Here is a 112,799-nt window from a genome sequence, read left to right on the forward strand (position 1 = left end):
TCGCCTGGGAGATGAACACCCGCCCCCGCAAAACCCTCGGGTGGAAGACTCCCGCCGAAGTCTTCTTCAACAAATGCTTCGAACAACGCGATCAAAACAACCGTGTTGCACTTGATGCTTGAATCCGCCAAGCAAAAGAAAGCAGGCCCCTGCGTAGCGCCCCCTTTGGGGGCAAGCCTGCGATGCTCGGTCTCCGGGGGACGCCGGCGAACTCGGCGCCCTATAGGCGCCTCAGACAGGCGCCGGCTTCCATCCCCCCGGAGACCTCCGCTTCTCGGCGCTACGAAGGGGACCGGAACATCTACAGCACGGCGGTCTTCGCCCGCCGCCACATCTACAGCAGGCGCGCGCTTCGCTCGCGCGAGGTCGGCGGAGCCGACGAGCCTGTCCGCTTTTGATGTGGCTTTTGATGTGGCTGTGGCTGCTGATGTGGCTTTTGACTTGCCCTCCCCTTCGTAGCGCCGAGAAGCGCAGGACCAAAGGGGGATAACAGCGAGCGCATGTCTGAGTGGAGGGAGACACTAGAAATGAGATACCGAGAAAAAGCGCGAAAAAGCGGGAAATAAAAAGCGTGTCAAAGACTTAGCCTCGTTTCAGCCGAAAAGATCGTGACGGATGGTTTGATGCGGATTTCCAGGCTGGCGACGGATGATTTGCGCCAATTACCGGTAAACGAGAACCCTTAACTGGAAAAACACAGCGGTCGAATTTCCGCCACTAAGGGCGTACGCTAGTCAGGCGGGCGTGACACGGTGACCAATCTACCGGCCGTAGCACAGGTGAAAGCCTGGAGCGCCATGCGGGGTTTCCGTCCTTGGACGGGTGGTAGGCCCCGCCGCCCGCACACTATTCCTTGAGCAGTTGCCGCAGAGTGCGAACGCGCTTGGCGGCGTCACGCGAGAGCCGGCGATAGCTGGTGAGAAACAGTCCGGCGCCGGTCATGGTCGACTTGACCACCGCAACGTAGCCGGGCTCTTCATCGAGAACAAACAGCATTGACCGGTCGGTGTCCCGAACCGAGCGACCGAGGTCCACCACGCGCGGAATCGACAGGTAATCCGCCGTGGTCAGCTCTGGGTGGCGGCCGACTTGCTTCGCCATAGTCTCTGCGGAAATCTGCACAACGTGAGTCGTCGCGCCTATCGCTTCCGCCTGAGCGTCTTTCAGCACCGCGATAGGCATGGTGCCCTCGGGCTTGTCCAGCCAGGCGCGCAGCGTGTCGCCCTGTGCCCATCGGCTGATAATCGACTTCGCCAGCGGCTCGGCGACTGAGTCCAGCTTGTCAGTCAGCACCCGGGCCAGACTTGCTTTGCGCGCAGCCGCGCCTGGGGCCACCGCGAAGCCAGGAGTGATGCCCTTCGGAATCAGCTCGGTCTTGCCAGTGCGCCGATTCTTCCACTCGATCAGAACATCTTTCGGAGGAGTCGTCTGGGCCGGGATAGGCCTGCGGATCAGACGGCCGGTCGGCAACCCCGTCTTGGCATCCAGCTCCTGAACGCCGGGCGATGGAACCCCGTTCTTGACCAGCTTCTCATACTCGCGCTGCCCGACTTGGCGGTTATTGCACCGGCAGCCGTAGCCGCCTGGGCACGGATGGCTCACCCACCAAGGATCATCCGCCGGCAGTAAAGTGCCGTGCCACGCGAGGTGCTCCTCGCGGTGGTGAATGCTCGGCCCTACGGTCCTCAGCAGATATGGCAAGACGCGCTTGGTGCGCCGGATGCGCTCCCACTGACCGGCGCTGTAGGCGGTGCGTAGGTTGGTCTGATAGATCGTGCGTAGCCGGCCTGGGGAGGACAAGTCGGTCTGCGCGATCTCTCCTGTCTCCGGGTCCACTACCTCGCGACTGCCCCACCAGCCTTTCTTCTCGAGTTCCGGCCGCAGGCGGGCACGCCACTGGTCGAACGTAAAGCCTTCTTGAAGGGTGCTTAAAAGGCTCGTTTGAACGTCAGCAAGAACATCCAGTTCGGTCACCTTGGCGACCGTGAAACTGGTCTGATGCTCTTCGTTCCAGACGTCACGGTGGTCGAAGCCGATCTTCAGCTTTTTGGCGGCGAAGTAGGCGACCGCCTCCTTGGGAATGGGAACCGGCGGGGTCACTGGATAAGCTCGGCGAAGAAGTCGAGCGTCGCCTCGGTGAGATCAACCCGATTCTGTTCAGAGACTCCCAAGTAAGGGCGCGGCGGAATTTCAGAGCCGGGATGATTGACTCGTTTCACCGGATGGTCGAAACCAGGGATCGCCAAGCCTTTCCCATTCTTCGCCTCGATCACATGCGGCGCAGTAGTGCCACCTTCTTGGTGGATGCGCGCGTAGACACGGTTACTTCCGATCAGCATGGAATCGCCATCGACGCTGCTGGTGATGCTGCCCAACAGCAAGCCGCTGTCCATCAGCAGACTTTGACCGCCAGCGCGCGTGGCTGCGTACCTATCGCTCCAGGCCGGCCAGGGCGTGCCATCCGGGCCAGGGCCACCCGCTTCAATGCGCTCGCGGGTCTGGGATTCGATCATCGCCGCCAAGCCCTGGAGCAGCTCCAAGCGGTCGAAGTCAGCCAGGCGGTTCAGCCTGGCTTGAGCCATATCCAGTTGGCTGATGTCCAGCTCTAGCAGCGCGCCGCTCATCCGAGGAGGTCGGTGCCATCACCAAGGCCGCGTGCTTCGAACGTCTTGGTCGCCAGCGCGGCTTGCAGCGCCGTGGTGTCGATCACTTCGCCCAGCGAAGGCAGGCGCGCCAGGAACTCGTCGGCGGAGCTGCAATCGGCGGCCAGCCGCTCAATGGGCGAGAGGATGGGCTCCATCTGCGCCTGCCAGTCCGACAAGCCGGCGTCCACCAGCTTGTCGAGCTCGTCACCACGACCATCGGCCGCATTCAAGGCACGGCGCAGGGCTTGGTTCTGCGCCAGCGCCTGATTAAGAGCGACTTCGGCTGGCACCTGTCCTGCAGGTGCCCGCAACAGCTTCACCGACTTGCTATTGCCAGGGTCCGGCAATCCCAGCTTGTCGCGGACCACACTTTGTTCCACCTCCAACCCCATCGGAACCAACACTCTCAACGATTCCACCAAGAGCTTGGTGTCTTCGAACTTGGGCACCTTGATGACGATGCGCGGGTAGCCATTGCGCGGCTGAACCCCGAAGTTGAGGTCAATCAACGGCCGAACCAGATCACGATTCAGCGTTTGTCCCATGCCCTTCGCATCCGACGCGAGAATGTCGAGCCGGACGTCGTTGTGGACTTTGGCTTGAGCCAGGCTGCCGCCATTATCCGTGGTCATGGTCTGACCCAGAATGACCTTCGACGTCTGCTTGTCGAGGTAATCGCACAAGCGCTCGAACACGTCGGCTCCGCCCCCGGCACCCTTCATGGCGTCGACGAACTCGATGCGCATGGAGTCCGGCAGCACCGCCGCCGCATCAGACCCGATATTTGCGACGGCTCTCTTCAGCACAGCGACATCGTCGCGAGAGGCATTAGGGCCATAGCGACCAAGCCGGAGGGGCATGCCGAAAACCTCGGCAAAGGCCATCCAGTCGGTCAGTGCAAGCAGCTTGCAGAGCAAGCCGAAGCCACCCACACGGGCATAGGCATTGCGGATTGGAAGACCCGACTTGATCCTTGGCCGGTGCAGCAGAAACTTGAAGGGCTGCAGAGCGAGGCCTTCCACCGGCGCAGCGATGTCTTTCAGGCGCAGCTCTCGGTGGGTCTCGCGGTCCCAGAAGAACCAGCGTTGATCCCTGGCGATGAACCCCTTCGGCCACCACTGTCGCTCGCTAGTGTCCCAGTCGATCTCGCTGACTGCGTAGGACTTGCCGAGCGCATCCTGCAGGTCTTCCACCAAATCTTCGGCGGATGGCGACGACATCACATCGCGGACCAGGTCCGCGTGCTTCTGGTGCTCTGGGGCGTCTGACTTGGCCTCGACCAGAATCTCCAAGCCAGAGAGCGCGCGCTTGCGGCTACCCAGCACACCCAGGTAGTGCTGATCGCGTTCTTCGACATCTTCCGCCAGGGTCAGAAAGCGATCCGCGTCGCCGATGACCGCCGAGTCGAGAATTTCGGCCAGCTCGAAGGGCGTCATGCCGGTGGCGACGCTCTCGAACCAGGCCCGGCGGACTCCCTCCATCGACGGCGTGGCGATCTCGCGAGTCAGATCGTTCTTGCGAATGGGCTGGCCATCCGGCCCAACAATGCGCGACTCGCCCATCAGAACACTCCTCGGCGGGCTTTGAAGCCAGCGGTAACTCGAACATCGCGGCCACCGACGTCATCGTCTTCCGGCCGCATGCGCATGGCGCCGGTTCGCGAGCGAGCGTCAACGGAGACGGACTCGTAAGCCGCTGGCTGGTAAGGGTCTTGCTCGCTGGCAAACCACATCAGGCAGTAGGCGATGGCCGCATCGCCGTGTCGCTTCTTCTGCCCAGTCTCCTTCGGCACCATCGGCACACCGTTGGTGATGCGGACCTGCCGCAAGTCCTCGACGATCAGATCGTCGGCCGGCACCGCCAACGAGCCGTCCTCTAATGCCTTGCGCAACTTGGGCATGTTGAGTTCGTAGAAGCCCTGGCTGAGCTTGATCTGGTGGATGCGCTCGTGACCGAACTCGTCGGCAATACCTTCCGCCAGGTCGGCGCCATTGCCACCGGCATCCAGGGCGCCAGCGGAGAAGCGCGGCAGGCCCTTGATGATGAACCTGACGATCTGCCGTTGCTGGGCAAACGGCACGTTGTGCAGCTCAACGATGAAGGGTGGGCGGCGACGCAGGTCGGCGCCGATTTCTGATGGGATCAGCGTAGTGCTGTCGCCGCTACGCGCGAAATCCTCGCCGAGAACATGGGAACGCTCTGGGTCGAGCTTCTTCAACAGGGGTGCGATCTCTCGCGCCAGCCAGTCGTCGATCTCCATTTCGCGAAGGATCACGGGCTTCAAGCTGAAGGCCCCGTCTTTTTCCAGACGCACCACAGGAATGGACTTGTCGACGCAGCTTTCGATCAGCACCCGAGAGAGATACTGCGCGGCACTCTTGCGAGGAATCGCGTCGAGCTCCTCCTGCATGGCCTCTGTGTCGGAGCCGTAGCTGCGGCGGATACGGCGGTACCATTCGGCCTTGTCGGCCTCGGTTGGCACGCGGCCACGGCTTCTGGCCAGGCGCTCATAAAGCCCATTGGCGACCGCATCATCGAAAGTGACTTTGTGGATGGCGTAGTCGTAGACACCCGCCCGAATCTCAGTGATGAGCTGGTTGAACGGATTGTCGGCGCCGTTGTGGCTACTGATGATGCGAATAACGCCAAAGCCGATCAGCAGCGCGTTGACGGCCTTCATCACCTCCAGAACTTGCTTGTGGAAGGCAGCTTCATCGATCACCACGCGCCCCTGAAGGCCGCGGATGTTCGCCGGGTTCGACGACAATGCCTCGATACGATTGCCGGTGACAGGGTCAACCAAGCGGTAGCCCGATTGCGTCTGCTTCTGGCCCCTTTCATCAACCTCGTCGTACTCGAAGCGCTGCACCAGAGCACCAGCGCCGATCAGCTTGTCGCGGAACATCGCGCAGGTCGCGATGAACTCCCGACCTTTCGACTTGGTGTCGCCGATGTAGAACGTGTTGTCGCCGCCTTGGCTACGGGCGGTATGCGCCACGATGACCGAGTCAAATGCCTCGGCAAAGGTGATGCCGGTGCGGCGGCCTTTCTCGGCCAGCTTCAGCGGCGACTGGTCATTAATCCAATCTAGTTGGTGCTGCATGAGAAAGCCGTCGGTAGACGGATCGACATCCTCCAGCACCGAGCGCAGCTCGGGAGGAATGTCTTGCAGCAACTCGCGGGTGGACAGCTCCGCAACAACCCGGGTATCGAGCATTAGCCACCGCCCCCGAGTTCCTTGCGCAGGCGGTTGGCCTGCTCGGCGGTCAGGCCGACAGCCCTGCCTGCCTTGTCGATCCGCTCACGGGCACGTCTCTCTCCCTCGGCGATCAGCTCCCGCTCCCGCTCTGCCGAAATGCGGGCTCCGTTCTCAATGGCCAAGAAGCTGCGCGAGATCGCCGCGAACGCCTTCACGTCGATGGGGTTGCCTGCATCGCTCGCCTCGCGCATGTCGTCGGCGGCCTGGTAGGCAAGCAGCCGCAGAGTCTCCTGCAACAGCTTGCCGACCTGGCTTTCCGGGTTGCTTCCGAGCTCTTGAATCCAGGCCTCTTGAATGGCCTTGGCTTCGCGGGCTCGGTCCGCCCAGCGGCGGAGCTTCTGCTGCGCGCGATGTAGAGATGAGATGGTGGGTGGTTCGACATCCGCCGCCGCGATCTGCTCCCGGATTTCGTCCAGGGTGGGTCCGCCATCGGCAAGTTGCTCTTTCACCCGCTCACGAAGATCGGGCGGCAAGCGGTCCACCTTGCTCTTGCGGCCCATCGGACTGTCAGCCCAGCGCCGAGGCGCGCTTGACCCCCGGCACCTCGGCGGTGCCTTCGGCGACGTCCAGGCCGCGCGAGGTCAGTGAAGCGACCACTGCCGAGCCCACCACCTCCAGAATCAGCAGGCCTTGCTCCTGCAACCAGGCCAGCTCGGTATGCATCTGATCCCGGCTTAGAGCGTGCTGATGTTCAGCACGTAGGCCATCACGAAGAATCGCGCTGTTCGCGCGATAGTCCGGCTTGGTGGCGGCGAGCAGGCGCAAGGTCTGCAATCGACGCTCCTCGGTTACAACCTGAGCGTAGGTCTTGCTCACGAACCTTTCTCCATCAAGTAATTGTTGATGCGCAGAGTCGTCTCGCTGGTGTGCTTGAGCGCGGTGTCGACCTTGCCCAACAGAGTGCTGAGCTCTGCGATGCTCTCCTGCACCCCTTGCATGTCCCTGTGACTCGGAAGATTGCGCACCCGCTCATCCAAGGTAGCCAGCCGCGTGTCGATGCCTGCCAACTTGCGCTGGTTCTCTTGCTCGGTGCTATTGGTGTTTTTGACCAGGTCGTCGATTCGCCGATGCACAGCGGTCTCGACGCCGCGAAGCGCCTGCGCCTGCGCAGCGCGCTCCCGCTCCTGACTCCCCTGGAGCTTCTCCAACTTCTCAGCCGACTTGTCGCGGCGATGAAAAATGAAGGTGAGAACGCTCACCAGCAGAGAGAGTGCAGCAATCGACGAGGCAATCAGCGGAGTCATGGCCGCCCCCTGGCCGCAAGTAGCTTCGAGCGTTTGTCCTCGACGCGGGCACATTCGATGCAACGGCGCGCGGTCGGTATCGCGACCAGGCGCTCGGGATCAATGGCGTCACCACAGCCCTTGCAAATTCCATCGGAAGGCTGTGCGTCGAGGCTACAGGACAGCTTGGCCATCGCCTCGTCGCGCTGGATCTGCTCGCGCTCCTGCGCGATGTCTACCGGGTCGCTCAAGGCACGCCCCCATCGTGTTCCAGGTGCCAGTCGATCAGGGCTTCGAGCTGGCCTCGGGCTTCGGTGGCGAGTTCGGCGTTGTCGATGTGGTTGTCGAGTAGCGCTTTTCCATCGACTCGCCCAGCAGATACGGCCTCGGCGGCCGCACCAACAGCGAAGCCGGCGGACGACGACAGATCGGCTCGCTCGGGATCACTGGCGGCGTCCCACACGCGCACAAAGCCAGGGCCAAAAGAAGCGTCGCAAACACCAGGCGCAGTGCTAGAAGCCCCCGGCTTTTGTAGGGGGATGATCTCGGAGACTGCATGCGGCACCTCCTGCCGGATGGTTCGGTAAACAACGCGGGATTGCTTTCGGGCCTCGCCCAGCGCCAACTCCAGGCGCTGGTTCTCGTCGGCTGCCGCCTTGGCCTCGGCCTGATGGCGGCGCAGGCGCTCGCCTAGCAGTTGCGCAGACGCCTCCTCCGACTTGAGTTGGCGGCTCGTGGCACTGGCCAGCGCCTTGTCGGCCCCCGCGCTGTAGCCGAGTCCATAGATCGTGCCGGCCAAAACAACGATGGCGGTGTAAAAGGCGATGCGCAGCGTCATGGAGACTGCCCTTGGCTAGGCGCGCCGAGGTAGCGCGAGGAGATGTACTTTTTGGCGACCTCGACACCGCCGACGGTTCCGCCGTACACCAGCCACAGCAAAGGGTCGTCGGGCATCGTGGCCAGCATCTTTCGGGTGAAGACGTAGACGTAGAGCAGATAGCAGCCCTTGCTCAGAGACAGCGTGCCGTCCGGCGAGAGCACCAGGTCGGGGATGCGGCGCAGCCCCATCACCAGGGCCAGCAAGGCATCGAGCAGGGCATGGACGAACAGCGCCACACGAATCGAGAGCGGGCACTTCATTGCCGGAAGCCCAAGGCCCGCACACCGTCCACATATTCCTGGTTGATGTAGCGCACACCGTCCTTGCGCGGCGAGCCGGCGTTGTAAGCGGCAATAACGCCGTCCCAGCCCAGCGATGCGAAGTGCTTGCGCGAGAGCGCGCGCAGATAGGCGCACCCGGAGTTGACGCCAGCCAAGGGGTCGCAAAGGGCGCTGAGATAGCCCTTGAAGCCCTGTTCACGGGCCAGTGACCCCATCACCTGCATGAGCCCGTAGCTGGTCTGCTGAGCCACCCATTCGGTGTTGGGAGTGATGCCAGGCAGGCCAGAGAAATCCGAGGGCGCCTTATCCAGCGACATGTCTGCTGGGCGGCAGTTATAGGCGCGAAGCAGGCGGTTATCCCAGAGCCAACGAAAGTCCGGCTCGTAGCGCGTCGCCCAAGTGTTAAGTCCGGATTCCTTGCGGCAGATCGCCAGCACCAGGTCGTAGGGCAGCGCGAAGTCTGCCGCGCCTCGCTGGATCACACGGGCCAGTGCGTCGGTTGGTTGCGGCAGGTTTGAGCTGGGCGAAGTCATGCACGGCAGGATGGCCGTGCGTCCGGTCATTCTCGATGCCGGAAATGTTTCGCCCCGCATGGTGCGGGGCGACGGGAGTCAGGCTACGCGGCTAGCCGCGAGGTGGTCAAACAGCGTTAACGGCGTGTGGCTCGCTTCCGCACCGAGCCATACCCATCGGACGTCGCTTGCAGCCGCATTGCATCGGTCTCGAATGCAGGGCTGTCGAGCTGTTTTTGGGTCGGTTGGGCAACCAGCACGTCGAAGACCAAGTCGGGCTCCGCGACGAAGTGCGCGAGAATCTTCACGGCGATGGCCCGGCAGCTTGATCCCTTCGACCGCAAGCTCGCGTAACTGCCATCGTGCCTGTACTCGACACAGCGCCATGAAAGCGAGTCAGCGTCGGCTCGATCATTGCCGATCAACTCCAACTGGGCACCCTCTACGCCGGGAATCCCCCACCGTTCTCGGCGCAAGCCCCTATCGCTGCGATCCACCGTCGACACAGAGACGTTGAGTCCTTTGAGGACGCTCTCGGCGGAGATCCGCTGTTCGATCTCGGCTTGAGCCACTATCGGCATCAGGCAGGCGAGCGACAGCGCTGCTGCAATTGCTCTCATGGTCGGGCTCACCGGTCCCGTCCTTGGCGCACGACACGCCCGATGATCTCCGAGTGGCCCGACTCCAGGTCGGCCGGGATGATCTCGAACGGCGGGAACTCCTCCGACAACTTGCTGGTGGCCTGTATGCGCCCGTTAGGCAGCATCTGCAGGTACTTCACCATCAGCAGGCTGTCGGTGCGCAGCGCGTACATATCGCCTTCGCCGACGGTCTTCTTTGAGCGGTCCACCATCACCGTGTCTTTGGCCTGCAACTCCGGGTACATCGAGATGCCTGCTACGGGAAACTCCGCCAGGTCGATGATGCTGAGCTCGGGTCGGCCGTCGAAGTATTCGCGCCGATAGAAGTTCCACTTTTTCGGCGTTGTCAAAAACTCCCGGCCCGCTCCGCCGGCCAATGGGATGTCGTAGTACGGCACCCACACGTAGGCCCCAGACCGAACCAGATCCAGCGCCGCCTCCACGCTCAACGACTCCGAGGCGTACTTGCGGGCACGGCTAGCGATCTCGGCGAAGTCGCCGCGCGTCAGCGTCCAGGCGACATCCTCGTCGCGCAGATCCACCTCCTGCGGCGGCCATGTCCCACGGCCCAGGATCAGGTAATCGAGACTCACGCCCCGCTCCAAGGCGACCTGCATGCACTCGTCGAACGGAATGCTGTTCCGGTTTCGCCAGCTCGCTGGCGTAGAGACCCCGACGCCGAGCGGGCGCGCAAGGGCACTGTCGGAACTCACGCCGAGCACAACTTGCAATCTGTCTAGGACTTCACCGGCATTCGACATAGCGCAATAAACCTCTTGCATTGCGTCTATACGTTTCGTATTGTTATCGCACTTGTTCAATACAAAACGTAAAGACAATGCACCCAGCGGACATCAAGGCGGCGCTTGAGAAGGCAGGGAAACCCCCGTCCAGGGTTGCCCGCGCGCTCAAGCTCCGGCCGTCGACGGTGAGCCAGGTGATTCATGACAAGGGCAAAAGCCGCCGAGTCGCCGGGTACATCTCGGACGCCATTGGCATCCCGGTTTCCCAACTCTGGCCAGGCAGCTACCCGGCCTTGGAGTTGGCGGAAATCCGGGGAACTCGGAGGGCCGCTTGACATGCCTAGTGTACGCGCGCCCCGGCCTGGGTCACTTGCAAACGGACGCTCCCGTTTTTCCAGCCAGGGCGACCTTTTTTCCTGTTTGGATGCCCTAGACGAGCGCCCGCGCTTTGTCGACCTGGACGTCGACCAGGAACTACGTGGCGCCATCGTCCACGCGATCCGCGAAGCACTGAACCGCCAGTCCGACCCCCTAAGCCGGGAACGCATCGCCGACCGCATGAACCAGTTGCTGCCTGGTCTGCGTCATCGAATCACCGAGCGCCGCCTGAATAGCTGGACGGCCAAGAGCAAGGAATACAGCGAGTTCCCGGCCCGATTTATCCCCGCCTTCTGCGCCGCCGTGGAATGCGACGAACCCCTGCGCGTGCTCGCCCGCGCCCTCCGCCAGGACGTGGTGGATGCCCACGCCCTGGCCGCCAAAAGCCTAGGCGAAAACCTCATTCAAGACGCGGCGCTGAAGACCCAGCGCCGCCTGCTGCTGACCCGACTCGGAGCCTGAAGTGCGCAAGAACGAACTAGCCAAAAGCCGCGACGTTGCGGCATTTGAACTAAACCCCGCTCAGATGGGGCAACTCGCGGAGATAGCTCGCGCCGATCTGCAGGGCAGCGACGAAACCCTGGCGGCCCTGGGTGCCGAGGAGCTTGGCCGGGCCGAGATGAGCGTTCTGCGCGCTGGGGCTTACTTCCTCAAGCTCAAAGAGCAGGCTGGGCACGGCGGCTTTATTCAGGCGCTCAATAGCGTCGGGGTCTCCCCGGATCGCGCCCAGCGATCCATGCAGATGGCTCGCTATGTCGCCTCACTGCCGGCCGATCAGGCGCGCCGCATTGCCGCTCTGCCGCGCAGCAAGGTGCTACCCCTAGTGAACGCCGACCAGGAAGTGGTCGGCGAACTGCTGGAGCAAGGGGCGCTGGACGGTGAGCAGCCACTCTCGGTGCGGGAGTTGCAAGACCGCCTTCGCAAGTCGGAGGCAGAGAAGGCCACCCTCAAGACCCGCCTGGAAACTGCCCAAGCCGAGAAAATCCGTCTGGCGCGCGAGCGCAGTCGAGTCCTCGCCGAAGAAGACCTTCCGGCATTTGCCCTTGAAGCCCGGCAGGAAGCCCTGGCCCTCACCGAGCAAATGGGCTTTGGGCTCGACAGCCTGCAAGACATCGTCGAGCAAAACCTCCTCCAGCGGGTCAAGCACCCTGAGGCAGACCGCTTTCAGCCCTTGGCAGCCGGCACCACCTTCCACGCGTTGGCGGCCGTGCATGCCCGCGCCGGCCTGCTGCTCAGCCGACTGCAAGCACATTTCGGCGAGGCCATCGCAGACCCCGACGTGAAGTATTCGCTGTCGCCGGCTGAAGCGCAGCTATTCATCGCCGGACGCGAGCGCCTGCTAAGTCAGCAGCAGGCCGACGCCAAGACGCGCGCCAACAAACGCGCCAATGACACCCCTGGCAAGCCCGGCCGCAAGCGCGGGCCAGCCTCGCGCTGAGCTGAAGCATGGCCGCCGTCCTCCCTTTCAAGCCCCGCGAGCTGATGCTCGCGCCGCTGGACCCGCTGGATGCTCTCTCCGCCGAGGCCCGTGCCGAGGCGCAGCGTTGCCTGGGGCTGATTCGGCCTGCCTTGCAGCGCATGGCGCAGGGCGTCAGCAAGCGGGCGGCGGCAGCCTGGCTCGCGCAACAGGGGGGCGACATGCCCAGCCTGCCCACATTGCAGCGCTGGCTCGCCGCCTATGAGCGCGACGGGTTGGTCGGCCTCGCGCCCAAATACAAGGGGCGCGTTCGAAAGGAGTACGGCTGGGAGGCAACGGCACTGGAACTGTTCGGCAATCGGCCGACACAGCCGCACTACTCGACGGTGGCCATGTGGCTGCGCGAGAAGCACGGCTTCGAAAACGCAGCGGACCACCTGGTGCGCCGCTACCTGCAGAGCCTGCCCAGCAACCTCACCGAAACCGCGCCTGGCCGCCTGGGGCGCCACTACTACCAGCAGAACGTGAAGCCCTACGTACTGCGAGACAACACCGTGCTGCCGGTCGGCTTCATCTACGAGGGCGACGGACATTGCTGCGACGTCTACGTGGCCTCTCCCCGCACCGGCAACGCCTACCGCCCGGAGCTCACCGTGTGGGTGGACGTGCGCAGTCACTTCGTCGTCGGCTGGTACTTGAGCGAGAGCGAATCGGCCAATACCACGCTGTTCTCCCTCAGCCACGCGCTGCTGAGGCATGACCATGTGCCGGCCATGCTGCACGCCGACGTCGGCTCCGGTTACGTCGCCAAGACCATCAGCGACCAGCGCACCGGCTTTCTGGCGCGCTTCTCCATCGAGCCAATCTACGCGCTGCCGGGCAATGCCAAGGGGAAGGGCCTTATCGAAGGGTTCTGGCGCTGGTTTGAAGAACGGTGCGGCAAGCAGTTCCCCACCTTCTGCGGGCACGACCGCACCGACGACTATCTGCGGCACCTCAGCCGCAAGGTGGAACGCGGGCTGATCCGGCTGCCGACGCTGGCGCAATACGCCGACGCCTGCCGGGAGTACTTCGACTTCTACAACCGCAACCACCAGAAGAATCTGGGCTGCGCGCCGAAGGACTTGTGGGCAGAGCTCAACCGGGTGCCGGTAGAAACACCGGCGGCGGCGATCATGCGGCCCTGCGAAAAGCGGATGGTGCGGCGCTGGGGTATCGCACTGCATAACCGCATCTACCGGAGCGGCGATCTGGCGCGCTACGAGGGACGCGAGGTCAACGTCCGGTACGACCTGCACAACGACATGGTCGTCTGGATCGAAGACGCCAAGGGGCGCCTGATCGGCGAGGCCAAGCTGGTGGAGAAGCACCCCTGGCTGCCCGACTCCCGTATCGAGGAGGCGCAGCAGAAGCGCCTGGAAGGCCAGGCTCAGCGCCTGGAAAACAAGCTGGTGGAGTTCCAGGGGCGCGCCAAGGCGCCGCTCACTGGCGCCGCCATGCTGGACGCCCTCGACGACGTCCATTTCCTCAGCGCCACGCCGAGCACCCCGGCGCCGGTCAGCTACCTGCGGCCCATCGACCCCGAGATCAGCGAGCGCGTCACCGAGGCCATCGCCGAAGCCGGGCAGCACGAAGAAACCCCCACCGAGCGCTACCAGCGTTGGGTGAACGCCGAGGCCGAGCTGGCTGCCGGCCAAGCACTCCCCCCCGAGCTACAGACCTGGTTCGACACCTACCAGACCAGCAGCGAATGGCGCTCGTTCGACCGACTCAGATCCACCTTCGGCGCCGTCTCCGGCGTCGTCTTTCCGTCGCCCTGACCCTGCCGCACCTACCGAGGATTCCCCATGAAAGCACGCGTCGCCCCCACTCGTAACGTCCGCCGCCTCGCCGAGGTGGCCGACATGCTCACCCGTCGTGCCCCCGGCCTTCCCGGTGTCGCCATCGTCGATGGCGAAACCGGCTTCGGGAAAACCACCGCCATCAATTGGCTGGTCAACCAGGTGGAAGGCATCGGCATCTACGTCCGCGCCCGCAAGACCTGGCGGGTGGCCAGCATGCTCAAGGCGATTCTGGCCGAGCTGCACATCAAGCCGCGCGGCAGCGCCGACGACATGCTCGACGACGTGGTGATGGCCCTACGCGAAGCCAAGCGCCCGCTGTTCATCGACGAGATGAACAACATCGTGCGCCGCCCCGACATGGTCGAGGTCGTGCGCGACATCATCGACCTGAGCAACCAGGCGGTGATCCTGATTGGCTATACCGGCCTACTGACCGAACTCAGCTCTCATCGCCAGCTCACCCGCCGCGTACTGCAACAGGTGACCTTCGAAGCTGCCGACCTGGCGGACGCCCGCGCGGTCGCGAGCAACTGCGAGGTGGAGGTGCGTGACGACTTGCTGGAGCGGGTGCTCAAGTCGGCGCGCGGCAGCATCGGCGAGCTGACCATCGGCCTGGCACGCATCGAGGCCTTCGCGGTCAGCCGCGGGCTCAAGTCGGTGGGCTCCAGCGATTGGGGCAAGCGCGACGAGTTCTTCACCGGCAGCCAGACCAGCACCACCTACGGCGCCACCGTCACGCCGATTGGGGCTGCGCGGTGAGGGCAACCAAAGACACCGCCATGCGAGCACGCCAGCTCCTGGCTGTCTTCCAGGCGGGCGAGCGCCTGCCGCAGAACCACCAGGACATGGCCCAACTGTTGGCGGAGGTTTTCGGGCGCAAGCCCAAGCCGCAGCCCCTCAACAACCAGCCGCTGCCGCTGGCCAGCGCGCGCGGAAAGATGTGGACGTCCATGCGAATCCAGCGGGACTTCACCGCCCAATCGGTCGCCGCCGCCAGCGAGACCGAGGTGCAGGCGGTACGCAAGTACATCAAGGCTCTGATAGCGGCCGGCTACGTGCGCCTGGAGCGTCAAACCAGCTTCGAGGTGGGTGACCACAGCGCCTACTCACTGCTGCGCAACACCGGCCCCTACGCGCCGCGTGTCCGGAGCCGGGGCTGTGCCATCTACGACGTCAACCTCAATCAGGAGGTGACCCGTGACGACTGAGGCACCCTGGATTGCAGTCCTGCGCGAGTACGTAAAGGCGCACGGGCTGAAGCCCGCCGGCAAGAAGATCGGCTACAGCGGCAGCGCTGTCAGCGCTGCGCTCAACGACAAGTACGGCGTGAACGGCTTCCCCGGAAACCTGGAACGCATGCAGACCGCCGTTGAAGGGGCCTTGATGGGCTCTCGCGTGGACTGCCCGGTCGTCGGTGACATCCCCCGCAATGCCTGCATCGCCAACCAGCGCCGTGCCAGCGACCCCCGGGCCACCAACCCCATGCGCATGGCGCTGAGCGAGGCCTGCCAGAAATGCCCCCATGCCACCACCACCGGCGTCGCCGGAAAGGAGCGTTGCTGATGAAAGCCCTGATGAACCTACTGCGGCATGCCTGGCTGCACTTCCGCTACCGGCGGGCCGCCGTGATTCCCATCCCGACAGACCTCTGTGTGGTGCGTCCGCGCCGCCGCTACGAGGTGCTGTGCAACCCCAACCTTTAACCCGAGCAACACAATGAACCAAATCGCAGAGAAACACGGCTGCTGGCCCGATGCCGCCGGTCGGCTTGTCCCCAAGGAACTCGTCAAACCCATCGACCGGCTGCGCGACGAGTTGGTGCGCGCCCTGATTGGCCAGGGCGAGCAGATCGCCGCTCAGATCGCCGCCTACAAGGCCGGCGCGTTCGCCGACATTGCCAGCTTCGTCGAGCTGAGCCTCGAGCAGTACGGTGTGAAGGTCGGCGGCCGAAAGGGCAACCTGACCCTGACCAGCTTCGACGGCAAGTACAAGATCACCCGCTCGGTGCAGGAGTCCATCAGCTTCGACGAACGCCTGCAGGCGGCGAAGGAACTGATCGACGAGTGCATCCAGACCTGGACGGAAGGCAGCCGGCCGGAGATCCGCGCGCTCATCAACGATGCCTTCCAGGTGGACAAGGAAGGGAAGATCAGCACCGGCCGTGTGCTGGGGCTCAAGCGACTGGAGATCAGCGACGAAAAGTGGACGCGTGCGATGAAGGCCATTGCCGACAGCGTGCGCACCGACACCAGCACCACCTACATCCGCCTCTACCAGCGAGTGGGCGACACCGAACGCTACGAGCCCATCTCGCTCGACATGGCGGTGCTGTGATGACGCCCACTGCTGACCTAGTGGTACTGGCGATGTTCACGCTATCCGTTGGCGTGCTGCTCGGCCTGTATCTCGGCATGCGTTGGGCGATGGTGGGCCAGGACGGCACCCCGTTCGCCAACCTCGCCGAGGTGGGCCAAGGCATGCACCTGCTGCTGGCGCGGACACAATTTCTGGACGCCGCCCAGCCCGACGAGCTCGAAGCCATCCGCAAGCTGCAGTCCAGCGCTAGCAGGCGAGCACCCATGTTCAGACCTCGCCAGCGCGTTCGCTGCCGAAACACGGGCCTGATCTACCGAATCGTCGACTGGCCGCGCCGCTGCTTGTTCGAGGCAACTGCCTTGCCGGCCTATACCTTTACGGCCGAGAGCGGCGGCGACATCACGCTCTGGGTAATTCCGCAGGCGGACATGGAGGACGGGCGGTTCACCCCGGTTGGTGACGCCGTGCCCACAGCGGTGGGCGAGTTCTGATCTTCGTGTCCACCCTCGACCGCCAGTCCCTGCTCGCCGCCCTGTCGCGCCACGTTGGCCGCGACCGGGGCGTGACAGCGCGGGCGCTGGTGGTCGAAATTTGCGGCACCTGGTCGGCGGCGGGGGAGCGCCACCTTCGCGAGCTGGTGGAGGCGCTGCGCCAGGACGGCATCGCCGTCTGCGCGGACCCCAGCAACGGCTACCACATCGCCGCGACAGCCGAGGAGCTGCAAGCCTCGATACAGTTTCTACGGCAGCGGGCGCTCACCAGCCTGCGCCAGATCCGCCAGCTCAAGCGCCTGGCCCAGCCCGACCTGGGCGGCCAGCGGCGCCTGCTGCTGTAGCGCAAGGGAGCCCCCATGCACTGCATCTGTCCGGCCTGCGGTTTCAATGCGCCGCTGCTGTCCTTCACCAGCGAGGCTGCCGCCCACCGGTTTGCCGAGCTGACCCTCCGCGTGCCACCGGCGCTGGGCAACGTCCTGCAGCTCTATCTGCACCTCTTCGCGCCCGCCAAGCACAGGATGACCTTCGAGAAGGCATGCCGCGTGCTGGAGCCGCTCCTGGTGGTGATCGAGACCGGCAACGTCCGCTATGCCAAGCGCGACTGGTCAGTGAGCCACGCCCAGTTGGCCGAGGCCTTGGGCTACATGGTCGGCCGCCGTGCGGAGCTCGAACTGCCGCTGCGCAACCACAACTATCTGGCCAAGGTGCTGAGCAGCGCCGCCAACAAGCTGGAGGCGGCCACCGAGGCGCAGCAGATCCAGCAGAAGCGCGAGCCACCAGCCCCGACGCCGGTGGCTCCAACCGCCGATGAGCAGAAGGTCATCGCCCGGCGAAAGGCTGTCGAGGAGCTCGGTGCCGAGCTCGCTGCCGCCAAGCGGCTCCGGTTGGAGGTGACCCGCGACCAGCTTGCCGACCACCTATTTGCTGCAGGCCACACCAAGGCCGACATCGAGTTCGCGCTCGACAAGGTGCTGCCATGACTCGCGATGAGATCGAGCACTGGGTGCGGAGCTGCCTACGCAAGGCGCGCTACAGCAATTCCCACAAAGCCGAGGTGGGGCGGAGCCGTTGCCAGCGCCAGCGCCCCGATACCGCGTTGCGCATTTACCCCTGCGACTACTGCTACGGCTGGCACCTGACCAAGGTCGCCGCCAATCCCGAGAGGATCGAATCATGAGAGTGTGGGTTTTCGACGAGGCGAAGCTCGACCAGGCCCTGCTGACCTGGTCGGACGAGTTGGGCGCACTGCTGCCCGAGGAATCGCGGCAGATCACCGAAGCGATCCGCCGCTTCCTCACCTCCGAGGCCGCCCTCAAATTGCGCGTGCGAGAGTGCGAGCCGCCGCCGAGCAGCGACGACGAAAGCCACTGAGACCGCCCCGCCGTGGCCACCAAAGACCCGCGCCAGACCGAGCTTGCCCGCATTCATATCCTGAAGGCGGCGCTCATTGGCACCCGAGAGTTCGACGCCGAGGACTACGCCAATGTGGTCTGGGTTCACGGGCGCCAGCACTCCAGCAAAGACCTGGACGGCCACGGCCGTCGCCAGGTGATCGAGCATCTGCAGGCGCGCCTCAAGGCCATTGACCCCAAGCACCCGAAGCTGGCGCGCTTCCAGGGGCAGCCCAAGAACATCGGCGCCCGTGGGCGCGGCGAGCTGGAAAAGATCGAGGCGCTGCTCACCGACGCGGGTCTGGGCTGGAACTACGCCCACTCGCTGGCCAAGCGCATGTACCGCCGCGACCGGGTGCAACTCTGCGCCGACGGCCAACTGGTGGGCATCGTCGCCGCCTTGCACAAGGCCGCGCTCAAGCGCCTGGCCACCGACCTGGAGCAACTGCTCGGCTACTCCTGGGCCGACTACGGCGCGCACCTGGCGGCCTGGCTGTTTGACTTCGACACCCTTCACCGGCGGTTCGATGCCTACCCCGAGGTCATGAGCAAGGTGCTGCGCTGGTGCCGTGGCGACTTGGCCGTCGTCTGCCAGTGGCCCGTCGACCAGGACAAGCCGAGCTGCTGCAGCGGTTGCTTCCAAGTCTCGCTGTCGCAGGTCCGTGCGTGACTGACGATCTGGCCAAGGTCGATATCAACCGCCTGATCGCGCCCCAGTTGCGCAAGATCGCGGCCACCATCGGCCTGCCAGACACCCTCAAGCTGCTGCGCAAGCGCGGCGGCACCAAGACCCATGTGCCTCAAGGCCCAGAGGCACGGCTCTTCCCCGATGTGCTCGAAGACGACAAGGCGCGCAACCTGGCGCGGCTGTTCACCGGGCACCAGTACCTGACGCTCCCAAAGGCCGACAAGATTCTCCAGGAACTCCGCGACCAGCAGATCCGCGCCGAGGTTGAGCAAGGGCGCAAACTGCAGGCCCAGGCGCTTCACTACCAGCTCACCGAGCGCCAGATTCTCAACATCCGCCGTGGCGACCGGGGCGACAAGTTCAGGAGCGTCCGCGACGTGGAGACGCGCCGGGAGTTGCAGACCGATTTGTTCGACTCCGCCACTCCGAACCGGGCACGGCAATGAAAGCGCCCGTTAAAGCCCCCTTAAAGCTGACCTGCAAGGCCCCTGTGGCGCTTTCCCCCCATCAGTCCCCCTCCCAATGGATTGCGCGACTCCTGCGCGCTGCCAGGGGCTAGTTGTATTCAGGAGGTTGCCAATGCCCGCAAAGACCAGCCGCAGACAGCCAGACCTGTTTGGAGTTCCTCCGCGCCGTCCGGCCCGTGTGCTGATGCACGTCCACGACGCGGGGCATCTGCCGGGAGGTCGGAAGGGCGCCGAGATGCAGATAACCGTTCGAGGGAATATCCGCGGCTTCGACGTGATCGAGTCAGCGGTCGAGAACGCCTACGCAAAGCTGCGCGGTGACTCCGACTACGCCACCCTCAATATGGAGGATGCCGACGGCAACATCCTAATCAGTGAGGACGACGAAGACAGAGGGGAGTACTGGCTTAAAGACAAGCTGATTAGTGCGGCAATTGTTTCGGCCTCTCCGAGATCGGCATCAAGCATTTCCACCCAGGCCACGCCACCAAGGCAGTGCAAACTCTGTGGAGACGAAATCAAACCCGGCTGGATTCATGGGTGCGGATCATGAGGCCCAACGCCCAAGCTCACCGGAAAACCGGCCAGGGGCCGAACCATGAATAAGAGCGCGCAGGACGAGAGGCCGGGTTTTCCGGTGGAGCACCTAGTTGGGCCTGAGCCACGCTGGACGTTTGCCTGCACTCGCTGCGCGTGGATAGGCAGCGACCCGCGCAGCACATTTATGCACGGATTCTGCGATTGCCCGGAGTGTGGAAATTCATGCACGACCGACGAGCCCAGCTACGAGCCTCGCGCTGGATGCCTTGACGGCAGCGCGCCCGGCTTCGATCCGATTTGGCCGCCCAACGCTAATTAGCCCGCGTTTGACCCACCGCCGCCCCCACCCGTAACCTCGTTGCACTGATCGCCCCGCCACCGAGCGGGGCGAAACATTTCCGGCATACCCGGGAAGCAGGCCGGCCAAGACACTGGCGGCCTATGAAGCGCAACCGCCTAGCCCTCTGCAGCGAGATTCCGGACCACGGCCCCGGCAAGGTGCCGTCCGAGCTCAAGTGCATTCCCGCGCCCGACGCCGAGGGCAAGGTTCGGGGCCGCGATGGCCGTAGCTGGTTCTTCGACCAGCCGGAGCTGGTGCTGCGCAACAGTCCAGACCGCATCGCCATCGACATCAACCACTCCACCGACCTGGCTGCGCCACGCGGCGAGGAAGCGCCGGCTGCCGGCTGGATCAACGGCCGCGAGTTAGAGCTGCGGGACGGCGCTATCTGGGGCAAGCCCCGCTGGAACGCCCGTGGCACCGCCGCCGTTGAGGGCGAGGAGTACGCCTTTATCTCCCCGGTCTTCGACTACGACGGCGCCGGCCGGATCGTGCGGCTCGTCCGCGTATCGCTCACCAACAACCCGAACCTCGACCTGGCGCTGAACGCGGCTGTCCTCGACCAGGACGTGGACGACTACCCCCCGGAGACACTGACCATGAAGAACCTGCTCAAGGAGCTGGGCCTGCCGGAAACCGCTGGCGAAGCCGAGGCCCTCGTCGCCCTCAACTCGCTGAAAACCCAGCACCAGACGGCGCTCAACGCCGCGCAGACGCCGGACCTCAACAAGTACGTCCCGCGCGCCGACTACGACGCGATGCAGACCCGGGCGCTCAACGCCGAGCAGTCGATTGCCGACAAGGCGCGTACCGACCGCGAGAAGGCGGCCGACCAGGAGCTCGATGCGGCGCAGAAGGCCGGCAAGATCACGCCGGCCTCGCGCGAGTTCTATCGCGCCACCTGCATGGCTGAGGGCGGCCTGGAGAAGTTCCGCGACTTCCTGAAGTCCGCGCCCGCCATCGTCGAGCCGGGAACCACCGTCTCCGACGAACTGCCCACCGGCCAGAAGACCGCGCTCAACGCGCAGCAGAAGGCCGTGGCGCTGTCGCTGGGCCTCAGCGAAGAGCAGTTCCTCAAGGGCGCGAAGCAGCAGTAACGCCGCCAATCCGCCCGCACCCAACCCCTAGGAGTCCCGCGCATGACCGCACTCGCCCAATCCCGCCAGACGCCGGAGCGTCTCGGCAACATCCTCTCCATCACGATGGCTGCCGGCGCGCATGGCTTCCTGGGCGGCATGGCTCAGGTGAACGCGACCGGCGGCGGCGATGCCGCCACGGCGACCGCAGCCAACAAGACCGTTGGCGTCTTCATGGCCGATGCCGGCCCCGGCGAAGCGGCCAACGTCAAGAAGGGCATCTTCGCGTTCGCCAACAGCGCCGGTGCCGACGAGATCACCAAGGCCAACATCGGTGCCACCTGCTACGTGGTCGATGACCAGACGGTGGCCAAAACCAGCGACACCAACGCACGGCCGGCAGCCGGCAAGGTCTTCGACGTCGACGAGTACGGCGTCTGGGTGGACTTCCGCTAGCCCGCCCCTCACCCAGCGTCCCACCTCTCCCTCTTTCGCCGTAGCTTCTATAGGAGCGCCCTATGTCCCGAGTCGCCGTTTCGCCGCAGTTGATGACTGCGATTTTTCAGGGTTTCAAGGCCCTTTATCTGAAGGGTTTCGAGGCACAGGAGGCCTTGTACCAGTCGCTGGTGATGGTCGTGCCCTCCAACACTAGCAAGGAGGTTTACGGCTGGCTGGGTCAATCCACGGGCTTCCGTGAGTGGATCGGCGACCGGGTTATCCAGGCTTTGACCACCCATGACTTCTCGATTGCCAACAAGCACTTCGAGAACACCGTGGGCGTGAATCGCAATCAAGTCGAGGACGATGAATATGGCGTCCTCAATCCGGTGTTCGAGCAGCTCGGCATGGACGCCAAAGCCCACCCTAACCAGGTGATCTTCGAGCTGCTCAAGGCTGGCCGCACCACACTTTGCTACGACGGCGTGCCGTTCTTCTCGGCAAATCATCCGACCACCAATGCGAAGGGCGGCAAGATCACCCAGAGCAACCTCACGACCGAAGTCGGTGGCAAGCCCACTTGGTATGTGTTCGACACCACCAAGGCGATCAAGCCGATCATCTGGCAGGTGCGCAAGCCCTACGACTTCGTGCGCAAAGACCAGAAGGAAGACGACATCGTCTTCTTCAACAACCAGGCGGTGTACGGCGCCGATGCCCGCGTCAATGCTGGCTTCGCGCTCTGGCAACTCGCCCATGCCTGCGACAAGGACTTGACCAGCGCCAACTTCAAGGCGGTGCGCACGGCCATGCGCCAGCTCAAGGGCGACAACGGTCGGCCCCTGGCAGTGCGCCCGGTGGAGATTCACGTTCCCACCGCCCTCGAGTCGGCAGCCGAACTGCTGTTCGACAAGGCCACCATCAATGGTGGCGAGACCAACGAGCTGTACAAGGCCGCCAAGGTTGTGGTGAACCCCTACCTCGACTAACCAATACCCCGAGAGAGAGCCCTGTGATAGCCGCCAGGTCCGTGAGCCTGGCGGGCGGTGAGGGCCAGTAAAGGCCGCCGATCACGGTAGCGGCAGCCACCCGATGGCCCCGGCCGGAATGAGCCGGCCGGGGCCAGCGTCATCAACGAGACCCCGAACCCATGCAGCTCACCGGCACCTTCTGGACCCAAAAGGAAACCGTCGCCGCCGCCGAAAGCGCGGTGGTCGAGCTGGTTCACGGCGGCCCGTCGAGCATCGCAGTGGCGAGTGAGCCTACGGGCACCGCCATCGTCAGCTACACGCTGGACGATCCAAGCGATAACGACGCCAAATGGTTCCAGCTCGGCACCAATCTGGCGGGTGCCAGCAACTGCTTTTCTCCTGGGCGGCCGGCGCGCGGCTTCAAGGTCGCTGCCGCTGTCGCAGGCTGCGACGTCACTGTCCTGCAGCCCGAGCGCGTATGAGCTACGCAACCTACAGCGACCTGGTCGAGCGTGAGTCGGAAGACACCATCTACGCCGCTGCCGACAACGACCGCGATGGCGAGCTGAGCGCGGCGGAGCTGTTGGCCATCGACAAGGCGCTGGCCGACGCCACCGGCGAGATGAACAGCTACATCGGCCAGCGCCACGACCTGCCGTTGCCGACCGCGCCGGTTTGGGCCGCGCAGATCTGTATCGACATCGCCCTGTACCGCCTATCGCGCATGGCCGATGCGCTGACCAACGAACTGCGGCAGCGGTATGCCGATGCCGTCGCCTTCCTCAAGCGCGTCTCCAAGGGCGAGGCCGGCCTGGGCCTGGCAGCCGAGGCGACGCCGCCCATCACCGCCGCCGGTGAGATTCGCGGCGGCGAGATTCTGGTCGAGTCGCAGCCGCGACTGTTCGGGCGCAACCGGCGCGGGGTGCGCTGATGGACTTGCCCAGCTACCGCGCAGGACTGGTGACGGCCATCAAGGCCATCGTTCCGGACAAGGTTGCTGTGCAGGCCCACCCGGGCCGTTTCGATCTGGCTCAGCTCAAGACCTACGCGCTCAAGGCGCCGTGCGTCCTGGTTGCCCTGCTAAACCTGCCGCTGGCCGGTGGCGCAATGGTGTCCGGTCCCATCGAGGCCGCCGCCTACCTGCTGACCAAGAACGTGCGCGGGGCCAGCCATGACGAGGCCAACCTTCGCCTCTCCGATGGCCTGCTGCAGGTCATGGCTCTGCAAGGCCTAAACGGCGTGGCCTGCGGCGGCATCCGCTGGGGAAATCTCTACAACGGTGCCTTGGGTGACGAGGGCGTCTCGCTCTCTGCCATCGCATTCCGCCAGTCACTGAGTCTGGACATGCCCGAGCAGGGCGATCTGGGCGACTTCACCACGCTGTTCGCGCTCTTCGATGTTGCCAATGACGGCAAGCCCGAAGCCGAAAGCACCATCTCCATCGAGGGGCCATCCGCATGAGCGAGATCCAGTTCAACAGCATCCCCGTCAACCTCAATGTGCCGGGGCAGTACGCCGAGTTCGACCCCAGCCGCGCGAATACCGGCGCGGTCACCGTCCCGCAGCGCACGCTGCTGATCGGCCAGCAGTTGGCCGGTGCCACGGCGGTCGCTGGCCAGCCGCGCCGCGTGTTCAGCCCTGACGAGGTTGGCGCGCTCTGCGGCCGTGGCTCGCAGATTCACCACATGGCCAAGCGCCTGCTGGCCGCCGATGCCTTGACGCCGGCCTACATCCTGCCGCTGGCCGACAAAGCGGCCGGCACTAAGAGCAGCCGAACGCTGACGGTCACCGGGCCGAGCACGGCGGCCGGCACCGTGGTGCTCTACGTCGGCGAACGCCGCTACGCCGTGGGAGTGAGCTCCGGCATGAGCGCCATCGCCGTGGCCGCTGCGATCATCGCCGCCGTCAACGCCGACGCGGATCGCTACCTGGACGCCGCCGTCGACGGCGCCGATGCGTTCAAGGTCGTGCTGAGCGCGCGGCACAAGGGCATCGACGCCGGCAATGTGCGGGTCACCCTGAACCGCTACGACGGCGAGACGCTGCCGCTGGGCGTCGGCGTGGCCATCGGCGCGCTCACGGCCGGCACGGGCGACCCGGACCTCACCGACGCTATCGCCGCGCTCGGGGACCAGTGGTACACCACCTGGGTTCTGGGTGGCACCGACGGCGCCAACCTGGCGCTGGTTAAGGCGGAGCTGGCCGACCGTTTCGGCCCGCTGCGCCAGCTCGACGCCTATGCCTATGCCGGCATCAACCTCGACGCCGCTGCCGCCATCACCCTCGCCACGGGCCAGAACAGTCCCTGGCTGAGCCTGGTGGACTGCGCCGACGTGCTCACGCCGACCTGGGCAACGGCGGCCCACGTCGCGGGCTGCGATACCGCCGAGCCGGACCCGGGTCGGCCGCGCCAGACGTTGCCGCTCACCGGTGTGGTGGCCACCGCCGAGGCGCTGGGGCGCCGCACGTTCGCGCAGCGCAACCAGTTGATCGAGGGCGGCGTCAGCACGCTCAAGGTGGATGCCGATGGCACGGTGCGCATTGAGCGGCTCACCACCACCTACCGCACCAACACTTACGGCGTCACCGACAAGGCGTACTTCGACACCGAGACCCTGCATCTGCTGGCCAACCTGCGCTACACGTTGCGGAGCCGCTTCGCGCTCAAGTATCCGCGCCACAAGTTGGGCGCGGATGGCAGCACTGGCCCCAACGTCATGACGCCGGCCATCGCGCGGGCGGAGATCGTCAGCCTCTACATCGACACCTGGATGGAGCAGGGCTGGGTGGAAGGCGGCGAGGCGCTGACCCAGTTCATCGCCGAGCTGGTGGTGGAGCGCGACGGCACCGACCCCAACCGCCTCAACTCCCGGCTGCCGCCGGACCTCATCAACCAACTGCGCGTGTCCGCGTCGCAGATCCAGTTCATCCGCTAAGGAGCCCCGACATGGCACAACTTTTGGGCCGCGCCCGCATCCGTGTAAACGGCAAAGAGCTGCTGACGCTGCCTGGCGCCGTACTCACTCCGGGCGGCGAGAAGCGCACGCCCGTGGTCGGCAGCAATGGGGTGCATGGCTACACCACGGAAATCGTGCCGCCCAAGCTCACCTGCAAGCTCAGCCAGACCGCTGGCATGGACGTCACGGCCGTCGATGCCATCAAGGACGCGAGCGGGCTCTGGGAGGGCGATGACGGCTTGAAGTTCGCACTCACCGAGATGTTCTGTCAGGGCGAGAGCACGCTGTCGGAAAAGGGCGGTGAGATCGACGCCAGCTTTAGCGCCAAAGACTGCAAGCGCATCTAGGAGATCGCATGAAAGAAGCTACCCAGAAGCGCTTGGCGGTGCACGGCTTCAGCCTGACGGCCGAAGGTCACATCGCTGGCAGGCTCAAGACTGGCATCAAGATCGGCGAGACGTTGCACAAGAACTTCGTGCTGCGCGAGGCCCTGGGCGAAGACCTGTTCGCCGCCGAGTTGGAGGCCGATGCTTCCCGGCCACTGACCTACAACGCCGCGCTGCTCTGTCGGCAGTTGGTCCTCACCGGTGACTACACCGGGCCGTACAGCCTGGACATGATCGGCAAGCTCAAGTCCGGCGACCTCCTGATCCTGCGACAGGCCCAGGTGGAGGCCGAGAAGCTGGGGGAAGGCTGACCCGCCGAAAGGCGGGTCTCCTGGATGCCGTGCTCGTCATCGCACATCACACCGGCTGGTCCGAGAGCGACATCCTGGCGCTGCCCAATAGCCGGCGGCGGCACTACCTGCAGAGACTGCTGCGCAAGGGTGGCCAATGACCGAGATGACGGTCGCCTTGCGGCTGTTGCTGGAAGGGCGGCAATTCGATTCGGGGTTCGGCCAGGCCGGTCGCACGCGTGACCGCTTCGTCCGCGACACGCGTCGAGACTTCTCGTCCATTAACAGGTTGCTGCGCGAAACCCGCAACCAGCTCGCAACCATCGGTGTCGGCTTCGGTGGGTACCAGATTGCCCGCCAGTCGGCGCAGCTCGACAAGGGCCTGATCCAGCTCCGCCAGACCGCCGGAGCGACGCGGGAAGCTTCGCGGAGCTTGCGGGCCGATCTGTTCGCGATGTCGCGAGAGACCGGCCAGAGTCTGGATGCCTTGAAGGGTGGCATGGATGCCCTCGTACAGTCCGGCCTCACCTGGGCGCAGGCGGTGGCCACAATCCGGGCCGTCAATCCCGCCTCGGCGATCACCGGCGCGGCGCCGGACGTGCTCTCGCGCTCGCTGGTGGTGGCCTCAAACAGCTACAACCTCGACCTGGCGCAACCCGGCCTGGCCACCAAGCTGCTGGAGCAGATGACCGTCGCCGGTCGACTCGGCAACGCCGAGCTCGAGAACCTGGCCAGCATCTTCCCGCGCGTCGGGGTAAACGCGCGCAAGGCCAACCTGGAGTTCGCCCAGACTCTGGCCTATGTGGAAGCTCTCTCCCAGGTGGAGATGAACCCCGAGCGTCTGGCTACCCTGGCGGAAAGCACCCTGCGGCTGTTCACCAACGAGAGCTACAAGAAGGCGGCTCAGAAGGCTACCGGCGTTCCGTTCTACACGCCGGCCGGCGCCGCGCGTAATCCGCTGGACACGCTGAACGACATCTCCAAGGCCTATCAGCAACTCACCACCGATCAAGCCCGCAACCGCTACATCGACCGTGCGTTCGGAAAGACCGACCTCGATACGCAGCGGGGCATCGCCATGCTGCTATCGAGCGACTCGCTGACCAAGGTGCGGACCATGACCGAGCAGGTCCGCGAGTCTGCCGGCATCTTCGAGCACGATCTGCCGGAGGCGCTCGATAACGCGGTCGATCAAGCCGGCCGCATGAAGTCGGTGATGCGCGAGGTGGGCGATGCGCTGGCCCAGCCCATCAACAAGGCGTTCGCCGACCTGGTGTCCTGGCAGCTCAATCCGAACTCCAAGGGGGGGCTCGACCTGAAGCCGACCACCGTGGCGGCGGTGACCGTCGCCGAGGTGCTCGCGCTCGGCGCGCTGGCCACCGGTGCACAAAGCGTGCTTGGCAAGTTGCCGGGCGTTGTAGGAAAGATGCTGGGTGGCAGTGTTTCAACGGCGGCGGGTGTGGCGCAGGGCCAGTTGATCGAGAAGGCCGGCCTCGGCACGGCCGTCTTCGTTACCAACTGGCCAGCCAGCCTCGGCGGCGGTCAGGGTGGTGCCGGCGAGACCGCCGCCGCTGCCGCTGGTGGCGCGGCGGCAGCCCGTGCGGGTGGAGGGCTGACCGCCGCCATGATCGGTAACGCCGCTCTGTGGACGGCCGGTCTACTGGCCGCCGGTGCCGGCGGCTGGGAGATCGGCTCCGCGATCTATCGCGCCACCGACGAGACCGAGTTCATGAACAACCTCGGCGGCGCCATTGCCTTGGCGCTGTCCCGGTTCGGCAATGTGGAGGCCTACAACGCCGTCGAGCGCGAGCTGAACGGCCGCATCGAGATCCAGATCGACGAAACCGGCCGCGCCCGGGTCGGCGCCATCACCGCTAGCGGTGGCCTCGATCTCAACGTGGCCACCGGCATGACCGTCTTCGGGTCTCCGCCATGAGCTGGCGCGACCAACTGCGCCCCGGCGCCTTCCGGCAGGTGCCGTTTCTGGTGGATCGGCACGATGCCGATTGGGCTCGCAGCGTGGCCGTGCATGAGTACCCGGGCCAGAACCTGCCCGACACCGAAGACCTCGGCGAACTCGCCACCACCTTTGACGTCGACGCCTACGTTTTGGGCGATGACTACATGACGCAGCGTGACGCCCTGGTCGCGGCGCTGAGCGAGCCGGGCGCCGGCAGCCTGGTGCACCCCTACCTCGGCACGGTGCTTGTCGTGGTGATGGGCGTTCGGCTGCGGGAAGGCAATCGCGAGGGCGGCCTGGCCCGCTTCTCCATCCGTTTCATCCGCACGGCCGCCATCGTGCCCGCCGTAGAGGTGGACACGCAGGAGGCCGTCCGCGAGACCGCCGACCTTGCCCAGACGGCCAGCGAGCCGCAGTTCAGCCGCCGGTGGCCGAGCGCGGCGGCGGTACGCGGAGCGGTTCAACGGGCCATCAACCGCGTTTTTGGCCCCTTGGAATCCCTGATTGGAGCGGCCGAGGACTGGCGCGACACCCTCCAGTCCATCATCAACCAGCCGGCCGCGATCTGGGCACGGCTGACAACGGACCTCAAGCGCATTCGCGCGCTGGCCGACTTCCGCCGGCTCTGGTCGTTCTACGACGACTCCAGCGAGGCGAGCCATCTGCTGTCCGAGCAGATGCAGGTGTCGGCGGTGATCGCCGCCTGCGCCTGGTCGGCGGAGCAGACCTGGCCGAGCTACGACGAGGCCGAGGCGGTGCGCAGCGAGCTGCTCGAGCAGCTCGACCGAATCGCCGAGTCGGCCGACGACACCCTGTACGACGCCCTGGTCGCGCTGCGCGCCGCCGTGGCCAGCGACATCGAGCGCCGCTCTGCCGACTTGGCCCGCCTGGCGCGCTACACCCCGCCGGAGACCGCGCCCGCCCTGGTGCTGGCCCACCGGCTCTACGGCCCCACCGCGCTCGAGTCGCGCAGCGACGACCTGGTCGCGCGCAACCGCCTCCCGCACCCGCTGTTCGTCGCCGGTGGCGTCGAGCTGGAGGTGCTGAGTGACTGAGCAGACCCTGACGCTGCAGGTCGGTGCGCAGCGCTACAGCAAGTGGAAGTCCATCGAGATCAATCGCGGCATCGAGCAGCTCGCCGGAGCGTTCTCGCTGACCTGCGCCGACGCCTGGGCTCTGAGCGGGCAGCCGCTGCCGGACCTGCGTGGCCAGCGCTGCACCGTGCGCCTCAACGATGCCCCGATCATCACCGGCTATATCGAGGCGGTAGAGGCGGCCTACGACAAGCAAAGCCACGAGCTGACGATCCGCGGCCGCGACGCCACCGGCGACCTGGTCGATTGCGCCGCCCTCGTCGACGGCCAGGGCTGGCAGTCCACCAGCCTGCTGCGCATGGCGCGCGACCTGTGCCGCCCGTTCGGGATCTCGGTCTCGATGTCGCTGCCGGCGTCGCTGACGGCAGATACCCCGTTCCGCGCCGGCCGCATCTCGCCGGGAGAGACCGTGGCCGAGGTGCTGGGGCGCGCGGCGGCGGTCGCGGGCTGCCTGCTGGTTTCCGATGGCCTCGGCGGCCTGTACATCACCCGGGCCGGCAGCGCCCGCGCCCGCACGCGCCTCGAGCGCGGCATCAACATCCTCAGCGGCCAGGGCAGTGACGACGACAGCAACCGATTCGCCCGCTACCAGGTGATCGGCCAATCGGCTGGCGACGACGCCGACCAGCAGATTCTGGCCAGCGCCACCGACAAGGGCGTGCGCGCCAGTCGTGTCACCGTGCTGCAGGTCTCCGACGACGTCGACGCCGACAAGGCGCAGCAGTACGCCCGCTGGGCCGCCGCCACCGGGCTGGCGCGCAGCCGCCGGGCCAGCGTCGTCGTTGCCGGTTGGCTCGACGGTGACCGGCCCTGGTGGCCCAACACGTTGGTCACCATCCACGACGACTACCTACGCCTCGACGGGGACTACCTGATTGCCGGCGTCTCGCACCGCATCGACCGCCGCGCCGGCAAGGTCACCGTGCTCGAGCTGGCGCCGCCGGGCGCCTACACGCCCGCGCCGGTGATCGACCTCGACGAGGAGAGCGCCTGATGCGCCCCGCCGATCTGCTCCGCGTGCTGGCGCCTATCCAGCGCCGTATCCGCGCGCTGGCGGCACGTACCACGGTCGCCCGAGCCGCCGATGCCGGCGCCAGCCAGCGCGTGCAGATCACCGTCCTGGCCGGCGAGCGGCTGGACGACGTGGTGCGCGTCCAGAACTTCGGCCTCAGTGCCAATCCGCCGGCCGGCAGCACCGCGCTGCTCATCAGCATCGGCGGGAGTCGTACCCATTGCGTCGTGATTGGCGCCGACCACGAATCCCGGCCGCGCGATCTCGCGCCGGGCGAGTCGCAGCACTACAACCAGTGGGGCGATTGCGTGTATCTGCAGGAGAACGGCGAGGCGCTCATCAAAGCCCGCGCGAAGGTGATCTGCGACGCGCCGCTGACCCACGTGCTCGGCGATGCCGAGATCGACGGCAACCTGCTGGTGCGCGGCGACATCACCGGCCTGGGCAACATCGCAGTTGCCGGCACCGGCTACGTCGAGGGTGGACTTGAGTCGGCCACGTCGATCACCGATCCGGCCGGGACGATGGCCGAAATGCGTTCGGTGTTCAACAGCCATACCCAGCCGGTGAGCGGCGGGGTCGCGCAGGCGCCGGCGGTGCCGATGTCATGACCGACCTCGCTCTACAGATCATCGACGGGCACCAGGTCTCACCGGTGCTCTGGCGCGGCGATCTGATCGCCGACGACTCGCTGCGCGGCGCCGTGCTGGTGTCACTGTTCACCGACGCCGAGGCGAGCGCCGAGCAGCTCCAGGAGGCCGGCCTCGATGCCAGCCCGGCCGAGCGGCGTGGATGGTGGGGCGACGTGGCCGCCAGCGCCAGCGGCGACCGCATTGGCTCCCGATTGTGGCTGCTGGCGCGCCGCAAGCGCCTGGCCAGCGTGCTACCGGAAGCCAAGCGCCACGCCGAGGACGCCCTGGCCTGGCTGGTGTCGGACGGCCTGGCGCAGACCGTCACCGTCACGCCCTCGCTGGGCGACGCCGACGAGCTGCTGCTCGACGTCGAGATCGCGCGCCCGGCCGGCGCGTTGCGCTACCGAGTGAGCACCGTCTGGGCCGCCAACTTTGCCGCTTCACCCATCGCCGCTGCCGAAGACGAAGCCGCTGCCGTGGCAGCGGCGGCTGCCGTTATCGAGCACGTCTGGTTTGTCGAAATCCCCGAGATCACCGAATGAGCGACCCGAACGAAAGCCTCAAAGAAAGTGCCGACCGCATCAAGAGCGTCGCCGACGGCCTGGCGGACTGGTGGCGCGGAGACGAGACCCACGAAACGAACAATGGCACTGATGATCTGCCGTCGCCCGCAAATCTGCTGCGCCAGCTGCAGCAGCAGGTAAATGAAGAGGTCGGTGATCTCAACGCTGCGAGAGCGGAGGCCGTGTCTGCAAGCATGATTGCGGTCAACGCCCGCGACGCCTCTTTGTTGTTTCGGGGTGTCTGGGCCACCCCGGCCGCAGCACTCGGTAACGGCGTCCAGAGTGTCGTGATTGCCAGCGCTACGGGGTCCGACGGTAGTTACGACGCCGTGTTCGCAGGCGGAGGCGGCGGCTCTGGGGCGCAGGGAAAGATCGTCAAGTCGGGAGCGACGGCGGTCTACGTTCCGACCGCTGTCGGTGCTGGCTACACCACTGCGCCTACGGTCTCGGCGGCGGGCTTGACCCTGACTGCTTCGGCCGTCATTGGCCCGAACGTCAATGTCGGCGAGCTGTTCTCCTCACCGGACCCGGCTGCGACAAATCGCCTCCAGTTGTACCGCGTGGACGCCGGCCCGGTGGCGGTCAAAGTGGGCACGCCCTACGCCAGCTCCGCGCAGCTAGACGAGCTGGGTGCGAATAGCGGTGGCGTCTACACCTACTCGGGCGTGGACGATCTGTTTCCAGTGCTGGTCGATCTATACGGCCGCAAGCTCATTTCAGTCAGCCGCACGCACGGCACTGTGCAGATCCGGCTGGCCGAGGACGATCCGGGGGTCGCGGCAGCGGCTACGCGAACACTCGGGGTAGCGCTGCCCGCGCTCTGGCGGATCGAACAGGCCGACAACAGCGAAACGGTGCTGCTCGCTGACCTATGGGGTCGCAAGCTGCTACGCCTAGATCACGTCGAGCGGGCTCTTTATGCCTATGGCGCGAAGGTCGGTGGCGGCGAGTCGCTGACGGTACGCGCCCCGACGCCGCTGGACCCGGTCACTGCTCCGCTGCGCGGCCAGATCGATGCCTCGATTGGCACCGGGCAGTCGCTCTCCGTGGGTGCTACCGCACAGCCCGCGATCTCCCTGACGCAGCCCTACGCCAACATCACGTTCGGCAGTGGCCCTAAATCCAGCAAGGCCGGCAGCACCGGCAACAACAACAGCCCCGGCACGTCGAGCGTAAAGCCGCTCGTCGAGGACAATCTTGCCGCCGACGGCGGCTCGAACCGAGGGGAAACCTACTGTTCGGGCCTTGCCAACAGCGCCTGCGACTACTACGCCATTGAGAACGGTGGCGACCCGACCAGCCTGGTGGTGTTCGCGTCAACGGCGGGCCACGGCGGGTATCGACTGGATGAACTCGATTTCGGCGCGAGCTGGAGCCAGGTCTGGAAAGATCACGTACAGCAATTCGCGGCCCGTTGCGCTGGCCTGGGCAAGGTTGGCCGCATTCAGGCAATCCCCTACGTCCAGGGCGAGGCTGACAGCGCCGCACCGGGGAACTACGCCGCGTACTACAACCGGCTGCTGGCGTTCCAGGCCGATGCCGAGGCCTATGTGCAAGCGCAGGTGAATCTCGATACGCGACGCGTACCGTTCATCTTGTACCAGACCGGCAGCAGCACGATCACGAACGACGGCGACGTCGTGCAGGCGCAACTTCAGCTCTGCATCGACTACCCCGACCGATTCCGGCTCGCAGGCCCGATCTACCAGATGCCGAGGACCGACGGTACGCACCTGTCCGCAGCGGGATACCGCTGGATGGGTCGTCAGTTCGGCAGGGACTTCAAGCACCTCGTCGTAGATAGGGTGCGCTCGCAGTTCATCCGTCCGGTCTCCGCCACGATCCGTGGCGCGGTCGTGCTAGTTCGTTTCGATTCGCTCTATCCGTTGATCCTCGACCACGGGGCGCTTGCCAGCACGCTGAACTCCGGGTTCCAGGTGCGCGCCGACGGCAGCGCCGTGGCGATCAATTCGGTGCGTGTTGTCGATGGCCGCACCGTGCGCATCGAGCTGTCCGCGACGCCCTCTGGCTCGGCGGCGCTACAGGTGCGCTACGCGCTGGACAACCTCGGCACCGGGCTCTCCATCAACAACGGCGGCAGCGGCAACCTCCGCGATCTCGATCCCGAGGTCTGGACCGTGGGCGGCGTTGACTACCCGATGTTCCGCCTGACCCCTCATTTCAAGATGCCGGTTACCCGGCTGGCTTAGGAGATTTCGATGCAGAGCAACTTTTTCCGCCTCCCGTTCGGTGTCGATTTCCCCGGTGCATCGAAGATCGCCGAGGCCGATGCGTCGCCGCTCGCCGTGCCGGGGCTCCGCGCGAACGCGGCCGTCTACGATCAGTGGGAGTTCGGTGGCGACGACGGGAGCCTGACCGGGCTCGTCAACGCGCAGGCGCTAACCGCGTCGGGAACCGGAATAACGCTGCCGACTTACGCCGCGAACTACATGACCATCGCGAGCGGAGCGACACACGGACTGTCGCCGGCAGGCATCACCGACAGCAACAACTGGACTGTCGGCGGGGTGTTTCGTTACACACAGCCGGCTGAGGCGGCGGTGTCCAAAATGTATGCGGTCAGCTCGACCGACACCGCCGGGCTCGGTGGTATGGCAATTTTTGATACGCCAACAGAGCGTTCAATTCGCTTTTTGACGCGCGGGATCGCCACGACCGACTCTGTTGCTCTCGACGCTGATGTCGCGGACGGGGACTGGATTTTTATCGCGATCTCCGAGTCCGCCGATCATCGAATTGCGTTCGTCGGTGGGCACTCTCCGGTTCGGCGCGATGGTGTGAAAACGGTGAGAACGGGCGGATTGGTCAGTGTCGGCAATAACACCTACCAGCAGGCCAACTATCTCACCGGACCGGCTGTAGCCGCCTTCGTCATCGTCCCGGCTGCGCTCGATGCCGACGGGCTGCAGCAGCTCTATCTGGAGACCCGCGCGCGCATGAAGCAGCGTGGAATCACGGTGTTCTGAATGGCGCTCTCTCGCCCCTCACTTAGCGACCTGGTCGCCGGCGTCCGCAGCGACGTCGAGACCCGCGTCGCCGGCAGCACGCCCGGCGTGCGCCGCTCCATCCTCGGCGCGCTGGCCACCGCTCTAGCCGGCGCCGTCCACGGGGTCTACGGCGCGCTTTCCGCACGCGCCAGCCAGTCGGTTCCGTACACCGCCACCGGCATCGATCTGGAGGGCTGGGCGAGCATCTGGGGCGTCACCCGCAAGCAGCCCACCGGCGCCAGCGGCACGGCGACGGCGACCGGGGCCAGCGGCGTGCTGATCCCGGCCGGCACCCGGCTGCAGAGCGCAGCGGGCGCGGTCTACAGCGTGGACGTCGATGTCTCGACGGTGGCCGGTGCCGCCGTCCTGCAACTCACGGCGGTCGAGGTGGGTAGCCTCGGCAATCAGCCGGCCGGCGCCGTGCTGACCTGGGTCAACACGCCAACCGGGCTGGCCAGCACCGCCACCGTCGATGCCGACGGCCTCGCGGGTGGCGCCAATCTCGAAAGCGACGATGGCCTGCGCGCCAGGCTGCTGGCGCGCATCCAGGCGCCGGGTCACGGCGGCAACGCCGCCGACTACCTCAACTGGGCGTTGGAGGTGCCGGCGATCACCCGGGCCTGGGTGTTCCCGCTCTACGACGGCCCGGGCACCGTGCGCCTGTACGTGGCCAACGACGCCTACACCGGCGCAGAGCTGGCGGCTGGCGGCGATGTGACGGCGGCGCAGGCCTATATCGACGCGCTCAAGCCGGTGACCGCCGACGTCGAGGTGGTCGCGCCGACAGCGGCGCCGATTGACCTCACGCTGTCGATCACTCCGGACACCGCCGAGACGCGCGCGGCGGTCGAAGCGGCGCTGCAGGAGCTGCTACTGCGCGAGCCAGTGCCGGAGGGCGGGCTGTCGCTCAATCGGCTGATCGTCACCATCGGCTCGGCCGGCCTAGACGACTTCGAGATGACCTCACCGGTGGCCGCCCCCAGCGCCGACGTCGGCGAGCTGCTCACGCTCGGGGAGATCACCTGGGTATGAGTACCGCGAACGCCTTCGCTGCCCAGCTCGCCGCGCTGTTGCCACGTGGCCAGCTCTGGGCGGGCCTGTTGGGGAGCCCGCTGTTCCGAAACGTCCTGCAGGCCTGCGGCGACGCCCTGGCGCGCGTCCAGGGCGACATCGACCGCCTGCCGGTCGAGGCCGATCCGCGCACCACCGCCGATCTGCTGGTGGAGTGGGAGAGCACCGTCGGCCTTCCCGATGGCTGCCTGGCGGATGGGGGCTCCATCGAGCAACGCCGCGCCGCCGTGGTCTCGCGCCTGGTCGCGACCGGCGGCGCCTCCGAGGACTATTTCCTGGGGCTCGCTGCGGCCTACGGCTACACAGGGGCAATCAGCTACCCAGCACTGCACACCTGGCGCTTCGAGACCCCTACCGAGGTTGCCCTTATCAACGCGACCTGCAACGGCAACTGCAACGACGCGCTGCAAAGCTACGGAAACGAGCAGCTCGAATGCCTGCTTAATCGAGCCAAGCCGGCGCACACCGTCCTCGAAATCGCTTACGGAGTCTGACCCCATGCGTCGCATATCAGCCCCTTACACTGCACCTGGAAACCGATTCCAGGATGCCGTTCCCGGTACTAGCCAGAAGGCGACTTTCTTCGTCGCCAACTGGTTCAACGACGTCCAGGAGAGCCTGCTCTTTCCCATTGAGGCGTCCGGCCGCACGCCTAGCGCTGACCCCAATCAGTTGTTCTGCGCGATGGTGGATCTGATCTACCCGGTCGGCTCCTATCGGCTGTCCGAGGCCGAGGACTCCCCAGCCGTGGTCTACACCTGGCAGACCTGGGTGGAGGTCGCTGGCCGTGTGCTGGTCGGCCTCGACGCGGCGCAGACGGAGTTCAACGTCGTGGGGAAGCAGGGCGGTGCCAAGACCCACACCCTGACGGTGGATGAAATGCCGAATCATGGTCACCCGACCGGAGGCCAGACCGGCCTGGCTGGAACTGGTGATGATCTTTCCCTGCCTGGGCAGGGCACGCCTCAGGAAGTCGGCGCTGTCGGCGGTGGCCAGCCTCACAACAACCTGCAGCCCTACCGGGTCGTGCGGATGTGGAGGCGCACGGACTGAGCCAGACGATTTAAGAGGAAGCGACCCGCACCGTGCGCTAACACAGTACGGGCCGCTCATCCACGGCAAGCAACGCCGTAGGCAAGCCCAGGGCTTCCCCACCGTGCACACGGCGAGGAAAGCCTAACAGTTGTTGGACTTTCGAGACCTACGATGCCCGCAGCACCCATCATTCCGTGGATCGGCGGCAAGCGCCGCCTGGCCCCCTTCATCCTGCCGCTGTTTCCAGATCACACCTGCTACGTCGAGCCGTTCTGCGGCGCGGCCGCGCTGTTCTTCCTCAAGCCACCCAGCGACGTCGAGGTCATCAACGACATCAACGGCGAGCTGGTGAACCTCTACCGAGTGATCCAGCACCACCTCGAGGAGTTCGTGCGCCAGTTCAAGTGGGCGCTCACCAGCCGCAAGGTCTTCGAGTGGGAGCAAGCCAAGGCCCCCGAAACTCTGACCGATATCCAGCGAGCGGCCCGGTTCTACTACCTCCAGCGCAATGCCTTCGGCGGCCGCGTCGACGGCCAGAGCTTCGGCTACGCCACCACAAGCCCGCCGCGACTGAACCTGCTGCGCATCGAGGAGGAGCTGAGCGCAGCCCATCTGCGGCTGTCCCCGGCCTACATCGAGAACCTACCCTGGACCGGCTGCCTGGACCGCTACGACCGCCCGCATTCCCTGTTCTACTGCGACCCGCCCTATTGGCAGACGGAGGGGTACGGCGTCGATTTTGGCTTCGAGCACTACCTGGAGATGGCGCGCCGGATGCGCACGATGGCCGGCACCATGATCGTCTCGATCAACGACCACCCCGCGATCCGGGAGGTGTTCCAGGACTTCCCCATGCGCCAGGTGGACATCACTTACACGGTGGGCGGCGGCGGGGAGGGCAGCCAGGCTGCCAAGGAACTGGTGATCGGCAACTGGCGCGGCGGCTGGCCAGCGCCGAAGCCACTGCAGCAGCAGATCGGGCTCTATGGCTGAGCTATTCGATAGCCTGCGCCGACGCCGCCGGAAATCGCCGCATCAAACTATGCGTCAAAACGCCTCAAACCAAATGTCGCGCTACACTGAGGCGCCTATAGGGCGCCGAGTTCGCGAGCGGCCCCTTTGGGCCGAGCATCGCAGGGCAGTCCGCAAAGCGGACCGCTACGCAGGGGCCTGCTTTCTTTTGCTTACTTTTCTTTGCAGGAGCAAAGAAAAGTGAGTCGCCAATAGGCGAAAAAAAGCTATCAAGCCCTGCACAGCCAGCAGAGCGCGAACGCGCGAACCACCAGCACCGCACACCAGCAAACCAAGGCGAAGACCAAGCACTCCGCTACACCCCCCCACAAGGCAGAGGGATACCGAATCACAAAGCGAGGAAGCCCCTTCCCAGCAGGCTACCGTCCAGCCCCCTGCCCCTCCTCCTCCGGCGGCGCATACCCCAACTTGGGCGGCACGAAGTGATGCGGCTTGGCCGGCGTCCGCTCCCAGCCCAGTGGCGGCGGCGGCGCATCCGGGAACACCGACTGCAAGGGCAGCCGCGCCAGGCCCTCGGCGCTCAGCGAGCCGAAGTACAGCCAGGGGCCGGACTCCTCAACGCTGGTGATCGGCGCATAAGCGTCCTTGCCCTCGTACTGAAGGTTGGCGATCACCTTGCCGTCGATATCCAGCCCCAGCACCCAGGCCTTGCGCGGCGGTGGCGCGAGCAGCTTGGGCGGCAGGCGCGAGAGCAGCTTCTTGATCCAGGCCGGGCCGGGCAGGATGGCGTCCAGCAGCGGGTCGCGCGGCGAGTAGAGCGCCACCCAGAAGCGGTCGCGGCCGTTGAAACTGAGGTTGTCGGGCAGACCCGGCAGGTTGTCGATGAACACCTCGCTGGTGCCGGCCTTCTCGCCCTTGAGCCAGTAGCGGGTGATGCGGTAGGCGCTGGTCTCGTTGACCAGCACATAGGCCTCGTCCGGCCCCACCGCCACGCCGTTGGCGAATTGCAGGCCGCCGAGCAGCACGCGCGAGGCACCACTGGCCGGGTCGTACTCGATCAAGCGGCCGGTGCCGCGATGCTCCAAGACCTCGTACATCATCTGGGCGTAGGGGTAGATGGCGACATCGCTCAGATAGAGCTTGCCGCTCTTCGGTGCCAGATCGACGTCGTCGGCAAACACCAGGGGCGCGCCGCCGGCTTCGGTGAGCAGGGTCTTGAGCGGCTGGGCCGGCGCCAGACCGAGCAGGCCACGATGGGCATCGGCGATCACCAGCCCGCCGCCGGGGGCCAGGCTGATCCCCAGCGGCCGGCCACCCTCGACCGTGGCCAGCTCCTGATAGCTGGCGCCGTTGGCCGAGAAGGTGACGATGCGGCCGTCCAGATAGCCGGCGTAGAGGCGGCCCTCAGCGTCGACGGCGATGCCTTCCGGCCCCAGACCGGCACCCAGGCCCAGGCGTTGCACGGCCTTGAGGCGATCATTGGGGGCAAAGACACCGTCGGCGGCAGGGGCCTTGGGCGGGGTCCAGGCCTGCGGCGCAATCGGCGTCGGCCAGAGCAGCAGGTAGGCCAGCACGGGCAGGACCACCACCAGGCCCAGTAGCTGGGCGATACGTTTCAGCATTCTCTCCCCCCTTGTTCGACGCGCGCCGGCACGACCGACCGGCCGCGCAGGGTCCGGAATCATAGCCGCGCGGCAAGCGGCGGCTCATGCGATAACATGCGGTAAAACGCATTCAATCAATAAGTTCCCTGGAGAACTCAATGCTGGCTGCACAAACCCCGATCGAACGCCTGCTGGCCCGCGCCACCGAGACGCCGGACGCGCCCTGGCTGTACCAGAGCATCAACAGCGAATGGGGCGCCTACAGCTACGCCCAGGTGGCCGATCAGGTGTTGCGCATGGCCTCGGCGATCAAGGCGCTGGGTATTCCCAAGGGCGCGGCAATCGGCATCGGCGGCCGCAACACCGCGCACTGGGTGATGGCCGATCTGGCGATCAGCGCGGTCGGCTGCGTCAGCGTCGGCCTCTACCCCAAGCAGTCCACCGAACACTTGCAGTACATCCTCAAGCACTGCGAAGCCAAGGCGGTGTTCGTCGGCCCGATGATCGACGCCCAGGAGTTCATGGACGCGCTGCCGGCGGACCTGCTGACCATCGGCTTTCCCTACCCCGACGCGCCGAAGTGCCAGCAGGACTGGAACGCGCTGATCGAGCAGCACGGCCGCCTGGACCAGCCGACCCCGCCGGGACCGGACGAGCTGATGACCCTGGTCTACACCTCCGGCACCACCGGCTACCCCAAGGGCGTGATGCTGAGCTGGCGCAACGCCGAGTTCACCATCAACGGCCTGCTCAAGGCGATGCCGCCGAAGAAGGAAGAAATCTTCTTCTCCTACCTGCCCCTCGCCCACATGTTCGAGCGCGGCGCGGTGGAGCTGTCCAGCCTGTACCTGGGCGCCAAGATCTACTTCCTGGAACACCTGGAAAAGCTGCCCGAACAGCTCGCCTACGTGCGTCCGACCCGCTTCTTCGGCGTGCCCCTGGTCTACACCCGCATCCAGGCCGGCATCCTGCGCAAGATGCCGCAGGAGAAGCTCGACAAGCTGCTGCGCCTGCCGGTGATCGGCGGGCTGGTGAAGAAGAAGATCAAGAAAGCCGTCGGTCTGGACCGCGCCTCGCTGATCTTCTCCGGCGCGGCACCGATGCCGACGCCGCTGCTGCAATGGTTTGACAAGCTCGGCATCCAGGTCTTGCAGGGCTACGGCATGACCGAGAACAGCATCTACGCCAGCGCCAACCTCCCGCAGGCCAACCGCATCGGCTCGGTGGGCCGCGAGATGCCGGGCGCCAATACCAAGATCAGCGGCGACGGCGAGATCCTCTACAAGCATCCGGGCGTGATGCTGGGCTACTACAAGGAGCCCGAGAAGACCAAGGAAACCTTCACCGAGGACGGCTACCTGCGTACCGGCGACCGTGGCCGCCTGGATGCCGAGGGCTATCTCTACATCACCGGTCGCGTGAAGGACATCTTCAAGACCATGAAGGGCAAGTATGTCGCCCCGGCCCCCATCGAGGGCGCGCTGGCGCGCAATACCGACATCGACCAGCTCTGCTTCGTCGGCAGCGAGCTGAAGCAGCCGATCATGCTGGTCAGCCTCAATGACGCCGGCCGCCTGAAGCCGCGTGCCGAAATCGAGGCGGCGCTGATCGCCGACATGGAAGCGGTCAATGCCAACCTGGAGCCACACGAGGCCATCGCCAAGATCGTGGTGGTCAAGGAGCCCTGGACCATCGACAACGGCCTGATGACCCCGACCATGAAGGTCAAGCGTCCGCAGGTCGAGCAGCGTTACTGCGATCTCATCCGCAAGGAAGGCGAGACCCGCAGCAAGGTCGCCTGGGAAGCCTAATGCACCTGCGCCCCGCCGGCCCGGACGATGCGCCGGCGCTGGCGCGGCTGTCGGGCGAATTCGGCTACTCCGAGGAGGTCGCACCCCTGCGCGAGCGCCTGTTCGCGCTGCTGCGGCAGGCCGACCAGACGCTCTGGCTGGCGGAAGAGGATGGCGAGGTGTTGGGCTGGATGAACGCCCGCATCAACCACCAACTGGAATCACCGCCACATGCCGAGATCACCGGTCTGGTGGTCACTGCCCAAAGACGCAGCCAGGGCATCGGCGCGGCGCTGGTGGCGCAGGCGGAGCACTGGGCGCGCGAGCGTGGCTTGGGCGAGCTGCGGGTGCGCTCCCGTCTGGAGCGCACCCTCGCGCACGCCTTCTACCGCCGTCAGGGCTACGCCGAGCTGAAATCCCAGCGTTGTTTCGGCAAGGCTCTCTGAGCCTCAGTTGCCGCCCAGGATCAACGTGTAACTGGCGCGCACCGCACTCGCCTCCTCGTCAGCGATGCCGACACCCAGGTTGATGGCGCTGCGGCCGTCGTCCGCGAGGCGCGACAGATTGAAGCCCAGCGCCCCTTCACCGCGATACCCCGCCACGCCGCCAGTGATGGCGAACTGCCCCGGCTTGAGCACCACCGGACTCGGCATCGTCGCCATGGCGATGGCGGTGCCGCTGTAGGCCAGCTTGGCGGCCTTGCTGAGATCGCCACGCAGACTGCCAATGCCCTCGTTGAGCTGGCCAACGGTCGCCGCGTCGTCGGCGCGAATGCCGCGCGCCACCCGGGTGATACGCCGGCTCTGGGTGCTGCTGCCGACACTCACGGTGTTCGCCTCCTCGGCGACACTGCCATTGCCCAGCGCGACACTGTTGTCGCCGCTGGCCACCGCGTTGTTGCCAATGGCGACCGCGAAGTTGCCGCTGGCCACGGCGTTGTCGCCCAGGGCCGTGGTGTTGGTGCCGGTCGCCTGCGCACCGGTGCCCACCGCCACCGAACTGCGCGCCACCGCGTTGTTGCCGATGGCCACCGAATTGCTCTGCATGGCCACCGAGTTGTTGCCGATGGCGACCGCACCGTCCGACTGCGTCTGCGCGCCGCTGCCGAGCGTCACCGTGTTGCTGCCGGCGGTGCTGGCGCCCTCGCCCAGGGCGACGGCATCGCTGGCGCCGTCGGCCACCTCGACATTGCCCATACCCACCACGCGCTCGAGTTCCTGCTGAGCGGCGGCCAGGCCCTCCATGCCCTGCTCGACCGCATCGAGACGGGCGCCCTGCTCGGCCTGGCCAGTCTGTAGCGCGTCGATCTCGCTCTCGGCGGTGCTGATGCGGCTGTCCTGCACCACGGCGGCGGCGTTGAGTGCGGCGACATTGGTCTCGGTATTGGTGGCGCGCTGGCGCAGCTCCAGAATCTCCTGGTCGACGTTGCCGCCACCGCCGCCACCACCCGCCTCCAGGGCGCTCAGACGCTGATCCTGCAAGACGTCGTTGCTGCTGAGCTGGGCGAGCGCGGTTTCTGCACCGCCCAGGCGTCCGCCGTGATCGGCCAGCGCCGCCTCGGCACCGTCGAGTCGCAGGCCGAAGCCCGAGACGCTGGTCTGAAGGCCGCCAAAGCCAGTCTCCAGCGCGCCCAGTCGGTTCCGGATCGGGCTCAGGTCGATGGCACCGCCAACGCCGGCAATCGCCGCCTCCAACTGCGACAGATTGACGGCGTCGGTCGCGCTTTCGCCGGCGGCGACGTTGACCAGCCGGCGCTGCAGCTTGTCGGAGCCGATGGAGAAGGTGTTGGACTCGGTCGCCAGTGCACCGAAGCCCAGTGCCACCGCGTTCTGCACGCCGTCGGCAACACGGGCCTGGTAACCGATGGCGATGCTGCGCGCGGCGTCGTTGCCGACCCTTGCGGCGGAGATCGCCAGCACCTGGTCGGTTTCGCCATCGCCATCAATGTCGAGCGGCTCGTCGAGATCGTCGGCGCCACCGATGGCGATACCGTAGTCCGCGCCAGCCAGCACCGCAGCGCCGTTGCCGCTGGCCATCGAGCCTTCCGCGACGGCGGTCGCGCCACTGCCCTGGGCCAGGCTGTGGCTGCCCAGTGCCGCCGCCGAGGTGCCCAAGGCCAGCGAACGGGAGCCGCCGGCCTCGCTGTCGTTGCCAAGCGCTACGCTGCCAGCCTGATTGGCGCGGCTCCCGGCGCCCATCGCCAGCGCATCCTGCTCGTCCGCAATCGCGCCCGCGCCCAAGGCCACACTGCGCGCGGAGGAGGCCCGGCTCGCCTGCCCCAGGGCGATGCTGCCGGCCCCGGCGGCGACCGCCTCGGCGCCGACCGCCGTTGCCAGCTCGCCGTCGGCGCGGCTGTAGGCGCCCAGCGCGGTGCTGAATCGCAGGCCGGCGCTGGCAAGCGTGCCGAAGGCCGCGCTGGCCTGTCCGCCCGCGAAGCTGGCAAAGCCGACGGCGCTGCTGTCCTGCTCGCGGGCAACGCTGCTCGCCCCGAGAGCAAGGCTGGCGTTGCCAATCGCCTGACTGGCGCGGCCTAGCGCCGTCGCCTCCTGCCCGTTGGCCGTGCTGGCCTGGCCAACGGCGGTGGAGCTGTTGCCCAGCACCTGGGCATTGGCACCGAGCGCGGTGCTGTGGTCGCCCACGGCCGCCGCCTGACGCCCGTAAGCCGCGCTCGCCGTACCCAACGCTGCGCTGCTGAAGCCGCTGGCGGTGGCGGAGGCGCCGCTGGCCACACTGAGGCGGCCGACCGCGACCGAAGCGGTGCCCGTGGCCTGTGCCACGGCGCCAATCGCGCTGCTGGAAATGCCACTCGCCTCGGCACCGAAGCCGAGGGCGGTGGAGTCGCTGCCGGTGGCGCGTGCAAAGCCGCCGAGAGCTGCGCTGTTCTGCTGCGCGGCATTCGCGCCGGAACCCACGGCGACGCCGTAGCTGCGCGCCGCCGTAGCGTCACGTCCGATGGCAACCGTATCGGCCTGCAGGCCGCTGGCGTCAGCCCCGATGGCAACCGCACCGTTGGCGCCGTCGGCCACCAGAGTGCCGCTGCCGATGGCGATGGCCTCCTGCGCCCCCGAACCACCTTCGCTGCCGATCACCGCACCGGTGCCGGCGCCAATGACCAGCGAGGACGCGGCGCCACTACTGGTGCTGCCCAGCACCCGGGCGAAATGGCCCAGCGCCACCGACTGCGCGCCATCGACCTGCAACTGGTAGCCGATGGCAGTGGCGAATTCGCCGGTGATGAAGATGCCGCTGCCGATGCCGTGGGCCCGCGTGGCGGTGCTCGCCAGCGTGATCTCGTGACCAATCGCCTCGCCCTCGCGGACATGGACCTGGTTGCCGATGCCGGTGATCCGCACCCCGTCGGCGAGCGCCAGGTTGCCGACACCGAGGATCGTGCCGTTTTCGCTGTCGACCCGATTACCCCAGCCGAAGGTCAGCGAGTCCTCGTCCGAAGTCACGGTGTTGTGCGAACCAAACACCGAATTGAAACGGCTGACGGTATTGAAGCTGCCGAAGACGTCGGCGGAGTTCACGACGTTGCCGATGCCAATCGCCGTGCCTGCATTCTCGATCTGATTATCGACCCCGATGGCGATCATCGGCGCGCCGGCAAACTCGCTGACGCCGAGGATGTTTCCCGAGCCGATGGCAATGCTGTCGTCGCTCTGCGTCTGGTTGCCGCGACCGATGGCCAGCGAGCGCTCGCCGCGGGCGCCGTTGGCCACACCGAAAGCCACCGCATCCCGGCCGTCGGCGAGGTTGCTCGCGCCCACCGCGCTGGCGTTGAGGCCTTGCGCCTCGTTTCCGAAACCAGCGGCGAGACTGTTGATGCTGCGAGCCACATTGCCGCGCCCGAGCGCCGCACTGTTCTGACCCGCCGCGCTGTTGCCGGTGCCGACCGCGACGCCTTGAAAGCCGTTTGCGGTGTTGCCGTTGCCGACTGCGACCGCACGGATTTCTCCCGCCCGATTGCCGTTGCCGAGACCGACCGCCCCGGTGGCGGACACGTTGTTGTCGATACCGACCGCGACCGCGTCCTGACCACTGGCACGATTGCTCACGCCGCAGGCAAACGCGCCGGCACCGGTCGCGGTGCTGCCAAAACTCTGCCCGCCGTCTTCGAACGAGGCGTCGCAAACCGTGCCCGCATGGGCGGCGCCCAGGTGAAACAGGCTCGCGGCAGCCAGGGCAAGCGCGGTCTTGCGCAGGGAAACAGCGGGAATTTCGAGGGTCATCGTGATCTCCGTTCTGAACAGGCAGGTGTGCACGCGGCCTTTCCGCCCGCACACCCTCCCTATTCAGAACGGGATCGCTGTCGCGATCCCCTCAGACCGATCACTCTCGGTTGTGTGGTCGCTCACATTTCGCCGAGGGCCAGGTCGGCTCTCCATTCGGTATTCCCGGCGTGTTCGAGCCCCATCGATGGCGACTCCGGTTTACAGAGCGGTGCCGAGGTCGCTTCGGCGGCCATCCCCCGGGAGCTGAGTGCCCAGCGAATCGGCAGAGCCTGGCGCCGTACAGGCCTCGCCTCGGGCATGTCGTCGCTTAGTCCGTGGGTACGCGGATCAGCTTCACGCCGGCCTTCACGCCCGCGACCCAGCCTTCGCCCTCGGGACGCAGGGTCATTGGCGCGCCGTACCCCTGCAAGTGACAGCGCGGATAGTCGATGAAGAAACTGCCGGTCGGCTCGTAGTGCCAACCCGCGCAACTCGTGTCGGCCAGGCACTGCGCCTGGCAGTCCTGGGCAGTCCGGTCGACGGCGAATTCGATGACCCGGGCGCCGCTCTCGGCGCTGACGCCGTCAATCTGTTCGCCCGTCGACCATTCCAGCGCATGGCCGGGGATCCATTGCTCGGCCGTCTTCACCGCCACCGGCTTGCCGGCGGACACGGCTTCTAGGGCGCGGTTGAGCTCGCCGGCATTGCGGGCCTCCAGGAACTGGCCGCCAGTGCTGCTGGCGAGACACTGCAACTGCTGACGGGCCGGGCCTTCCGGCAGGTCGAAGCCGATCACATGGGCGGTGAAGTCCACGCCCGAGGCCTCCAACTCCTTGCCGAGCGCACAGGGGTCGGCCTTGCAGGTCTCCTCGCCATCGCTGACCAGAATCACCGTCGCCTTGCGCTCGGTGGACTTCAACTGCTCGGCGGCCAGCCGCACGCTGGCGGTGATCGGCGTCATGCCCTTGACCTGAAGGCCATCGACGCGCTGCAGAAAGACGGCAGCATTCATCGGCTGCGGCGACTGGATCAGTTCGATGTCGGCACAATCCCCCTTGCGCCGATGGCCGTAGGCAATCAGGCCAAGCGACTGGCCCGCCGGCCAGGTCTTGAGCATGGTCGCCACCGCCTGCCGCGCGATCTCCACCTTGGGCCTGCCCCCGATCTGTCCCCACATCGACCCGGAGGCGTCGAGGACTAGGATCGAGGAACCGCCATCCGTAGCGGCCGAAAACAGGGGGAAGGCCAGCAGCGCCGAAGCCAGCAGCCCGGAGATGGAACGGGTCATGGGAAGAATCCGGAGGAAGCAAGACGGAAACGGCGGTCACGCCGCATGCTGCGGCTCAGTCGCCGCCGAAGAGCTTGCCGAAAGCCTTGTCGAGCACTTTGTCGACCGCGCGATCAGTGGCGGAATCGACCTCCGCCTCGGCGCGCCCCTGCACGCGGTCCTGCTGGCGCTCGACCTTCTGGCCGAAGACGCCGCCCAGAGGGTTGCCGGAGGCCGCGCCGCCAGCACCGCCGAGGGCGCCAAGACCAGACAAGCCGGCCGGCATCTGCATCGGCTCCGCCGGCAACTCGAAGCGAGCGGCCGCAGGCTTGCTGGTACTCAGGCTCAACACCCGGAATTCGTCACCGACTCTCAGCAGACCAAGACCGCGACGCTGGAACTCGGCCTGCAACTGCAAGCTGCCCTCCGGTTCGACGATTCCGGCCGCCGCCTGCATCGCAGTGCCGAAGGCACTCAGGGCCTCGGTCATCTCACGGGCCGTGGTGTTGGCGGTCAACACCATCTCCTTGGACTGCCGATCACCGCTGCGGGTGGTGTAGTCGAGCCGATAGACCTCGCCACGCAGGCCGGCCACCGTTTCGCTGCGGCCGGTGGCGCTCAGGCCGTGATAGGCCGCGACGTCATCGAGACCATCGCGCGGCGCACCCTGGGCGGCCATCTGCCCGGCCATCTTCATCATCGCGCCCATCTCCATGACGAAGGGCTGGCCATCCATGTCGCCCACGGTGTAGGCCTTGCCGTCACGGAAGATCAGGTAGCCTTGGCCGGCAGCGGCGCCCGTCGAAGCCTGCATGCGCAGCCGAGCGCCATCGAATTCGAGCCCGGCGCGGGCGCGGTCACTGCCCAAGCCGCTTTCGATCTGCGCGCTGCCAGCCGCCAGTGCCATCGGCGCAGCGAAGACCGCCAGGCCGAATACCAGTGCATTGAGGTTGCGGTTCATGAACATCACTCCCAAGGTGGTCGGCGAGCTTGATAGCGCCGTCACAACACAAGAACGAGATCGCCAGCAAAATCCCCTCATGAGCACCGAGGATCCGCTTCAGGCCGAATTCGACGAAGCGCCGCTGCAAGCCGCAGCGGCGCAGCTCGCGCCCTTGTTCTACGCCGACCTCAAGCGTCTGGCCCGGCGCCTGCGCCACGGCGTCGGCCGTGGCTCGGAGACTTTGCAGACCACGGCGCTCATCCACGAGGCCTACCTCAAGCTGCACACCACCCCGGCCTGGAACGACCGCCGGCACTTTCTGCGCGCGGCGGCGCTGGCGATGCGCCAGGTACTGGTCGACGACGCCCGTGCGCGGCTGACCGGACGGCGCAATCAGGGCGAAGCCACGCTGCCACTGGAAGCAGCCGAGCAGGTCGCCGCCGAGGCGCCTGACGATCAGGTGCTTGCGATTGATGAGGCGCTACAGCGGCTCGCCAAGTTCAGTCCCCGTCTCGCCCGGACCGTCGAGTGCCGCTACTTTGCCGGCTACACCGAGCCCGAAGCGGCGGAGGCGCTGGGCGTGGGCATCGCCACCGTGCAACGAGATTGGGTGAAGGCGCGGGCCTGGTTGTACCGGGAACTGAGCGACAGCCTCGGGAGCTAGGGCGAATCGGCACTCATTGCATCGCTGCGTTGCGAGTCAAAACCGCGCAGTGCGAGGCGCGAGACGCCGCGCAGGTTGGAACCTGGGCAAGTCTCGCAACGATGCAATGCGCGGTTTTGGCCGCAAGCCTTCTGGGCCGGACTGTTTTGGCGCATCGCCACGTCAGCAAGTCCTTCAATACCGACGTATTGCGCAGACTCGCTTCCTCGCGCTGCGCCAAAACAGCCTCGGCCGCAGCGATGCAATGAGTGCCGATTCGCCCTAAGGCTGAACTTGCCTTCGCAGGGCGTTGACCTGCTCCTGGTAGGTGGCGGCCTGCTGGCCGGCGCCGGCCAGCACCTGATCGGCGGCGTCCAGACGCCGGAGCGCGCCGCGCGACTGCCCGGCCGCCTGCAACCGTCGGGCTTGAGCCAGATGCGTGATTGCCATCAGCAGATGCGAATCACCAAATTGCTCGTGCGTGCGCTTTTCGAGTTCGGCCAGCGTGCCGCGCGCCGCTTCGGCCTGCCCCATCACCGCCTGGGCCTCGCCCAATCCAGCCATCGCCGCCAGGGCGTTGAGGCTGTTTTCGCCGGCGTACTGCCGGGCCAGGGCCACTGCCTCTTCCAATAGCGGCAACGCCTGCTCGGCCTGCCCCAGGCGGAGCTGCAACTTGCCCAGATTGTTCAGCAGCGCCGCCAGGGCCGCCGAGGGGCCAAACAGCGTCCGCCGCACTGTCAGGGCACGGCGGTACAGCGCCTCCGCCTCGGCAAGGCGCTGCTCGCGGACTTCGACGGCGGCCCAGTTGTTCAGGGTGTTGAGGGCATCGACGCTTTCGGTCGCCTTGAGCTGCTCCCAGACCCGCCAGGCGCGCTGAAGCTGCTCGCGGGCCTCGGGCAACTGGTTGGCCTGGAAATGGGCCACCGCGAGATCATTGAGCAAGGTGCCGCTTTCGGGATGCGCCTCGCCAGAAACGGCGATGCGCTCGGCAACCGCCGCCTGCAAGGTGACGATGCTCTGCTGGGGGTGCCCCTCGGCGCGCTCCAGTTGCGCCTGCGGACTGCGCGATTCCAGCAGCAGATTGCGATACCGCAGCGGATCGCGCGCCCAGTAGTCCTGGGCGGCATCGAGCGCGACACGTGCCTCGGGGTAACGACTCATGCGCAGGTAGCACTGGGCAAGATCGAGCTGAACCTTGGCGATGGTCGCCGGCGCGGCCGGCGGATCACGCCGGAGCAATTGCTCGAACAGCGGCGCGGCACCGGTGTAGTCGTTGAGCCGGAAGTACAACTCGGCCAGCGCCAGCAAGGTATCGGCGGAAGCCTCGGGATTGGTCTGCAAATACCGTTGAAGACGCTCCGCACCCTTGTCGAGCAATTGCTTCGGCGTCAGCGTCTCGCCACCCGGTGTTTCGCCAGCGACCCGGAACAGGGTGAGCAAGTAGTCCTTGACGGCGGCGCTGCGTTCGGCCTCCTCGCGCGCGATGTCGCGCTCCAGCGCCGCCCGCCGCGCCATCACCGCCATGCCGGCCGCCGCAGCCAGCACCACGACCAGGCCCAGGGCCGCCAGAGAGAAACCGAGTCGGTAGCGACGCAGCAGGCGCCCCAGCAGATAGCCGGGCGCATCGCCGCGCGCCAGCACTGGCCGGCCATCGAGATGGCGTTGCAGGTCTTCCGCCAGGGCTTCTGCGCTGGCATAGCGCTGGCCAGGCTCGCGTCGCAGGCACTTGAGGACGATGGCGTCGAGATCGCCGCGCAGCCGTCGCGCAGCGGCGCCGGTCAGCAAGCGGCTGGGCGGCTCCAGATCGTCGCTGGCCAGTCGATCCAGCGCGCGCTGCAGGCCCTGCCCGCTGAGACTCCAGGGCAGCTGGTCGCTGAGCAGTTGAAAGAGCATCACTCCCAGCGCGAACACATCGGTGGCCGGCGTCACCAGCCCGCCGCGCAACTGCTCGGGTGCGCAATAGTCCGGGGTCAGCCGCAAGCCGGTGGTCAGCGGCTCGGCCTGCTCGCCGCCGAGCACCTTGGCGATCCCGAAATCCAGCAGCTTGGGGCGACCGTCCGCCGAGACCAGGACATTGGCCGGCTTGAGGTCGCGATGCACCACCAGGTGCCGATGCGCGTGCGCCACCGCCACGCAAATCCGCTGGAACAGGCGCAGGCGCTGATCCAGCCCCATCGGCCGGACGTATTGGTCGAGGCGCTCGCCTTGCACCAATTCCAGCACCGCATAGAGCCGGCCACGGTGCGCGCCGCCGTCCAGCAGACGGGCAATGTCGGGATGCTCCAGGCGAGCCAGCAGCCGGCGTTCGGCGGCGAAGCGGCGGAGTTCCTCCGGCTCCTCCGGGCGCGATAGCAACTTCAGTGCCGCCTGCTGCTCGTAGGCGCCGTCGGCCCGCTCCACGCGATAGACCTCGCCGGAGCCCCCGCGCCCGATCAGCTCCAGCACCCGCCAGCTTCCAACCGCCTCGCCAGCCTGCAATTGCGGGACTGCCGTCGCGGCGAGAAAGTCGCGGCTCTGCTGCTCGGCGGCCAGCCAGGACTCCAGCTCGCGGCGAAACTCCGGTTCAGGACAATGGCTGTCCAGCCAGGGACCGCGCTCGGCCTCGGGCAGACCCAGCAACAGATCCAGCCTTTGTTCCAGTAGCGACCATTGCTGAGCAGACAGCTCGGCGGAGCGTGATACGGATTGGGACGGGTTCATGCCGCCATTGCAGCAGCCCCTCGTGCCAACCGCCAGTCCTCGCCGGAGCGCCCCCTGGGCGGCTAAGTCAGGGACAGGATGTAGCCCACCTCCGGCGGAGCGTGGCCATCGAGCACCTCGCGATAGGTCTTCTCCACCGCCGCCACCCCCTGCCGCTGCACCACCCGCATCCAGGCCCCCACCGACAGCAGGAACGGCCGCCAGGCCTGGGCGTAGCGCTCTTCCAGACCGACGGCGCCCCAATCCTTCTGGCGCTTGCGCAGTTGCGTGGGCGCGAAGAAGAACTCCGGTCGCGGCCAAGGCAACTGATGCTGGGTCTCGCGCTGCCGCCAGTGGGTACCACCCACCATGCAGCTATAGCGCAGGCGCTCGCCAAACTGTGCATGCACAGCGCGCAACAGGCCGCCGTCGCCGGCCATGTCGATGAACACGGTCGGGCGGCCGCCCCCCAAGGCCGGCAACTGCTCGTAGGCCAGCACCCGGTCGTAGTAGCCACTGCGCTGGCAAAACCCGACATTGGCGGCCGAGGTCAGGCCAATCACCTCGCCACGACGGCGGCGGCGCAGCAGCGAGGCCAGGCCCAGGGCGGTCTTGCTGGAGGCGCTGGACAGCAGCAGTTGCTCGGCGCCAAAAGCCGCCTGCTCGTCGAGAAAATCGTCGATCAGGAAAGCGGTCATGAACAGCGGCCGCAGCAAGGCCTGCTCGCTCTCACGGGCGGGGAAATAGCCGGGGTCGCGCAGCACCCGGCTGAGGCTGCTGTAGACCGGGGCCAGCTTGGCACGCAAAGGCGAAACATCCTGAATGCTGCGCTCGCTGACCTTGCCGGCGAGCAGGCGCAGATGGGTGGACATCGGCAGGTAACCGAACAGGCGCTCGCCCTCGCGCACCTGCGGATGCCGGGAGGCGATCACGTCGGCGAAGCCCCAGACCGGGATCCGGCCCCAGCCCTCGGCAGCCGGGAAAAACTGCCAATAGGACATCGCCTCGCCGAACACCGCGTAGCTGATGTTGTTGGCGGTGAAGGCGAACTTGTCGATGCGCAACTGCACTTCGTCCGCCTGCAGGGGCACGCCCAAGGGGTCTGCGGCAGGCAGGAAACGGCAGTCGTTGAGTTTGTGGCGCGCGACCTCGAAGTCGTAGGCGGCGGCGGGGGCCAGCTGGGGTACCGCAGAGCTCATCGAAAATGGCTCAGTCCATTGAGAACCTGAAGCCTAATTCAGTTCTGGCGCGCCCGGAATGCCTCGAACGGGGGATCGCAGGAATTACGGTCAGCTCGCCGCGCCCGGCTCAGGCGAACACCACCGTCTTGTTGCCGTGCACGATCACCCGCTCCTCGACGTGCCAGCGCACCGCGCGCGCCAGCACCTGGCGTTCGAGATCGCGGCCCAGGCGGCGCAGGTCGGGCACGCTGTGGCGGTGGCTGACGCGACCGACGTCCTGCTCGATGATCGGTCCCTGGTCCAGCTCGGCGGTGACGTAATGGGCGGTGGCGCCGATGAGTTTGACGCCGCGGTCGTCGGCCTGCTGGTAGGGGTCGGCGCCGGCGAAGGCGGGCAGGAAGGAGTGGTGGATGTTGATGATCTTCATCGGCCAGCGCGCCACGAACTCCGGCGAGAGGATGCGCATGTAGCGCGCCAGCACCAGAAAGTCGGCCTGCCCTTGCAGCAGCTCCTGCATCCGCGCCTCGGCGGCGGCGTGATTGCTGGCGTCGATGGCGACGTGCTCGTAGCGCACGCCGAAGCCCTCCACGGCCTCACGCAGGTCGGGGTGGTTGGAGATCACCACCGGAATGTCCACCCTGAGCTCGCCGCGCGAATAGCGCCACAGCAGCTCCATCAGCGCGTGGTCGTGCTTGCTGACCAGTACCGCCATGCGCGGCTTGAGCGCCGCGAAGCTGATCCGCCAGTCCATCTGGTAGGGCCGTGCCACCACTTCGCCGAAGGCGCGCACCAGGGCTTCGCCAGTGACATCCAGGGTCGGGGTCTGAAACTCCAGGCGCAGGAAGAATTTGCCGCCATAGGCGTCGCTGGAGTGCTGGTCCAGCTCGGTGATGTTGACGCCGTGGTGGTAGAGGAAGTTGGTGACGGCGGCGACGATGCCGGGTTTGTCCGGGCAGGTGACCTGCAGGCGGGCGGTGGTTTCGGGTGAGGTGGTCATGAGCGGGCCGCGCCGGACAAGGGCGTCGGCCTCCAGAGAAGGATTCAGGAAGCGGTGACGAGTTTCTTGAGCCGGGCGGCGTCGTCCGGGAACCAGGGGCCGTTGGCCTTCAGCGCTTCGGCCACCACGCGCCGGGCCTCGTCCTCGCGATGCAAGGCGATCAGCGACTTGGCCTGGCCCTCGGCATTCTTCAGGCGGTTGAGCCCGTAGGCCAGGGTCGCGGCCTGCTCGTAGTACGGCAGCGCCTTCTGGTGCTGGCCGCGCTTGGACAACAGTCGGGCGTAGCGGTTGGCGTAGACGTAGTCCTCGGGGTAGGCGGCGATCAGCTTCAGCAGCAGCGCGTCGAGCTTGTCGTCGTTGCCGTTGGCCTCGTAGAACACCCGCAGGTTGTCGGCGGCGTTGCGGTCGGCCTTGGGATTGCTGAACACCCGCGACTCCAGCTTGCGGATCGCGGTGTTCATCACCGCACTCTCGGCCTTGCTGTCACCCAGCGCGTGGTAGTAGTCGGCGGCCACGAACACTGCGGTGCGGACATCGGCGCAGCCCGGCTTGCTGCCGAGCACGCGCTCGGCGAGCAGGCGGTCGTAGGGCTTGCGCAGCGGCGCCAGCGCCGCCTGCAAGTCGGCCTTGGGCTGGCCCTCGGTGCACTGCAGAGCGGTGTCGAGATCGTAGGGACTTTCGCAGTCCAGCCCCGCCTCGGTGGCTTGGTCCAGCGCCGCAAGACAGGCCTGCGGCTGTTTGTCGGCGGCGGCCTTCAGCAACTCCAGGCGGGCCAGGGAGCGACGGACGGCGACGTCCTTGCCGGCCGCCAGCCGCACCGGCTCCGGCAGCGCCGCGAACCAGGCCAGGCCGCCGGCATGATCGCGGCGCGCCAGATAGGAGGCCAGCACTTCCCGCCCGGCCTCGATCCCGGCCTGGCCGCCGCGCTCGGCGCGGCCGCGCAGGACCATCAGCGAAGTGTTGCGGGCGGTGATCGCGGACAGCTCGGTATAGAACTGCCAGCGGGTGCGCTCGGCGCTGATGCGGCCGATCTCATCACCCTGGCTGTTGAGCACTACGTAGCTGGGCAGGGCCTTGACCTGGAACCGCTCCTTCAGCGCCGCTCCTTCGGGCGCGTCGGCATCCACTTCCAGCACCACGCTGTCGCGCTCGACCTTGGCCCATTCCGGGCCGTTGAGCACGTTCTTCTTCATGTAGTAGCAGGAGTAGCACCAGGGCGCGTGGAAATCGAGCAGCAGCGGCTGGTTGCGGGTCTCGGCCTGCTTCAGCGCCGCCTCGAAATCGCCGCTCTCGGCGGCCAGCGCCGGCAGCGACAAGCAGAGCAAGCACAGGCTGGCGACGATGCGCGAACATGGATTCACGGGCAGCTCCTCAACGCGGCAGCGGCGGCAGGTTCTTGGGCGCGTCCGGCGGCGGCGTTTGGTAGTAGGCGATCCGCACCATGTAGGACTTGCCGGTGTCCGGATCGCGGACGTTGGAGATGCCGCGAAACTCCTTGAGATCGCGGGTTTCCGGATCGTAGAGCAGCTGCAACTCTGGCGCGATGTAGCGCAGCAGCGAGTCGGGCTGGATCAGCAGCCGCACCACCCGGCGTCCCTCGAAGCTGTCTTCATTGAGCTTGCGGGCCTGGAAGCGGAACGCATCGAGCTCGCCTGCCACGGCGATGCGGAAGTTGATCGCCTCGCCGGCGATCAACGCCGGCAGCTTGTTCTGCAGCAGGCAGTGAAAGCCAGCGTCGGCAACCATCAGGCCCTCCTTGGCGATGGTCTTGCGCTTTTCGGTGCCGGACTTCCGGTACATCTGTATGCCATCGGCGGTGCTGGCGGTGATGGCCTCGACGTAGCCCTGCTTGACCAGCTCGGTGCGAAACACCGGCACATAGCAGTCGGGGCGGAGATCCAGCGACTTGGTGCCCAGCAGCGAGCCATCCGCGGCGACGTAGCGAACCCGGCTGCCCACCTGTTTGCCCGCCTCGAAGACCGGGTCCTGCACCTCGGTGTAGAGATACTTGCCGGAATCGAGGTCGTAGGCATACCCGTAGAAGGGCTGGTCCTGCGCCGAGGCCTGAAGACGGCCGGCAAACGCGAGCGCCAAAAGGACAAATAGCAGACGGCTCATACATCGCTCGGCAAAGACAGGGGAGCGAAATCATAGCCGCTGCCGAACAGGGGTATATCGAAAGCCCGTTCTGGCAAACCAGCCTCCTGGCGCAGGCGGCGCAGGGTCTCCGGCGCCTCCTGCTGGCCGTCGTCGGCCAGCTCGAAGGTGCCGAAATGGATCGCCAGCGCAGCGGCGGCGCGCAAGTCGCCAGCGGCGCGCAGCGCCTCGGCGGGATCCAGGTGCTGGTAGGCGGTGAGCCAGCGCGGCTTGTAGGCGCCGATCGGCAGCAGCGCCAGACGCATCGGCCCGAAACGCTCGGCCACCTGCCGGAACTGCGGGCCGTATCCGGTATCGCCGGCGAAATACACCGGACCGCCGGCGGTCTCCACCACATAGGACAGCCAGAGGCTGCGGTTGCGATCACCGAGGCCGCGCCCGGTCCAGTGCACCGAAGGCGCGCCCCAGATCTTGCGGCCATTGGCTAGCGTGTGCGACTGCCACCAGTCCAGCTCGACGATGCGCTCCAGTCCGGCAGCACGCAGGGTCCCGGCCTCGCCGAGGCCGACGATGAATAGCGGATCGTGCGCGGTCTGCAGCCGCTGCAGGGTGGGAAGATCGAGATGGTCGTAGTGGTTGTGGCTGATCAACACCACGTCGATGCGCGGCAGGTCCTCGAAGCGCAGCCCCGGCGGCACGTAGCGACGCGGCCCGGCCCAGGACAGCGGGCTGGCACGCTCGCTCCAGATCGGGTCGGTGAGCAGGTTCTGACCGTCGAACTGGATCAGCACGCTGGCGTGATTGACCACGGTGACCCGCAGGGCGCCCTGCCCGGCCCAGGGCAGCGGCTTGGGCCCCGGCGGCAAGCCAAGGTCACGCCGCCATTCGCCGGGCTCGCGGGTCAAGGCAAAGCGCAGCAGATCGAGTACGCCCTTGTCGAAGGGCTGGGCGTTGTGAAAAAGGCGACCGTCGAAGTGGTCGCTGACCGGGCCCTGATAGGCCCCGGCCAGGGCGCAGGCGGCCAGCAACAGGGCGGTTGCCAGCGCGACGGCGCCCCGCCGCATCACTTCTCGACGAAGGCGCGCTCGATCACGTAGTCGCCGGGCGTGCCGATGTGCGGGGAAACCACAAAGCCGCGCCGGTCGAGCAGCTGGCGGCTGTCTTCGAGCATGCCCGGGCTGCCGCAGATCATCGCGCGGTCGGTTTCCGGGTTGAGCGGCGGCAGGCCGATGTCGGCGGTGAGCTTGTCGCTGTCGAGCAGCTCGGTGAGGCGGCCGTGGTTACGGAACGGCTCGCGGGTCACCGTCGGGTAGTAGATGAGCTGGTTGCGCACCAGTTCGCCCAGAGCCTCGTCCTTGGGCAGCTCGTTCTCGATGAAGTCCTTGTAGGCCAGGTCGTTGACCATGCGAACGCCGTGGATCAGCACCACCTTCTCGAAGCGCTCGTAGGTCTCGGGATCGCGGATGGTGGAAAGGAAGGGCGCGAGGCCGGTGCCGGTGGACAGCAGGTAGAGGTGCTTGGCCGGCTTGAGGTCGTGCAGCACCAGCGTGCCGGTCGGCTTGACACCCACCAACAGGTTGTCGCCTTCCTTGACGTGCTGCAGGCGCGAAGTGAGCGGGCCGTTCTGCACCTTGATGCTGAAGAACTCCAGCCGATCCTCGTAGTTGGGGCTGGCGATGGAGTAAGCCCGCAGCAGCGGCTTGCCATTGACCTCCAAACCAATCATCACGAACTGGCCGTTCTCGAAGCGCAACCCCGGATCACGGGTGGTGGTGATGGTGAACAGCGAATCGTTCCAGTGGTGGACCTTGAGGATACGTTCGGTGCGGAAGGCGGCGGCCATCGTGTTTTACCGGCAGATTCGGACAAAAAATCGGCGCGAACCTTACCATCGTTCGCGCCGCTTGGGGGTGCATAACGATAGGAATCCTGTCGCAGCGCAGCATCCTGCGCATGGACTAGACCGCCGGCATCCGACCCGCCCTGCCCGGTCTGCCGCCGCTAGCGCTTGCTGAACAGGTAGTGGCCGACGCCCCATTCATTGCCCCGGGCGTAGCCGAAGAACTCGGCCACCGCCATGTAGAACATGCGCCAGCGCTGGAACCAGATCGCCGCCTCGGCCTCGCCATAGCCCTGGCGGAAGATCGCCATGATCTCGTCCTTGCGGGCGTCCATGCCGGCCAGCCAGTGATTGCTGGTCTTCTCGTAGTGGCGGCCATCGACCCACCACTGGCGGTCGAGCTTGACCTCATCCTGGAAGTTGAGCAGCAGGTTCTCGCTGGGCATGGTGCCGCCGAGGAAGAAGTAGCGCGTCATCCAGTCGGCCTGCTCCTTGTCCTCGAAGTGATAGGCCAGCAGCTTGTGCACGAAGATGTGCACGAACAACTTCGCATCCGGCTTCATCCAGCGGGCGATCTTCGCCAGCAGCAGGCCGTAATTCTTCATGTGCTCGAACATCTCGATGCTGAGGACGCGGTCGAAGCCGCCCGCCAGCTGCTCGGCACTGAAGTCGAACTCGGCAACATTGCCGGTGTGGATACGCAGGTTGTGCAGGCCGCGCTCACGGGCGCGGTTCTCGATGAACTGACGCTGCCCGTGGGAATTCGACAGCCCGACGATCTGGCTGTTGGGATAGCGCTGCGCCAGCCAGGTGGAGAGCGAGCCCCAGCCGCAGCCCAGGTCGAGGATGCGCAGGCCGTCCTTCAGCTGGGCGCGCTCGGCATACAGCTCCAGCATCTTCTGCTCGGCCTCGGCCAGAGTCTCCCGCCCGGTCGGATACAGGCAGCAGGAGTACTTCAGCTGCGGCCCCAGGTGCAGGTGGAAGAACTCCGCCGGCACTTCGTAGTGCTGCTGGTTGGCCGCCTTGGTCTCGATGGCGATGGGAGAGGCGCGCAGTTCGTCGAGAAAGCCGTTGAAGCGCCGCGAGCGCTCCTCGCCGTCGAGGTTGGCCTCGTCGATCAGCCGGGTCTTGATGAGCTGCCGCATGCCGTAGCGGGTCAGCGCGTCGGGAATCAGGCCCTTTTCGCAAAGATCAATGACATCCATGGGGCTCTTGGGTATTGCCAGGTGAGGTGGGCGGAAAACGTAAGAATCGGCCGCGTGCGGGCTAGCTGCGGCGCTTCGGCGGCCAGGGAATCAGGGCACTGGTGCGCGCCACGTAGTCGGCATAGCCGGGCTTGCGGCGCAGCAGTCCCTCTTCGAGCATGGGGATGCCGGACAGCTTCATCAGCAAACCCGCCATCACCAGCGGCGCGGCGCAGCTGAGCCAGCCCCAGGGACTGCCCAGCGCCAGCGGCACATAGGCCAGCCAGTGCAGGCATTCGAAGAAATAATTGGGATGGCGCGAGTAGTACCAGAGTCCCTGGTCGCAGACCTGGCCCTTGTTGTGGGGATGGCGACGGAACTCCTCCATCTGGTTGTCGGCCAGGGTTTCCCCGAGCACGGCCGTGACCCAGATCAGCACCGCCAGCACCTGCGCCCAGTTGGGTGCATCGTCGGGCCGGTAGGCGACCGTCAGGAACGCGCTGGCCGACAAGGCCAGCGTGAACAGGTTCTGGAACTGGAAGAAGCCGAACATCTTGAGGTTGACCTGCGCACCCCACTGGGCGCGGAACTGGGCATACCGCCAGTCCTCGACATGACCCCAGGTGCGACTCCAGAGGTGACTGCCCAGGCGCAGACCCCAGAGCCCGCCCAGCACCGCGAGCACCAGGCGGGTTTCCGCCGGCGCGCTCCCGACCAGGGCATAGAACACCGCCAGACCGCCCAGGCTGAAGGCCCAGATGGCATCGACCACACCGGCGTTGCCGGAGCGGACTTGCAGCAGCCAGGCCAGGGTCTTGGCCAGGACCACCAGGATCACGGAAGTCAGAAAAGCTTCGATGGGGGACACGCGATGACGCTCCGTTGTGCCGCACGGGGCGGCCAAGAACCACAGCGAGAGTACACGGGGGTCTGGCTGTCCCCAGCGCTTACGGCGCAGTGCCGCCGCCGGATGCGTGCCGGAACAACAGCCGCCAAGAACCGACCCGGGCCAGGCATTGCCGTTCAGCAGACGGCGATGCCGACCGACTGCGCCCCGGGCCGCAACGGAAGCCGGTCTTTGGCCAAAGCCGGACGTTGATGGCCGCCGACGCCATCGAGACATTGATCGGATGAGGCAATATTTCGCAACTATTCATTAAATCCCGGAAAAATCATCTTTCCACGACTAAAAGCGTGCTCCATATCACGCAATAAACTGATCCAGATTCCTGGTTAACCCAGCATTCAGCGGCCTCTTGCTGTGATGGCTTGGCTTCATCCAACCCAATCAGGAGTGCCCATGAAGAACAATTCAATCCCCAGGTTTTCTGGCAGCTTCGCGGCGCTTGGCGCCGCTGCTGTCTTGACGTTATCCGCCTGTGCCTCGACGCCTCCACCACCGACCGACGCCCTCAACGCGGCCGAACGGGCGGTCGGCATCGCCCAGGAGACCGGCGTCAGCGACTACGCCTCACCGGAGCTGAAGAGCGCCCGCGAGAAGCTGGTGCAGGCACGCGAAGCCGTTGCCCGCGAGGACATGGCGGGCGCCGCAGTGCTGGCCGAACAGGCCCGCCTGGATGCCGAACTGGCCGCCGCCAAGACCGCCGCCGCCAAGGCCAAGGCGGTGAATCAGGAAATCATCAAGAGCAACGAGACCCTGCGCCAGGAACTCAACCGCAACACCGGAGGCAATCCCTAATGAACCACTACCGCAAACTGTCGTTCCGCACCGCGCCGCTGGCCGCCGCCGCCCTGCTGCTGGCCGCCTGTGGTGCCAACCCGGTCAAGCCCGAAGGCGCCGATCAGGTGCGCGCCGAACTCACCGCCCTGCAGACCAATCCGGACTACGCCAGCCGTGCCCCGGTGGCATTGCAGGAGGCGGAGTCGGCGGTGCGCCAGGCCGAGACCCCGACCGCCGACACCGCCGCCGGCAGCCAGGCGGTCTACGTCGCCGAGCGCAAGGTGGCCATCGCCCGTGCCCAGGCCGAGAAGCGTCTGGCCGAGGATCAGGTACGGACGCTGTCGGACCAGCGCAATGCCATCCGCCTGGACGCCCGAACCGCCGAGGCGGAAGCGGCGAAGTCGCAGGCCGAGCAAGCCATCGCCATCGCCCAGGCCCAGCAGCAGGCGGCACTGGCCGCCCGCAGCGAGGCGGAGGCCGCCAAGGCCGAGGCCGAGGAACTGCGCCGGCAGATGGAAGACCTGCAGGCCAAGCAGACCGACCGCGGTCTGGTGATGACGCTCGGCGACGTGCTGTTCGCTACCGGCAAGGCCGACCTCAAGGCCGGTTCGGCGGAGCGCCTCAACAAGCTGGTGGCCTTTCTGGGCAAGTACCCGGACCGCACGGTGGTGATTGAGGGCCACACCGACAGCACCGGCAGCGAGGCGACCAACCAGCGGCTGTCGCAGCAACGGGCCGAGGCGGTGCGCGCCTATCTGCTCTCGCAGGGTGTCGCCGCCAACCGGGTCAGCGCGGTCGGCAAGGGCGAGTCGCTGCCGGTGGCGGACAACGCCACCGCCGCCGGCCGGCAGCAGAACCGGCGGGTCGAGATCGTGATCTCGAACGTCCTGAGCCGCTAAGCCTGCGCAGGCAAAAGGCCCGCTGCGGCAACGCGGCGGGCCTTTCTTGTTTTCTAAGCCAGTAGTTGCAGGAGCCGGCCGGCACTGCTGCGAAGGTTTTCCTGCCAGTCGAGCCCGACAATCTCCCTTCCGCTCACCGCATCGCGGAAGGGCATCACCTCGCCGCTGCCGATCACCAGCCGGTAGTCGACGGTGACCTCGATACCGGCGGCGAGATCGTCGCCAGCGAATATGAAGCCCAGGTGCCAGAGCGCGGTCGGCGTGAAGGAGTGATTGACGTAGCACTCGTCGCTCCACTCCGGAGTCAGCGAAAACTGGTCCTCGAACCAGCGCACGCTCGACTCGACCTCGACGGAATCCGCCGGGTACTGGCGCAGGCGCGCCTCCGGCCAGACGGTATGGATGTTGTCAGGGGCGACGATGACCCGGCCACGCGCCACCGGCTCGTCGAGGAACAGACCCTTGCCGGCGCCCGGGATGCGCGAAGGCTCGACCCGGTAACGCGGCAGGATCATTGCAGCCGGTGTTCGGCGGGCTGGGCCTGCGAGGCCGCGAACAGCTCGCGCACCTCGACCTCGCGATAAGCGTATTCCTTGCCGCAGAACTCGCAGGTGACATCCACCCGGCCGCGTTCGATCAGTAGCGGCTTGAGCTCTTCCTCGCCGAGGCCCAGCAGCATCGCGGAGATCTGCGCGTGGCTGCACTGGCACTGCAGTTGGATCGGCCGGGCCTCGAACACCCGCACGGTGTCTTCCGCGAACAGACGACGCAACAGGGTTTCGGCCTCGGTGGCCAGCAGTTCCGGTTCTTCCAGGGTCTGCACCAGATGGTGTACGTGAACCCAATCGTCGTCGCTGCTGTTCTCCGGCAGGCGTTGGAGCATCAAGCCCACGAAGCGGTCCGGCGCGGCACCGAGCCGCACGCGGGTCAGCAATTGCTCGGACTGACCGTAGTAAATCTGCAAGGCCTCGGCCAGGGAATCCCCGTACACGCCGACCAGCGCCTGGTAGCGCTCGCCGCCGTGGCGGGGCTCGATCAGGCAAGCCAGGGTGCCGCCGCCCATGAGTGCCTGGAAATCACCGCTGGCGCCCGGACCACACTTGGCCATGCCGCGCAACTGCAACTGTGAGTCGATCTGCGTCACCAGCAGCTTCAGGGGCGGCTCGCTGTCCTCGCCGGTCTTGCCCTGGAATTGCAGGTTCAGACGCGCGTCCTGGCGCAGATCAGCCGCCAGCAAAGGGGTCGCCGCCAAGGCATGGCCCAACTGCCGGAACACGTCCGGCGGGTAATCCCGCCAGCCCAGCAGATCGGGAATGCCCTCGGTGATCTCGACGGCAAAGCCGCGAACCCCGCGGTTCTCGATGAGGAACGGCAGCAGACGGTTTGCCATCAGAGCTCGGGGAGAAATCGTCGCGAGCATGCCGAGCCGCGAGGAATAGGAGCGCAGAAACCGCAGCGCACTGAAGTGCGTGAGGATTTCGAGCACCGCATGACGAAGCGGATCGGTAGCGCGGTGGATTTATTCACGAGCTCTAGCCGGCCAGCTTTTCTTTCAGGATGCGGTTCAGCGCTTCCGGATTCGCCTTGCCCTGCGTGGCCTTCATCGCCTGGCCGACGAAGAAGCCGAACAGCTTGTCCTTGCCGCCACGGTAATCGGCGACCTGCTGCGGGTTGCCGGCGATGATCGCGTCGATGGCGGCGGCAATCGCACCTTCGTCGGTGATCTGCACCAGACCCTTGGCCTTGATGATCGCGTCGGCGTCGCCCTCGCCCGCCAGCATCGCCTCGAACACGTCCTTGGCGATCTTGCCGCTGATGGTCTTGTCGGCGATGCGGGCGACCAGGCCGGCCAGTTGCGTCGCGCTAATCGGCGAGTCCTCGATGGCCTTGCCGGACTTGTTGAGCGCGGCCAGCAGATCGCCGGTCACCCAGTTCGCGCAGGTCTTGGCCTCGGCGCCGCTGACCTTGACCACGGTCTCGTAGTAGTCGGCCAGCGCGCTTTCGCTGGTCAGCAGGTTGGCGTCGTAGGCGGACAGGCCGTACTGGCTCTCGAAGCGCGCCTTCTTGGCCGCCGGCAGCTCCGGCATCGAGGCGCGGATGCGCTCCTGGTCGGCGGCGGTGACCACCACCGGCAGCAGGTCGGGATCGGGGAAGTAGCGGTAGTCGTTGGCGTTTTCCTTCGACCGCATCGCCCGCGTCTCGCCGGTATCCGGATTGAACAGCCGGGTTTCCTGATTGATCTTGCCACCGGCCTCGATCACCTCGATCTGGCGCTCGATCTCGTAGTCGATGGCCTGCTGCACGTAGCGGAAGGAGTTGATGTTCTTGGTCTCGGTGCGGGTGCCGAACGGCGCGCCGGGCTTGCGCACGGAGACGTTGGCGTCGCAGCGGAAGCTGCCTTCCTGCATGTTGCCGTCGCACACGCCCAGCGCCACCACCAGCTGGTGCAGCTTCTTGAGATAGGCCACCGCCTCGGCGCTGTTGCGGATGTCGGGCTCGGAGACGATCTCGATCAGCGGCGTGCCGGCGCGGTTGAGGTCGATGCCGGTGAAGCCGGGGAAGGCGTCGTGCAGCGACTTGCCCGCGTCCTCTTCCAGATGCGCGCGGGTGATGCCGATGCGCTTGGCGACGCCATCGACCTCGATGTCGAGATGGCCTTGCTCGACGATCGGCAGCTCGTACTGGCTGATCTGGTAGCCCTTGGGAAGGTCCGGATAGAAGTAGTGCTTGCGCGCGAACACGCAGGTTTCGGCGATCTTGGCGTCCACCGACAGGCCGAACTTCACGGCCATCGTCACCGCCTCGCGATTCAGCACCGGCAGCACGCCGGGCAGGCCCAGGGTCACCGCATCCGCCTGGGTGTTGGGCTCGGCACCGTAGGTGGTCGAGGCACCGGAAAAGATCTTGGTCTTGGTGAGAAGCTGGCAGTGGACTTCGAGTCCGATTACCGCTTCCCAGCCGGCAGGAATGCTGCTCATGGCTTAAAAACCCTTCGGAGTGGCGCGATGGAAATCCGTCGCCAACTGGAACTGATGCGCGACGTTGAGCAGGCGCCCTTCGTCGAAGTAATTGCCCATCAACTGGAAGCCGACCGGCAGGCCCTCGCTGAAGCCGCAGGGCAGGCTCATCGCCGGAATGCCGGCGAGGTTGGCGGCGATGGTGTAGATGTCGTTGAGGTACATCGCCACCGGATCGTCGGACTTGTCGCCGAACGGGAAGGCAACATCGGTGGTGGACGGCGCCAGGATCAGATCCACCTCGGTGTAGGCGCGCTTGAAGTCCTCGTAGATCAGCTTGCGGACCTTCTGCGCCTGGAGATAGTAGGCGTCGTAATAGCCGTGGCTGAGCACATAGGTGCCGATCATGATGCGGCGCTGCACTTCTGCACCGAAGCCTTCGCCACGACTCTTCTTGTACAGCTCTTCCAGATTCCTGGCCTCGACGCTGCGGTGGCCGTAGCGCACGCCGTCGAAGCGGGCGAGGTTGGAGCTGGCCTCGGCCGGCGCGACCACGTAATAGGTCGGCACCGACAGCGGCGCATTGGGCAGGCTGATCTCGCGGAACTCCACGCCCAGGGTCTTGAGCTGGGCAATGGCGGACTCGACGCCGGCGCGCACCGCCGCCGACATACCGTCGGCGAAGTACTCCTTCGGCAGGCCGATCTTCAGGCCCTTGATCGACGCCCCCAGACCGGCAACCAGGTCATCGACCGGACGCTCCAGACTGGTGGAGTCCAGCGGATCGAAGCCGGACATGGCCTGCAACACCAAGGCCGCGTCCTCGGCCGAGCGGGCCACCACGCCGGCCTGATCGAGGCTGGAGGCGAAGGCGATCATGCCGTAGCGCGACACCCGGCCGTAGGTCGGCTTGATGCCGGTGAGATTGGTGAAGGCGGCGGGCTGGCGAATCGAGCCGCCGGTGTCGGTGGCAGTGGCGACCGGCGCCAGGCCGGCGGCGACGCAGGCCACCGAGCCGCCGCTGGAACCGCCGGGCACGCGGCCCAGATCCCAGGGGTTCTTCACCGGGCCGTAGAAGCTGGTCTCGTTGGACGAGCCCATCGCGAACTCGTCCATGTTCAGCTTGCCGAGCAGCGGCATGCCGGCCTCGGCGTGCAGCTTCTTGACGATGGTGGCGTCGTAGGGGGCGATGAACTTGTCCAGCATCTTCGAACCGCAGGCGGTACGCACGCCCTCGGTGCAGAAAATGTCCTTCTGCGCCAGCGGGATGCCGGTCAACGCCCCGGCCTCGCCACGGGCCAGCCGGGCATCGGCTGCATCGGCCTGGGCCAGGGCGATCTCGGGGGTCACGGTGACATAGCTATTGAGCGCGCCATCGCGCTCGGCGATGCGGGTCAGGTAGTGCTGGGTCAGCTCGCGGCTGGAGAACTTGCGGGCTTTCAAGCCGGCGGCCAGCTCGTTCAAAGAGAGAGTGTGCATGAGCGCTTGGAAATGGGGCTGCTGGGGGCGAGACGCAAGGGCCCGGCAAGACGTCCTGCGCCCCACCGCACCCGTCCCACGAAACTACTCGATGACTTTCGGCACCAGGAACAGACCGTCCTCGACCGCCGGGGCGTGGGCCTGGTAGGCCTCGCGACGGTTGGGCTCGGTGACCACGTCCGGGCGCAGGCGCTGGGTCAGGCCCAGGGGATGCGCCATGGGACTCACGCCCTGGGTATCGGCGGCGGAGAGCTGGTCCACCATCGCCAGGATGTTGGAAATCTGCTGGGCGTAGGTCGGGACCATCTCGGCGTTCAGCTCCAGCCGGGCGAGGTGGGCAACTTGCTGCACTTGTTCGGGGGTCAGGCTCATCGGGGGCAAAAATCATTGATATGATGTGCAGATGCACAATTTTAGTGTTTGCAGCGGAGGGCTGCACGACACTGGACGCGTAGCATGTTCACCCGGCCGCCAGCGGCCCATCCCCCCTGCTTCCGGAATCACCCTCAGATGTTAGACGCCATCAGCCGCCTGTTCGTCAACGATCTCTCGATTGACCTCGGCACTGCGAACACCCTGGTTTACGTCCGTGACGAAGGCATCGTGCTCAACGAGCCCTCGGTCGTGGCCATCCGCTTGGACGCCCGCGGCGCCAAGAAGATCGAAGCGGTGGGCATCGACGCCAAGCGCATGCTCGGCCGCACGCCCACCAACATCTCCACCATCCGCCCGCTGCGCGACGGCGTGATCGCCGACTACACGGTGACGGAGAAGATGCTGCAGCACTTCATCCGCAAGGTGCAGAAAGGCCGCCACATGATGCGGCCGATGACCCGCGTGGTGGTCTGCGTGCCCTACGGCTCGACCCAGGTCGAGCGCCGCGCGATCCGCGAATCGGTGGAGAACGCCGGCGCCCGCAAGGTCTACGTGATTGAAGAGCCGATCGCCGCCGCGCTCGGCGCCGGCATCCCGATCAGCGAGGCGCGCGGCTCGATGGTGGTCGACATCGGCGGTGGCACTTCGGAAGTCGCGGTGATCTCGCTCGACGGCATCGTCTACGCCGAGAGCGTGCGCATCGGTGGCGACAAGTTCGACGAAGCCATCGTCAGCTACGTGCGCCGCCAGTACAACATGCTGATCGGCGAAGCCACCGCCGAGCGCATCAAGCAGGAAATCGGCACCGCCTTCCCCAGCCACGAAGTGCACGAGATCGACATTGTCGGCCGTCACCTCGCCGCCGGCGTGCCGCGCAACTTCACGATGAATTCCAACGAAGTGCTCGACGCCCTGCAGGAGCCGCTCGCCGGCATCGTCAAGGCGGTCAAGCAGGCGCTGGAGCGCACCCCGCCGGAACTGGGTTCGGACGTCGCCGAGCGCGGCATCGTGCTCACCGGTGGCGGCGCGCTGCTGCGCGATCTGGACAAGCTGATCAGCGAGGAAACCGGCCTGCCGGTGATCATCGCCGACGACCCGCTGACCTGTGTGGCGCGCGGCGGCGGCATGATGCTGGACATGCTCGACCAGCAGGGCGACAAGTTCAATATTGACTGATAGCCCCGCCCGGTGAGCGCGCGTTCGTCGATTCGCACGCAGGATTCGCCCCTCGCCGGGTTGATGGATAGCCGCTGATGGCCCGTTCCCGCCGCGCCGCCCAACCCCTGTTCCCGCGTGGACCGGGGCTCGGTTTCCGCACCCTGCTGCTGCTGGTGCTGTCCTTCGGCCTCTGGTTTGCCGACCAGCGCAGTCCGGACCTGCTGTTGCAGGTGCGCGGCGGCATCCAGTGGCTGCTGCAACCGGTGCAATGGCTGGCGGCCGTCCCGCAGGGCGTGAGCAATGCCACCGCTGGCGTGCGCTCCTACCAGTCGCTGCTGAGCGAAAACCGCCAGCTCAAGGAAGAGCAGCTCAAGCAGCAGGCGCGCCTGCTGCGCTTCGCCGCGCTGGAGGCGGAAAACCGCCGTATCCGCCAGCTGCTGGCGTCCTCCTCGGCACTCGAAGAGAAGGTGTTGATCGCCGAGATTGTCGCCACCAGCCAGGACCCCTACCGGCACCAGATCAGCCTCAACAAGGGCGCGCGTGATGGCGTCTACCTGGGCCAGGCACTGGTCGATGCCTACGGGGTGATGGGCCAGGTGATCCGGGTCTACCCCACCGGCTCCACGGCAATGCTGATCACCGATCCCGGCCATGGTATCCCGGTGGAGATCAACCGCACCGGCTTGCAGACCATCGCCCGTGGCGGCGGCGACGGCCGGGTACTGAGCCTGCCCTTCCTGCCCGGCAATGCCGACGTCAAGGTCGGCGACCTCCTGGTGTCGTCCTCGCTGGGCGGGCGCTTCCCGGGCGGCTATCCGGTCGGTGAAATCTTCGATGTGCGGCGCACCACCGGCGAGCACTTCATGCAGGCCAGCGCTTATCCGGCCGCGCGGCTCGACCAGGGTCGCCAGGCGCTGCTGGTCTGGAGCGAGCGCCCCGAGCCGGCTCTGCCGGCCGCCGCCGAAGCGGCCCCAACACCGGGCACCCCCGGCGCAGCGGCTGCGACCGGAGCCAAGCCATGACCGCCGCCCTGACCCGTGGCCTGTTCGCGATCAGCCTGCTGATCGCACTGATGCTGCAAGTGGTGTCGCTGCCCGACGGCCTCAGCGCGCTGCGGCCGATGTGGGTGGCGCTGCTGATCGGCTATTGGGCCTTCTACGGCCCGAACCTGCCGATGACCCTGGTCGCCTTCCTCACCGGCCTGGGCTGCGATGCCCTCTACAACACGCCGCTGGGCCAGCACGCGATGGGCCTGATCCTGCTCGCCTATGCCCTCACCCGCCTGCGCAGCTCACTGGGCCTGTTCCCGCTCTGGCAGCAGACCCTGACGCTGACCCCGGTGTGGGCGGTCTACGCGCTGCTGCAATTCTGGTTTGACGGCATGGCCCGGCATGCCGCCGAGCCCAGCCTGCGCTTCCTGCCGATCATCACCACGGTGCTGTTCTGGCCGCTGGTGTGCAGCGCCATGGACGCGCTGCGCGGCCCTCGCGGCAGGCCATGAACAGCTACGACGCGCTCAAGGATCTCTACGAAGAGAAGCGCAATTTCTCCGGCCGGGTGCTGGTCGCCGCCATCGTTCTGCTGTTCCTGATCCTGCTGCTGATCGCCCGCCTGGCCGATCTCCAGGTGCTGCAACACGACTACTTCAGCACCCGCGCCGACGACAACCGCATGCGGGTGGTGCCGATGCCGCCGGTGCGCGGCCTGATCTACGACCGCAACGGCGCGCTGCTGGCGCAGAATCGCCCCTCGTTCAATCTGGAAGTCACCCGCGAACAGGTCGAGGATCTCGACGCCCTGCTGGAGCAACTGACGCCGGTGATGGGCCTCACGCCCGGCGACATCGCCCGCTTCAAGGACCGGGTGCGCAAGACCCCGCGCTACCGTGGCGTGCCGCTGCGCACCAACCTCAACCCGGAAGAAGTCGCGCGCTTCGAGATCAACCGCTACAACTTCAAGGGCGTCGACATCACCGCCGGGCTGTCGCGCACCTACACCATGGGGCCCACCGCCAGCCATGTGATCGGCTATGTCGGCGGCATCTCCGAGGCCGACTACGCCAAGCTCAACGAGCGCGATTACCAGGGCATCAACCAGATCGGCAAGCTCGGCGTCGAGAAGAGCCACGAGGACGAACTGCGCGGCACACCCGGCGCGCGCATCGTCGAGGCCAACGCCGCCGGCCGCCCCCTGCGCGAACTCGAACAACGCCCCGGTGCGCCCGGCCGCAACCTCTACCTGAGCCTCGACGCCCGCCTGCAGAACATCGCCGAGCGCGCGCTCGGCGAACTGGACGGCGCCATCGCCGCCATCGACCCGCAGACCGGCGAGGTGCTGACCCTGGTCAGCAAGCCCGGCTTCGATCCGCATCCCTTCGTCGAAGGCATCAGCACCAAGAACTACCGCGCGCTGCAGAACGACCCCAGCCGGCCGCTCTACAACCGCGCGCTGCAGGGCACCTTCCCGCCCGGCTCCACCATCAAACCGTTCATGTCCTTCGCCGGCCTGCTCTACGGCGAGACCAGCAGCAGCCAGCGGGTGACCTGCAACGGCACCTACTACCTGCCCAATTCCAGCCGCAAGTTCCGCTGCCACAAACGCACCGGCCACGGCACCCTGGATCTGCCCTGGGCGCTGGCCAAGAGCTGCGACATCTTCTACTACCAGCTGGCCACCAGCCTCGGCATCGACCGCATCGACGAGGTGATGGAGCAGTTCGGCTTCGGCAAGGCCACCGGCATCGACGTGCCGCACGAGCGCAGCGGATTGCTGCCCTCGCGGGCCTGGAAGCGACGGGTGCGCAAGGAGCCCTGGTTCCCCGGCGAAACCCTCAACATCGGCATCGGCCAGGGCTACTGGCAGGTCACGCCCTTGCAGATGGCGCAGGCCACTGCCCGGCTGGCGATGCGCGGTGGCGGCTACGAGCCACACCTGGTGCACGCCATCGAAGACCCGCTGACCGGCAACATCACCGGTGTGCCGGCCAAGCCGCTGCCGCCAATGCCCGAGCGCGAGCCGCACGAGTACGACGACGTGATCGCGGCGATGGAGCTGGTCACCCACTCGCCCGGCGGCACCGCCTACCGGATCGGCAAGGACGCGCCCTACCGCATCGCCGGCAAGACCGGCACCGCCCAGGTCGCCGGCCTCTCGCAGGCCGACGAAGACGCGCCGGAGCTCAACGCCACCCCCAAGCACCTGCGCGACCACGCCTGGTTCATCGCCTTCGCCCCCACCGACAAGCCGCGCATCGCCATCGCCGTGCTCGCTGAACACGCCGGCCACGGCGGCAGCGTCGCCGCGCCGGTGGCGCGCCAGATCATGGATCAGTACCTGCTCGGCAAGGTGGTCTACGCCACCGCCTCGCTGCCGGCGACGCCGGTGGAACCGGCCGCCGCTCCGGACGAGGGCGCCGAGACCGAGTTCGATGGCTTCGTCACTCCCAGCGAGCGCGGCGGTCCGGCGCCGGCACCGGCCGGCGCGCCGCTGCTGACCATCCCGGCGCAGCGACCGGCAGCCCCGGCAGCCGGCGCCGAGAACCCGGCCGACGCGGTTGAGGTCGATGATGCCGAGGCCGGCTTCCAGACCCCGGCCACGCCGCCGCCGGTCCAGGGCGACGCGGTCAATCCGCCGTCCGAGGACGATCCGGCCAGGCCGTCGGCGCCGCACGGAGATCACTGATGAATACCGGCACCGCCTTCACACCCACTCCGCGCACGCCCGCCAGCTGGAGCGAGCGCCTGCAGCGTCTACACATCGACCTCTGGCTGCTGAGCCTGCTGGTGAGCATCGGCGTGGTCGGCCTGGTGACGCTCTACTCCGCCTCCGGGCATTCGCTGGACGCCCTGCTGGCGCAGTTGCAGCGACTGCTGCTCGGCTTCTTCGTGATGGCCGCCCTGGCCCAGGTGCCGCCCGACTACTACCGCGCCGCCGCGCCCTGGTTCTACGGCGCGGCCTGCGTGCTGCTGTCGCTGGTGCTGGTGCTGGGCGACCACGCCAAGGGTGCGCAACGCTGGCTGGATCTCGGCGTGATCCGCTTCCAGCCCTCGGAAATGATGAAGCTGGGCATGCCGATGATGGTGGCGGCCTGGCTGCACGGCCGCCCCCTGCCGCCGAGCTGGCGGGTGGTGCTGATCACCCTGGCGATCATCGGCTTTCCGGCGGTGATGGTGATGCTGCAACCCGACCTCGGCACTGCCCTGCTGATCATCGTCTCGGGCGGCTTCGCGCTCTATCTCGGCGGCCTCGGCTGGCGCTGGATCTTCGGCGCCCTGGCCGCAGTCGCCGCCGCCGCGCCGGTGCTCTGGTACCGGCTGCACGACTACCAGCGCCAGCGGGTGCTGACCTTCCTCGACCCCGAGCGCGACCCACTCGGCACCGGCTACCACATCACCCAGAGCAAGATCGCCATCGGTTCCGGCGGCGTGTTCGGCAAGGGCTGGATGAACGGCACCCAGGCCAAGCTGGATTTCCTGCCGGAATCGCACACCGACTTCATCTTCGCGGTGTATTCCGAGGAGATGGGCATGATGGGCGTGATCCTGCTGCTCACCCTCTACACCCTGGTGGTCGGCCGCGGCCTGTTCATCGCCCTGCGCGGCCACGACAGCTTCCAGCGCCTGCTGGCCGGCTCGCTGGCGCTGACCTTCTTCATCTACGTGTTCATCAACATGGGCATGGTCATGGGCCTGATGCCGGTGGTCGGCGTGCCCCTGCCCCTGCTCTCCTACGGCGGCACCTCGGCCGTCACCCTGCTCGCCGGCTTCGGTATGCTGATGTCCATCCATACCCACCGGAAGCTCCTGAGCTCGTGAGGTCCGTCCTTCCCGCACTGCTGCTGCTCGCCCTGACCACGGCTGCACAGGCCGACTACCGCGACCATCCCAAGACCGCCGAGCTGCACCAGCGGCTGGTGCGCGACTACGGCTTCAGCGAGGCCGATCTGGCCAAGGTCGACGAGGCCCTGGCCCAGGCCGAGCAGCTGCCGCAGCTGATCCAGGCCGAGCGCCAGAACAAGGAAACCACCAGCGTCTACTGGGACGACTACCGCGCCCTGCACGTCTTCCCCAAGCAGGCCGAGCGCGGCGTGCAACTGCTGCGGGACTACGCGCCCTACTTCGAGCGTGCCGAGGCCGAGTACGGCGTGCCGCCGGTGGTGATCGCGGCGGTGATGGGCGTGGAAACCAAGTACGGCAGCTACACCGGCCGGCACCGGGTGCTGGACGCGCTGGTCACCCAGGGCTACGAACACCCGACCCGTCAGCCGTTCTTCTTCGGCGAGCTGGCGGCGTACTTCGCGTTCTGCCGCAACTTCGGCTTCGAGCCGACGGCGGTGAAGGGCTCCTACGCCGGCGCGGTGGGCGCCGCCCAGTTCATGCCCAGCAACTACCTGAGCCTGGCGGTGGACTACGACGGCGACGGCCGGGTCGATCTCTGGAGCATCCCCGACGCCATCGGCTCCATCGCCCGCTACTTCAACAACTACGTGCCGCCGGATCGGCCGGCCATGCACTGGCGCCGTGGCGAGCCGCTGCTGGCGCCGGTACGCGCGGTGAACCTGGCCAGCGACGCGCCCGAGCGCAATCTGCGCAAGCCCAACGCCACCATCGCCGGCTGGCAGCGGTTCGGGGTGGAATCGGCCGCCGAGCTGAGCCCCGACCTGCCCGCCGGCCTGGTCGAGCTGCCGCGCCCGAACGGCCCGGAATACTGGCTGGCACTGCCGAATTTCTACGCGGTGATGTCCTACAACCCGCGCGTGTTCTACGCCATGGCGGTGACCCAGCTCGCCGCCGAGTTGCAGCAGGCTCAGGCCGGATCGTGAACAAGGCCTCCTGTCTAGCCGCGCTGGCGGCCCTGCTGCTCGTGGGCTGCGCCAGCCGCCCGCCAACGGCCACCCCGGGCAAGACCAGCAACACCCGGATGGCGCCGGTGGTGGCGGGCAAGCGTTGCGCCAACTGTCCGACCCCGGACAAGGACTACGCGCCGAGCAGCGACGAGATTCCCGCCGATGTCGCCAACACCCCGGACGCGGTGCCGCGCGAGGAGCCGCGCAGCAGATACGGCAATCCGCCCAGCTACGAGGCGCTGGGGGAACGCTACGAGGTGCTGACGGAGGTCCCGCGCAACTACCAGGAGCGCGGACGCGCCTCCTGGTACGGCAAGAAATTCCATGGCCGGCGCACCGCCAGCGGCGAGAAGTACGACATGTTCGCGATGACCGCCGCGCACAAGACCCTGCCGCTGCCGACCTATGCCCGCGTCACCAATCTCGCCAACAACCTCAGTGTGGTGGTGAAGATCAACGACCGTGGCCCCTTCCACCCCGGGCGCATCGTCGATCTCTCCTACGCCGCCGCCGCCAAGATCGACCTGCTGCACCACGGCTCCTCCGATGTGCTGCTGGAGGTGCTCACCCCCGATCAAGGCAACCAGTCGATCGAGGAGGGCGCCGGCCGCCCGCGCTATCTGGAAGTGGGTCGTTTCGACGACCCCATCGAGGCCATCGCCTTGCAGGAACGCTTGAACCGTCTGGGCATCGCCAAGACCGAGCTGATCGCCGAACCCAACGCCGCCGGCGATGGCGAGGAACAGGTGCTGCGCGCCGGCCCGTTCCGCGACTTTTCCAGTCTGGAAGCGGCGCGCCGCAAGCTACAGACCCAGAAGATCATGGCCAATCCGGTCGCCGAGTAGCGGCGCGGTCACGCTGTGCCCCGGAGACACCTTAACGGCCTCTGAACCTCAGACCGCCGGCGTCGCAGTAAACTAGCGCAGCGCCTCGCCAGGCGGCGACGCGCCTTTCCCGCCGAGCCGGCGCTGCCGCGCGCTCTCCACTCCACACCCTCTCCGGTCTTCGATGAAACGCTTCCTGCTCGCCCTTGCCGCCGCCACGGCCCTGACCACCGCCCAGGCCGCCATTCCCGATCCGCCCGCGCTGCGCGCCGCGAGCTGGGCGCTGCTGGACTTCCAGTCCGGCGAGATCCTGGCGCAGAGCAATTCCGACTCGCGGGTCGAGCCGGCCTCGATCACCAAGGTGCTGACCACCTATATCGTCTTCGACGAGATCAAGAAGGGCCGGGTCAAGCTCGACGACATGGCCTTCATCAGCGAAAAGGCCTGGCGCCAGGGCATCGACTCCAGCGAGTCGCGGATGTTCCTCAACGTCGGCTCGCGGGTGAAGGTGGAAGACCTGCTGCACGGCGTCATCACCCAGTCCGGCAACGACGCCTCGGTGGCGCTGGCCGAGCATGTCGCCGGTGGCGAAGGCGCCTTCGCCGATCTGATGAACCAGTACGCCGCCAAGCTGGGCATGAAGAACAGCCACTTCATGAACGCGCCGGGCATGCCCGACCCCGAGCACTACACCACCGCCCACGACGTGACCCTGCTCGGCCTGGCGCTGATCCGCGACTTCCCCGACTACTACAAGTGGTTCTCGCTGCCGGACTTCACCTACAACGGCATCAAGCAGGGCAACCGCAACATCATGCTGACGATGGACCGCAGCGTCGACGGTATCAAGACCGGTCACACGGCCTCGGCGGGCTACTGTCTGCTGTCTTCCGCCCAGCGGGACGGTCGCCGACTCATCGCCTCGGTGATGGGCACCGAAAGCACCAAGTACCGCGCCGAAGCCAGCCTGGAGCTGCTCAACTGGGGCTTCCGCTTCTTCGAGAGCGTCAAGCTGCTGGGCGCCGACCAGCCCTCGGGCAGCGTGCGGGTCTGGAAGGGTCTGGTCGACGAGGTGCAGGTCGGCACGCTGGAGCCGATCTACCTGTCGCTGCCGCGCGGCGCGGCGGAGAAGGTGGAGGCCAAACCGCAGGTCGACGGCACCCTGATCGCTCCGCTCAGCCAGGGCCAGCGCATCGGCACCGTCAACATCTCGGTGGACGGCAAGCTGGTGAAGAGCGAACCCCTGGTGGTGCTTCAGGCGGTGGAAGGCGGCAGCTGGTGGAAGCGGCTGATTGACACCATCCGCCTCTGGTTCGCCTGAGTTCCCGCGCCGCGTGGACGAAATCCGCGTCCGGCATCTCGGCAGCGTCGCCTACGAAGACAGCTTCGAGGCGATGCGCCGCTTCAACCAGGAGCGCGGCGCCGAGACGCCGGACGAGATCTGGCTACTCGAACACCCCCCGGTCTACACCCAGGGGCAGGCCGGTAAGCCCGAGCACCTGCTGATGCCGGGGGACATCCCGGTGGTGCAGAGCGACCGGGGCGGTCAGGTCACCTACCACGGCCCCGGGCAGCTGGTGGCCTATCCGCTGATCGACATCGTCCGTCGCGGCTATGGCGTGCGCAGCCTGGTCAGCCGCATCGAGCAGGCAATGGTCGATACCCTGCTCGGCTACGGCATCGCCGCCTACACCGACCGCGAGGCGCCGGGCGTCTACATCGATCTGGCGGGCCGGCGGCACAAGATCGGCTCGCTGGGCCTGCGGGTGCGCCAGGGCCGCAGCATGCACGGCCTGGCCCTGAATGTGGCGATGGACCTGGAGCCGTTCTCGCGCATCAATCCCTGCGGCTACAGCGGGCTGGCGATGACCCAGGTCTCCGATCTCGGCGGCCCCGGCGATGTCGCCCAGGTCGGCCAGGATCTGCTCGGGCAGTTGCTGCGGCAGCTGCGAGCCCCACCTTCAAACCCCAACCCGGCCTAGCGGATCAAACCGCCGGGAAGCGTGGGCATGCTGGACAGCGGTGGCATCAGCGGCTCGAGACTGGGTTGCTCGCTCTGCGTATCGCGCTCGGCACAGGCCCGCGCGTTCTCCGGCTTGGTCCGCCGAGTCCCCTGGCAGCCGTCCAGCGGATACCGCGAAGGTTCGGCGGCGGCAAGGCCGGCGGGGGCGGACCCGGGCCGAGGCGGCGCGCCGCCGGAAGCGCAGGCCGCCAACAACAGGCCCGCGATCAGCGACAGCAACAGGCCGGGGAACCGATGGCGCATGACGGCATCCAATAGAGCAGACAAGACGTAGACACAATCACCAAAAGAATCAGGGCCGCGCGGGCGGATGGCATACAATACCGCCCGGTAACATTTGACCCTCTCGATTCCAGCTCTTAACGCTGCTCCGCTCCTTCAGTTGACGCCCTACGCATGACCAACGACTCCAACAGCACCCTGGTGCGCGTGCGGGGCCTCAAGTTTTCGCACGGCCCGCGCGTTATCTACGACGGGATCGATCTCGACATCCCGCGCGGCAAGGTCACGGCCATCCTCGGCCCCTCCGGGTCCGGCAAGACCACGCTGCTGCGCTTGATCGGCGGCCAATGGCGGCCGAGCGCGGGGCAGATCCATTTCGACGGCACCGAGGTCCACAGCATTCCCCGGCCGCAGCTGTTCGAGCTGCGCAAGCGCATGGGCATGCTGTTCCAGAACGGCGCCCTGCTGACCGATCTGACCGTGTTCGAGAACGTCGCCTTCCCGCTACGCGAGCACACCGCGCTGCCGGAAGCGCTGATCCGCGACCTGGTACTGCTCAAGCTCAACGCCGTCGGCCTGCGCGGCGCGCGCGATCTGTATCCCGAACAGTTGTCCGGCGGCATGGCCCGGCGCGTGGCGCTGGCGCGCGCGGTGGTGCTCGACCCGCAACTGGTGATGTACGACGAACCCTTCACCGGCCAGGACCCGATCAGCATGGGCGTGTTGATGCGGCTGATCCGCTCGCTCAACGACGCGCTGGGGCTGACCAGCATCGTGGTCAGTCATGACGTGCAGGAGGTGATGTCCATCGCCGACCACGTCTACGTGATCGCCGGCGGCAAGGTGCTCGGCGTCGGCGAACCCGACACCGTGCGTGACTCCGAGTCGCCCTGGGTGCAGCAGTTCCTGCGCGGCGAGCCGGACGGCCCGGTGCCCTTCCACTACAAGGCGGCGCCCTACGCCGATGACCTCCTGGGAGCGCGCGCATGAGCGCCATCAGCAGCTTCCTGCAAAGTCTGGGGCGCGCCCAGTTCTTCCTGTTCAGCTTGTTGCTGGCGGTGCCGCAGACCCTGCTGCGACCGCGCCTGCTGGCCCAGCAGATCTACTCGGTGGGCGTGCTGTCGCTGGTCATCATCGTGCTGTCCGGCAGCTTCGTCGGCATGGTGCTGGCCTTGCAGTTCTATCACACGCTCCAGTTGTTCGGCTCACCGGAATCGCTGGGCGTGGCAGTGGCGCTGGCGGTGGTTCGCGAGTTCGGCCCGGTGGTCACCGCCCTGCTGTTCGCCGGCCGCGCCGGCTCGGCGCTGGCGGCGGAAATCGGCCTGATGAAGGCCACCGACCAGCTCTCCGGCATGGAGATGATGGCGGTGGACCCGATGCGCCGGGTGATCACGCCGCGCTTCCTGGCCGGGCTGATCTCGATGCCGCTGCTGGCCTTCATCTTCAGCATGATGGCCATCGGCGTGGCCGGCGGCCATGCCATCGGCGTCACCCTGCTGGGCGTCGATGCCGGTAGCTACTGGGCCGGCATTCACCAGTCCCTGGAGTTCGAGGACATCCGCGAGGCCATGATCAAGAGCCTGGTGTTTGGCCTCGCCTGTTCCTGGATCGCCGTCTACCAGGGCTATCACGCCGAGCCGACCTCCGGCGGCGTCGCCCGTGCAACCACCAATACCGTGGTGATCTCCTCGTTGTCGGTGCTCGCGCTCGACTTCGTGCTCACCGCCCTGATGCTCTGACGTTCACCCCGGATTCAGTACCCCGTTTACAGGATCAATGCCATGCACTCCCGCGCTCTGGAAATCCTCGTCGGCTTTTTCGTCTGCCTCGGCGTCGCCGCCGTGCTGGTGCTGACCCTGCGGGTCGCCAGTCTCAAGGATGTCGGCGGCAGCGGCGGCACCTACACGGTCACCGCCAAGTTCGAGAACATCGGCAAGCTCTCGCCCGGCAACGCCGTGAAGATTGCCGGCGTCACCATCGGCCGGGTCAACAAGATCAGCATTGATCCGAACAGCTTCGAGGCGATCGTCAGCCTGGACATCAGCAAGTCCTACAGCAACATCCCCAAGGATTCCGGCGCCAAGATCCTTACCGCCGGCCTGCTCGGCGAGCAGTACATCGGGCTGGAGCCGGGCGGCGACGAGAATTCGCTCAAGCAGGGTGATGACATCCAGTTGACCCAGTCGGCGCTGGTGCTGGAAAACCTGATCGGCCAGCTGGTGGCCTCGATGACCGAAAAGAAGGACGACAAGCTCGCCGAGGCCCTGGGCAAACTCGCCGAAGCCGTGACCCCGACAACGAAGAAGCCCTAAGGAGGGTTCCATGAAACGCTTTCTACTACCGCTATTGCTGATCCTGAGCCTGGGCAGTGCCCAGGCCGCGCCGCTGGCGCCGGACGCCACCGTCAAGCAGGCCACCGAGGAAATACGCGACCTGATCCGCGCCAACCATCAGGCCTATTCGGCCGACAAGGCCAAGTTCTACGCCGTGGTCGACCAGCAGCTGGTGCCGCACTTCGACGTGCGCTACATCGCGCAGCTGGTGCTCGGCAAGAACTGGCGTACCGCCAACGAGGACCAGCGCACGCGCTTCGCCAACGCCTTCAAGAACTCGCTGATCCGCAGCTACGCCGACGCACTGCTGGAGAACTACGACTCGGTGGAAGCCGAGTTCCAGCCGCTGCGCCTGGCCGCCGATGCCAATGACGCGACGGTGCGCGCCAAGCTGATCCGCAAGAACGCGCCGCCGGTCAACCTGGCCTTCGCGATGCGCCCGGGCAGCGACGGCGAGTGGAAGATCTACGACGTGATCATCGAGAACCTCTCCCTGGTCACCAACTTCCGCAGCCAGTTCAACGCCGAGATCAAGAAGTCTGGCCTCGACGGCCTGATCCAGCGGGTCGAGAGCGGCGGCGACTACCTCAAGGAAAGCGCCAAGGGCGCCTGATGAACAGCCTCCGCATCACTGGCGAACTGAGCCTGCGTACGGTGCCGCAGCGTCTGGCCGAGGCCGATGCCTGGGCCCGCGCCGGCAGTCTGGATCTGTCCGGTGTCACCCAGACCGACAGCGCCGCCCTGGGCCTGTTGCTGGAACTGACCCGCCGCGCCCGTTCTGCCGGTCTGCCGCTGCAGTTCACCGGCCTGCCGCCGCAACTGCTGGACCTGGTGCGCTTCTTCGAATTGCAGTCGGTACTCACCGTCACGGAGTCCGCATGAATTTCCGCTTCCTCAGTCTGGCTCTAGCCTTGGCGGTTTCCGCCTGCGCGCACACGCCGCCCGACGATCCGTCCGACCCGCTGGAGCCGTTCAACCGCGCCATGTTCAGCTTCAACCGTGGCGCCGACCGCTATGTGCTGCGGCCGGTGGCGCGGAGCTACGGCGAAGTGGTGCCCGACCTCGCCCAGCGCGGCGTCAGCAACTTCTTCAACAACCTCAAGGAGCCGCGCAACATCGTCAACGGCCTGCTGCAGGGCAAACCCCTGCAGGCCGCTTCCGATACCGGCCGCTTCCTGCTCAACTCCACCGCCGGCTTCGCCGGCCTGATGGACGTTGCCACCGACGCCGGCATGCCCCGTCACGACGAGGACTTCGGCCAGACGCTGGGCCGCTACGGAATCGGCCCTGGCTGGTATCTGATGCTGCCCTTGCTCGGTCCGACCACCAACCGCGACCTGATGGGGCGCGGTGGCGACTACTACACCGGCACCGGCCCCTATGTGGAGGACTCGGTCGACCTGCCGATGACCGCGCTGGATCTGGTCGATACCCGCTCGCGCTACCTGAGCGCCGACTCCCTGATCGACAACGCCATCGACCCTTACATCTTCGTGCGCACCGCCTACCTGCAGCAGCGGCTGGGCAAGGTCTATGACGGCAATCCGCCGCGCGAGCTGATGTACGGGGACGAAGGCGACTAGACCTCAGCGCACAAAAAAAAGCCCGCCAATCGGCGGGCTTTTTCGTTGCGCTGCATCCATGGCTTCATTTGCCAACGAGCCGCCGTTGTGAGCAGGCTCGATACCGATTCGAGCAGCGAGGGCCGTACTCAAGTACAGCGAGCAGCGCAGCAGCGGTATCGGGCCGCCCGGCAGGCGGACCGCCGCAAATCAGGCTTCGATGGCCTTGCGCAGCTTCTTCATCGCCGCCGATTCGATCTGGCGGATGCGCTCGGCGGACACGCCGTACTCGTCGCCCAGCTCCTGCAGGCCGGCTTTCTCGCCCTCGTCCGCCAGCCAGCGGCGGGCCAGGATGTCGCGCTCACGCGGGTTGAGCTGCACCAGCGCGGCGCGCATACGGTCCTCGCGCGCCTCCTGCCACTCGGCTTCCTCGATGGCGGCGAAGTCGTTGCGCTCGTCGGCGAGGTAGTCCTCAGGCACGTAGCTGTTCTCGTCGTCGGCCGTGGTCATCGAGAAGCTCATGTCGGCATTGCCGAGACGGGCCTCCATCTGCAGCACTTCTTCCGGCTTGACGTTGAGATCCTTGGCCACCGCCGCCACCTCGGCCGCGTTCATCCAGCCCAGGCGCTTCTTGGCGCCGCGCAGGTTGAAGAACAGCTTGCGCTGCGCCTTGGTGGTGGCGATCTTGACGATGCGCCAGTTCTTCAGGATGTACTCGTGGATCTCGGCCTTGATCCAGTGCACCGCGAAGGAGATCAGGCGCACGCCCTTGTCCGGGTCGAAGCGCTTGACCGCCTTCATCAGGCCGATATTGCCCTCCTGCACCAGGTCGGCGATGTTCAGGCCGTAACCCTGGTAGCCACGGGCGATGTGCACCACGAAGCGCAGGTTGGAGAGAATCAGGGTCTGGGCGGCCGCGAGGTCGTTGGACTGCTTGAGCTGGACCGCCAGCTGGTGTTCCTCGGCCGCTTCCAGCACCGGGAACTTCGCCACCTGCGAGGCATAGGCCTCGAAGCTGCCGGCATGCAGGACGGGCAGGCTGTTGGCGCGTAGGGCAAGAGCAGTGGTCATCGGTGTATCCCCCTATCAACGGAAGTTAGCTTAGCACTCGTCCGATTGGACTGCTAAGTGCCGGATAAGTTGCGCCCGGCTCTCGTTCAAGGGGAAATCATTTGTGCGGATGGCGCCGATGCAAGCCCCCTATCAACGGGGCTCGATCTCCTGGAGCCGGCGCGACACCGTCCACCAGGCACCCAGCCAGCCCAGCAGCACGCCGGCGCCGAACATGACGGCGGTGGCGTCCAGCGGCAGGCCCTGCAGGCGGAAGGCGGAGCCGTAGAGGCCGGCCAGGGAGCTGGCCGGGCCGTTCAGGGCCAGCACCATGCCCTGCACCAGCAGCCAGGCGATGGCGCCGCCGACCAGGCCGTACCAGAGGCCGGTGTAGAGGAAGGGCCGGCGGATGAAGGCATCCGTAGCGCCGATCAGCTTCATGACCTCGATCTCGGCGCGCTTGGCCTCGATGTCCAGGCGGATGGTGTTGCCGACGATGACAATGACCGCCAGCGACAACACCCCGGCGATCACCAGCACCAGTCGCTCGACCAGGGCCAGGGCGCCGTAGAGGCGCTCCAGCCAGCGGCGGTCGAGCTTGGCGACCTCTACCTCCGGCTGCTGGCCCAGGGCCACCACCAAGGCGTCCAGCGCGGTGCGCTCGATGCCCTTGATCGGGGTGACGGTAATCACCGCCGGCAGCGGATTGCTGTCCAAGAGGTCCAGCGCCTGGCCGAGCCCGGACAGCGCCTTGAACTCCTCCAGCGACTGCTCGCGAGAAAGATAGGCGGTGTCGGCGACGCCGGGGCGCCCCTTGATCCGGTGCGCCAGTTCGCGGCCCTGCTCGGGCGTGGTGCTGTCCTTCAGGAACAGCGAGGCCTGCAAGGTGGTTTCCCAGGAATAGCCCAGGGCATCGACATTGCGCACCAGGCAGTGCAGACCGGCCGGCAGCGCCAGGGTGATGCCGATGACGAAGCAGGTCAGCAGCGCGCCCGAGAGATTGCGGTAGAAGCGCCCGAGGGTGAACACCACCTCGCGCACATGCGCCTGCAGGTAGCGGCTGAGGAAATTGGGGCGCAGCTCGGCGCCGGCGCGGGCACTAGCCGAAGTCAACGGTCTTCTCCATCAGTTCCGGCGACTGCCGCGTGGTCAGCTGGCCGCGTTCCAGGTGGATCACCCGGTAGGGCAGCTTCTTGATCAGCCCCACTGCATGCGTCGCGACCAGCACCGACACGCCGACCTCGTTGAAGCGCTGGAACAACTGCATCACCTCGCGTGCCATCTCCGGGTCGAGGTTGCCGGTGGGCTCGTCGGCCAGCAGCAACTGCGGCTTGGCGACGATGGCGCGGGCGATGCCGACGCGCTGCTGCTCGCCGCCGGAGAGCGTGATCGGCGACACCTTCTCCTTGCCCAGCAGGCCCACGGCATCGAGCGCGGCGCGCACCCGGCGGCCGATGTCGTCGTGGCCGATGCCACGGATCACCAGCGGCAGCGCGACGTTGTCGAACACGCTGCGGTCGTAGAGCAGGTTGAAGTTCTGGAACACCACGCCGATCTGCTGGCGGAAGGCCGGAATCTGGCCGCGCCGCACGCCCGCCAGGTTCTGGCCGTTGACCACGATCTGGCCACGGCTGGGCCGCTCCAGCAGCGCCACCAGCTTGAGCAGGGTGGACTTGCCGGCGCCGGACGGCCCGGTAAGGAAAGCCATCTCACCCTTGGCGAGCGTGAAGGTGACGTCCGAGAGCACATCGCCGCTACCTTCGTAGCGATGGCTGACACGGTGGAAATGGATGATGTCGGGCATGTCGGTTTGGTTGCCCCGGCACTCAACCGGCCGGGTGTGCGGCGGCTTACCGCCGCGGTGTGCGCCTGCTCTAAGCCCCCTGCGATTCGCCGATCAGCGCATCGACGTAAGTCTCCGCGTCGAAGGGCTCCAGATCGTCGATTCCCTCGCCCAGTCCGACGAAGCGGACCGGCAGCGCCAGACGGCGCGCGATGGCCAGCAATATGCCAGCTTTCGCAGTGCCGTCCAACTTGGTGATGGCGATGCCGGTGAGGCCGATCGCCTCGTGGAACTGCACCGCCTGATTGAGCGCGTTCTGGCCGGTGGTGGCGTCCACCACCAGCAGCACCTCGTGCGGCGCGTAGGGGTCGTGCTTCTGCAGCACCCGCTTGACCTTGCGCAACTCGTCCATCAGATGCGTCTGGGTGTGCAGGCGGCCGGCGGTATCGGCGATCACCAGGTCCAAGTCGCGCGCCTTGGCGGCCTGCACGGCATCGAAGATCACGCTGGCGGAATCCGCGCCCTCGCCCTGCGACAGGATCGGCACCCCGGCGCGCTCGCTCCACATGGTCAGCTGCTGAACGGCGGCGGCGCGGAAGGTATCGCCGGCCGCCAGCAGCACCTTGCGACCCTCGCGCTGGTAGCGGGCGGCGAGCTTGCCGATGGTGGTGGTCTTGCCGACGCCGTTCACGCCCGCCACGAACAGGATGTAGGGCTTGATGAAGGGCGGCAGCACCAGCGGCTTGGCGATCGGCCGGAGCAGCTCCAGCAGCGCCTCGCGCAGCGCCTTGCGCAACTGCGCCTCGGTCTTGATCTTGCCGGCGTTGACCGCGCTGCGCAGGCGGCCGATCAGCCAGTCGGTGGCCTCGATGCCGGCATCGGCCATCAGCAGCCGGGTTTCCAGCTCCTCCAGGGCGTCGTCCTTGAGCGCGTCGGCACTGAACAGGGTGCTGAGGTCGCGGCTCAGCCAGCTATCGCCGCCGACGCTGTTGAGGCGGCTGCGGAACTTGCCCAGCAGGGATTCGGACATGGTCTTACGGAGGGTTCGCGGGCAGAACGGTAGGCGGTGGCGGCGCCGCGCCCTCGGCGCCGGCCGGCGCGTCGGTTTGGCGCAGCAGCCAGAGATCCGGGCCGACCAGACGCTTGTCCATGCCGGACAGCGGCAGCAGCAGGCTGGGAATGTCCGGCGTGTCGGGCAGGGTCAGTGGCACGTTGAGCAGGTACAGCAGCCGCCGGCGCTGCTGCACGTCGATCATCCCCAGCCAGATCGGGTGGCCGCTGTCGGTGCCGACGCCGGAGGCCCAGAGCCGCAGGGTGATCTGGCGGTTGGCATCGCCGTCGCGGCGCATCAGCAGCGTCTGGTGACGACCGGCGTGAGCCTGCGGCAGCAGCGGCAGGTCCGCCATCGGCGTGGCCAGCGACAGCCAGCGCAGCACATGGCTGCCGATCAGGCCGGGCGGCGCGCTCCAGCCGCTGCGTTCCAGGCTGGCGCGGATCGCCTCCGGAGCAGCCGCCCATTGCAGATTGAACGGCTGCCGCGCCCGGCCGGCGAGATCCACGCGCTGCATCGGCAGCTGTTGCCAGCCGTCCTGCCACCAGACGTCTTCCGGCATGCGCTGCTCGATCAGCCCGGCATCCGGCGGCACCGCACCCTCGGGCGCCGGCGGCCGCAGCACGAAGGCCAGGCAGATCGCCACCGGCACCAGCAGCAGGAAAGCACCACCTGGCACCGGGCGGGCCCGGTGGCGCCGGTAGCCCAGGCCCAGCAAGGCCACCCAGACCACGCCGGTGAGGGTGACCGCCACCGCCTGGCTGAGCCAGACCATGCCCAGGTAAAGCTGCGCCAGCGTCAGCAGGCCGACCAGGGTGATCGCCAGCCCATAGACCAGCGCACGCAGCAGCGGCGGCCGGCCGGTGGTGAGCACCACCGCCAGGAAGCCGTAGAGGGTGATCGCCAGCGGCAGATCGCGGCCGGCGCCAGGCACCGTCGGCGGATGCTGGAAGTAGACGTGCGGCGGCGCCAGCAGCGGCACCAGGCCCATGCCGAACGACAAGAGGGCGCCGAAGCCCGCCGCCGCCAGCCAGTGCGCCACTGCCCGCGGCTGGCGCCCGGCGGCCAGGCCCAGCAGTACCACCAGACCCACCGCGCCATAGACGCGCCAGTCGCCCAACTGCACCAGCAATGCCGCCAGACCGACGCCCCAGGGGCTGCGCAGCTCGCGCAGGCTCTGGTAGGTGGCGGCATCCAGCCACAGCGGCGCCGCGTGCAGGGCGCTGCCCAGGCACAGGATCAGCAGCAGACCACCGAGCAGGCTCAGCAGCACCGCCAGCAGCGCCAGCACCGGGGTCTCCGGCTGATAGGGGTCGGCCAGCGCAGCGCCAAAACGGCCCAGCCGACGGTGCCGGCGCGAGTAGTCGAGCAGGCGGCCCAGCCAGTGCTCGGCGTGCTTGGCCAGGCTGGCGACCAGGCCGCGCGCCAGCGCGAAGGCCAGCAGGGCCATCAGGAACAGCCCCACCACCAGCAGCGCCAGCCGGCCGGCCACTTCGGCGGCCAACTCCAGTGAGGCACCGAAGGCGATGCCCGGCCCGAGATAGGCGAAGGCCCAGACGATAGCGGCGCAACCGTCGGTGAGCAGGAACAGCCAGGTCGGCATCCGCGAGGCGCCGGCCAGGGCCGGCGTGATCGCCCGTACCGGCCCCAGGAAGCGCGCCGCCATCACCCCCTTGCCGCCGTGCCGCTCGAAGAAACGCCGGCTGCGCGCCAGGGTGTCGGGATAGCGCGCCAGCCAGCGGTGCTCGAACAGCTTCTCGCCATAGTGCCGGCCGAGCCAGAACGACAGCGCGTCGCCGAGCACCGCGCCACTGGCGGCCAGCAGCACCGAGGGCCAGAGCGCCAGGCGGTCGAGCCCGATCAGCGCGCCGACGCCGAACAGCAGTACGCCGGCCGGCACGAAGGCGCCGACGATGAAAATCGCGTCCAGCGCCGAGCCGAAGAACAGCAGCGCCAGCGCCGCCCCCGGGTTGGCGCTGATCCAGTCGAGAAACTGGTGCGCGAGTTCAGTCATCCGCGCAACAGGCTGAAGCTCTCGCGGGCGGCTTTGAGCGTGTGCTCGATCTCGGCCTCGCCGTGCGCGGCGGAGACGAAGCCGGCCTCATAGGCCGAGGGCGCCAGGTAGACGCCACGGTCGAGCATGGCGTGGAAGAAGCGGTTGAAGGCGGCGAGGTCGCAGGCGGCAACGTCGGCGTAGCCGCGAATCGGGCCGGCGCTGAAGTAGAGCCCGAACATGCTGCCGACCTGGGTGGTGGTGAACGGCACCCCGGCCTCTGCGGCCGCCGCCCTGAGGCCCGCCAGGAGCTGCGCGGTGCGCGCCTCCAGGCGCTGGTAGATGGTTTCGTCGGCCAAGGCGCGCAGCAGCGCCAGGCCGGCGGCCATCGCCAGCGGATTGCCCGACAGCGTGCCGGCCTGGTAGACCGGCCCCAGCGGCGCCAGTTGCTCCATCACTTCACGACGGCCACCGAAGGCGCCCACCGGCAGGCCACCGCCGATGATCTTGCCCAGGGTGATGAGGTCGGGCCGCACGCCGTAGAGGCCGGCGGCCGAGCGCGGATGCACGCGGAAGCCGGTCATCACCTCGTCGAAGATCAGCAGCGCGCCGTAGCGGTCGCAGAGCGCGCGCAGGCCTTGCAGGAAGCCCGGCGCCGGCGGCACGCAGTTCATGTTGCCGGCCACCGGCTCGACGATCACCGCGGCGATATCGTCGGGGTAGCGGCTGAACAGGGCTTCCACCGTGTCCAGCTCGTTGAAGGTGGCGGTGAGGGTCAGCTCGGCCAGCGCCGCCGGCACGCCCGGCGAGGTCGGCACGCCGAAGGTCAACAGGCCGGAGCCGGCCTTCACCAGCAGGGCGTCGCCGTGACCGTGGTAGCAGCCCTCGAACTTGAGGATGCGGCTGCGGCCGGTGGCGCCGCGCGCCAGGCGCAGGGCGCTCATGGTCGCCTCGGTGCCGCTGGAACACATGCGCACCATCTCCAGGTGCGGCACCCGCGCGCAGAGCAGCTCGGCCATCTCGATCTCGGCCTCGGTCGGCGCGCCGTAGGAGAAGCCGACCAGCGCCTGCTGGCGCACCGCCTCGACCACCGCCGGGTATTGGTGGCCGAGGATCATCGGCCCCCAGGAGCCGATGTAGTCGACGTACCGCTGACCATCGGCGTCGGTGATCCAGGCGCCGTCGGCGGCGGCGATGAAGCGCGGCGTGCCGCCCACCGCCTTAAAGGCGCGCACCGGCGAATTGACCCCGCCCGGGATGCTGCCCCGGGCGCGCTCGAACAGGATTTCGGATTGGCTCATTGCAAACAGCGGACTGGTCAGCGGGCGCAAAGTGTAGGCGATGGCGGCGCGGCCGGGCGCTGCGTAGCGAAGCTAGGGCGCCCCTCGTCCATCGAAGGCAGCGGCATAGGCGCGCGCGGCGGCGCGGATGTCGGCGGCGCCGAACAGGCCCTCGATGGCCGCCACATAGTCAGCGCCCGCCGCCACCAGCGGCGGCGCCCGCTCCGGGCTGATGCCGCCGATGGCGCAGATCGGCAAGTGCAGCTCGGCGCGCGCCTGCCGCAGGCGCTCCAGCGTCATCGGCGGCGCATTCGGCTTGGTGCGGGACGGGAAGAAGGCGCCGAAAGCGACATAGCTGGCACCGCCGGCGGCCGCCGCCCGGGCGCGCTCCAGCGAATCGGCGCAGGTGATGCCGATGATCGCCTCTGGCCCCAGCCGCGCCCGCGCCTCGGCGAGGCTGCCGTCGCTCAGGCCCAGATGCACGCCGTCGGCGCCCAGGATGGCGGCCAACTCGATGTCGTCGTTGACGATCAGCGGCACGCCGGCGGCGCGGCACCGCGCCAGCAGCGCCGCGCCCAGCGCGGCGCGCTGCTCGGGCGGATTGCGCTTGTCGCGGTATTGCAGCAGGCGCAGTCCGCCGGCCAGCGCCGCCGTGACGGCGGCGAGCAGACGCTCGGCGTCGCCACAGTCGGCCTCGGCGGTGATGCCGTAGAGGCCGCGCGGGGCCGGCCAGGGCGCGCTCATGCCCCAGCCCCGATCCGGCGCGGAATCAGCCGCCCCTGCCCGACCGCCCGCGCCGCCCGCAGGCAGCGGTGGGTGTAGGCCTGGGCCTGCTCCAGCGCCTGCTGCAGCGGCTCACCCAGGGCCAGCCGTGCCGCCAGCGCCGAGGCCAGGGTGCAGCCGGCACCGTGGTAGCGGCCGGCGAGTCGCGGCCAGCGGTATTCCTGCACGGGCGCGCCGGGGCGATACCAGCGGTTCACCGCCTCTGTCTCCGGCTCGTCGCCGCCGGTGATCAGCACGTTCGCCGCCCCCAGCGCCAGCAGGGCGGCACCGGCCTGGTCGAGATCTTCCTGGCCGCTCAGCCGCCGCGCCTCGACGGCGTTCGGCAGCAGCACCGTGGTCAGCGGCAGCAACTGCTCGCGCAGGCCCGCCGCCAGGCTGCGGCCGACCAGCTCGGCACCGCCGCCGGCACGCAGGATCGGGTCCAGCACCACCGGCACCGCCAACTGCCGCAGCAGGTCCACCAGCCAGGGCAGTTGCGAGAGATCGCCGATCAGGCCGATCTTCACCGCCGCCACCGGGCAGTCGGCCAGCAACAGCTCGGCCTGCTCGGCCAGCAGCAGCGGCGCCACCGGCTGCACCCGGCGGACGTTGTCGGTGTCCTGCGCGGTCAGACAGGTCACCAGGCTCAGCGCATGGACGCCCTGGGCGGCGACCGCCTCGATGTCGGCCTGGATGCCGGCGCCGCCGGTGGGATCGTGGCCGGCGATGACCAGCACGCTGGGCTCAGCCACGGCGGTCTCCGGGCACCGCAGCGCCGGGCTTGACAAATGAAGCAATGGAAATGTGCTTATGCACAAGCATTGTGCAGGCAGCCGGAAACGCCCGTGGTTGCGTCATTTTTCCGTCAGAATCCAGTAACAATCGTGCATATGTATGATTTTAAACAAAAATCGGCGATGACCAGAAAATCATCGTAAGTCTTGAAATGCCCGTCATTGCTGGGCTCGCGGCCCCTCGCGCAGGCCTTATCCACAAAGTTATCCACAGCACTTGTGGGTTGAATTCGAGAATCATTTAAAAACAATTACTTACAAAAACTATCTCAGGTAAAAACAGAGAAAATCCTCGAACCGCCGCCGGCCAGGCGGCCGTACTTCGGCGCCCTAGCCTGGCGCAGTCTGGCACGGCCGCCGACGGCGAGGCCGGCGGATTTCGCCATGGGCCGCAACGGCGGCAGGCCGGCCGTAGCTGTCGGCATTCGCCCCGGGTCTGCGTAGCTGCTGGAAGTGCCCGCCCCGTGCCCGCCCATGCCCAGCCCCCCGCCGAACTGCGGTCCGACCGCCAACCCCGCCCTCGACTCCGGGCTGATCCCCCGCGCCCTGCTGCTGGGCAACCCCGAGCGCGGCGCCCCCCAGCTCAGCCCGGACGGCCAGCAGCTCAGCTTTCTCGCCCCGCTGGACGGCGTGCTCAACCTCTGGCTAGCGCCGGTGGAGGCCCCGGAGGCGGCGCGACCGCTGACCCAGGACCGTGGCGCCGGCATCCGCCAGCATGGCTGGCTGCACGACGGCAGCCGCCTCTGGTACTTGCAGGACGAGGGCGGCAACGAGAACTTCCACCTCTACAGCCTGGCCCTGGACGGCAGCCCGCCGCTGGACCTCACCCCGCAGGCCGGCGTGCAGGCGCGCCTGATCGGCATGAGCCGCCGGCATCCGCGCGAGGCCCTGGTCGGCCTCAACCAGCGCGACCGCCGCTGGCACGATGTCTACCGCCTCGACCTGCACAGCGGCGCCGCGCAGTTGGTACTGGAAAACCCCGGCTACGCGCAGTTTCTGGCCGACGAGGCGCTGGAACTGCGTCTAGCCTTCCGCAACAGCGCCGACGGCGGTCGCGAGCTGATGGTCGCCGAGGACGGGGCCTGGCGGCCCTTGTTCAGCATCGGCAAGGACGAGGTGATGAGCACCCTGCCGCTGGCCATCGGCAAGGACCCCTGGCGCGCCTACGGCCTCGACAGCCGTGGCCGCGACACCGCTGCGGTGGTGGAATTCGACTTGCGGACCGGCGCCTCGCGCCTGCTCGGCGAGCACCCGAAGACCGATGTGCTGGCCTTGAGCCTGAACCCGCTGAGCCTGGAGCCCGAGGCCTATCTCTGCGACTACCTGCGACCGGAGTGGCGAGCCATCGGCGGCAGCCTGGCCGCCGACCGGCAACACCTGGCCGCGCTGGGCCTGGAACAGGCCAGCCTCAGCAGCCGCAGCGCCGACGACCGCCGCTGGGTGCTGAGCCTGAGCCACGACCGCCTGCCCGGCCACTACTACCTCTACGAGCGCGATCAGGGCCGCGCCCGCCGGCTGTACTCGGCGCGACCGGAGCTGGACGCGCTGCCGCTGGCGCGCAGCCATAGCCACGTCATCCGCGCCCGCGACGGCCTGGAACTGGTCAGCTACCTGAGCCTGCCGCCGGCGCTGGACCAGGACGGCCGCCCGCCGCAGCCGCTGCCCCTGCTGCTGCTGGTGCACGGCGGCCCCTGGAGCCGTGACAGCGGCGGCTACAAGCCCGAGCACCAGTTCTGGGCCAATCGCGGCTACGCGGTGCTGAGCGTCAACTTCCGTGGCTCCACCGGCTTCGGCAAGGCCCATACCAGCGCCGGCGACCTCGAATGGGGCCGGCGCATGCACGAGGACCTGCTCGACGCCGTGGACTGGGCCGTGCGCGAGGGCATCGCCCTGCGCGAACGGGTCGGCATCCTCGGCGGCAGCTACGGCGGCTACGCGACGCTGGCGGCGCTCACTTACACGCCGCAGGTCTTCGCCTGCGGCATCGACCTGGTCGGCCCCTCCAACCTGGAAACCCTGCTGGCCAGCTTCCCGCCCTACTGGGCGCCCTTGCTGGATACCTTCCGCCTGCGGGTCGGCGACCCCCGGACCGAGGAAGGCCGCGCCCTGCTGCGCGAGCGCTCGCCGCTGCACCGCTGCCAGGACATCGTTCGCCCGCTGCTGATCGTGCAGGGCGCCAACGACGTGCGGGTGACCCGCGCCGAGTCCGACCAGATGGTGGCTGCGATGCAGGCCGCCGGCGTACCGGTGAGCTACGCGCTCTACCCGGACGAGGGCCACGGCCTGGCGCGGGCGGTCAACCGGCTGTCGTTCATGGCCCTGGCCGAGGCCTTCCTGGCGCGTTTTCTGGGCGGCGCCTGCGAGCCCTATGGCGAGGCCCTGCGCCAGGGCAGCCTGCGGCTGGAGGCGGGCGTCGAGCACCTGCCTGGTGCTGCCGAGGCGCTGGCGGGGGCTGGCGGCTGAGGGCGCTCTGGCGGCGGGGGCTGGTGCGTGCTCCGACTACCGCCCCCACCCCGGCCCTCCCCCGCAAGCGGGGGAGGGAGCTGGCGCAGGGTTAGAACTACGAGCGTCTGCTGGGCATCCCCTCCCCTGCTTGCGGGGGAGGGCTAGGGTGGGGGCGCTCAGGCCCGACCAGCGCCGCTAGCCCCAGTCCTCCAGCAACGGCCCGCCGGCACGGCAGCGCTCGAAGCGTAGCTTGCGGCTGCGCAGGCTGGACAGCGTGAAGCCGGCGGCGCGGCCCTCCCCGGGCAGGACTTCGACCACCAGGCGCGTCGCCGAGCCGCCATCGGCCAGACTCGCCGACCAGACCCCCGGCGCGCGGGCGGTGAGCGCATACAGCGCGCGGCCGTGGCGGCCTTGCAGGCCCAGGCACCAGCGGCCGTCCAGGCGCAGCACCCGCGCCTCGGCGGCCAGTTCGGCGCTGCGATAGCTGCCGGCCAGCTTCGCGGCCGAGGTCGCCGGCGGCGACGCGCCCAGGCGCTGATAGCGCCGCCAGACGCCCGCCTCCCAGACCTCCAGGGCATCCGGCTCCGGCCAACGGAAGCGGAAGTCGCCCAGCGAGCCGGCGAAGCAGAGTTCCCCGCCCTCGCCGGCCTGCAGGCGCGCGCGGGCACCGCCGAAGTCCACGCCCAGTTCGCCGTCAAGCGCGAGGATGTCCAGCAACTGGCCGCCCTCGGCCTGGTAGTAGCTGCCGCAACGCGTGGCCTGATCTGCCGCAGCCAGCGTGCTGGCCGCTGTGGTCTCGCCCAGCACCGCATCGACCACCTGCTGCCCCAGGCTCTTGATCGCGAGATCGGAGCGGTTGGCGAGCAGCACCACATCCAGCCCCAGGGCCGGCAGGGTGAAGGCCTCGGACACCCCACCCATCACCGCGCCCGGATGGCCGAGACTGCGGTAGCCGCGCCAGGGCCGCGCGATCAGGCCCAGGCCGTAGTCGCCAGGGCTGCCGTCGGGCAGGACCACCTCGTCCACCGAGGCGAGTTGCCGGCCAACGCCGGGCAGGCTGGGCCGGCGCAGCTCGGCCAGCCAGCGCAGCAGATCGTCGGCGCTGGACAGCAGGCCGCCGTCGCCACTCATCGGCAGCCGCATCTCGCCGCGCTGGAAGCCGCCCTCGGGACGGCGGACGTGCAGGCTGGCCTGGCGCGCCAGCTCGCGCTCGTCGCGCGCCGCCAGCTCGGTATCGGCCATGCCCAGCGGCCGGAAGATGCGCTGCTCCAGAAACTCCGCGAACGACAGCTCCGAGACCCGCTCGATCAGCCGCGCCAGCAGCAGGTAGCCGCCGTTGCTGTAGATCAGTTGCTGCCCCGGCGGGTAGTTGAGTTCGCGCAGGCGCAGCAACTGCTGCCAGGGCTCGGCATCCGGCCAGCGGGCACGGGCGCCGGTGGTGATGCTCCAGAGATCGAGGTGGCAGCGCAGGCCGCTGCGGTGCTGGGCCACCAGGCGCGGGCTCAGCGGCGCACCGAAGTCGGGCAGCTCGGGCAACCAGCGGCGCAGGTCGGCATCGAGATCGAGCCGACCCTCGTCGGCCAGCATCGCCAGCGCCAGCCCGGTAAAGGGCTTGCTGGTGGAGCCGATGCGCAAGCGGCTGGTGGGCCTCAGCGCCAGACCGGAAGCCAGGCTGGCGAGCCCGAAACCGCGCCGGTACAGCAGCCGGCCGTGCTGGGCCAGGGCCACCACCAGGCCGGGCTCGTCGCTGCAGTTCCAGGGCGCGAACAGCGCGTCCAGCCGCGCGGCCAGGCCGCCGCTCATGCGCGAGCACCGACGCAGTCGCGAGCAAAGGCCAGGATCTCCGCCGCCAGGCGCTCGGCATGCGCTTCAGTGGTGAGCAGGCTGCCGTGGCTGGCCTCGGCGATCAGCCGGTGCTGCCCGCGCGTCGAGCGCGCAGCCACTTCGGCGTGATGACGCAGGCTGGCGCTGGCTTGCGGGGGTTCGCCCGGTTTGAGCTTGCCGCGCCCGGCGCTGACCACCAGCAGCGGCAGCGCTGGCGGCAGGGGCCGCTCGGCGAGCCGCTGCTGGATGACCGGAATGGCGCGCAGCTCGCGCAGAAAGCTGCCCAGATGCAGCGGCCGCGAGATTCCCGCCAGGGCCTGCGCGCGCGCCAGCTCCGGCAGCCCGGCGACCAGGCCGGCGCCGGGATGAAAACGCCGCAGCAGACCCAGACTGGCCAGACCCTGGCCCAGGCGCAGCAGGCCAGCCAGTAAGGGCAGCCAGCGCAGGCCGGGCGTGGTCAGCGCCGGGTCCATCGCGGTGGCATCGACCATCACCAGGCCGCAGACCTGCTCGGGATGGCTGGCGGCGTAGTGGCGAGCGTAGAGCGCGCCCAGGGAATGCCCGACCAGCAGGTAGGAGCCGGGTAGCGCGGCGGCGGCGAGGCGTGCAGCGAGGCGCGCGCTCACCGCCTCGGCATCCACCGCCAACGGCGCGCTGCCGTATTCGCCCAGGCCGGCGCGGTCGTAGCTGTAGACCAGGGTCTGGCGCGCCAGCGCCGCCTGCACCCAGGCCCACCAGGCGCGGCTGGCGCCGCCGCCGGCTTCCAGCACGATGGTCGGCAGCGCGCCGGGGCGGCCCATCAGGCGGTAGTCGCGACTCATGCCTGCGGTCTCTTGTGGAATTGTCCGGCCTTCATGATCGCCGCCAGCGCCTCGCCCTCGCCGGCCAGCAGGCCGAGGTCGGCGAGCGGATCGCCTTCGACCAGCAGCAGATCGGCCGCAGCACCCACCACCAGGCGGCCGAGCCGGCCCTCCTGCTGGAGCAGGGCGGCATTGACCGCGCAGGCCGAGCGCAGGATCTCCAATGCCGGCTGCACCTGCCGGCGCAGCAGAAATTCCTGACCACGACGCCGGTACAGCGGCCCGAGCAGATCGGTGCCAAAACCAATCCGCGCGCCGGCCGCCTGCAAGCGCTCCAGGCTGCTGAGCGCGCCCTGCGCCACCCGCTCCAGCTTGGCCAGGCTGGCCGGCGGCAGGCCAAGGGCGCCGCCGTTGCTGCGCAGCGCCTCGACGATGGCGAGCGTCGGCACCGCGTAGGCGCCGCGCGCCGCCAGCAGGGCGGCGGTGTCGGCTTCGATCAGGCTGGCGTGCTCGATGGAGCGCACGCCCCAGTCCAGGCAGTGGCGCACCGCCGCGTCGGCATGGCAGTGGGCGGCGACATAGGCGCCGGCGCGCCCGGCCTCGCGCACCGCCATGCGAACCTCCTCCTCGCTGCACTGGCAGCGCTCGATGGGATCGCTGGGCGAGGTGACGCCGCCGGAGGCCATCAGCTTGATGTGGCTGGCGCCGCGGCGCAGCTCCTCGCGCACCGCCAGCCGCACCGCCTCCGGGCCATCGGCGATGGCCATGCCGAAGCTCAGTGGCGCCGCGCAGCCGCAGGCGGCGCCGTGGGCGTCGAGATCGGGGCTGCGGAAATCGCCGTGGCCGCCGGTCTGCGACAGCACCCGGCCGCCGTAGTAGAGGCGCGGCCCCGGCAGCAGGCCCTCGGCGAGCGCCAGCGCCAAGCCACGGTCGCCGCCGCCGACATCGCGCACGGTGGTGAAGCCGCAGTCCAGCGCATGGCGCAGGAAGCGGGCGGCGTAGTGGGCGCTGTAGCTGCTGCCGCGCTGGGCGTCGCGCGCCAGATCGAAACTGGAGGCGTAGACGTGGACATGGGCGTCGATCAGCCCGGGCATCAGCGTGCGGCCCCGGCAGTCGATGCGTTCGGCGCCCTCGACCCGCAGCTCGCCCTCGACGATGGCGCGGATCTGCCCGCCCTCGACCTGCAGCGAGACGTTCTCTCGGCACTCGGCATTCCAGCCGTCGAACAGCCTGGCGTTGTGAAACAGCACTGCGGCCACGCGCACCTCCTGCATCCAAGGACGACCACCTGCCGCTTACGACGCAACCGGGGCGGTTTTCCCGACACGCCCCTGTCGGGTCGGCGCTCGCCGCCGCGTAGGAGCTTGCAGACCGCGCCGCGAACCCGCTCCCCAGCAGCGGCGCGCTGGACGAGCTAGGACCACTCGGAGTACAGGCATGGCAATGCGCAGGCACACTGTTTTCCCCCGCCCGGTCGCGGCGGCACTGGCGGCGCTGAGCGGCTGCTGGCTGCCGGCCGCCCTCGCACAGGAACCGGCGGCCCCGGCCGCCGCCGAGGTGACCGCCGCCACACCGGCCGCGCCGATCACGCCGCCGCCTGGCGACAGCCCGGCGGCCAGCGCCGAGGCGCCCACCGAGCTGGCCGCCGCCACTGCCGCGCCGGAGGCAGCGGCCAGCGGCTCGGTGTATCTGTTCGCCATCGCCGCCGGGCCGCTGAGCGCGGCGCTGGACCAGGTGCGCCAGCAGACCGGCACCGCCATCGTCTATTCGCCGGAACAGTTGCTGGGTCTGAGCAGCATCGGCCTGCAGGGCCGCTACAGCGTCGAGCAGGCGCTGGAAATCCTGCTGCTCGACACCGGGCTGACGGTGAGCAGCGATGGTCGCGGCACCCTGGTGGTGAAACCGCGCCCCAGCCAGCAGGCGCTGAAGAAGGATTCGATGGACCTGGGCAGCGTCGAGACCGTGGTGGTGACCGCCGCCAAGCGCCGCGAGAACGCCAAGGACGTGGCGGCGGCGCTCACCGCGATGTCCGGCAAGGCGCTGGAGAAACTGGGCGCCAAGAGCATCAACGACTACGTCGCCTACGTGCCAGGCATGAACTTCGCCAGCGGCCAGTCCGGCCTGGGCCTGATCACCCTGCGCGGCATCACCACCGGCATGTCGCAGTCCAGCGCCACGGTCGGCACCTACGTGGACGAAACCCCGTTCACTCCGTTCAGCCGCACCGCCAGCGGCACCACGGTGATCCCCGATGTCGATACCTTCGACGTGCAGCGGGTCGAGGTGCTGCGCGGCCCACAGGGCACGCTCTACGGCGCCGGCTCCATGGGCGGCCTGCTCAAGTACGTGACCCAGCCGCCCAACAGCAGCCGGGTGCAGGGCCGGCTGGAGCTGGAGCCCGGCTACACCGAGCACGGCGACGGCTACAACGGCAGCCTCAAGGCGATGCTCAACACGCCGATCTCGGAGTCGCTGGCCTTTCGCGCCAGCGTCTTCGCCAAGCGCTACGCCGGCTACGTCGATGATGTCGGCACCGACACCCGGGGCGTCAACACCAATACCGTCAAGGGCGGCCGCTTCTCGCTGCTGTACAGCCCGGTGGACGAGTTCTCGCTGCGCTGGTCCTCGCTGTTCCAGAGCAATTACGCCGGCGGCCTGCCGCAGGTCGATCTCGACCCCACGACGCTGGAGCCGCTGTACGGCGATCTGACCCAGTCCCGCCATCTGCCGGAAACCAGCAAGCTCGCCTTCCAGGTGCACAACCTTCAGGCCGACTGGGACTGGGGTTGGGCCAAGTTCGTGTCCTCCACCAGCTACGCGCAGACCAAGGTGCAGGCCTATGTGGACTACACCGACTATCCAGACTACGGCACCCTGATCGCGGCGGTGAGCGCGCTCTACCTGCACCCGGTGCTGCCGCAAGACGTGCTGGTAGCCGCCACCGCCGACATCGACTTCAGCAAGCTCACCCAGGAGTTCCGCCTCTCCTCGCCCAGCAACCGCGAGTTCGAGTGGATCGTCGGCGGCTTCTACACCCATGAAAAGACCGACACCTTTCAGGAAATTCTCGGCATCGACCGCGACCCCGAGGCGCTGCTGACCCTGGCACCGGAAGCGCAGCACGCGCTCTACCTGGGCGTGCCGTCCGACTACAAGGAATACGCCGGCTTCGCCAGCATCGACTACTACTTCACCGAGCGCCTCGACCTGAGCCTGGGCGCGCGCCTGAGTCGCAACAGCCAGCTCTCGACGCTGAACTCCTCCGGCCCGCTGTGGGACATCCTCTCGCCGCTGGCCTCGGTCGCCGCCGGCGATCTGGCCGGCCTGCTCGCCAGCCTCGGCAATCTCGGCGGCACCAGCAGTGTCGAATCGGCTTCCTCCGACCGCCCCATCACCTACCGCGTCGCCCCGCGCTGGCGCGCGACCGACAACATCACCTTCTACGGCGCCGCCGCCAGCGGCTACCGGCCGGGCGGCCCCAACATCCGCACCAGCACCGAGGCGCCCACCTCCTTCGGCCCCGACACCCTGTGGAGCTACGAGGCCGGCTTCAAGTCGCAGTTCAGGCGCTTCGCCTTCGACCTCACCGGCTTCCAGATCAACTGGGAAGACATCCAGCTCAGCTCCACCTCCGGCGGTTTCACCTACCTCGCCAACGGCGGCAAGGCGTCCAGCAAGGGCGCGGAAATGAATCTGGCCTGGCGGCCGTTCAAGTCGTTCTCGTTCGGACTCAACGGCGCCTACATCCTGGCGCGGCTCGACGAGGACGCGCCCGATGTCGGCGGCCTGGCCGGCGATGTCCTGCCGACGGTGGCCAAGTGGAGCGGCACTCTGGTGCTCGACTACGCAACGCCGCTGTGGGGCGAGTGGACGGGCAGCGTCGGCGGCAGCGTCCGCTATCTGGGCAAGCGCAACAGCAGCTACACCGCCAGCGAGAAGAAGCCCAACATCGTCATGGACGACTATCAGAGCTACAACCTGCGCGCCGGCCTGATCTCCAAGCGCCTGAGCCTGGATCTGTTCGTCAACAACCTCAGCGACGAGCGCGCCGCCAGCAGCATCGACACCGCCCTGTTGCCGGACGGGGGCCCGGCCCGCGCCAGCCTGATCCTGCCGCGCACCATCGGCCTGCGCATCAGCACCTCGTTCTGACCATGACCGCGACCACCGCCGCCGGAACCGAGACGGCGGCGCCGGCGCTCGGCCCCTGGCGCAAGCTCGGCTATGCCGCCGGTGCCGCCGGCATCGGTGTCGCCGGCGTGCCGTCCAGCCTGCTGCTGCTGTTCTACCTCACCGAGATCGTGCGGGTGCCGCCCGCCACCGCCGGCCTATTAATCGGCCTCACCAAGATCTGGGACGTGCTGGTGGACCCGGCCCTGGGCGGCGCGGTGGAGCGCTACAGCCGCCGGCGTGGCGCACGCGCGCCGCTGGCCTTCGTATCGGCGCTGGCCTATGTGCTGGCCCTGCTGGGTCTGTTCGCGCTGCCGGCGCAGGCCGGCCCGCTGGGCAGCCTGCTGCTGGTAGTGACGCTGCTGATCGTCTCCTCGGTGGCGCACACCGCCTTTCTGGTACTGAAGCTGGCGCTGGCCGACGACATGACCCGTGGCGCCGCGCAGCGCATGGGCCTGTTCGCCTACTCCGGCGTGCTCACCGCCCTGCTGACCCTGGCCGCCACCGCGATGGTGCCCTTCCTGATCCGCTGGGGCGGCGACGGCGCGCGCGGCTACGCGCTGATGGCGTGCGGCATCGCCGTGTTCGGCGCGCTGAGCTTCCTCGCCTTCCTGCTCTCCACCCGCCACTACCCGGTGCGCCAGGACAGCGGCAAGGCCGCCGAGCCGGCGCTCTGGCAGTCGATCCGCCTGAGCTTCGGCAACCGGCCCTACTACTACCTCTTGGGCTTTCTGCTCTGCTTCGGCACCTCCGCCGGCCTGCTCAGCGCCTTCCTGCCCTACATCAACCAGTACCTGCTGCGCGCCGGGCCGGGCAGCCTGTCGGTGCTGGGCTCGATCACCCTGCTGTGCATGCTGTTGTCCATGCCCTTGATCGCGCTGCTGGTACGCCGCTACGGCAACCTCGGCACGGTGCGCTACGCCAACACGGTGTTCCTCTTGTCCTTCCCGCTGCTGTGGCTGGCCTCCTACGGGCCGACCTGGGCGACCTGGTCGGCGGTCGCGGTGTTCGGTCTCGGCGCCGGCGGCATGGCGATCCTCTTGCAGTCCACCATCATCGACATCGCCAAACTGCGCCTGGCCGGCGGCGTGGTGGTGTCGATGGGCGTCTACCTGGGCATCTTCATGGCCGCGCAGAAGCTGGGACAGTCGGCCGGCAGCGTGGTCGCCGGCCTGCTGCTGGACTGGAGCGGTTTCGTGCCCGGCCAGGCCGAGCAGAACGCCAGGGCGCTGGAGGTGCTGCGCCTGGGCTACACCCTGGCGCCGATGGGGCTCACCGCGCTGGGCACGCTTTGCGTGTGGCGCATCCGCTTGTCCGAGGGCGGCGCGGAAGAGGACTAGAAGAAAGTGCGGATGCCTTCCAGCACCCGGTAGTCGTCGTCGATCAGCGCCAGCAGCGGCCACTTGTCGAAGGTCGTGCAGGGGTGCGAGACGCCGACCGCGATCAGATCACCGACTTCGTAGGCCGCGTCCTCCGGCACGGCGATGCAGGCATGCTGGTCGTAGAGACGCAGCAGGCGGCCGCTGGCGACCGGCACCGGCCGCGCATGCAGGCCGGGGCGATACCAGGCTTCGAGTACCGGCAGATCCAGATCATGGGACACATCGCGCTTGCCGAAACCGGCCACCATCAGGCCCGGCTCCGGCAAGGACTGCACCGCCGCCCAGACCTGCAAGGCCGGCACCGGCGCCGGCAGTTCGGTGAGCGCCGGCTGCAGGCCGCGGCCACGGATGTCCTGCAGCGCCCGGGCATAGAAGCCGCTGTCGTGGCTCAAGTAGCAGCCGCTGCGCAGGATGAGCTGCACCGCAGGGTCGATGAGCCCGGCGTAGTCCCTGGCGACCAGATCGAAGTAGGCCGAGCCACCGGCGCTGAGCAGCACCGTGCCGGGCGCGAACAGTTGTTCGGCACCACAGGCCTGCAACAGCGCGCGGCTGTCCGACAGCAGCTCGGCGATGCGTGGCGGCTGCTGCTCGGGCGGGCCGCCGAAGATGCCCTCGTAGCATTCGATTCCACGCAGGGCCAGGGCCGGCGCCAGGGCCTGAAGGCGGCGCGCCAGCGCCAGCCCTTGCTCGACGCCGCGCACGCCGGCGCGACCCTGCGGCGCGCCCACCTCGATCAGCACTTGCAGCGGCCGCGCCAGGCCCGAGGCGCGCACCGCCGCCGCCAGACGCTGGGCGCCCACCTCGGAATCGACCAGGCAGTAGAAATCGAAGTCGGGATCGCGTGCCAGCTCCGCGAGCACGTAGGCGATACCGGCGGGCTCGACCAACTGGTTGGCCAGCAGGATGCGCGGCACGCCGAAATGCCGATAGGTCCGGACGTGACCGGCGGTGGCGGCGGTCAGCCCCCAGGCGCCGTCGTCGAGCTGCCGCTGGAACAACTGCGGCGCCATCGTGGTCTTGCCGTGCGGGCACAAGCGCGCGCCGGTGGCGGCGACATAGGCGCGCATCCAGGCGCTGTTGCGGCGCAGCGCCGATTCGCGCAGGGTCGCCAGCGGCAAGGGCAGCTGCCCGTCCAGCAGGTTCCAGCCGCGACTGGCGATGTCGCCCAGCTTGAGTTCCTGATCGTCGGCCGAAAAACCCTTGGTCCAGGCCGCCAGCGGCAGTTGTTCGATCAGCTCCAGGCGCAGTCGGGTGGTCATCGCGATACCGGTCGTGAATTGGGGCAGCAGTCCCGCCCCGTGCTACGCAGATTCGGCGTCTGGCCCGACAGCCTGTCGGGAAGTCGGGCCGAGCCGCGTAGTCTGGGATAGCCATGAATATCACTCCACCCTTCAAGCGCAGAGACCGGCGCAATCGCCTAGCCTGCGAGCCCCGAAGGCGCGCGCCCGCGGCACGGTCCTTGCGCCTTTCTGCCACCCCTACTAGCTGACGATGCTGGCCCATGCCCCTCTCCGCCGCGAGCCGCTGCCGATGCGACCCCGCCTGAGCGTGGTGTCGACGGAGACGGCTGCGCAGCTGCACGCGGCGCCGCGCAAAACCATCGTCGAGACCTGGTTTGCCCGCCACGCGCAGGAGCTGGGGCGCTTTCTGCGTCGCTACATCCGCGACGAACGCGACATCGAGGACTGCGTGCAGGAGACCTTCCTGCAGGTCTGGCGCCAGGAGCAGCGCGGCGGCCTCAATGGCGACACCCAGGGCTATCTGTTCAACGCCGCGATCAACGTCGCCCGCGACCGCCACCGCCGCGACAGCGCCCGTGGCGGCAGCCAGCAGCACGATTCCATGCAGGAGGAGCTGGCCGACGAGCGCGTCGCCGACGCCGAGAGCAGCGCGCACTGGAACGAGGGCCTGCGCCGCCTGGAGCAGGCGCTGACCGGCCTCAGGCCCTCGACCCGCAATGTCTTCCTGCTCTACCACCTGGAGAACCTCAGCTACCCCGACATCGCCCGCCGGCTCGGCATCACCACCCGCACCGTGGAACGCGAGATGGCGCGCGCCCTGGCGCATTGCGCCGGCCCGGTGCGGCCCTGGCTGGCGGAGGACTAGCGCCGTGTTCGCGTTCTTCCGCCGCCGCCCGCGCACGGCCGCCGAATGGGTGGCGCGGCTCAATTCCGGCCAGGCCACGGCGCGCGACCAGGCCGAGCTGGCCGCCTGGCTCGACCGCCACCCCGAGCACCGCGAGCAGTTCGCGGCGGTGGCCTCGGTGTGGATGCGCGCGCCGGTGCTGCGCAACAGTCCGCTGGCGCGCCGCTATTTGGCCGAAATTCCGCCGGCGCCGGCCGCCTCCGGCCGCGCGCTGGCCTTCGGCGCCCGGCCACTGCTGGCGGGCGCGGCCTGCTGCGCCCTGCTCAGCGCCGGCCTGCTGCTGTGGATGCAGCGCGACAGCTACCGCACCGGCGTCGGCCAGAGCCAGGTGGTCCGCCTGGAGGATGGCTCCACCATCTGGCTCAACACCGACACCCGGCTCAAGGTGCGCTTCGAAGCCGGCCGGCGGCGGGTGCTGCTCAGCCGCGGCGAGGCCTTCTTCAGCGTCGCCCGCGATGCCGCGCGGCCCTTCGTGGTGGAAGCCGGCGAGCGCCGCATCGTGGTCACCGGCACCCAGTTCGACGTGCTGCACAGCGGCGAGGAGGTGGCGGTGGCGGTGCTCGAAGGCCATGTCCGCGTCGAGCACCAGCAAGCGGCAAAAAATTCCGGCGCTGGCACGCCGGCCCTGGTCGAAGCCAGTCGCGCCGAAGTGCGCCTGGTCGCCGGCCAGGAGGCCGAGTTCGTGCCCACCGCCGCGCCGGCGGTGCGCCGCAATCAGCAGGTGGCGCAGAAGACCGCCTGGCGCGAGGGCCGCATCGTGCTGGAGAACGCCGCGCTGGGCGCGGCGCTGGAAGAGGTCGGCCGCTACACCAGTACCCGCCTGGTGCTGGCCGACCCGCAACTGCGCGCGCTGAGCATCACCGGCGTGTTCCGCACCGGTGACATCGACAGCGTGCTGTTCTCGCTGCGCGAGCTCTATGGGCTGCACGCGCGCCGCGAGGGGCAGAACCTGATTCTGGAGCGTGCCGGCTAGGCACCTTCAGGGGAGACTGTCACGCAACCGCCGCAGCGCCGCCTGGTAGTCGCCGGGGCGGAAACGCTCGCGCTCGCGTACCGCTGCGTACAGCGCCTCGGTAGCCTGGCGCTGCGCCGGGCTCTGGGGAAAGCCGCGTTGAGTCAGGGCATCGCCGATCACCAGCGCGGCCATTGCCGACTGCTGGGCAGCCAGAAAATCGCGGCCGCGCACTGACTCGCCGGTGCCGGCGATGGTGCGTAGCAGGCTCTTGAGCTGGGTCGGGTCCAGGCGCCGCTCGCGCAGCAGCGGTAGCAGCCGCTCCTGCAACTGTGTGCGGGCGGTTCGCGCCGCCAGCTGCAGCGCCGCATGCCCCTGCCCGGTGCTGGCTTGCAGCGCGAGCAGCTGGCGGTGCCAATCGGGTGCCGCCTCGGGAGCGGCCACCTGCAACCACAGGCCCAGCCAGTAGAGCGGGGCATCGGCCAGCGGCGGCGTGCCCGGCGCGGTCCCGGCATTGCGGCCCGATTGCCAGCGGCCGGCGGTCAGCGGGTGGTGGCAAGCCTCGCAGTCGAAATACACCAATTCCGGCATCAGGCCCTTGCCCAGTTCTCCCTGCGCGAGCGCGCCGAGCAGACGGTCCGCCGCCAGCGCCTGGCCAAGGGCCCAGTCGCGGGCGGCATCGGCGCCGCCCTTGCGCTCGGCGTAGTCGGCATCGCGGTCGTAGTGTGGCGGCTGCAGGGCGCTGAAAGTGTCGAGTTCGAACAACAGCGGCGGATGCCCGGCGGCCATCATCGCGTGGCTGATCGGATGGCTGGTGTCGCCCTGGTGGCAGTCCAGACACAGTGCCGCGCGCACCTCCGGCTGCCAGGTGGCGGTCATGCCCATGGCGGCTTTCTGCGCGAGGCTCAGACCCGGCCGGCTATGCTCGGCCAGCCAGCGTTCGGAACCGCCGTGACAGACCTCGCAGCCGATGCCGTCGCTGGCCAGCCAGCGCTCGCCGCGCTGGGCGGGAGCGATGGCGTCGGCATGGCAGGCCAGGCATTGCGGCGCACTCTGCGGGTCCAGCCCCAGTGCCGCGCCGATGCGGCGCGAGCGCTCGCTACCGAGCGTGGCGGTGGCGCGCGCGTGCGGATCGCGCTGCTGCCAGATGAAGTATTCGTCGCGGCGGATGCCGCTATTCCCGAGCGGCTGGCTGGACGCATGGCAGATGCCGCCGGCACAGCTGGCAACGCCCTGGTGCAGATCCGCCGCCCGCGCCGACGGCGCCAGCGCAAGGCCCAGGGCCGCAGCCAGCCACAGTCTGCACAACACACCCCAGATCGTCGGCAAGCGCATCGCTGGACCCTCCCCTATCGTGGGCAAGCCGGACGCAAAGCCCACGCCTACCCTGCCTGATCCGCCAGTCCCGCGTACAGCCGGTACGAGGCCGGCGCGTGTCCTGGCGCACGCTTTGCTCTAACGCCCGGTTGCGGACTGCACCGTACAGCACCTAGTCTGCGGCTTGCAGTGGAGCAACCTCAACATAGAGGCAGCCGGGGCAGCAATCATGGGCATCCCAAGGGTGAAGATTGCGATTGTGGGCTCCGGTCCCGCCGGGCTCTCCGCTGCGGCGCGTGCCGCCGAGCTGGGTATTCCGCATCTGCTGCTGGAAGCCGAGGCGCATCTTTCCCACACCATCCACCGCTACCAGAAGGGCAAGCAGGTGATGGCCGAGCCGGCGCAGCTGCCGCTGCGCTCGACCGCGCCGTTCGCCGCCGGCAAGCGCGAGGCGATACTCCAGGCCTGGAACGACAGCGCCAGGAAACTCGGCATCCAGGTCCGCTACGGCGCCGCAGTCAGCGCGATCCGCGCCAGCTCCGATGGCTTCGCGCTGGACACCACCAGCGGCGAAACCGTCGAGGCCGAGCGGGTGGTGCTGGCGATCGGCCTGCAGGGCAATCTGCGCAAGCTGGGCTGCGAAGGCGAGGATCTGGACCTGGCGCAGTACCAGCTCGACGACCCCGAGGCCTATCGCGACGAGGCCATCGTCGTGGTCGGCGCCGGCGATGCCGCCATCGAGAACGCGCTGGCGCTGGCCGCGCACAACCGGGTCAGCATCGTCAACCGTCGCGACGAATTCGACCGCGCCAAGAAGGGCAATAGCGAGGCGATCCTGAAGGCCATCGCCGAGGGCCGCATCCAGCACCTGAGCAACGCCACCGTCGCCTGGCTGCGGCAGGACGCGCCCGGCCAGGGCCGGCTGTGCCTGGATACCGCCGAGGGTAAGGCCGAGATCGCCTGCAACCGCGTCATCGCCCGCTTGGGGGCGACGCCGCCGCGCGCCTTCGTGGAAAGCTGCGGGGTGAACTTCCCGAGCCGCGACGCCAATGCGGTACCGGCGGTGTCGGCGCGCTACGAAAGCAATGTGCCCGGGCTCTACATCATCGGCGCCCTGGCCGGCTACCCGCTGATCAAGCAGGCGATGAACCAGGGCTACGAGGTGGTTGAGTACATCGAGGGCCGCTCGCCAGAGCCCGCCGACGCCCTGTTGCTGGCCGCCAAATTCCGCGTCATGCCCGGCTACCAGTCGGTGGAGGCCGGCATCGCCCGCATCCGCGAGCGGATACCGGTGCTGGCGCCGCTGACGTCGCTGCAGCTGCGCGAGTTCCTGCTCGACTCCGAGGTCCATCAGGTGCAGCCAGGCGCGCTGATCTTCCGCCACAACGACTACAGCGACAGCTTCTATTCCGTGCTCGACGGCGGCGTGCAGATCCAGGTTGACGAAGCTGAGTCCGGCCGCCAGATCGCACTCGGCAGTGGCCAGTTCTTTGGCGAGATGAGCCTGATCTCCGGCCGTCGCCGCAGCGCCACCGTGCACGCCGGGCCGGCCGGCGCGGTGCTCATCGAGACGCCGCGCGGCTCGATGAACAAGCTGATCGCCAGCGTCGCGGCGGTGCGCCGGGTGCTGGACGAAACCTTTCTGCTGCGCGCCATCCAGGCCAAGCTCGCGCCCGGGCTCGACGCCGCCGCGCTGCGGGAACTGGTGGCGAGCGCCAGCCTGGCCCGCTATGCCGCCGGCGAGCTGCTGTTCCGCGAGGGCGACCCTGGCGACTGCCTGCACCTGATCCGCAAGGGCTCGGTGACAGTGGCGCGCGAGCTGGCCGGCCGCGAAGTGGTGCTGGCCTACGTGCCGGCCGGCCAGTACGTCGGCGAGATGGCGCTGCTGACCGAGCAGCCGCGCGCGGCGACGGTCAAGGCGGCGGTCGCCACCGAGACCATCCGTCTGGAAGCCTCCGCGTTCAAAGCCCTGCTGTCCCGCCATCCGCAACTGCGCCAGCGGATCAACGACACCTTCGGCCAGCGGCTGGTGGCGAACAGCGCGGTCGATAGTCAGGGCGGCGGCGGGGTGGTGCAGTTCCTGATGAACCAGGGCCTGGGCGAGGCCACCGACGTGCTGCTGATCGACGAAGGCCTGTGCGTGCGCTGCGATCACTGCGAGAAGGCCTGCGCCGACACCCACGGCGGCGTCTCGCGCCTGGACCGCGAGACCGGCCCCACCTACGAGCAGCTGCACGTGCCCACCTCCTGCCGGCACTGCGAGCATCCGCACTGCATGAAGGACTGCCCGCCGGACGCGATCCATCGCGCGCCCGGCGGCGAGGTCTACATCACCGATGCCTGCATCGGCTGCGGCAACTGCGAGCGCAACTGCCCCTACGGCGTGATCCAGATGGGGGTCACCAGCCCGGCGCAGCCCAGTCTCTGGCGCTGGCTGCTGCTGGGCGGCAAGGAGCCGGGCGCTGCCCCTGGCAGCGCCGACAAGGGTGCCGCCAAGAAAGCCGTGAAGTGCGACATGTGCAAGGACCTCAGCGGCGGCCCGGCCTGCGTGCGCGCCTGCCCCACCGGCGCGGCAGTCCGGGTCTCGCCGGATCAGTTCCTGCAGATCAGCCGGGGGACCGACGAATGAGTGCGTCCGGCGGCGATCCGGTTCATCAGAGCTTTCTGGCGCATGCGCAGTTCCGCTGGGCCAAGCTGGCGCTGGCGCTCTGCCTGCTGAGTCTGGTCGCCTACCTCTGGCACCAACCGGTGGACGGCGCCAACGGCGGCACCTGGCTGGGCTACACCCTTGGCGGCATCGGCGCGGCGCTGATCCTCTGCCTGCTCTGGCTGGGTGTGCGCAAACGTCAGTACCGCTCGCGGCTGGGCACGGTCAAGGGCTGGACCTCGGCGCATGTCTATCTCGGGCTGTCGCTGCTGTTGATCGTCAGCCTGCACTGCGGCTTCCAGTTCGGCCTCAACATCCACACCCTCGCCTATGTGCTGATGGTGCTGGTGATCGGCAGCGGCCTCTGGGGTCTGATCGCCTACGACCGGCTGCCGGGGCGCATCACCAGATTGCACGGCGGCGGCAATCGCGAGGCCTGGATCGAAGAGGTGCTGGATCTCAACGAGCAGGCGATCGGGCTGGCCAATGCGCTGTCGCCGGAGGTGCACAGCCGCATCGTCGCTTCCGCCGACAAGCTGCAACTCGGCGGCGGTCTGCGCGCCCAGCTGTTCGGCCCCCGTCGCAAACAGGGTGGCGATGGCCTCCGCGAGAGTCTGGAAAAGCGCATCGCGCAGCTGCGTTCCGGCCCCAGCCGTGGCGCGGCGACCGCGCCCGGCGAGCAGAACACCGTGATGTTCATGGCCGGTCAGCTGCGGCAGACCGCCGGCGGCGAACAGGAGGCAGCGGGCATCCAGAAGCTGCTGGACCTGCTGGCCCACCGCAACGAGCTGGTCGCCCGCATCAACCAGGATGTCGCCCTGCACGCCCGGCTGCAGCTCTGGCTGCTGCTGCACGTGCCGCTGAGCCTGGCGCTGCTGGCGGCGCTGGTCGCCCATGTGTTCAGCGTGTTTTTCTACTGGTAGGGCCTGGGTATGAAGATCCTGCTCAAGCTCAGCACCCAGCCCGGCGCCCCGGCCAGCGAGCGGCAGCTGGAGGTCGCCAGCCTGCGCATCGGCCGAGGCGCCGATCAGGATCTGGTGCTCAACGACCCACGCATCGCCCTGGCCCATGCCGAGCTGCGCGAGCAGCCCGGCCTGCTCGGCCCGCGCTACCGCATCGAGGCCAAGGCCAAGCTCAGCCTGCTGGTCAACGGCGGCCCCACCCAGGCGGCGACGCTGGCGGACGGCGACGTGGTGGAACTCGGCCGCTACCGGCTGACCCTGGTCGGCGGCAGCCAGGGAGAGCTGAGCCTGCTGGTCGAAGAGCGCTACCGTGGTACGGAGGAGCGCGGCAGCCGGCGTGCGGCGATGCGGTTGAGCCTGGCCGAAGCCGGCTGGTCGCGGCGGCGCTGGGCCTGGGGGTTGTTCCTGCTGGTGCTCGCCGGCGGCCTGCTGTTGCCGCTACTGCCTTGGCTGACTGGGAGCAAGCAGGGCGTGATGGCCAACCGCGAGTTGCTGCCCTCGGCCCGGCCCGGCGCCGACATCGTCTGGAACGCCGGCCCGATCAGCGACAGCCACCACGTCCTGGCCAATGACTGCGTGGCCTGCCATCGCAAGCCGTTCGAGCCGGTCCGCGACGCCGCCTGCCGCGATTGCCACAGCCCGCTGGGCGAGCACCCGGCCGAGGCCGTCGCGCTGCAGCAGGCGCCGTTCCTCGGCCAGCAGTGCACCGACTGCCACCGCGAGCACAACGGCCAGATGGGGCTGAGCCCGCGCGACAACCGCGCCTGCACCGGCTGCCATGCCGACCCGGCCAGGCTGCCGCCGGAGCGCAAGGCCCTGCTGGTGAAGGACTTCAGCCAGAGCCATCCGCCGTTCAGCCTGAGCCTGGCGCGGCGCGAGGGCGAGCGCTTTGTCTGGAAGGAGTTTTCCCAGGAGCGGCCCGAGGCCCGGCACCAGGACAGCGGCCTGAAGTTTCCGCACCAGACACATCTGGTGAAACAGGGCATCGACGCACCCGGCGGCGTCAAGCAGCTCGACTGCGGCGACTGCCATCAGCCGAATGCCGATCGCAGCGGCTTTCTGCCGGTGCGCATGGAAAAGCACTGCGCCGACTGCCACCGTCTGGACTTCGACCCGGCCGCGCCGGAGCGCGAGTTGCCGCACGGCAAGCCGGCCGAGGTGGTCCGCATCGTCCGCGACCACTACGCGGCTCTGGCGCTGACCGGCCGGCCGAGCCCGGCACCGGCCGCCCTTGGTGGCAGTGAGCGCCGGCTGCCCGGCCCGGCGGCGGCCAACGCCGGCCCACGCAACCTGGCCTGGGCGGAGGCGCGCGCCGATGCCGCTCTGCGCGACGTCTTCGAGCGACGCACCTGCTTCTACTGCCATACGGTGAGCAAGGATGGCCCGGCCGCGAGTCCCTGGCGGATCGCGCCGGTGGCCGACCAGCGTCTGGCCTTGCAGGCCTCGCTGTTCCCGCATTCCCGCCATGCCTCCGAGACCTGCGCGAGCTGCCACGCGGCACAGACCTCGAAGCAGGCCGAGGACGTGCTGCTGCCCGACATTGCGCACTGCCGGGACTGCCACGCCGACACCGGGGCGATGACCCAGACGCCCTCGCCCTGCCAGTCCTGCCACAGCTATCACCAGCATCCACCGACGGCTGCTCCGCCGGGAGCGCCGCGATGAAGCACATCGGCCTGAGCCTGGCGGCGCTGCTGCTGTCGGCCTGTGGCGGCGGTGGCCTGGACGGCACGCCTTGCACCGGCGGCTGCGGCGAACCGGTGGCGGTACGGCTGGATGTCGCCGATGTCGAGAAGGTGCTGGCCCAGGGCATCGCCGAAGCGCAGGCTCGTAACGCAGCCGCGACGCTGGCGGTGGTCGACCGGGTCGGCAATGTGCTGGGCGTGTTCCGCATGAACGGCGCCGATGTCAGCGTCGACGTCGACTCCGGCCGGGGCGTGGTCGGTGGGCTGGAGGGCATCAGCGTCATCCCCGACTCGCTGGCGGCGATCAGCAAGGCGATCACCGGCGCCTACCTCTCCACCGAGGGCAATGCCTTCAGCAGCCGCACCGCCGGCCAGATCGTGCAGCCGTTCTTCAACCCCGGCGAAACCGGGCAACCCGGCGGGCCCTTGTTCGGCGTGCAGTTCTCCTCTCTGCCCTGCTCGGATCTGATGCGCCGGGTCGGCCCGTCCCGTCCCGGGGTCGGTCCGCAGCGCAGCCCCCTGGGTCTGTCCGCCGATCCCGGCGGCTTTCCGCTCTACCGCGACGGCGTACCGGTGGGCGGCATCGGAGTGATCGCCGACTCCCGCTATGGCATTGATCTCGACGTGCGCGACCTCGACAGCGATCTCGACGAACTGATCGCGCTCGCCGCCCAGCGCGGCTACGCGCCGCCCGACGACCGCCGCGCCGATCACATCACGGTGGATGGCAAGACCCTGCGCTACAGCGATGCGACCAGCGCCGACCTGCGCAGCACGGCGACGCCAGCACCGACCTTCGCCAGCCTCGACGGCAGCGCCGGCACTCGGCTGGCGGTGCGCGGCTACACCGCCAGCGGCGACAGCGCCCTGCGCGCCGGTACCGCCTTCGGCCGCGCCGAATCCGGCGTGCGCCGCGCCAGCAATGCCGCACTGGCAGCGCTCGACGGCTTCGTGCTGGTCGGTGCCGGCGATGTCGAGCGCTATCCCGCCAGCGCCGGCGGCGATGCCGTCAGCCTGGGCAGCGCCGCGCCGCTGGCCGCCAACGAGGTGCAGGTGCTGCTGGAGGAGGCGCTGAAGATCGCCAACCGCGCCCGCGCGCAGATCCGCCGTCCGCTGTCCTCGCAGGCGCGGGTGAGCATCGCGGTGACCGACAGTCACGGCAGCCTGCTCGGTCTGGTGCGCAGCCGCGACGCGCCGCTGTTCGGCACCGACGTGGCCTTGCAGAAGGCGCGCAGCGTCGCCTTCTTCAGCAACCCGGCCGCCGCCGCCGATCTCGCCGCGACGCCGGATACCCAATACCTCGCTGCCGGCACCACGGCGCGCATCGCCGACTACCTGCCGGCCTACCGTAGTTTCATCGGCCAGCCGACGGCGCTGGCCGACGGCGCCTATGCCTATGCGGCACGCAGCCTGGGCAATCTGGCGCGCCCCTATTTCCCTGACGGCGTCGCCGACAGCAGCGAGGCCGGCCCGCTGTCGAAGCCAATCGCCGACTGGAGCGTGTTCTCCACCGGCCTGCAGCTGGACCTGGTCAACTCGGCGATCATCAAGCACGCGGTGTTCGTGCTCGGCGGCGGCAGCGATGTCGCTGTCGGCGCCTGCACCGCGCTGCCCAATGCCCCCGGCGCCAGTCAGTCGCGCCTGGGTAATGGCCTGCAAATTTTTGCCGGCGGCATGCCGATCTATCGCGGCAGCCAGCTGGTCGGCGCCATCGGCGTTTCCGGCGACGGCATCGACCAGGACGACATGATCGCCTTCCTGGGCCTGCACAACGCCGGCCAGAGGCTGGGAGGGGCCATCGGCAATGCCCCGGCGGCGATGCGCGCCGACCTGCTGAGCCACGGCGGCAGCGCGCTGCGCTACGTGCAGTGCCCGCAGGCGCCGTTCCTGGACAGCGACGAGCAGCGGGTATGCGAGGGCAAGTGAAGCGCGCGCTGCGCGGCCTGGCGCTGCTGCTGGCGGCGCTCCCGACCACCGCCCTGCATGCCTTCGATACCGCTCCTGCTGCGTCCACTCCGGAGGAGCCGCAGGAACTGCATGCGGAACCCGATCCGGAGCCGGGCCTGGGACAGGTTGAGCGTCGTCGGCCCGACCGCGATGTGCCGCCGCCCCCGGCGCCGCCCGAGCCGCCGCGCGATCTCAACGCCCGCTCCGGCCTCAGGCCCGTACAGCCGGTGGAGAACTGGCAAGCCAGCCAGGACGCGCCCGTGCCGGACCGCTGGCGGCTACTCAGCAGCCTCGGCCTGATCGAGGACCAGCTGCTCAACCCCTACCGGCAGAACACGCTCAAGGGCGACAAGCCGATCCGCGGCCACGACGAGTTTCTGGTGGTCTCGGCGATCTCCGACAGCTTCTGGGAGCCGCGCCGGCTGCCGACCCCGGTGGCGCCCCAGGCGCCCGACCGGGATGGGGCCGGCGGCATCTTCGGCGGCGACACCCAGAACGTCTTCGCCAGCAGCGCGATCCTCAGCCTGGTGTACCTGAAGGGCGACACCACGTTCCGGCCGCCGGATGTGGAGCTGCATTTCACCCCGGTGTTCAACTTCAACCACGCCCAGGTCGAGGAGAACCGCGCACTGCGCGTCGATCCGCGCGAGTCGCGCACCCGCCGCGAGACCTTCATCGGCGTGCAGGAGCTGTTCGCCGATCTCCACTTGCGCAACGTCAGCGAGCGCTACGACTTCGACTCGGTGCGCTTCGGCATCCAGCCGATCTCGCTGGATTTTCGTGGCTTCCTGTTCCAGGACCAGCCCATCGCCCTGCGCCTGTTCGGCAGCCGCGACAACAACCGCTGGCAGTACAACCTGCTGTGGGCGCGGCGGCTGGAGAAGGACACCAACTCCGGCCTCAATGCCGTCAACAGCACACCGCGCGACGACGACCTGTTCGCGGTCAACCTCTACCGCCAGGACTGGCCGGTGCTCGGCTTCACCAGCCAGGCACTACTGGCCTACAACCAGAACAGCGAGGCCGGCGACTACTACTTCGACCGCAACGGCTTTCTCGCCCGCCCGGCCTCCCTGGGCAGCGAGCGCGGCCGCAACTACCAGGTCGGCTACCTGGGCTACAACGGCGACGGCCATTTCGGCCGCGACAATCTCACCGTCTCCGCCTATCTGGCGACCGGCCGCGAAGACCGTGGGGTGTTCCGCGATGCCGCGCGCGACATCCTCGCCGGCTTCATCGCCGCCGAGTGGTCGCGCGACTACGACTGGATCCGCGCACGGGTCTCCGCGCTCTGGGCCAGCGGCGACGACGATCCCTACGACGACAGCGCCAACGGCTTCGACGCGGTGTTCGAGAATCCGATCTTCGCCGGCGCCGACACCAGCTTCTGGATCCGCCAGGCGGTGCCGCTGATCGGCGGCGGCGGTGTGACGCTTTCCACCCGCAACGGCGTGCTCAACAACCTGCGCAGCAGCAAGGAGCACGGCCAGAGCAATTTCAGCAATCCCGGCACCGGCCTGGTCGGTGTCGGCGCCGACTTCGATCTGCTGCCAACGCTGCGGCTGTCCACCAACTTCAACCACCTCTGGTTCGCCGACACCACAGTGCTGGAGGTGGCGCGCAACCAGGGCGGCATCGCCCGCGACATCGGCTGGGATCTGTCGGCGGCACTGATCTGGCGGCCGTTCATGAGCCAGAACGCGGTGCTGCGCCTGTCTTACGCGGAGTTGTTGCCGGGCGCGGGTTTCAAGGCGCTGTTTCCCGATCACGACGCCTATTCGCTGTTGGCGAATGTGGTGTTCACCTATTGATGGAGAGGATCGGAATGAGCCTGGGGCTGCCTTTGATGATTTGCTGGCTTGGCTTGCTGGCCTTGGTCTTGGCAGGCCTGGCGGCGGCGGCCGGCGTTGCATTCCACTCCCCCTTGTCGGAGCGAGGGGCAAAGCCGTGGTGGAGTGCTTGGTCTTCACCTTGGTTTGCTGGTATGCGGTACTGGTGGTTCGCGCGTTCGCGCTCTTTTGGCGGTGTGCTGTTTGAGGTCTTCTTTTCGCCTATTGGCGACTCACTTTTCTTTGCTTGTGCAAAGAAAAGTAAGCAAAAGAAAGCACACCCCTGCGTAGCGGTCCGCTTCGCGGACTCCCCTGCGATGCTCGGTCTCCGGGGGGCGCCGGCGAACTCGGCGCCCTATAGGCGCCTCAGACATGCGCCGGCTTCCATACCCCCGGAGCCCTGCGCTTCTCGGCGCTACGAAGGGGCCGGAACGTCCACAGCACGGCGGTCTTCGCCCGCCGCAACATCTACAGCAGGCGCGCGCTTCGCTCGCGCGAGGTTGGCGAAGCCAACGAGCCGGAGTGCTTTTGATGTGGCTGTGGCTGGTGATGTGGCTTTTGACTTGCCCTCCCCCTTCGTGGCGCCGAGAAGCGCAGTGGTCGGGGGGTATGGAAGCCGGCGCATGTCTGAGGCGCCTATAGGGCGCCGAGTTCGGGCGC

Annotated in this window: 112 protein-coding genes and 1 pseudogene; 68 read left to right on the plus strand and 45 right to left on the minus strand. The window is 67.7% G+C overall.

Annotated features, from left to right (window positions below; genetic code table 11):
* Nucleotides 1–122, plus strand: a pseudogene (locus tag ED208_RS17865) (IS30 family transposase); the annotation flags it as partial.
* A gap of 724 nt (nt 123–846) precedes the next feature.
* Here ED208_RS17865 and ED208_RS12485 read toward each other — a convergent pair.
* From ED208_RS12485 to ED208_RS12545, 13 genes are all read right to left on the minus strand, one after another.
* Nucleotides 847–2,100 carry a phage head morphogenesis protein gene (locus ED208_RS12485; protein WP_123212251.1) on the minus strand — a complete coding sequence of 418 codons (1,254 nt, stop codon included), beginning with the start codon at nt 2,098–2,100 and terminating at the stop codon, nt 847–849.
* Nucleotides 2,097–2,624 (minus strand): phage virion morphogenesis protein, encoded by a 528-nt coding sequence (locus ED208_RS12490; protein WP_123212252.1) that lies wholly within the window; start codon nt 2,622–2,624, stop codon nt 2,097–2,099. Before ED208_RS12490 ends, ED208_RS12485 begins: the two co-directional genes overlap by 4 nt.
* Nucleotides 2,621–4,207, minus strand: a complete 1,587-nt coding sequence (locus ED208_RS12495; RefSeq protein ID WP_123212253.1) for a DUF935 domain-containing protein — start codon at nt 4,205–4,207, stop codon at nt 2,621–2,623. Before ED208_RS12495 ends, ED208_RS12490 begins: the two co-directional genes overlap by 4 nt.
* Complete coding sequence (locus ED208_RS12500) at nt 4,207–5,862, minus strand: hypothetical protein (RefSeq protein ID WP_123212254.1); 1,656 nt, start codon at nt 5,860–5,862, stop codon at nt 4,207–4,209. The genes ED208_RS12495 and ED208_RS12500 overlap by 1 nt, the downstream gene beginning before the upstream one ends.
* Complete coding sequence (locus ED208_RS12505) at nt 5,862–6,404, minus strand: phage protein Gp27 family protein (protein ID WP_123212255.1); 543 nt, start codon at nt 6,402–6,404, stop codon at nt 5,862–5,864. The genes ED208_RS12500 and ED208_RS12505 overlap by 1 nt, the downstream gene beginning before the upstream one ends.
* Before the next feature lie 7 nt (nt 6,405–6,411).
* On the minus strand, nt 6,412–6,720 hold the full coding sequence (locus ED208_RS12510) for a VpaChn25_0724 family phage protein (protein WP_123212256.1): 309 nt from the start codon (nt 6,718–6,720) through the stop codon (nt 6,412–6,414).
* On the minus strand, nt 6,717–7,148 hold the full coding sequence (locus tag ED208_RS12515) for a DUF2730 family protein (RefSeq protein WP_123212257.1): 432 nt from the start codon (nt 7,146–7,148) through the stop codon (nt 6,717–6,719). Before ED208_RS12515 ends, ED208_RS12510 begins: the two co-directional genes overlap by 4 nt.
* Complete coding sequence (locus ED208_RS12520) at nt 7,145–7,378, minus strand: TraR/DksA family transcriptional regulator (RefSeq protein ID WP_123212258.1); 234 nt, start codon at nt 7,376–7,378, stop codon at nt 7,145–7,147. Before ED208_RS12520 ends, ED208_RS12515 begins: the two co-directional genes overlap by 4 nt.
* On the minus strand, nt 7,375–7,965 hold the full coding sequence (locus ED208_RS12525) for a hypothetical protein (protein ID WP_123212259.1): 591 nt from the start codon (nt 7,963–7,965) through the stop codon (nt 7,375–7,377). Before ED208_RS12525 ends, ED208_RS12520 begins: the two co-directional genes overlap by 4 nt.
* Nucleotides 7,962–8,267 (minus strand): hypothetical protein, encoded by a 306-nt coding sequence (locus ED208_RS12530; protein WP_123212260.1) that lies wholly within the window; start codon nt 8,265–8,267, stop codon nt 7,962–7,964. Before ED208_RS12530 ends, ED208_RS12525 begins: the two co-directional genes overlap by 4 nt.
* Nucleotides 8,264–8,851 (minus strand): lytic transglycosylase domain-containing protein, encoded by a 588-nt coding sequence (locus ED208_RS12535; protein ID WP_158608538.1) that lies wholly within the window; start codon nt 8,849–8,851, stop codon nt 8,264–8,266. Before ED208_RS12535 ends, ED208_RS12530 begins: the two co-directional genes overlap by 4 nt.
* A gap of 86 nt (nt 8,852–8,937) precedes the next feature.
* A complete protein-coding gene (locus ED208_RS12540) occupies nt 8,938–9,420 on the minus strand; it encodes a hypothetical protein (RefSeq protein ID WP_148044753.1) in 483 nt (160 codons plus the stop codon).
* An 8-nt stretch (nt 9,421–9,428) separates the two neighbouring features.
* Nucleotides 9,429–10,223 carry a LexA family transcriptional regulator gene (locus ED208_RS12545; protein WP_123212263.1) on the minus strand — a complete coding sequence of 265 codons (795 nt, stop codon included), beginning with the start codon at nt 10,221–10,223 and terminating at the stop codon, nt 9,429–9,431.
* A gap of 56 nt (nt 10,224–10,279) precedes the next feature.
* Between ED208_RS12545 and ED208_RS17820 the strand changes: the two genes are divergently transcribed.
* The 37 genes from ED208_RS17820 (at nt 10,280) to ED208_RS12720 (ending at nt 37,545) form a co-directional block, all read left to right on the plus strand.
* On the plus strand, nt 10,280–10,519 hold the full coding sequence (locus ED208_RS17820; protein WP_123212264.1) for a helix-turn-helix domain-containing protein: 240 nt from the start codon (nt 10,280–10,282) through the stop codon (nt 10,517–10,519).
* Between the two features lie 85 nt (nt 10,520–10,604).
* The gene (locus ED208_RS12555) at nt 10,605–11,024 is read left to right on the plus strand and encodes a hypothetical protein (protein ID WP_123212265.1); all 420 of its coding nucleotides are present in this window, start codon (nt 10,605–10,607) and stop codon (nt 11,022–11,024) included.
* Between the two features lies 1 nt (nt 11,025).
* A complete protein-coding gene (locus tag ED208_RS12560; RefSeq protein ID WP_123212266.1) occupies nt 11,026–12,000 on the plus strand; it encodes a hypothetical protein in 975 nt (324 codons plus the stop codon).
* A gap of 8 nt (nt 12,001–12,008) precedes the next feature.
* On the plus strand, nt 12,009–13,799 hold the full coding sequence (locus tag ED208_RS12565; protein WP_123212267.1) for a Mu transposase C-terminal domain-containing protein: 1,791 nt from the start codon (nt 12,009–12,011) through the stop codon (nt 13,797–13,799).
* A gap of 27 nt (nt 13,800–13,826) precedes the next feature.
* Nucleotides 13,827–14,582 (plus strand): AAA family ATPase, encoded by a 756-nt coding sequence (locus ED208_RS12570; RefSeq protein ID WP_123212268.1) that lies wholly within the window; start codon nt 13,827–13,829, stop codon nt 14,580–14,582.
* Between the two features lie 20 nt (nt 14,583–14,602).
* Nucleotides 14,603–15,031 (plus strand): hypothetical protein, encoded by a 429-nt coding sequence (locus ED208_RS12575; protein ID WP_123212269.1) that lies wholly within the window; start codon nt 14,603–14,605, stop codon nt 15,029–15,031.
* On the plus strand, nt 15,021–15,386 hold the full coding sequence (locus ED208_RS12580) for an XRE family transcriptional regulator (protein ID WP_123212270.1): 366 nt from the start codon (nt 15,021–15,023) through the stop codon (nt 15,384–15,386). Before ED208_RS12575 ends, ED208_RS12580 begins: the two co-directional genes overlap by 11 nt.
* Nucleotides 15,386–15,526, plus strand: coding sequence for a hypothetical protein (locus ED208_RS17350; protein ID WP_158608540.1), 141 nt, complete (start codon nt 15,386–15,388; stop codon nt 15,524–15,526). Before ED208_RS12580 ends, ED208_RS17350 begins: the two co-directional genes overlap by 1 nt.
* A 13-nt stretch (nt 15,527–15,539) precedes the next feature.
* Entirely contained in the window at nt 15,540–16,157 is a 618-nt protein-coding gene (locus tag ED208_RS12585; protein WP_123212271.1) for a DUF3164 family protein, read from the plus strand.
* Nucleotides 16,158–16,189: 32 nt separating this feature from the next.
* Nucleotides 16,190–16,630, plus strand: a complete 441-nt coding sequence (locus tag ED208_RS12590) for a hypothetical protein (RefSeq protein WP_148044754.1) — start codon at nt 16,190–16,192, stop codon at nt 16,628–16,630.
* A gap of 5 nt (nt 16,631–16,635) precedes the next feature.
* On the plus strand, nt 16,636–16,974 hold the full coding sequence (locus ED208_RS12595) for a hypothetical protein (protein ID WP_123212273.1): 339 nt from the start codon (nt 16,636–16,638) through the stop codon (nt 16,972–16,974).
* 15 nt (nt 16,975–16,989) lie between these two features.
* Nucleotides 16,990–17,613: an HI_1489 N-terminal domain-containing protein gene (locus ED208_RS12600; RefSeq protein WP_123212274.1), complete on the plus strand. Its 624-nt coding sequence runs from the start codon at nt 16,990–16,992 to the stop codon at nt 17,611–17,613.
* The gene (locus ED208_RS12605; protein WP_123212275.1) at nt 17,610–17,810 is read left to right on the plus strand and encodes a hypothetical protein; all 201 of its coding nucleotides are present in this window, start codon (nt 17,610–17,612) and stop codon (nt 17,808–17,810) included. The genes ED208_RS12600 and ED208_RS12605 overlap by 4 nt, the downstream gene beginning before the upstream one ends.
* Nucleotides 17,807–18,004, plus strand: coding sequence for a hypothetical protein (locus ED208_RS12610; RefSeq protein WP_148044755.1), 198 nt, complete (start codon nt 17,807–17,809; stop codon nt 18,002–18,004). The genes ED208_RS12605 and ED208_RS12610 overlap by 4 nt, the downstream gene beginning before the upstream one ends.
* 12 nt (nt 18,005–18,016) lie before the next feature.
* Complete coding sequence (locus tag ED208_RS12615; protein WP_123212277.1) at nt 18,017–18,694, plus strand: phage protein GemA/Gp16 family protein; 678 nt, start codon at nt 18,017–18,019, stop codon at nt 18,692–18,694.
* A complete protein-coding gene (locus tag ED208_RS12620; protein WP_158608541.1) occupies nt 18,691–19,158 on the plus strand; it encodes a Mor transcription activator family protein in 468 nt (155 codons plus the stop codon). The genes ED208_RS12615 and ED208_RS12620 overlap by 4 nt, the downstream gene beginning before the upstream one ends.
* A 133-nt stretch (nt 19,159–19,291) precedes the next feature.
* Complete coding sequence (locus ED208_RS12625) at nt 19,292–19,732, plus strand: DUF5406 family protein (protein ID WP_148044756.1); 441 nt, start codon at nt 19,292–19,294, stop codon at nt 19,730–19,732.
* 428 nt (nt 19,733–20,160) lie between these two features.
* The gene (locus tag ED208_RS12630) at nt 20,161–21,156 is read left to right on the plus strand and encodes a phage protease (protein WP_123212280.1); all 996 of its coding nucleotides are present in this window, start codon (nt 20,161–20,163) and stop codon (nt 21,154–21,156) included.
* A 42-nt stretch (nt 21,157–21,198) separates the two neighbouring features.
* On the plus strand, nt 21,199–21,591 hold the full coding sequence (locus tag ED208_RS12635) for a hypothetical protein (protein WP_123212281.1): 393 nt from the start codon (nt 21,199–21,201) through the stop codon (nt 21,589–21,591).
* A gap of 62 nt (nt 21,592–21,653) precedes the next feature.
* Entirely contained in the window at nt 21,654–22,562 is a 909-nt protein-coding gene (locus ED208_RS12640) for a Mu-like prophage major head subunit gpT family protein (protein WP_123212282.1), read from the plus strand.
* Nucleotides 22,563–22,723: 161 nt separating this feature from the next.
* Entirely contained in the window at nt 22,724–23,026 is a 303-nt protein-coding gene (locus ED208_RS17355; protein WP_158608542.1) for a hypothetical protein, read from the plus strand.
* Complete coding sequence (locus tag ED208_RS12645) at nt 23,023–23,475, plus strand: gp436 family protein (protein ID WP_158608543.1); 453 nt, start codon at nt 23,023–23,025, stop codon at nt 23,473–23,475. The genes ED208_RS17355 and ED208_RS12645 overlap by 4 nt, the downstream gene beginning before the upstream one ends.
* Nucleotides 23,475–24,005 (plus strand): hypothetical protein, encoded by a 531-nt coding sequence (locus tag ED208_RS12650; protein WP_123212284.1) that lies wholly within the window; start codon nt 23,475–23,477, stop codon nt 24,003–24,005. The genes ED208_RS12645 and ED208_RS12650 overlap by 1 nt, the downstream gene beginning before the upstream one ends.
* Complete coding sequence (locus ED208_RS12655) at nt 24,002–25,480, plus strand: phage tail sheath subtilisin-like domain-containing protein (protein ID WP_123212285.1); 1,479 nt, start codon at nt 24,002–24,004, stop codon at nt 25,478–25,480. Before ED208_RS12650 ends, ED208_RS12655 begins: the two co-directional genes overlap by 4 nt.
* A gap of 11 nt (nt 25,481–25,491) precedes the next feature.
* The gene (locus ED208_RS12660; RefSeq protein WP_123212286.1) at nt 25,492–25,848 is read left to right on the plus strand and encodes a phage tail tube protein; all 357 of its coding nucleotides are present in this window, start codon (nt 25,492–25,494) and stop codon (nt 25,846–25,848) included.
* Nucleotides 25,849–25,856: 8 nt separating this feature from the next.
* Nucleotides 25,857–26,198: a hypothetical protein gene (locus tag ED208_RS12665; protein ID WP_123212287.1), complete on the plus strand. Its 342-nt coding sequence runs from the start codon at nt 25,857–25,859 to the stop codon at nt 26,196–26,198.
* Nucleotides 26,199–26,334: 136 nt separating this feature from the next.
* Nucleotides 26,335–28,113, plus strand: a complete 1,779-nt coding sequence (locus ED208_RS12670) for a phage tail tape measure protein (protein ID WP_123212288.1) — start codon at nt 26,335–26,337, stop codon at nt 28,111–28,113.
* Nucleotides 28,110–29,192, plus strand: a complete 1,083-nt coding sequence (locus tag ED208_RS12675) for a DNA circularization protein (RefSeq protein WP_123212289.1) — start codon at nt 28,110–28,112, stop codon at nt 29,190–29,192. Before ED208_RS12670 ends, ED208_RS12675 begins: the two co-directional genes overlap by 4 nt.
* Nucleotides 29,185–30,225, plus strand: coding sequence for a phage baseplate assembly protein (locus ED208_RS12680; RefSeq protein ID WP_123212290.1), 1,041 nt, complete (start codon nt 29,185–29,187; stop codon nt 30,223–30,225). Before ED208_RS12675 ends, ED208_RS12680 begins: the two co-directional genes overlap by 8 nt.
* Nucleotides 30,225–30,854: a phage baseplate assembly protein V gene (locus tag ED208_RS12685; protein WP_123212291.1), complete on the plus strand. Its 630-nt coding sequence runs from the start codon at nt 30,225–30,227 to the stop codon at nt 30,852–30,854. The genes ED208_RS12680 and ED208_RS12685 overlap by 1 nt, the downstream gene beginning before the upstream one ends.
* Complete coding sequence (locus ED208_RS12690) at nt 30,851–31,417, plus strand: phage GP46 family protein (RefSeq protein WP_123212292.1); 567 nt, start codon at nt 30,851–30,853, stop codon at nt 31,415–31,417. Before ED208_RS12685 ends, ED208_RS12690 begins: the two co-directional genes overlap by 4 nt.
* Complete coding sequence (locus tag ED208_RS12695; protein WP_123212293.1) at nt 31,414–33,648, plus strand: hypothetical protein; 2,235 nt, start codon at nt 31,414–31,416, stop codon at nt 33,646–33,648. Before ED208_RS12690 ends, ED208_RS12695 begins: the two co-directional genes overlap by 4 nt.
* A 9-nt stretch (nt 33,649–33,657) precedes the next feature.
* Entirely contained in the window at nt 33,658–34,425 is a 768-nt protein-coding gene (locus ED208_RS12700) for a hypothetical protein (RefSeq protein ID WP_123212294.1), read from the plus strand.
* Nucleotides 34,426–35,478 (plus strand): baseplate J/gp47 family protein, encoded by a 1,053-nt coding sequence (locus ED208_RS12705; RefSeq protein WP_123212295.1) that lies wholly within the window; start codon nt 34,426–34,428, stop codon nt 35,476–35,478.
* On the plus strand, nt 35,475–36,011 hold the full coding sequence (locus ED208_RS12710; RefSeq protein WP_123212296.1) for a YmfQ family protein: 537 nt from the start codon (nt 35,475–35,477) through the stop codon (nt 36,009–36,011). The genes ED208_RS12705 and ED208_RS12710 overlap by 4 nt, the downstream gene beginning before the upstream one ends.
* 4 nt (nt 36,012–36,015) lie before the next feature.
* Nucleotides 36,016–36,570 (plus strand): phage baseplate protein, encoded by a 555-nt coding sequence (locus ED208_RS12715; protein ID WP_123212297.1) that lies wholly within the window; start codon nt 36,016–36,018, stop codon nt 36,568–36,570.
* A gap of 153 nt (nt 36,571–36,723) precedes the next feature.
* Nucleotides 36,724–37,545: a DNA adenine methylase gene (locus ED208_RS12720; RefSeq protein ID WP_123212298.1), complete on the plus strand. Its 822-nt coding sequence runs from the start codon at nt 36,724–36,726 to the stop codon at nt 37,543–37,545.
* 398 nt (nt 37,546–37,943) lie between these two features.
* Here the strand turns inward: ED208_RS12720 and ED208_RS12725 are convergent, their stop codons facing one another.
* Nucleotides 37,944–39,146: an SMP-30/gluconolactonase/LRE family protein gene (locus ED208_RS12725; protein WP_123212299.1), complete on the minus strand. Its 1,203-nt coding sequence runs from the start codon at nt 39,144–39,146 to the stop codon at nt 37,944–37,946.
* Nucleotides 39,147–39,286: 140 nt separating this feature from the next.
* On the opposite strand from ED208_RS12725, the gene ED208_RS12730 reads away from it, so the two are divergent.
* Both ED208_RS12730 and ED208_RS12735 read left to right on the plus strand, forming a co-directional pair.
* Nucleotides 39,287–40,939 (plus strand): AMP-binding protein, encoded by a 1,653-nt coding sequence (locus ED208_RS12730; RefSeq protein WP_233575067.1) that lies wholly within the window; start codon nt 39,287–39,289, stop codon nt 40,937–40,939.
* Complete coding sequence (locus ED208_RS12735; RefSeq protein WP_123212300.1) at nt 40,939–41,364, plus strand: GNAT family N-acetyltransferase; 426 nt, start codon at nt 40,939–40,941, stop codon at nt 41,362–41,364. The genes ED208_RS12730 and ED208_RS12735 overlap by 1 nt, the downstream gene beginning before the upstream one ends.
* 3 nt (nt 41,365–41,367) lie before the next feature.
* On the opposite strand, the gene ED208_RS12740 is transcribed toward ED208_RS12735, so the two are convergent.
* The 3 genes from ED208_RS12740 to ED208_RS12750 all read right to left on the minus strand — a co-directional run bounded on the left by ED208_RS12740 (nt 41,368) and on the right by ED208_RS12750 (nt 47,360).
* On the minus strand, nt 41,368–45,150 hold the full coding sequence (locus ED208_RS12740) for a YadA-like family protein (protein ID WP_123212301.1): 3,783 nt from the start codon (nt 45,148–45,150) through the stop codon (nt 41,368–41,370).
* A gap of 310 nt (nt 45,151–45,460) precedes the next feature.
* Complete coding sequence (locus ED208_RS12745; RefSeq protein ID WP_123212302.1) at nt 45,461–46,420, minus strand: vWA domain-containing protein; 960 nt, start codon at nt 46,418–46,420, stop codon at nt 45,461–45,463.
* Between the two features lie 55 nt (nt 46,421–46,475).
* Nucleotides 46,476–47,360, minus strand: coding sequence for a hypothetical protein (locus ED208_RS12750; RefSeq protein WP_148044758.1), 885 nt, complete (start codon nt 47,358–47,360; stop codon nt 46,476–46,478).
* A 79-nt stretch (nt 47,361–47,439) separates the two neighbouring features.
* Here ED208_RS12750 and ED208_RS12755 point away from each other — a divergent pair, with 79 nt between their 5' ends.
* On the plus strand, nt 47,440–48,006 hold the full coding sequence (locus ED208_RS12755; protein ID WP_123212304.1) for an ECF-type sigma factor: 567 nt from the start codon (nt 47,440–47,442) through the stop codon (nt 48,004–48,006).
* Nucleotides 48,007–48,267: 261 nt separating this feature from the next.
* Here the strand turns inward: ED208_RS12755 and ED208_RS12760 are convergent, their stop codons facing one another.
* The 9 genes from ED208_RS12760 to ED208_RS12795 all read right to left on the minus strand — a co-directional run bounded on the left by ED208_RS12760 (nt 48,268) and on the right by ED208_RS12795 (nt 58,831).
* The gene (locus ED208_RS12760) at nt 48,268–50,685 is read right to left on the minus strand and encodes a serine/threonine-protein kinase (RefSeq protein WP_123212305.1); all 2,418 of its coding nucleotides are present in this window, start codon (nt 50,683–50,685) and stop codon (nt 48,268–48,270) included.
* A 62-nt stretch (nt 50,686–50,747) separates the two neighbouring features.
* On the minus strand, nt 50,748–51,863 hold the full coding sequence (locus ED208_RS12765; RefSeq protein WP_123212306.1) for a DUF2855 family protein: 1,116 nt from the start codon (nt 51,861–51,863) through the stop codon (nt 50,748–50,750).
* A 109-nt stretch (nt 51,864–51,972) separates the two neighbouring features.
* Nucleotides 51,973–52,842, minus strand: coding sequence for a formyltetrahydrofolate deformylase (purU, locus tag ED208_RS12770; protein WP_123212307.1), 870 nt, complete (start codon nt 52,840–52,842; stop codon nt 51,973–51,975).
* 44 nt (nt 52,843–52,886) lie between these two features.
* Nucleotides 52,887–54,203: a thioredoxin family protein gene (locus ED208_RS12775; protein ID WP_158608544.1), complete on the minus strand. Its 1,317-nt coding sequence runs from the start codon at nt 54,201–54,203 to the stop codon at nt 52,887–52,889.
* Between the two features lie 10 nt (nt 54,204–54,213).
* A complete protein-coding gene (locus ED208_RS17360) occupies nt 54,214–54,960 on the minus strand; it encodes a hypothetical protein (RefSeq protein ID WP_158608545.1) in 747 nt (248 codons plus the stop codon).
* Nucleotides 54,957–56,003, minus strand: coding sequence for an MBL fold metallo-hydrolase (locus tag ED208_RS12780; protein ID WP_123212309.1), 1,047 nt, complete (start codon nt 56,001–56,003; stop codon nt 54,957–54,959). The genes ED208_RS17360 and ED208_RS12780 overlap by 4 nt, the downstream gene beginning before the upstream one ends.
* Nucleotides 56,003–56,782 carry a ferredoxin--NADP reductase gene (locus ED208_RS12785; RefSeq protein WP_123212310.1) on the minus strand — a complete coding sequence of 260 codons (780 nt, stop codon included), beginning with the start codon at nt 56,780–56,782 and terminating at the stop codon, nt 56,003–56,005. The genes ED208_RS12780 and ED208_RS12785 overlap by 1 nt, the downstream gene beginning before the upstream one ends.
* A 158-nt stretch (nt 56,783–56,940) precedes the next feature.
* Complete coding sequence (locus ED208_RS12790) at nt 56,941–57,984, minus strand: SAM-dependent methyltransferase (protein WP_123212311.1); 1,044 nt, start codon at nt 57,982–57,984, stop codon at nt 56,941–56,943.
* Between the two features lie 61 nt (nt 57,985–58,045).
* Nucleotides 58,046–58,831 carry a DUF1295 domain-containing protein gene (locus ED208_RS12795; protein ID WP_123212312.1) on the minus strand — a complete coding sequence of 262 codons (786 nt, stop codon included), beginning with the start codon at nt 58,829–58,831 and terminating at the stop codon, nt 58,046–58,048.
* 432 nt (nt 58,832–59,263) lie between these two features.
* Here ED208_RS12795 and ED208_RS12800 point away from each other — a divergent pair, with 432 nt between their 5' ends.
* Nucleotides 59,264–59,662, plus strand: coding sequence for a DUF4398 domain-containing protein (locus ED208_RS12800; protein WP_123212313.1), 399 nt, complete (start codon nt 59,264–59,266; stop codon nt 59,660–59,662).
* Nucleotides 59,662–60,543, plus strand: coding sequence for an OmpA family protein (locus ED208_RS12805; protein WP_123212314.1), 882 nt, complete (start codon nt 59,662–59,664; stop codon nt 60,541–60,543). The genes ED208_RS12800 and ED208_RS12805 overlap by 1 nt, the downstream gene beginning before the upstream one ends.
* A 53-nt stretch (nt 60,544–60,596) precedes the next feature.
* Here the strand turns inward: ED208_RS12805 and ED208_RS12810 are convergent, their stop codons facing one another.
* From ED208_RS12810 to gatC, 5 genes are all read right to left on the minus strand, one after another.
* Nucleotides 60,597–61,058, minus strand: coding sequence for an SET domain-containing protein (locus tag ED208_RS12810; RefSeq protein WP_123212315.1), 462 nt, complete (start codon nt 61,056–61,058; stop codon nt 60,597–60,599).
* A complete protein-coding gene (hslO, locus tag ED208_RS12815; RefSeq protein WP_158608546.1) occupies nt 61,055–61,933 on the minus strand; it encodes an Hsp33 family molecular chaperone HslO in 879 nt (292 codons plus the stop codon). Before hslO ends, ED208_RS12810 begins: the two co-directional genes overlap by 4 nt.
* A gap of 142 nt (nt 61,934–62,075) precedes the next feature.
* Nucleotides 62,076–63,521, minus strand: a complete 1,446-nt coding sequence (gene gatB / locus ED208_RS12820; RefSeq protein WP_123212317.1) for an Asp-tRNA(Asn)/Glu-tRNA(Gln) amidotransferase subunit GatB — start codon at nt 63,519–63,521, stop codon at nt 62,076–62,078.
* 3 nt (nt 63,522–63,524) lie between these two features.
* Nucleotides 63,525–64,979, minus strand: coding sequence for an Asp-tRNA(Asn)/Glu-tRNA(Gln) amidotransferase subunit GatA (gatA, locus tag ED208_RS12825; protein ID WP_123212318.1), 1,455 nt, complete (start codon nt 64,977–64,979; stop codon nt 63,525–63,527).
* A gap of 84 nt (nt 64,980–65,063) precedes the next feature.
* Nucleotides 65,064–65,351 carry an Asp-tRNA(Asn)/Glu-tRNA(Gln) amidotransferase subunit GatC gene (gene gatC, locus ED208_RS12830; RefSeq protein ID WP_123212319.1) on the minus strand — a complete coding sequence of 96 codons (288 nt, stop codon included), beginning with the start codon at nt 65,349–65,351 and terminating at the stop codon, nt 65,064–65,066.
* A 138-nt stretch (nt 65,352–65,489) separates the two neighbouring features.
* Between gatC and ED208_RS12835 the strand changes: the two genes are divergently transcribed.
* The 9 genes from ED208_RS12835 (at nt 65,490) to lipB (ending at nt 75,163) form a co-directional block, all read left to right on the plus strand.
* Nucleotides 65,490–66,530 (plus strand): rod shape-determining protein, encoded by a 1,041-nt coding sequence (locus tag ED208_RS12835; RefSeq protein ID WP_123212320.1) that lies wholly within the window; start codon nt 65,490–65,492, stop codon nt 66,528–66,530.
* A 77-nt stretch (nt 66,531–66,607) separates the two neighbouring features.
* On the plus strand, nt 66,608–67,534 hold the full coding sequence (gene mreC / locus ED208_RS12840; protein WP_123212321.1) for a rod shape-determining protein MreC: 927 nt from the start codon (nt 66,608–66,610) through the stop codon (nt 67,532–67,534).
* Complete coding sequence (gene mreD / locus ED208_RS12845; RefSeq protein ID WP_123212322.1) at nt 67,531–68,013, plus strand: rod shape-determining protein MreD; 483 nt, start codon at nt 67,531–67,533, stop codon at nt 68,011–68,013. Before mreC ends, mreD begins: the two co-directional genes overlap by 4 nt.
* Complete coding sequence (gene mrdA, locus ED208_RS12850; RefSeq protein WP_123212323.1) at nt 68,010–70,193, plus strand: penicillin-binding protein 2; 2,184 nt, start codon at nt 68,010–68,012, stop codon at nt 70,191–70,193. Before mreD ends, mrdA begins: the two co-directional genes overlap by 4 nt.
* Nucleotides 70,193–71,326, plus strand: coding sequence for a rod shape-determining protein RodA (gene rodA, locus ED208_RS12855; RefSeq protein WP_123212324.1), 1,134 nt, complete (start codon nt 70,193–70,195; stop codon nt 71,324–71,326). The genes mrdA and rodA overlap by 1 nt, the downstream gene beginning before the upstream one ends.
* Nucleotides 71,323–72,333: a lytic murein transglycosylase gene (locus ED208_RS12860; RefSeq protein ID WP_123212325.1), complete on the plus strand. Its 1,011-nt coding sequence runs from the start codon at nt 71,323–71,325 to the stop codon at nt 72,331–72,333. The genes rodA and ED208_RS12860 overlap by 4 nt, the downstream gene beginning before the upstream one ends.
* Nucleotides 72,330–73,202, plus strand: a complete 873-nt coding sequence (locus ED208_RS12865; protein WP_199720613.1) for a septal ring lytic transglycosylase RlpA family protein — start codon at nt 72,330–72,332, stop codon at nt 73,200–73,202. Before ED208_RS12860 ends, ED208_RS12865 begins: the two co-directional genes overlap by 4 nt.
* A gap of 163 nt (nt 73,203–73,365) precedes the next feature.
* Complete coding sequence (locus ED208_RS12870) at nt 73,366–74,502, plus strand: D-alanyl-D-alanine carboxypeptidase family protein (RefSeq protein ID WP_123212326.1); 1,137 nt, start codon at nt 73,366–73,368, stop codon at nt 74,500–74,502.
* 13 nt (nt 74,503–74,515) lie between these two features.
* Entirely contained in the window at nt 74,516–75,163 is a 648-nt protein-coding gene (gene lipB, locus ED208_RS12875; RefSeq protein WP_123212327.1) for a lipoyl(octanoyl) transferase LipB, read from the plus strand.
* Here the strand turns inward: lipB and ED208_RS12880 are convergent.
* Nucleotides 75,160–75,447: a hypothetical protein gene (locus ED208_RS12880; RefSeq protein WP_123212328.1), complete on the minus strand. Its 288-nt coding sequence runs from the start codon at nt 75,445–75,447 to the stop codon at nt 75,160–75,162. The two genes, lipB and ED208_RS12880, sit on opposite strands and share 4 nt — an antisense overlap.
* Before the next feature lie 153 nt (nt 75,448–75,600).
* Between ED208_RS12880 and ED208_RS12885 the strand changes: the two genes are divergently transcribed.
* From ED208_RS12885 to ED208_RS12910, 6 genes are read left to right on the plus strand one after another with little or no spacing between them, the layout of a single operon-like run.
* Nucleotides 75,601–76,416, plus strand: coding sequence for an ABC transporter ATP-binding protein (locus tag ED208_RS12885; protein WP_123212329.1), 816 nt, complete (start codon nt 75,601–75,603; stop codon nt 76,414–76,416).
* A complete protein-coding gene (gene mlaE, locus ED208_RS12890; RefSeq protein WP_123212330.1) occupies nt 76,413–77,165 on the plus strand; it encodes a lipid asymmetry maintenance ABC transporter permease subunit MlaE in 753 nt (250 codons plus the stop codon). The genes ED208_RS12885 and mlaE overlap by 4 nt, the downstream gene beginning before the upstream one ends.
* 42 nt (nt 77,166–77,207) lie before the next feature.
* On the plus strand, nt 77,208–77,738 hold the full coding sequence (gene mlaD / locus ED208_RS12895) for an outer membrane lipid asymmetry maintenance protein MlaD (protein ID WP_123212331.1): 531 nt from the start codon (nt 77,208–77,210) through the stop codon (nt 77,736–77,738).
* Nucleotides 77,739–77,748: 10 nt separating this feature from the next.
* Nucleotides 77,749–78,372: an MlaC/ttg2D family ABC transporter substrate-binding protein gene (locus tag ED208_RS12900; protein ID WP_123212332.1), complete on the plus strand. Its 624-nt coding sequence runs from the start codon at nt 77,749–77,751 to the stop codon at nt 78,370–78,372.
* The gene (locus ED208_RS12905; protein WP_123212333.1) at nt 78,372–78,641 is read left to right on the plus strand and encodes an STAS domain-containing protein; all 270 of its coding nucleotides are present in this window, start codon (nt 78,372–78,374) and stop codon (nt 78,639–78,641) included. The genes ED208_RS12900 and ED208_RS12905 overlap by 1 nt, the downstream gene beginning before the upstream one ends.
* Entirely contained in the window at nt 78,638–79,342 is a 705-nt protein-coding gene (locus ED208_RS12910; RefSeq protein ID WP_123212334.1) for an MlaA family lipoprotein, read from the plus strand. The genes ED208_RS12905 and ED208_RS12910 overlap by 4 nt, the downstream gene beginning before the upstream one ends.
* Nucleotides 79,343–79,531: 189 nt before the next feature.
* On the opposite strand, the gene rpoH is transcribed toward ED208_RS12910, so the two are convergent.
* The 8 genes from rpoH to thiD form a co-directional block, all read right to left on the minus strand.
* Entirely contained in the window at nt 79,532–80,392 is an 861-nt protein-coding gene (gene rpoH, locus ED208_RS12915; RefSeq protein ID WP_123212335.1) for an RNA polymerase sigma factor RpoH, read from the minus strand.
* 132 nt (nt 80,393–80,524) lie between these two features.
* The gene (ftsX, locus tag ED208_RS12920; protein ID WP_123212336.1) at nt 80,525–81,484 is read right to left on the minus strand and encodes a permease-like cell division protein FtsX; all 960 of its coding nucleotides are present in this window, start codon (nt 81,482–81,484) and stop codon (nt 80,525–80,527) included.
* The gene (gene ftsE, locus ED208_RS12925; protein WP_436286626.1) at nt 81,471–82,166 is read right to left on the minus strand and encodes a cell division ATP-binding protein FtsE; all 696 of its coding nucleotides are present in this window, start codon (nt 82,164–82,166) and stop codon (nt 81,471–81,473) included. The genes ftsX and ftsE overlap by 14 nt, the downstream gene beginning before the upstream one ends.
* Before the next feature lie 79 nt (nt 82,167–82,245).
* Nucleotides 82,246–83,184: a signal recognition particle-docking protein FtsY gene (ftsY, locus tag ED208_RS12930; RefSeq protein ID WP_123212338.1), complete on the minus strand. Its 939-nt coding sequence runs from the start codon at nt 83,182–83,184 to the stop codon at nt 82,246–82,248.
* Nucleotides 83,185–83,188: 4 nt separating this feature from the next.
* Nucleotides 83,189–85,219, minus strand: coding sequence for a VTT domain-containing protein (locus ED208_RS12935; protein ID WP_123212339.1), 2,031 nt, complete (start codon nt 85,217–85,219; stop codon nt 83,189–83,191).
* Nucleotides 85,216–86,499: a glutamate-1-semialdehyde 2,1-aminomutase gene (gene hemL / locus ED208_RS12940; RefSeq protein WP_123212461.1), complete on the minus strand. Its 1,284-nt coding sequence runs from the start codon at nt 86,497–86,499 to the stop codon at nt 85,216–85,218. Before hemL ends, ED208_RS12935 begins: the two co-directional genes overlap by 4 nt.
* 72 nt (nt 86,500–86,571) lie before the next feature.
* Nucleotides 86,572–87,222: a thiamine phosphate synthase gene (gene thiE, locus ED208_RS12945; protein ID WP_123212340.1), complete on the minus strand. Its 651-nt coding sequence runs from the start codon at nt 87,220–87,222 to the stop codon at nt 86,572–86,574.
* Nucleotides 87,219–87,992 (minus strand): bifunctional hydroxymethylpyrimidine kinase/phosphomethylpyrimidine kinase, encoded by a 774-nt coding sequence (gene thiD, locus ED208_RS12950; RefSeq protein WP_123212341.1) that lies wholly within the window; start codon nt 87,990–87,992, stop codon nt 87,219–87,221. Before thiD ends, thiE begins: the two co-directional genes overlap by 4 nt.
* Before the next feature lie 516 nt (nt 87,993–88,508).
* Between thiD and ED208_RS12955 the strand changes: the two genes are divergently transcribed.
* Complete coding sequence (locus tag ED208_RS12955; protein WP_123212342.1) at nt 88,509–90,497, plus strand: S9 family peptidase; 1,989 nt, start codon at nt 88,509–88,511, stop codon at nt 90,495–90,497.
* A gap of 177 nt (nt 90,498–90,674) precedes the next feature.
* Here ED208_RS12955 and ED208_RS12960 read toward each other — a convergent pair whose 3' ends face one another.
* The 3 genes from ED208_RS12960 to ED208_RS12970 are packed head-to-tail and all read right to left on the minus strand — an operon-like array spanning nt 90,675 to nt 94,362.
* Nucleotides 90,675–92,282 carry a serine hydrolase domain-containing protein gene (locus ED208_RS12960; RefSeq protein WP_123212343.1) on the minus strand — a complete coding sequence of 536 codons (1,608 nt, stop codon included), beginning with the start codon at nt 92,280–92,282 and terminating at the stop codon, nt 90,675–90,677.
* Entirely contained in the window at nt 92,279–93,124 is an 846-nt protein-coding gene (locus ED208_RS12965; protein WP_123212344.1) for an alpha/beta fold hydrolase, read from the minus strand. Before ED208_RS12965 ends, ED208_RS12960 begins: the two co-directional genes overlap by 4 nt.
* On the minus strand, nt 93,121–94,362 hold the full coding sequence (locus ED208_RS12970) for a metal-dependent hydrolase family protein (RefSeq protein ID WP_123212462.1): 1,242 nt from the start codon (nt 94,360–94,362) through the stop codon (nt 93,121–93,123). The genes ED208_RS12965 and ED208_RS12970 overlap by 4 nt, the downstream gene beginning before the upstream one ends.
* Nucleotides 94,363–94,540: 178 nt before the next feature.
* Between ED208_RS12970 and ED208_RS12975 the strand changes: the two genes are divergently transcribed.
* Together ED208_RS12975 and ED208_RS12980 are read left to right on the plus strand one after the other, a co-directional pair.
* Nucleotides 94,541–97,255, plus strand: coding sequence for a TonB-dependent receptor (locus ED208_RS12975; RefSeq protein ID WP_123212345.1), 2,715 nt, complete (start codon nt 94,541–94,543; stop codon nt 97,253–97,255).
* Nucleotides 97,256–97,257: 2 nt separating this feature from the next.
* Complete coding sequence (locus tag ED208_RS12980; RefSeq protein WP_123212346.1) at nt 97,258–98,613, plus strand: MFS transporter; 1,356 nt, start codon at nt 97,258–97,260, stop codon at nt 98,611–98,613.
* On the opposite strand, the gene ED208_RS12985 is transcribed toward ED208_RS12980, so the two are convergent.
* Nucleotides 98,610–99,914 carry a type III PLP-dependent enzyme domain-containing protein gene (locus tag ED208_RS12985; RefSeq protein ID WP_123212347.1) on the minus strand — a complete coding sequence of 435 codons (1,305 nt, stop codon included), beginning with the start codon at nt 99,912–99,914 and terminating at the stop codon, nt 98,610–98,612. The genes ED208_RS12980 and ED208_RS12985 overlap by 4 nt on opposite strands.
* A gap of 271 nt (nt 99,915–100,185) precedes the next feature.
* Between ED208_RS12985 and ED208_RS12990 the strand changes: the two genes are divergently transcribed.
* Entirely contained in the window at nt 100,186–100,761 is a 576-nt protein-coding gene (locus ED208_RS12990; protein ID WP_158608547.1) for an RNA polymerase sigma factor, read from the plus strand.
* Between the two features lie 4 nt (nt 100,762–100,765).
* A complete protein-coding gene (locus tag ED208_RS12995; RefSeq protein WP_158608548.1) occupies nt 100,766–101,773 on the plus strand; it encodes a FecR family protein in 1,008 nt (335 codons plus the stop codon).
* A gap of 6 nt (nt 101,774–101,779) precedes the next feature.
* Here the strand turns inward: ED208_RS12995 and ED208_RS13000 are convergent, their stop codons facing one another.
* Entirely contained in the window at nt 101,780–103,087 is a 1,308-nt protein-coding gene (locus tag ED208_RS13000) for a multiheme c-type cytochrome (RefSeq protein ID WP_123212350.1), read from the minus strand.
* A gap of 226 nt (nt 103,088–103,313) precedes the next feature.
* Between ED208_RS13000 and ED208_RS13005 the strand changes: the two genes are divergently transcribed.
* The 5 genes from ED208_RS13005 to ED208_RS13025 are packed head-to-tail and all read left to right on the plus strand — an operon-like array spanning nt 103,314 to nt 112,121.
* Nucleotides 103,314–105,698, plus strand: coding sequence for a cyclic nucleotide-binding domain-containing protein (locus ED208_RS13005; protein WP_199720614.1), 2,385 nt, complete (start codon nt 103,314–103,316; stop codon nt 105,696–105,698).
* A complete protein-coding gene (locus ED208_RS13010; protein ID WP_123212352.1) occupies nt 105,695–106,639 on the plus strand; it encodes a hypothetical protein in 945 nt (314 codons plus the stop codon). Before ED208_RS13005 ends, ED208_RS13010 begins: the two co-directional genes overlap by 4 nt.
* Nucleotides 106,640–106,648: 9 nt before the next feature.
* Entirely contained in the window at nt 106,649–108,343 is a 1,695-nt protein-coding gene (locus ED208_RS13015) for a cytochrome c3 family protein (protein WP_123212353.1), read from the plus strand.
* Entirely contained in the window at nt 108,340–110,289 is a 1,950-nt protein-coding gene (locus ED208_RS13020) for a heme-binding protein (protein ID WP_123212354.1), read from the plus strand. Before ED208_RS13015 ends, ED208_RS13020 begins: the two co-directional genes overlap by 4 nt.
* Complete coding sequence (locus ED208_RS13025) at nt 110,286–112,121, plus strand: hypothetical protein (protein ID WP_199720615.1); 1,836 nt, start codon at nt 110,286–110,288, stop codon at nt 112,119–112,121. The genes ED208_RS13020 and ED208_RS13025 overlap by 4 nt, the downstream gene beginning before the upstream one ends.
* Nucleotides 112,122–112,799: the final 678 nt, after the last annotated feature.

Source organism: Stagnimonas aquatica, from assembly GCF_003730135.1.
GTDB classification, from domain to species: Bacteria; Pseudomonadota; Gammaproteobacteria; order Nevskiales; family Nevskiaceae; genus Stagnimonas; species Stagnimonas aquatica.

Bases quoted from the DNA above. Each gene is read 5' to 3' on its own strand.
- ED208_RS12490 (WP_123212252.1), bottom strand. From the start codon at position 2,624: ATGAGCGGCGCGCTGCTAGAGCTGGACATCAGCCAACTGGATATGGCT.
- ED208_RS12495 (WP_123212253.1), bottom strand. From the start codon at position 4,207: ATGGGCGAGTCGCGCATTGTTGGGCCGGATGGCCAGCCCATTCGCAAG.
- ED208_RS12500 (WP_123212254.1), bottom strand. From the start codon at position 5,862: ATGCTCGATACCCGGGTTGTTGCGGAGCTGTCCACCCGCGAGTTGCTG.
- ED208_RS12505 (WP_123212255.1), bottom strand. From the start codon at position 6,404: ATGGGCCGCAAGAGCAAGGTGGACCGCTTGCCGCCCGATCTTCGTGAG.
- ED208_RS12515 (WP_123212257.1), bottom strand. From the start codon at position 7,148: ATGACTCCGCTGATTGCCTCGTCGATTGCTGCACTCTCTCTGCTGGTG.
- ED208_RS12525 (WP_123212259.1), bottom strand. From the start codon at position 7,965: ATGACGCTGCGCATCGCCTTTTACACCGCCATCGTTGTTTTGGCCGGC.
- ED208_RS12530 (WP_123212260.1), bottom strand. From the start codon at position 8,267: ATGAAGTGCCCGCTCTCGATTCGTGTGGCGCTGTTCGTCCATGCCCTG.
- ED208_RS12535 (WP_158608538.1), bottom strand. From the start codon at position 8,851: ATGACCGGACGCACGGCCATCCTGCCGTGCATGACTTCGCCCAGCTCA.
- ED208_RS12540 (WP_148044753.1), bottom strand. From the start codon at position 9,420: ATGAGAGCAATTGCAGCAGCGCTGTCGCTCGCCTGCCTGATGCCGATA.
- ED208_RS12545 (WP_123212263.1), bottom strand. From the start codon at position 10,223: ATGCAAGAGGTTTATTGCGCTATGTCGAATGCCGGTGAAGTCCTAGAC.
- ED208_RS17820 (WP_123212264.1), top strand. From the start codon at position 10,280: ATGCACCCAGCGGACATCAAGGCGGCGCTTGAGAAGGCAGGGAAACCC.
- ED208_RS12565 (WP_123212267.1), top strand. From the start codon at position 12,009: ATGGCCGCCGTCCTCCCTTTCAAGCCCCGCGAGCTGATGCTCGCGCCG.
- ED208_RS12570 (WP_123212268.1), top strand. From the start codon at position 13,827: ATGAAAGCACGCGTCGCCCCCACTCGTAACGTCCGCCGCCTCGCCGAG.
- ED208_RS12575 (WP_123212269.1), top strand. From the start codon at position 14,603: ATGCGAGCACGCCAGCTCCTGGCTGTCTTCCAGGCGGGCGAGCGCCTG.
- ED208_RS17350 (WP_158608540.1), top strand. From the start codon at position 15,386: ATGAAAGCCCTGATGAACCTACTGCGGCATGCCTGGCTGCACTTCCGC.
- ED208_RS12585 (WP_123212271.1), top strand. From the start codon at position 15,540: ATGAACCAAATCGCAGAGAAACACGGCTGCTGGCCCGATGCCGCCGGT.
- ED208_RS12590 (WP_148044754.1), top strand. From the start codon at position 16,190: ATGTTCACGCTATCCGTTGGCGTGCTGCTCGGCCTGTATCTCGGCATG.
- ED208_RS12600 (WP_123212274.1), top strand. From the start codon at position 16,990: ATGCACTGCATCTGTCCGGCCTGCGGTTTCAATGCGCCGCTGCTGTCC.
- ED208_RS12605 (WP_123212275.1), top strand. From the start codon at position 17,610: ATGACTCGCGATGAGATCGAGCACTGGGTGCGGAGCTGCCTACGCAAG.
- ED208_RS12610 (WP_148044755.1), top strand. From the start codon at position 17,807: ATGAGAGTGTGGGTTTTCGACGAGGCGAAGCTCGACCAGGCCCTGCTG.
- ED208_RS12625 (WP_148044756.1), top strand. From the start codon at position 19,292: ATGCCCGCAAAGACCAGCCGCAGACAGCCAGACCTGTTTGGAGTTCCT.
- ED208_RS12630 (WP_123212280.1), top strand. From the start codon at position 20,161: ATGAAGCGCAACCGCCTAGCCCTCTGCAGCGAGATTCCGGACCACGGC.
- ED208_RS12635 (WP_123212281.1), top strand. From the start codon at position 21,199: ATGACCGCACTCGCCCAATCCCGCCAGACGCCGGAGCGTCTCGGCAAC.
- ED208_RS12640 (WP_123212282.1), top strand. From the start codon at position 21,654: ATGTCCCGAGTCGCCGTTTCGCCGCAGTTGATGACTGCGATTTTTCAG.
- ED208_RS17355 (WP_158608542.1), top strand. From the start codon at position 22,724: ATGCAGCTCACCGGCACCTTCTGGACCCAAAAGGAAACCGTCGCCGCC.
- ED208_RS12645 (WP_158608543.1), top strand. From the start codon at position 23,023: ATGAGCTACGCAACCTACAGCGACCTGGTCGAGCGTGAGTCGGAAGAC.
- ED208_RS12650 (WP_123212284.1), top strand. From the start codon at position 23,475: ATGGACTTGCCCAGCTACCGCGCAGGACTGGTGACGGCCATCAAGGCC.
- ED208_RS12655 (WP_123212285.1), top strand. From the start codon at position 24,002: ATGAGCGAGATCCAGTTCAACAGCATCCCCGTCAACCTCAATGTGCCG.
- ED208_RS12660 (WP_123212286.1), top strand. From the start codon at position 25,492: ATGGCACAACTTTTGGGCCGCGCCCGCATCCGTGTAAACGGCAAAGAG.
- ED208_RS12665 (WP_123212287.1), top strand. From the start codon at position 25,857: ATGAAAGAAGCTACCCAGAAGCGCTTGGCGGTGCACGGCTTCAGCCTG.
- ED208_RS12670 (WP_123212288.1), top strand. From the start codon at position 26,335: ATGACCGAGATGACGGTCGCCTTGCGGCTGTTGCTGGAAGGGCGGCAA.
- ED208_RS12675 (WP_123212289.1), top strand. From the start codon at position 28,110: ATGAGCTGGCGCGACCAACTGCGCCCCGGCGCCTTCCGGCAGGTGCCG.
- ED208_RS12685 (WP_123212291.1), top strand. From the start codon at position 30,225: ATGCGCCCCGCCGATCTGCTCCGCGTGCTGGCGCCTATCCAGCGCCGT.
- ED208_RS12690 (WP_123212292.1), top strand. From the start codon at position 30,851: ATGACCGACCTCGCTCTACAGATCATCGACGGGCACCAGGTCTCACCG.
- ED208_RS12695 (WP_123212293.1), top strand. From the start codon at position 31,414: ATGAGCGACCCGAACGAAAGCCTCAAAGAAAGTGCCGACCGCATCAAG.
- ED208_RS12700 (WP_123212294.1), top strand. From the start codon at position 33,658: ATGCAGAGCAACTTTTTCCGCCTCCCGTTCGGTGTCGATTTCCCCGGT.
- ED208_RS12705 (WP_123212295.1), top strand. From the start codon at position 34,426: ATGGCGCTCTCTCGCCCCTCACTTAGCGACCTGGTCGCCGGCGTCCGC.
- ED208_RS12710 (WP_123212296.1), top strand. From the start codon at position 35,475: ATGAGTACCGCGAACGCCTTCGCTGCCCAGCTCGCCGCGCTGTTGCCA.
- ED208_RS12715 (WP_123212297.1), top strand. From the start codon at position 36,016: ATGCGTCGCATATCAGCCCCTTACACTGCACCTGGAAACCGATTCCAG.
- ED208_RS12720 (WP_123212298.1), top strand. From the start codon at position 36,724: ATGCCCGCAGCACCCATCATTCCGTGGATCGGCGGCAAGCGCCGCCTG.
- ED208_RS12725 (WP_123212299.1), bottom strand. From the start codon at position 39,146: ATGCTGAAACGTATCGCCCAGCTACTGGGCCTGGTGGTGGTCCTGCCC.
- ED208_RS12730 (WP_233575067.1), top strand. From the start codon at position 39,287: ATGCTGGCTGCACAAACCCCGATCGAACGCCTGCTGGCCCGCGCCACC.
- ED208_RS12735 (WP_123212300.1), top strand. From the start codon at position 40,939: ATGCACCTGCGCCCCGCCGGCCCGGACGATGCGCCGGCGCTGGCGCGG.
- ED208_RS12740 (WP_123212301.1), bottom strand. From the start codon at position 45,150: ATGACCCTCGAAATTCCCGCTGTTTCCCTGCGCAAGACCGCGCTTGCC.
- ED208_RS12745 (WP_123212302.1), bottom strand. From the start codon at position 46,420: ATGACCCGTTCCATCTCCGGGCTGCTGGCTTCGGCGCTGCTGGCCTTC.
- ED208_RS12750 (WP_148044758.1), bottom strand. From the start codon at position 47,360: ATGAACCGCAACCTCAATGCACTGGTATTCGGCCTGGCGGTCTTCGCT.
- ED208_RS12755 (WP_123212304.1), top strand. From the start codon at position 47,440: ATGAGCACCGAGGATCCGCTTCAGGCCGAATTCGACGAAGCGCCGCTG.
- ED208_RS12760 (WP_123212305.1), bottom strand. From the start codon at position 50,685: ATGAACCCGTCCCAATCCGTATCACGCTCCGCCGAGCTGTCTGCTCAG.
- ED208_RS12765 (WP_123212306.1), bottom strand. From the start codon at position 51,863: ATGAGCTCTGCGGTACCCCAGCTGGCCCCCGCCGCCGCCTACGACTTC.
- purU (WP_123212307.1), bottom strand. From the start codon at position 52,842: ATGACCACCTCACCCGAAACCACCGCCCGCCTGCAGGTCACCTGCCCG.
- ED208_RS17360 (WP_158608545.1), bottom strand. From the start codon at position 54,960: ATGAGCCGTCTGCTATTTGTCCTTTTGGCGCTCGCGTTTGCCGGCCGT.
- ED208_RS12780 (WP_123212309.1), bottom strand. From the start codon at position 56,003: ATGCGGCGGGGCGCCGTCGCGCTGGCAACCGCCCTGTTGCTGGCCGCC.
- ED208_RS12785 (WP_123212310.1), bottom strand. From the start codon at position 56,782: ATGGCCGCCGCCTTCCGCACCGAACGTATCCTCAAGGTCCACCACTGG.
- ED208_RS12790 (WP_123212311.1), bottom strand. From the start codon at position 57,984: ATGGATGTCATTGATCTTTGCGAAAAGGGCCTGATTCCCGACGCGCTG.
- ED208_RS12800 (WP_123212313.1), top strand. From the start codon at position 59,264: ATGAAGAACAATTCAATCCCCAGGTTTTCTGGCAGCTTCGCGGCGCTT.
- ED208_RS12805 (WP_123212314.1), top strand. From the start codon at position 59,662: ATGAACCACTACCGCAAACTGTCGTTCCGCACCGCGCCGCTGGCCGCC.
- ED208_RS12810 (WP_123212315.1), bottom strand. From the start codon at position 61,058: ATGATCCTGCCGCGTTACCGGGTCGAGCCTTCGCGCATCCCGGGCGCC.
- hslO (WP_158608546.1), bottom strand. From the start codon at position 61,933: ATGGCAAACCGTCTGCTGCCGTTCCTCATCGAGAACCGCGGGGTTCGC.
- gatB (WP_123212317.1), bottom strand. From the start codon at position 63,521: ATGAGCAGCATTCCTGCCGGCTGGGAAGCGGTAATCGGACTCGAAGTC.
- gatA (WP_123212318.1), bottom strand. From the start codon at position 64,979: ATGCACACTCTCTCTTTGAACGAGCTGGCCGCCGGCTTGAAAGCCCGC.
- gatC (WP_123212319.1), bottom strand. From the start codon at position 65,351: ATGAGCCTGACCCCCGAACAAGTGCAGCAAGTTGCCCACCTCGCCCGG.
- ED208_RS12835 (WP_123212320.1), top strand. From the start codon at position 65,490: ATGTTAGACGCCATCAGCCGCCTGTTCGTCAACGATCTCTCGATTGAC.
- mreC (WP_123212321.1), top strand. From the start codon at position 66,608: ATGGCCCGTTCCCGCCGCGCCGCCCAACCCCTGTTCCCGCGTGGACCG.
- mreD (WP_123212322.1), top strand. From the start codon at position 67,531: ATGACCGCCGCCCTGACCCGTGGCCTGTTCGCGATCAGCCTGCTGATC.
- mrdA (WP_123212323.1), top strand. From the start codon at position 68,010: ATGAACAGCTACGACGCGCTCAAGGATCTCTACGAAGAGAAGCGCAAT.
- rodA (WP_123212324.1), top strand. From the start codon at position 70,193: ATGAATACCGGCACCGCCTTCACACCCACTCCGCGCACGCCCGCCAGC.
- ED208_RS12870 (WP_123212326.1), top strand. From the start codon at position 73,366: ATGAAACGCTTCCTGCTCGCCCTTGCCGCCGCCACGGCCCTGACCACC.
- ED208_RS12880 (WP_123212328.1), bottom strand. From the start codon at position 75,447: ATGCGCCATCGGTTCCCCGGCCTGTTGCTGTCGCTGATCGCGGGCCTG.
- ED208_RS12885 (WP_123212329.1), top strand. From the start codon at position 75,601: ATGACCAACGACTCCAACAGCACCCTGGTGCGCGTGCGGGGCCTCAAG.
- mlaE (WP_123212330.1), top strand. From the start codon at position 76,413: ATGAGCGCCATCAGCAGCTTCCTGCAAAGTCTGGGGCGCGCCCAGTTC.
- mlaD (WP_123212331.1), top strand. From the start codon at position 77,208: ATGCACTCCCGCGCTCTGGAAATCCTCGTCGGCTTTTTCGTCTGCCTC.
- ED208_RS12900 (WP_123212332.1), top strand. From the start codon at position 77,749: ATGAAACGCTTTCTACTACCGCTATTGCTGATCCTGAGCCTGGGCAGT.
- ED208_RS12905 (WP_123212333.1), top strand. From the start codon at position 78,372: ATGAACAGCCTCCGCATCACTGGCGAACTGAGCCTGCGTACGGTGCCG.
- ED208_RS12910 (WP_123212334.1), top strand. From the start codon at position 78,638: ATGAATTTCCGCTTCCTCAGTCTGGCTCTAGCCTTGGCGGTTTCCGCC.
- rpoH (WP_123212335.1), bottom strand. From the start codon at position 80,392: ATGACCACTGCTCTTGCCCTACGCGCCAACAGCCTGCCCGTCCTGCAT.
- ftsY (WP_123212338.1), bottom strand. From the start codon at position 83,184: ATGTCCGAATCCCTGCTGGGCAAGTTCCGCAGCCGCCTCAACAGCGTC.
- ED208_RS12935 (WP_123212339.1), bottom strand. From the start codon at position 85,219: ATGACTGAACTCGCGCACCAGTTTCTCGACTGGATCAGCGCCAACCCG.
- hemL (WP_123212461.1), bottom strand. From the start codon at position 86,499: ATGAGCCAATCCGAAATCCTGTTCGAGCGCGCCCGGGGCAGCATCCCG.
- thiE (WP_123212340.1), bottom strand. From the start codon at position 87,222: ATGAGCGCGCCCTGGCCGGCCCCGCGCGGCCTCTACGGCATCACCGCC.
- ED208_RS12955 (WP_123212342.1), top strand. From the start codon at position 88,509: ATGCCCAGCCCCCCGCCGAACTGCGGTCCGACCGCCAACCCCGCCCTC.
- ED208_RS12960 (WP_123212343.1), bottom strand. From the start codon at position 92,282: ATGAGCGGCGGCCTGGCCGCGCGGCTGGACGCGCTGTTCGCGCCCTGG.
- ED208_RS12965 (WP_123212344.1), bottom strand. From the start codon at position 93,124: ATGAGTCGCGACTACCGCCTGATGGGCCGCCCCGGCGCGCTGCCGACC.
- ED208_RS12975 (WP_123212345.1), top strand. From the start codon at position 94,541: ATGGCAATGCGCAGGCACACTGTTTTCCCCCGCCCGGTCGCGGCGGCA.
- ED208_RS12980 (WP_123212346.1), top strand. From the start codon at position 97,258: ATGACCGCGACCACCGCCGCCGGAACCGAGACGGCGGCGCCGGCGCTC.
- ED208_RS12985 (WP_123212347.1), bottom strand. From the start codon at position 99,914: ATGACCACCCGACTGCGCCTGGAGCTGATCGAACAACTGCCGCTGGCG.
- ED208_RS12990 (WP_158608547.1), top strand. From the start codon at position 100,186: ATGCGACCCCGCCTGAGCGTGGTGTCGACGGAGACGGCTGCGCAGCTG.
- ED208_RS13000 (WP_123212350.1), bottom strand. From the start codon at position 103,087: ATGCGCTTGCCGACGATCTGGGGTGTGTTGTGCAGACTGTGGCTGGCT.
- ED208_RS13010 (WP_123212352.1), top strand. From the start codon at position 105,695: ATGAGTGCGTCCGGCGGCGATCCGGTTCATCAGAGCTTTCTGGCGCAT.
- ED208_RS13015 (WP_123212353.1), top strand. From the start codon at position 106,649: ATGAAGATCCTGCTCAAGCTCAGCACCCAGCCCGGCGCCCCGGCCAGC.
- ED208_RS13020 (WP_123212354.1), top strand. From the start codon at position 108,340: ATGAAGCACATCGGCCTGAGCCTGGCGGCGCTGCTGCTGTCGGCCTGT.